Source organism: Vibrio sp. Scap24, assembly GCF_013394185.1.
Classification (GTDB): Bacteria; Pseudomonadota; Gammaproteobacteria; order Enterobacterales; family Vibrionaceae; genus Vibrio; species Vibrio pomeroyi.
In genome coordinates, this window is sequence record NZ_CP041332.1 from 115343 (window position 1) to 230685 (window position 115343).

At 47.1% G+C, this 115343-nt stretch carries 72 protein-coding genes (1 of these 72 cut by a window edge); 46 read left to right on the plus strand and 26 right to left on the minus strand.

Going from position 1 to position 115343, the window contains the following annotated elements; genetic code table 11:
- Positions 1 to 656, minus strand: the 5' portion of a protein-coding gene (locus FLM53_RS00555; RefSeq protein ID WP_080967362.1) for a S1 RNA-binding domain-containing protein. The gene continues 253 nt to the left of window position 1, outside the view; 656 of the gene's 909 nt are visible here — the first part of the coding sequence; it begins with the start codon at positions 654 to 656; its stop codon lies off the left edge, out of view.
- A 28-nt stretch (positions 657 to 684) separates the two neighbouring features.
- On the opposite strand from FLM53_RS00555, the gene FLM53_RS00560 reads away from it, so the two are divergent.
- Entirely contained in the window at positions 685 to 2040 is a 1356-nt protein-coding gene (locus FLM53_RS00560; RefSeq protein ID WP_176681136.1) for a hypothetical protein, read from the plus strand.
- Positions 2041 to 2149: 109 nt separating this feature from the next.
- Here the strand turns inward: FLM53_RS00560 and FLM53_RS00565 are convergent, their stop codons facing one another.
- On the minus strand, positions 2150 to 2635 hold the full coding sequence (locus FLM53_RS00565) for a PaaI family thioesterase (RefSeq protein ID WP_176681135.1): 486 nt from the start codon (positions 2633 to 2635) through the stop codon (positions 2150 to 2152).
- Between the two features lie 159 nt (positions 2636 to 2794).
- A complete protein-coding gene (locus tag FLM53_RS00570; protein WP_176681134.1) occupies positions 2795 to 3682 on the minus strand; it encodes a putative PEP-binding protein in 888 nt (295 codons plus the stop codon).
- Positions 3683 to 3889: 207 nt separating this feature from the next.
- On the opposite strand from FLM53_RS00570, the gene FLM53_RS00575 reads away from it, so the two are divergent.
- Both FLM53_RS00575 and FLM53_RS00580 read left to right on the plus strand, forming a co-directional pair.
- On the plus strand, positions 3890 to 4948 hold the full coding sequence (locus FLM53_RS00575; RefSeq protein ID WP_176681133.1) for a 3-deoxy-7-phosphoheptulonate synthase: 1059 nt from the start codon (positions 3890 to 3892) through the stop codon (positions 4946 to 4948).
- Positions 4949 to 4960: 12 nt separating this feature from the next.
- Positions 4961 to 5443, plus strand: a complete 483-nt coding sequence (locus tag FLM53_RS00580; protein WP_017630035.1) for a YajQ family cyclic di-GMP-binding protein — start codon at positions 4961 to 4963, stop codon at positions 5441 to 5443.
- Positions 5444 to 5610: 167 nt separating this feature from the next.
- On the opposite strand, the gene FLM53_RS00585 is transcribed toward FLM53_RS00580, so the two are convergent.
- The gene (locus FLM53_RS00585; protein WP_176681132.1) at positions 5611 to 6552 is read right to left on the minus strand and encodes a bifunctional precorrin-2 dehydrogenase/sirohydrochlorin ferrochelatase; all 942 of its coding nucleotides are present in this window, start codon (positions 6550 to 6552) and stop codon (positions 5611 to 5613) included.
- A 481-nt stretch (positions 6553 to 7033) separates the two neighbouring features.
- On the opposite strand from FLM53_RS00585, the gene FLM53_RS00590 reads away from it, so the two are divergent.
- The 6 genes from FLM53_RS00590 (at position 7034) to FLM53_RS00615 (ending at position 12770) form a co-directional block, all read left to right on the plus strand.
- Entirely contained in the window at positions 7034 to 8062 is a 1029-nt protein-coding gene (locus tag FLM53_RS00590; protein ID WP_017630037.1) for an amino acid ABC transporter substrate-binding protein, read from the plus strand.
- 146 nt (positions 8063 to 8208) lie between these two features.
- Positions 8209 to 9414, plus strand: a complete 1206-nt coding sequence (locus FLM53_RS00595) for an amino acid ABC transporter permease (protein WP_176681131.1) — start codon at positions 8209 to 8211, stop codon at positions 9412 to 9414.
- A gap of 1 nt (position 9415) precedes the next feature.
- Positions 9416 to 10513: an amino acid ABC transporter permease gene (locus FLM53_RS00600; RefSeq protein WP_176681130.1), complete on the plus strand. Its 1098-nt coding sequence runs from the start codon at positions 9416 to 9418 to the stop codon at positions 10511 to 10513.
- A gap of 22 nt (positions 10514 to 10535) precedes the next feature.
- On the plus strand, positions 10536 to 11300 hold the full coding sequence (locus FLM53_RS00605; protein WP_004742336.1) for an amino acid ABC transporter ATP-binding protein: 765 nt from the start codon (positions 10536 to 10538) through the stop codon (positions 11298 to 11300).
- A gap of 294 nt (positions 11301 to 11594) precedes the next feature.
- The gene (locus tag FLM53_RS00610) at positions 11595 to 12260 is read left to right on the plus strand and encodes a Bax inhibitor-1/YccA family protein (protein ID WP_017057206.1); all 666 of its coding nucleotides are present in this window, start codon (positions 11595 to 11597) and stop codon (positions 12258 to 12260) included.
- 180 nt (positions 12261 to 12440) lie between these two features.
- Positions 12441 to 12770, plus strand: a complete 330-nt coding sequence (locus FLM53_RS00615; protein ID WP_017057205.1) for a TusE/DsrC/DsvC family sulfur relay protein — start codon at positions 12441 to 12443, stop codon at positions 12768 to 12770.
- Between the two features lie 51 nt (positions 12771 to 12821).
- Here the strand turns inward: FLM53_RS00615 and yccX are convergent, their stop codons facing one another.
- Positions 12822 to 13109, minus strand: a complete 288-nt coding sequence (gene yccX, locus FLM53_RS00620; protein WP_176681129.1) for an acylphosphatase — start codon at positions 13107 to 13109, stop codon at positions 12822 to 12824.
- Positions 13110 to 13197: 88 nt separating this feature from the next.
- Between yccX and FLM53_RS00625 the strand changes: the two genes are divergently transcribed.
- Together FLM53_RS00625 and FLM53_RS00630 are read left to right on the plus strand one after the other, a co-directional pair.
- A complete protein-coding gene (locus FLM53_RS00625; RefSeq protein ID WP_176681128.1) occupies positions 13198 to 14601 on the plus strand; it encodes a methyl-accepting chemotaxis protein in 1404 nt (467 codons plus the stop codon).
- A 109-nt stretch (positions 14602 to 14710) separates the two neighbouring features.
- The gene (locus FLM53_RS00630; RefSeq protein WP_176681127.1) at positions 14711 to 15904 is read left to right on the plus strand and encodes a class I SAM-dependent methyltransferase; all 1194 of its coding nucleotides are present in this window, start codon (positions 14711 to 14713) and stop codon (positions 15902 to 15904) included.
- Positions 15905 to 15959: 55 nt separating this feature from the next.
- On the opposite strand, the gene FLM53_RS00635 is transcribed toward FLM53_RS00630, so the two are convergent.
- Complete coding sequence (locus FLM53_RS00635; RefSeq protein ID WP_176681126.1) at positions 15960 to 43355, minus strand: Ig-like domain-containing protein; 27396 nt, start codon at positions 43353 to 43355, stop codon at positions 15960 to 15962.
- A 403-nt stretch (positions 43356 to 43758) separates the two neighbouring features.
- Between FLM53_RS00635 and FLM53_RS00640 the strand changes: the two genes are divergently transcribed.
- The 4 genes from FLM53_RS00640 to FLM53_RS00655 all read left to right on the plus strand — a co-directional run bounded on the left by FLM53_RS00640 (position 43759) and on the right by FLM53_RS00655 (position 48367).
- On the plus strand, positions 43759 to 45066 hold the full coding sequence (locus FLM53_RS00640) for a TolC family outer membrane protein (protein ID WP_176681950.1): 1308 nt from the start codon (positions 43759 to 43761) through the stop codon (positions 45064 to 45066).
- Positions 45066 to 45683: an OmpA family protein gene (locus FLM53_RS00645; protein ID WP_176681125.1), complete on the plus strand. Its 618-nt coding sequence runs from the start codon at positions 45066 to 45068 to the stop codon at positions 45681 to 45683. Before FLM53_RS00640 ends, FLM53_RS00645 begins: the two co-directional genes overlap by 1 nt.
- Before the next feature lie 136 nt (positions 45684 to 45819).
- The gene (locus tag FLM53_RS00650) at positions 45820 to 46170 is read left to right on the plus strand and encodes a DUF2750 domain-containing protein (RefSeq protein ID WP_012603863.1); all 351 of its coding nucleotides are present in this window, start codon (positions 45820 to 45822) and stop codon (positions 46168 to 46170) included.
- Between the two features lie 163 nt (positions 46171 to 46333).
- Positions 46334 to 48367, plus strand: coding sequence for a diguanylate cyclase (locus FLM53_RS00655; protein ID WP_176681124.1), 2034 nt, complete (start codon positions 46334 to 46336; stop codon positions 48365 to 48367).
- Here the strand turns inward: FLM53_RS00655 and queC are convergent.
- Positions 48327 to 49022 carry a 7-cyano-7-deazaguanine synthase QueC gene (gene queC / locus FLM53_RS00660; RefSeq protein ID WP_176681123.1) on the minus strand — a complete coding sequence of 232 codons (696 nt, stop codon included), beginning with the start codon at positions 49020 to 49022 and terminating at the stop codon, positions 48327 to 48329. The genes FLM53_RS00655 and queC overlap by 41 nt on opposite strands.
- A 62-nt stretch (positions 49023 to 49084) precedes the next feature.
- Positions 49085 to 49753, minus strand: a complete 669-nt coding sequence (gene queE / locus FLM53_RS00665; RefSeq protein WP_306293728.1) for a 7-carboxy-7-deazaguanine synthase QueE — start codon at positions 49751 to 49753, stop codon at positions 49085 to 49087.
- 184 nt (positions 49754 to 49937) lie between these two features.
- Between queE and FLM53_RS00670 the strand changes: the two genes are divergently transcribed.
- A complete protein-coding gene (locus tag FLM53_RS00670) occupies positions 49938 to 50747 on the plus strand; it encodes a Cof-type HAD-IIB family hydrolase (RefSeq protein WP_176681121.1) in 810 nt (269 codons plus the stop codon).
- A gap of 76 nt (positions 50748 to 50823) precedes the next feature.
- On the opposite strand, the gene FLM53_RS00675 is transcribed toward FLM53_RS00670, so the two are convergent.
- From FLM53_RS00675 to FLM53_RS00725, 11 genes are all read right to left on the minus strand, one after another.
- Positions 50824 to 52236, minus strand: coding sequence for an NUDIX domain-containing protein (locus tag FLM53_RS00675; RefSeq protein ID WP_176681120.1), 1413 nt, complete (start codon positions 52234 to 52236; stop codon positions 50824 to 50826).
- A gap of 83 nt (positions 52237 to 52319) precedes the next feature.
- On the minus strand, positions 52320 to 52799 hold the full coding sequence (locus FLM53_RS00680; protein WP_176681119.1) for a GNAT family N-acetyltransferase: 480 nt from the start codon (positions 52797 to 52799) through the stop codon (positions 52320 to 52322).
- Between the two features lie 180 nt (positions 52800 to 52979).
- Positions 52980 to 53381 (minus strand): glycine zipper domain-containing protein, encoded by a 402-nt coding sequence (locus tag FLM53_RS00685; RefSeq protein WP_176681118.1) that lies wholly within the window; start codon positions 53379 to 53381, stop codon positions 52980 to 52982.
- Positions 53382 to 53611: 230 nt separating this feature from the next.
- Positions 53612 to 54058, minus strand: coding sequence for a hypothetical protein (locus FLM53_RS00690; protein WP_176681117.1), 447 nt, complete (start codon positions 54056 to 54058; stop codon positions 53612 to 53614).
- 162 nt (positions 54059 to 54220) lie between these two features.
- Positions 54221 to 56125, minus strand: coding sequence for a propionyl-CoA synthetase (locus FLM53_RS00695; RefSeq protein ID WP_176681116.1), 1905 nt, complete (start codon positions 56123 to 56125; stop codon positions 54221 to 54223).
- Positions 56126 to 56241: 116 nt separating this feature from the next.
- Positions 56242 to 57414 carry a 2-methylaconitate cis-trans isomerase PrpF gene (prpF, locus tag FLM53_RS00700; RefSeq protein ID WP_176681115.1) on the minus strand — a complete coding sequence of 391 codons (1173 nt, stop codon included), beginning with the start codon at positions 57412 to 57414 and terminating at the stop codon, positions 56242 to 56244.
- Positions 57415 to 57423: 9 nt separating this feature from the next.
- A complete protein-coding gene (gene acnD / locus FLM53_RS00705; protein ID WP_176681114.1) occupies positions 57424 to 60078 on the minus strand; it encodes a Fe/S-dependent 2-methylisocitrate dehydratase AcnD in 2655 nt (884 codons plus the stop codon).
- A gap of 78 nt (positions 60079 to 60156) precedes the next feature.
- The gene (gene prpC / locus FLM53_RS00710; protein WP_176681113.1) at positions 60157 to 61359 is read right to left on the minus strand and encodes a 2-methylcitrate synthase; all 1203 of its coding nucleotides are present in this window, start codon (positions 61357 to 61359) and stop codon (positions 60157 to 60159) included.
- A 159-nt stretch (positions 61360 to 61518) separates the two neighbouring features.
- Entirely contained in the window at positions 61519 to 62415 is an 897-nt protein-coding gene (gene prpB / locus FLM53_RS00715) for a methylisocitrate lyase (RefSeq protein ID WP_176681112.1), read from the minus strand.
- A gap of 37 nt (positions 62416 to 62452) precedes the next feature.
- Entirely contained in the window at positions 62453 to 63172 is a 720-nt protein-coding gene (locus FLM53_RS00720; protein WP_176681949.1) for a GntR family transcriptional regulator, read from the minus strand.
- A gap of 411 nt (positions 63173 to 63583) precedes the next feature.
- Positions 63584 to 66757: an HD domain-containing phosphohydrolase gene (locus tag FLM53_RS00725; protein WP_176681111.1), complete on the minus strand. Its 3174-nt coding sequence runs from the start codon at positions 66755 to 66757 to the stop codon at positions 63584 to 63586.
- A gap of 434 nt (positions 66758 to 67191) precedes the next feature.
- Between FLM53_RS00725 and FLM53_RS00730 the strand changes: the two genes are divergently transcribed.
- The 21 genes from FLM53_RS00730 to FLM53_RS00830 all read left to right on the plus strand — a co-directional run bounded on the left by FLM53_RS00730 (position 67192) and on the right by FLM53_RS00830 (position 94035).
- A complete protein-coding gene (locus FLM53_RS00730) occupies positions 67192 to 69174 on the plus strand; it encodes a type VI secretion system Vgr family protein (protein WP_176681948.1) in 1983 nt (660 codons plus the stop codon).
- 68 nt (positions 69175 to 69242) lie between these two features.
- A complete protein-coding gene (locus FLM53_RS00735) occupies positions 69243 to 69803 on the plus strand; it encodes a hypothetical protein (RefSeq protein WP_176681110.1) in 561 nt (186 codons plus the stop codon).
- Positions 69804 to 69827: 24 nt separating this feature from the next.
- Positions 69828 to 70127 carry a PAAR domain-containing protein gene (locus tag FLM53_RS00740; protein ID WP_017110734.1) on the plus strand — a complete coding sequence of 100 codons (300 nt, stop codon included), beginning with the start codon at positions 69828 to 69830 and terminating at the stop codon, positions 70125 to 70127.
- Positions 70128 to 70346: 219 nt separating this feature from the next.
- Positions 70347 to 71792, plus strand: coding sequence for an ImpA family type VI secretion system protein (locus FLM53_RS00745; RefSeq protein WP_176681109.1), 1446 nt, complete (start codon positions 70347 to 70349; stop codon positions 71790 to 71792).
- Between the two features lie 32 nt (positions 71793 to 71824).
- Entirely contained in the window at positions 71825 to 72346 is a 522-nt protein-coding gene (locus tag FLM53_RS00750) for a type VI secretion system tube protein Hcp (RefSeq protein WP_086713379.1), read from the plus strand.
- Positions 72347 to 72365: 19 nt separating this feature from the next.
- Positions 72366 to 72869, plus strand: coding sequence for a type VI secretion system contractile sheath small subunit (gene tssB / locus FLM53_RS00755; protein ID WP_009846607.1), 504 nt, complete (start codon positions 72366 to 72368; stop codon positions 72867 to 72869).
- Positions 72869 to 74347 (plus strand): type VI secretion system contractile sheath large subunit, encoded by a 1479-nt coding sequence (gene tssC, locus FLM53_RS00760; RefSeq protein ID WP_017110738.1) that lies wholly within the window; start codon positions 72869 to 72871, stop codon positions 74345 to 74347. Before tssB ends, tssC begins: the two co-directional genes overlap by 1 nt.
- Positions 74348 to 74385: 38 nt before the next feature.
- Positions 74386 to 75780 carry a type VI secretion system contractile sheath domain-containing protein gene (locus FLM53_RS00765; protein WP_176681108.1) on the plus strand — a complete coding sequence of 465 codons (1395 nt, stop codon included), beginning with the start codon at positions 74386 to 74388 and terminating at the stop codon, positions 75778 to 75780.
- The gene (gene tssE, locus FLM53_RS00770; protein WP_176681107.1) at positions 75780 to 76202 is read left to right on the plus strand and encodes a type VI secretion system baseplate subunit TssE; all 423 of its coding nucleotides are present in this window, start codon (positions 75780 to 75782) and stop codon (positions 76200 to 76202) included. The genes FLM53_RS00765 and tssE overlap by 1 nt, the downstream gene beginning before the upstream one ends.
- Positions 76195 to 77946 (plus strand): type VI secretion system baseplate subunit TssF, encoded by a 1752-nt coding sequence (tssF, locus tag FLM53_RS00775; protein ID WP_176681106.1) that lies wholly within the window; start codon positions 76195 to 76197, stop codon positions 77944 to 77946. Before tssE ends, tssF begins: the two co-directional genes overlap by 8 nt.
- A 64-nt stretch (positions 77947 to 78010) precedes the next feature.
- Entirely contained in the window at positions 78011 to 78943 is a 933-nt protein-coding gene (locus FLM53_RS00780; RefSeq protein ID WP_176681105.1) for a type VI secretion system baseplate subunit TssG, read from the plus strand.
- 46 nt (positions 78944 to 78989) lie between these two features.
- A complete protein-coding gene (tssH, locus tag FLM53_RS00785) occupies positions 78990 to 81602 on the plus strand; it encodes a type VI secretion system ATPase TssH (protein ID WP_176681104.1) in 2613 nt (870 codons plus the stop codon).
- A 10-nt stretch (positions 81603 to 81612) separates the two neighbouring features.
- On the plus strand, positions 81613 to 84180 hold the full coding sequence (locus FLM53_RS00790; protein WP_176681103.1) for an MFS transporter: 2568 nt from the start codon (positions 81613 to 81615) through the stop codon (positions 84178 to 84180).
- Complete coding sequence (locus FLM53_RS00795) at positions 84177 to 85175, plus strand: ABC transporter substrate-binding protein (RefSeq protein ID WP_176681102.1); 999 nt, start codon at positions 84177 to 84179, stop codon at positions 85173 to 85175. The genes FLM53_RS00790 and FLM53_RS00795 overlap by 4 nt, the downstream gene beginning before the upstream one ends.
- Positions 85162 to 85890, plus strand: a complete 729-nt coding sequence (locus FLM53_RS00800) for a transporter substrate-binding domain-containing protein (protein WP_176681101.1) — start codon at positions 85162 to 85164, stop codon at positions 85888 to 85890. The genes FLM53_RS00795 and FLM53_RS00800 overlap by 14 nt, the downstream gene beginning before the upstream one ends.
- A gap of 3 nt (positions 85891 to 85893) precedes the next feature.
- Complete coding sequence (locus FLM53_RS00805) at positions 85894 to 86844, plus strand: FHA domain-containing protein (RefSeq protein WP_176681100.1); 951 nt, start codon at positions 85894 to 85896, stop codon at positions 86842 to 86844.
- Positions 86841 to 87329: a type VI secretion system lipoprotein TssJ gene (tssJ, locus tag FLM53_RS00810; protein ID WP_065111257.1), complete on the plus strand. Its 489-nt coding sequence runs from the start codon at positions 86841 to 86843 to the stop codon at positions 87327 to 87329. Before FLM53_RS00805 ends, tssJ begins: the two co-directional genes overlap by 4 nt.
- 41 nt (positions 87330 to 87370) lie before the next feature.
- The gene (gene tssK, locus FLM53_RS00815) at positions 87371 to 88702 is read left to right on the plus strand and encodes a type VI secretion system baseplate subunit TssK (protein ID WP_176681099.1); all 1332 of its coding nucleotides are present in this window, start codon (positions 87371 to 87373) and stop codon (positions 88700 to 88702) included.
- Between the two features lie 5 nt (positions 88703 to 88707).
- Positions 88708 to 89904, plus strand: coding sequence for a type IVB secretion system protein IcmH/DotU (gene icmH / locus FLM53_RS00820; RefSeq protein ID WP_176681098.1), 1197 nt, complete (start codon positions 88708 to 88710; stop codon positions 89902 to 89904).
- Positions 89905 to 89906: 2 nt separating this feature from the next.
- Positions 89907 to 93299, plus strand: coding sequence for a type VI secretion system membrane subunit TssM (gene tssM / locus FLM53_RS00825; protein WP_176681097.1), 3393 nt, complete (start codon positions 89907 to 89909; stop codon positions 93297 to 93299).
- A 106-nt stretch (positions 93300 to 93405) separates the two neighbouring features.
- On the plus strand, positions 93406 to 94035 hold the full coding sequence (locus FLM53_RS00830) for an AarF/UbiB family protein (protein ID WP_256867713.1): 630 nt from the start codon (positions 93406 to 93408) through the stop codon (positions 94033 to 94035).
- 162 nt (positions 94036 to 94197) lie between these two features.
- On the opposite strand, the gene FLM53_RS00835 is transcribed toward FLM53_RS00830, so the two are convergent.
- Positions 94198 to 95427, minus strand: coding sequence for a hypothetical protein (locus FLM53_RS00835; RefSeq protein WP_176681095.1), 1230 nt, complete (start codon positions 95425 to 95427; stop codon positions 94198 to 94200).
- Between the two features lie 321 nt (positions 95428 to 95748).
- On the opposite strand from FLM53_RS00835, the gene FLM53_RS00840 reads away from it, so the two are divergent.
- The 7 genes from FLM53_RS00840 (at position 95749) to FLM53_RS00870 (ending at position 105448) form a co-directional block, all read left to right on the plus strand.
- Positions 95749 to 96792, plus strand: coding sequence for a two-component system response regulator (locus FLM53_RS00840; protein WP_176681094.1), 1044 nt, complete (start codon positions 95749 to 95751; stop codon positions 96790 to 96792).
- A gap of 32 nt (positions 96793 to 96824) precedes the next feature.
- Positions 96825 to 100499, plus strand: a complete 3675-nt coding sequence (locus FLM53_RS00845; protein WP_176681093.1) for a response regulator — start codon at positions 96825 to 96827, stop codon at positions 100497 to 100499.
- A gap of 291 nt (positions 100500 to 100790) precedes the next feature.
- Positions 100791 to 101762: a tripartite tricarboxylate transporter substrate binding protein gene (locus FLM53_RS00850; RefSeq protein ID WP_176681092.1), complete on the plus strand. Its 972-nt coding sequence runs from the start codon at positions 100791 to 100793 to the stop codon at positions 101760 to 101762.
- A gap of 247 nt (positions 101763 to 102009) precedes the next feature.
- Positions 102010 to 102510 (plus strand): tripartite tricarboxylate transporter TctB family protein, encoded by a 501-nt coding sequence (locus tag FLM53_RS00855; RefSeq protein WP_176681947.1) that lies wholly within the window; start codon positions 102010 to 102012, stop codon positions 102508 to 102510.
- Between the two features lie 10 nt (positions 102511 to 102520).
- Entirely contained in the window at positions 102521 to 104041 is a 1521-nt protein-coding gene (locus tag FLM53_RS00860) for a tripartite tricarboxylate transporter permease (protein ID WP_176681091.1), read from the plus strand.
- Positions 104042 to 104242: 201 nt separating this feature from the next.
- A complete protein-coding gene (locus tag FLM53_RS00865) occupies positions 104243 to 105001 on the plus strand; it encodes a sulfite exporter TauE/SafE family protein (RefSeq protein ID WP_176681090.1) in 759 nt (252 codons plus the stop codon).
- A 255-nt stretch (positions 105002 to 105256) separates the two neighbouring features.
- Positions 105257 to 105448, plus strand: coding sequence for a hypothetical protein (locus FLM53_RS00870; protein ID WP_017066914.1), 192 nt, complete (start codon positions 105257 to 105259; stop codon positions 105446 to 105448).
- A gap of 147 nt (positions 105449 to 105595) precedes the next feature.
- Here the strand turns inward: FLM53_RS00870 and FLM53_RS00875 are convergent, their stop codons facing one another.
- Entirely contained in the window at positions 105596 to 106009 is a 414-nt protein-coding gene (locus FLM53_RS00875) for a VF530 family DNA-binding protein (protein ID WP_102431182.1), read from the minus strand.
- Positions 106010 to 106398: 389 nt separating this feature from the next.
- Here FLM53_RS00875 and FLM53_RS00880 point away from each other — a divergent pair, with 389 nt between their 5' ends.
- Positions 106399 to 107559 carry an HD-GYP domain-containing protein gene (locus FLM53_RS00880; protein ID WP_176681089.1) on the plus strand — a complete coding sequence of 387 codons (1161 nt, stop codon included), beginning with the start codon at positions 106399 to 106401 and terminating at the stop codon, positions 107557 to 107559.
- Positions 107560 to 107704: 145 nt separating this feature from the next.
- Here the strand turns inward: FLM53_RS00880 and gnd are convergent, their stop codons facing one another.
- From gnd to FLM53_RS00905, 5 genes are all read right to left on the minus strand, one after another.
- Entirely contained in the window at positions 107705 to 109153 is a 1449-nt protein-coding gene (gene gnd / locus FLM53_RS00885) for a decarboxylating NADP(+)-dependent phosphogluconate dehydrogenase (protein ID WP_017059712.1), read from the minus strand.
- A 29-nt stretch (positions 109154 to 109182) separates the two neighbouring features.
- Positions 109183 to 109917: a 6-phosphogluconolactonase gene (gene pgl, locus FLM53_RS00890; RefSeq protein WP_176681946.1), complete on the minus strand. Its 735-nt coding sequence runs from the start codon at positions 109915 to 109917 to the stop codon at positions 109183 to 109185.
- Positions 109914 to 111416: a glucose-6-phosphate dehydrogenase gene (zwf, locus tag FLM53_RS00895; RefSeq protein WP_008220790.1), complete on the minus strand. Its 1503-nt coding sequence runs from the start codon at positions 111414 to 111416 to the stop codon at positions 109914 to 109916. Before zwf ends, pgl begins: the two co-directional genes overlap by 4 nt.
- Before the next feature lie 442 nt (positions 111417 to 111858).
- Positions 111859 to 112554, minus strand: coding sequence for a response regulator (locus FLM53_RS00900; protein WP_008220789.1), 696 nt, complete (start codon positions 112552 to 112554; stop codon positions 111859 to 111861).
- A 69-nt stretch (positions 112555 to 112623) separates the two neighbouring features.
- Positions 112624 to 114276, minus strand: a complete 1653-nt coding sequence (locus FLM53_RS00905; protein WP_176681088.1) for a sensor histidine kinase — start codon at positions 114274 to 114276, stop codon at positions 112624 to 112626.
- A 633-nt stretch (positions 114277 to 114909) separates the two neighbouring features.
- Between FLM53_RS00905 and FLM53_RS00910 the strand changes: the two genes are divergently transcribed.
- Positions 114910 to 115137 carry a hypothetical protein gene (locus FLM53_RS00910; protein ID WP_008220782.1) on the plus strand — a complete coding sequence of 76 codons (228 nt, stop codon included), beginning with the start codon at positions 114910 to 114912 and terminating at the stop codon, positions 115135 to 115137.
- The last annotated feature ends 206 nt before the right edge of the window (positions 115138 to 115343 follow it).

Genomic DNA, 115343 nt, shown 5'->3' on the forward strand with positions numbered 1-115343 from the left:
ACATTTTTAATGTAGCCTTTCAGTGTTTTACCGATGAACAGCTTACCGATGATGTCAGATGGGAAAATCATACCCCAGTGCTCACCATTCACGATTGCTTTGTAACCCAATTGGCTACGTTCAGCGATGATAAGATCCACTTGCTCGTTTTGCTTATAAGTCGCAGGCGTGTTGTCTAACCACTTGTTGAACTTTGTTGTACCTACAATGCGGCTAGATGCTTTATCAATATATACATATACTAAGATTGACTGACCTTCGTTTAAGCGGCCACGTTGCTCGCTGAAAGGAACCAGTAGGTCTTTGCCTTTCACGCCCCAACTCATGAATGCACCAGTGCTGTTTACACCTTCAACGGTCATCAAACCAAACTGCCCTACTTGAGCAATCGGTTTTTCAGTCGTTGCAGCGATCTGGTTGTCAGAATCAATGTATAAGAAAACATCTAACTTTTGACCAATTTCAACACCTTCAGGAGTAAATCGTTTCGGCAGCAACACGGTTCCATAGTCGCTAGCGTCAAGGAATACACCGAAGTCTGCTTGTTTTACTACTTCTAAGTTGTTTATTTGACCAATATTAATCATCAAGATTGTCTCTACTTTAAATTTGGCGGAGATTATACGTGATCTCTGATATGCTTTCGCTAGTTTCATTCATATTTTTACATTCTAGGAGCCATCGTTGATCACCGTTGATAAACAAGATGCGATAACACTTAAAATTAACCATGCCATGGCTAAAACAAAAAAGCTCGACATGGACGTTTATCTATTCATTCCCGGTGAACTTGGATTGACTCCTGAAGTCCTTTCTGAAAGCGCATTTTTCTACAGCTCGATCACTCAAAAACGTGCTTATTATAGTGATAAAACACTGCTGCCTTTGGTGCACAGCCGTTTAGCTAAACGTGGCCGACTGTCCATTACACAATACCGTGTAAGTTTGAGTTTGTTCGCTTATCAATATGTTATCGCATTGGACAAAGCCGTAAGCAGCTTGAATAAGAACGATAGTGACGACGTAACGGCTGATGAAGTAGATGAAGTCATCGAACTGGCTTTAGATATCTTGAAGAAGCTACGCCGAAGCATCCCTTACGAAGAAAACCTCAAGCGCTACTACGCTAATATCGATAACTACCTATCTTGGTACACCGAGCAAAAGTTCTTATCGCTGGTTTCACACATGCCACGTGGCAGTGAGTATTCAACGATTAAAGAACGGCTCTTAACGCTTTGTGATAAAGAGACCGCGCACCGTAAACTGAACCGCTACAACTCAGCGAGAGTTCGAGAAGACGTTACCCGCCTGAGTAACAAGATGCGCTTGCTACGTCGTTTAATTGAACACCCTATCGTGCTTAAAGAAAAGACAACATCGATGGGTAAGAACGTTAAGCGTGCCGTGAAAGGCATTGCGACCGGTTTGGTGATGGTTGTCGTGACCACTACCGTGATCTTAGCTCGTGACTTTCTTGGTGAGATTACCGCCTCTTTCATCGTGGCGATGTCTTTCATCTATGCGTTGCGTGAGATCTTTAAAGATGACTTGAGAGACATCCTTTGGCGCTGGCTGCGTAAAGGCAAGCCAAAATGGAAGCGTCGTTACTATGACCCAACGACCAATAAGTCAGTTGGCCATAAACTGGAATGGTTAGACTACGCAAACTTTTCAAAGCTTGCAGATCGCATTCAGTCGATCCGTAAGAAGCGTGTAGTACAACGTGAAGAGCAAATCTTGCATTACCGCTCTCATACTGAGATGTCGACATCGACTTTTATGAGTGGTTATGAAGAGACTCGTGAAACGTTATCGATCAGCCTGAGAGCGCTGACACGATTGATGGATAAGGGCTCGAACAAGATCTACCGTTTGAATGAAGGGCAAGTTAGCCGCGAATCAGTAGAAAAGCGTCATCTTCTCAACTTAATCATTAAAGAGAATAACCATGATAACGAACCAACCTACTACCGTTGGAAGATCGTTATGAACCGTTCAAAAATCGTTGATATTGAGCAAATCACTCAAGAGTCATAAAACTATTATATAAGTTCTCTATGACGGTATGTGGCAACCATTCACATACCGTTGTTTCGACTCTTCAACGTTACCCATGACTTCGAAACCAAAATCTATTGTTTAATCGCTATTTTCTAGATGGCACTTTCTTAATTGAAAGCGTTAGCGTGAACTCGGCCATCGGCTCGTTACCATGTAAAGATGGGCATGTCGCGATAATGGTGACAGGTTGATTGACTCGTTCTCCGGTCGACATGGTTTCTGCCAGCATTGTGTTGATCAGCTCACCGTCGTTACAAGTGAAATGCACATCACCTTCAGGGCGCTTCAAAAAGTTACCCGTCACCTCTTTAAAAGCCAACGAGATCTTTTCACCTTGCTGTTGTGACTTACTCATCGCAAGAAAGCCACCGGCGACATCCGCACCCACAGCCAAAACGCCAAAGTACATACTGTTAAGGTGATTCTTGGTACGCCTTTTAAGCGGAATTTTGACTTCAACATGTTGGTTGTCCAACGCGAGCAGTTTTGGTCGACACAACCAGATGAGTGGGACTTTGAAAAAGCCAAACATGCTTAAGTAGAAATTTGCTTTTTGTAGAGGGGTCAACATTCGAATTACCTAGCCAAGTTAGTCATCAGACCAGTTAATCGACTAGCGATAAGAATGTCAAAAAAATGTTACAAAAAAGAGATATCATCGCACAATGATATCTCTTTCATTCTCAAAGCATTAGCGCTTTAAGTCAGCTTATCAGGCAAGCTAATCGATTTAAGCAGTCACGACCGTTTCAACGCCTTCAAGGTCAGCAATGTAACCTTGTAGACGTGGGTAATCGACTAAACCTTGCGTTACTAACAATACTGGCTTCTTCGCATGCAGGGTCGCTTTAACAACCATATCAAGTAAAGTAATTACCGCTTCGTTTTGCGGGTCGAAAGCATGTTGCTGCGCGTCATTTTGTTTGTCTACGCCAAGAGTGAAAGACGCTAGGCTGTCGACATTCACAACGACACCATCAAAGTAATGCAGTAGACGTTCACTCAGTAACACTGCAGACGGCACATCACACGAGAACAACACTTTCAGGCCATTAAGACCGCGTGGTAAACCTTGCTCTGCTAGCAAGTCGATGATCTTCGCAGCGTCGCTTAACGCACGAACGTAAGGCACAACCACTTCAACGTTGATGCCTTGCTCGCGTAATGCCTTAATCACCTGGCACTCTAAAGCGAAGGCCTTGCTGTATTCTGGTGTCGCATAGCGAGCAACGCCACGAACGCCCAGTGCCGGGTTCACTTCCTCAACTTCGCAGTTGCCGCCTAACAGCGAACGGAAGCTGTAGCTATCAGCACTGCTCAACGCGATGCGTACTGAGGTATGATTCGGTAGGACTGCAGCTTGAATCGCTACAACCAAGGTTGATACAAAATGTTCTTCGACACTCTTACCACCAAGGATGGCATCTAAAGAGGTTTTCTCAATATCAGAAAGTGTATCTAAATGGTCTTCAATCGATGGATGGTAGAATACGCGGTCCATAACCAATTCAGACAGAGATACGTACAAGTGGGTAGAATTATTATTATCGTTATAAGAAGGCAGCACATCACCTAAGACAAGTTCTGGGTGCAAAGTGCTTTGATTTTCTTGAGTCATTGCTGCTCCAGCATTTTTATGTTGTGTTCAAACGAAAATACCGATAGCTGCCTGTTAATACAAGTGAAAATCCCTTATTTGACGCTGGCCTGCTGATAAAAATAAGAATATTAGCAATAACTGAGATAACTTTGACTCAAGAGAGTTTATTCCTCTGTTCAATTCCGTTATCTTAACCACTTCGCAATAGAATAAAAAAGCTATCACATGCCATTAAAAACTGATGAGTTGAGAACCCAAGCACTGGGTCCTATGCCAACTCCTGCCGAATTAGGCAATGCACACCCTATTACTGACGACGTTGCTGAGCGTATTGCAAATTCTCGCCGCCAAATCGAAGATATCCTAACTGGTCGTGATAACCGCCTATTAGTTATCGTTGGCCCTTGCTCTGTTCATGACACAGAAGCGGCACTTGATTACGCTGAGCGCTTAAGCCAGATTCAAGAGCAATACAAAGACGAATTGTTCGTGGTAATGAGAACCTACTTCGAGAAACCTCGTACGGTTGTAGGTTGGAAAGGTCTGATTACCGATCCAAACCTTGATGGTTCATACGCACTTGAAACGGGCTTGAACAAAGCGCGTAAGCTTCTGCTAGACATCAACAAGCTTGGCCTAGCAACAGCGACTGAATTCCTTGATATGATCACAGGTCAGTACATTGCAGACCTTATCACTTGGGGCGCAATTGGTGCTCGTACCACAGAATCTCAGATTCACCGTGAAATGGCTTCTGCTCTTTCTTGCCCAGTCGGCTTCAAAAACGCGACTAACGGCAACATCAAGATCGCTATCGATGCGATTCGTGCTGCGCATGCTTCACACTACTTCTACTCTCCAGACAAGAACGGCCGCATGACGGTTTACCGTACTTCTGGTAACCCATACGGTCACGTTATTCTACGTGGTGGTGATAAGGGTCCTAACTTCGACGCTGAATCAGTAGATATCGCATGTAAGCAATTGGCTGAATTCGACCTGCCTCAACGTTTGGTTGTAGACTTTAGCCACGCTAACTGTCAGAAACAACACCGTAAGCAGTTAGAAGTTGCACAAGACATTTGTGACCAAATCAAATCTAACAAGAATCAAATTGCAGGCATCATGGCAGAAAGCTTCATTAAAGAAGGCAACCAGCCAATGACTGACATCAACAACCTAGAATACGGCAAGTCAATTACTGATCCATGCCTAAGCTGGGAAGATACTGCAACTATGCTAGACATGCTTGCAACTGCAATTAAAGATAGAAACTTAGCTTAAGGACATAACACAATGCCATCATTTGACATTATCTCTGAAGTAGAATCAGTAGAACTACGCAACGCTGTAGACAATGCTAACCGTGAACTATCGACTCGTTTCGATTTCCGCGGCGTTGATGCAAGCTTCGACTACAAAGATGAGTCGGTAAAACTGACTGCTCAAGACGATTTCCAACTGAAGCAAATGCGCGATATCCTTCGTAGCAACCTAACAAAGCGTAATGTTGATCCTAACGCAATGGAAGCGAAGGCTGCAGACCAAACAGGTCGCACTTGGCACCAAACGGTTATCTTCAAGCAAGGCATCGAAACCGATGTTGCTAAGAAAATCGTTAAGCTAATCAAAGACAACAAAGTTAAGGTTCAAGCGGCTATCCAAGGCGAAAAAGTTCGAGTTACAGGTAAGAAGCGTGATGACCTACAAGCGGTTATGGCACTGGTTCGTAACGGTGAACTTGGTCAACCTTTCCAGTTTGATAACTTCCGCGACTAATTAATCTGGCTATGCGCAGCGGCTCTTGTTCGCTGCTCACTAATCAGTTTAATGCGGCATTTAGAATAGCAAAAAGCCACTTCTTTATCGGAAGTGGCTTTTTATTTATCTAGGCGTTGTTATTGCGTGTTAGACGCCAGTATGAAGACAGCTAACTGACCTACCTTTTAACTCAACACCTTGGCAGAAGACAGCTTCAGGTCTTTGCCTACCAATAAGTTGAATTCGACACTCGCTGGTGGAATAAACACACAGACACGTAAGCTTTCAGCTCTTGCTTGTTCGAGCTTAGTAGACAGCTCTCCACTATTCGCATAGTTTTCTCTTTCCGCATCACGGCGACACAAGTCTACAAACTCAAACGGGCAATCACTCGGCGCGAGAACCAGTTCCGCTTCCTGCATTAGACGTAAAGCTTTCATTGGTAAGAGCTCTATATCTTGCTCGAACTCAATCCAAGTCACCTGCCCTTCACTATCAATGCCTTGCGTCAGCGCTTGTTGATAGTAAGACTCTAACTGCTCTCGGTCTGTTATCTGCTCAATAAAACTAGATGACAAGAAACGCTCCCAGAACTTACGACGCTCGTCGACGGTTGGGAATGACTCTTTGATTGAATTGCGTTTTGATGCACCGAAGTCTGCAATCAAACCTATATTTTGTGGCAGTACTGTTTCGAGTTTTTCTCTAATATTTCGTACTAAAACAGGTGAAGCACCGCCGCTAGAGATCGCAATTTGAATTCTTCCGCGATTTATCATCGAAGGCGTGATGAAATCGCAGTAAGGTAAATCATCAACTACATTGACTAAAATACCCAGTTTTTTCGCATCATTATACACTTGATGGTTCAGGCTAGGATTGTCTGTTGTAGCCCAAACCTGCAAGTAATCTTTCGATATGATCTGCGACGAATAAAAGTTCTGAACCCAGTGAAGTTTATTCTCATCAACAAGCTGCTTTAGGTAAGGCGCTACCTTGGGAGAAACCAAAGTCACATTCGCTCCAGCTCGTAACAAGCTGTCGACTTTACGGCAAGCAACCTCGCCCCCACCAACCACCAGAATTGGCTTATTCTCTACATCCAAAAACATTGGGAAATAACGCATGTTCTTCCTTGAGACGACTTCAATAACTATTCAGCCATGCTACCAAATTTGGAGCATATTCATAACTATCCAAGTGTAATAAAAATATTTATTGACCAAATTTCAATCTTTTTTAAGGCGAATGTTTCACCAGTGTGAGATTCATTCAGAATATTTATCTAGCCGATTATCAATATAAAAATCTAAATCTTGTTGCACCAACAGTGTGAACCCTTGCACTATTTACATTCAGTTAACATTTGGTCATTCTAAATGTGTTCGGATTTGTGATTTCATTCAAAATTCTTTTTAAATTATACATTTGTGAAACTACGGATCCTTTCCTAACCTTATAAACAGTTGTTTAAATCGCACACAGTTTCATTTGCAAAATGCAACTCGTTTGATTTGGGCAACAAGGTCATAGAAAACGCAACACATATAGAAAAACTCAAACGAGCACGAGTATCAGGTGTCACCTGGTTAACAAGGAAGGATACAAATGACAAATAAACTAACACTTCTTGCTTCAGTAGTAGCTGCATCAACTGCGATGATGGCAACATCGGCATCAGCGGCAGAAAGCACTCTGGACAAAGTCACATCTCAAGGCTTCTTAACTTGTGGTGTAAGTACAGGTCTTCCAGGGTTCTCTAACCCTAACTCAAAAGGTGAATGGGAAGGAATTGATGTTGAGTATTGTCAAGCTCTTGCAGCGGCTGTACTCGGTGACAAGACCAAAGTTAAGTATGTACCTCTAACAGCAAAAGAGCGTTTTACTGCGCTTCAATCTGGTGAAATCGACGTACTATCTCGTAACACAACATGGACATTACATCGTGACACCGCTTTAGGTCTGAACTTCGTAGGCGTTAACTACTACGATGGTCAAGGCTTCATGGTTAAGAAAGATCTAGGTCTTACAAGTGCTCTAGAACTTGATGGCGCTTCTGTATGTGTTCAATCAGGTACAACGACTGAGCTTAACCTAGCCGATTACTTCCGTAACAACGGCATGTCTTACAAGCCAGTGGTATTTGATACGGCAGCACAAACTTCTAAAGGTTTCGACGCAGGTCGTTGTGACGTGCTAACAACAGACCAATCTGGTCTATACGCACTTCGCCTAAACCTAGCTGACCCGAAATCTGCACAAGTACTTCCTGAAATCATCTCTAAAGAGCCACTAGGCCCTGTTGTTCGTCAAGATGATGACAAATGGTTTAACGTTGCTAAGTGGACACTTTCTGCAATGATTAACGCGGAAGAATACGGCATCTCTTCTAAAAATGCAGACGAAATGCTTAAGTCAAAAGATCCAAACATCAAGCGTATCCTTGGTGTAGACGGTCCTAAAGGTAAAGGCCTTGGCATTCGTGACGACTGGGGTTACCAAGTAATTAAGCAAGTTGGTAACTACGGTGAGAGTTTTGAGCGTACCGTTGGTACAGGTTCTCCACTTCAAATCTCTCGTGGCGTAAATGCATTATGGAATGCGGGGGGCTTTATGTACGCTCCACCAATCCGTTAATAGCACCTACGTGATTACTTGTTCGTAACCGTTGCTATCACGCACATCTCGTGTGGTAGCAACAAACTGAAAATGAATATTTGAGTAACACGATTTAGGGCGGTTTTTCCGCCCTAACTGTTAAATGGATTTGAGGTTATTGCAGTATGAAACCTAACAACACTCTTACTCCTTCCCAGGAAAAGCCTGAAGCAAAAAGTGCCAACCTATTATACAACCCGACTTTCCGATCTGTTGTTTTTCAGATCATCGCCATCGGAGCACTCGGCGCTTTCTTCTACACCATCGTAAATAATGCCCTTACCAACCTTGATGCCCGAGGTATCGCCACTGGTTTTGATTTTCTAAGTCAAGAAGCCGGTTTTGGTATCGGATTAACTCTCGTCGAATATGACGAAACCTTCTCTTATGGTCGAACGTTCGTTGTCGGCTTATTAAACACTGCCCTAGTTTCAGTGCTAGGTATTATTTTAGCCACCGTTCTTGGCTTCAGTATGGGTATCGCTCGTTTATCTTCTAACTGGTTAGTTAGCCGATGTGCAGCGGTTTACATTGAAATCTTCCGAAATATCCCTCTACTACTTCAAATTTTCTTTTGGTATTTTGCCGTTCTTCAAGCTCTACCATCAGCTCGACAAAGTCTAAGCCTGGGTGAAGCCATCTTTCTAAATGTTCGTGGCTTATATTTCCCTGCACCTGTTTTAGAACAAGGAAGCAGCTTTGTTATTGCAGCACTGATCATCGGTATTATCGCTACTGTGATCATCAATATTTGGGCTAACAACAAACAGAAACTGACTGGGCAACAGACCCCGATGTTTCGCATCGCAGCTAGCCTAATCGTTGGTTTACCTCTGGTTGTTTATTTTGTGATGGGAATGCCTATTTCGGCTGAATACCCTGCACTGAAAGGATTTAACTTTAAAGGCGGCATCAGCATCATCCCTGAGCTTGCAGCCCTTGTGTTAGCTCTCAGTATCTATACGGCATCTTTCATTGCAGAGATCGTTCGTTCGGGTATTAATGCGGTGAACCATGGTCAAACAGAAGCTGCTATGTCTTTGGGGCTACCACGTTCTCGCACATTGAAACTGGTTATCATCCCACAAGCTTTACGTATCATCATTCCACCGCTTACCAGTCAATACTTAAACTTAACCAAGAACTCTTCGCTAGCAATGGCGATTGGTTACCCTGACCTAGTTTCTGTATTCGCAGGTACAACGCTTAACCAAACCGGTCAAGCGATAGAAATCATTGCGATGACCATGGGCGTATACCTAACACTAAGCTTATTGACCTCCGCGTTAATGAATATCTATAACCGTAAAGTCGCATTGGTGGAGAGATAATATGAGCACACATCAATTTCAACCTGATCTTCCGCCTCCCGCTAACACGGTTGGTATGGTTGGCTGGTTAAGGAAAAATCTCTTTAACGGCCCTATTAACAGTGTAGTGACACTGGTTTTAGGTTACATCGCATTCTCATTACTTTGGGCAACCTTTGACTGGGCATTCTTAAATGCAGACTGGGTCGGCACAACTCGTGATGCATGTACGAGTGACGGCGCGTGCTGGGTATTCATCAGTGTTCGTTGGGACCAATTCATGTACGGTTTCTATCCTGAAGCTGAACTGTGGCGCCCTCGCCTTTTCTACGCAACGTTAGCCTTTTTTGTCGCTTTATTGGCTTATGAAAAAACACCTAAGCGTACGTGGATTTGGTTGTTCTTCGTAAACATCTACCCATTTCTAATCGCTGGTTTGTTATACGGTGGTGTATTTGGACTAGAAGTTGTCGATACCCACAAATGGGGCGGCCTACTGGTTACACTGATCATCGCATTAGTTGGTATTGTGGTTTCGCTTCCTATCGGTGTTGCACTTGCCCTTGGACGTCGTTCGGAGATGCCTATCATTCGCAGTATCTGTACTGTGTACATCGAGATCTGGCGTGGCGTACCTCTTATTACCGTGCTGTTCATGGCTTCGGTAATGTTGCCTCTATTCTTAGCCGCAGGTTCTGAGACCGATAAGCTGATCCGTGCTCTTGTTGGTGTGGTGTTGTTTAGTGCAGCTTATATGGCAGAGGTTATTCGTGGCGGTCTACAAGCGATCCCTAAAGGTCAATACGAAGCAGCAGATGCACTGGGTCTAACCTATTGGAAAAAGATGGGACTGATTATTCTTCCTCAAGCATTGAAAATCACTATTCCATCAATCGTGAACACATTCATTGGCCTATTTAAAGACACCAGTCTGGTACTTATCATCGGTATGTTTGATGTGTTGGGTATTGGCCAAGCAGCGAATACCGACCCTGAGTGGTTAGGCTTCGCTACAGAAAGTTATGTATTTGTCGCGTTAGTGTTCTGGGTGTTCTGTTTTGGCATGTCGAGGTACTCGATATGGCTAGAAAATAGACTTCACACCGGTCACAAACGATAGTTAATAAGATCAAGGACGTATTATGACGCAACAACTAAACCCAGAATCGCAAGAGTTGATGATTGAACTTAAAGACATGAACAAGTGGTACGGTGAGTTCCACGTGCTTAAGAACATCAACCTAGAAGTTAAGAAAGGCGAGAAAATCGTTATCTGTGGCCCTTCTGGCTCAGGAAAGTCAACGATGATCCGTTGTATCAACCGATTAGAAGAGCACCAGAAAGGTCATATCTTCGTTTCGGGTAATGAACTGACAGAAGACCTAAAGAACATTGAAGCGGTGCGCAGAGATGTAGGTATGTGTTTCCAGCACTTCAACCTGTTCCCACATCTTACGGTATTAGAAAACTGTACTCTGGCCCCTATTTGGGTCAAAAAGATGCCGAAGGAAGAAGCTGAAGCGATTGCGATGAAATACTTAGAGCGTGTAAAAATCCCTGAGCAAGCGGATAAATTCCCAGGTCAGCTTTCAGGTGGTCAGCAACAACGTGTAGCTATCGCCCGTTCTTTATGTATGAACCCTCAAGTGATGCTGTTTGATGAGCCAACATCGGCACTCGATCCAGAAATGGTTCGTGAGGTGTTAGATGTAATGGTAGAGCTTGCAGAAGAAGGCATGACCATGTTGTGTGTGACGCACGAAATGGGCTTTGCTAAAGAGGTCGCGGATCGCGTTATCTTCATGGACGCTGGCGAAATCATCGAAGAGAACAACCCTGTCGACTTCTTTGAAAATCCACAGTCGGACAGAACGCAGAACTTCTTAAGCCAAATCTTACACCATTAATGTGTTATGATGCATAAACTACAGAGGCGGCTTAGGTCGCCTCTTTATTTTTCAAAGTTATAGATAGTTTTTAAAGTTTTAAGTAACTGAATAGATCGACCAAAGGTTGACCATCGTATCTTAGCTATACTTAATTACAGCCTAAAGAAATACTTTGTTACACCTTCAGAAACACTTAACCGACTATTTTGATTATTATTTTACGTATACAAGAGGAATGAAAGACTTGATTTTTCGAACTTTCACCCCCATAAATGTACTAATAACTATTGAAGTCACCTTACGAGGAAGATTATGAACAGCCCTATGTTTTCACGCACAGCATCTCAAGAAAGTGCTCTGCAAACCAATAAAGTGTTGCGTAATACCTACGCTCTACTGTCTATGACACTACTTTGGTCTGCTGTTGTAGCAGGCGTATCTATGGCGATGAACCTTCCACGCCCTGGTCTTATCATCATGCTAGTTGGCTTTTACGGCCTACTTTTCTTAACTGAGAAGAACCGTGACAACAGCATGGGTTTAGTCTTCACATTCCTATTTACAGGTTTCTTAGGCTACACCATTGGTCCAATCCTAAATATGTACGTTGGCGCAGGCATGGGTGATGTCATCCTAACTGCACTTGGCGGTACTGCATTGGCATTTATGGGGGCTTCAGCTTACGCTCTTACTACTAAGCGTGACCTGTCATTCCTTAACGGCATGCTATTAGCTGGTTTTGTTGTACTGCTTGTAGGTATGGTTGCAAATATCTTCTTACAAATGCCTCTACTATCATTGGCAATGAGCGGTATGTTCATCCTGTTCTCGACTGGTGTTATCTTGCTTACAACGCAAAACATCATTCGTGGCGGTGAAACTAACTACATCTCAGCAACGATCAGCTTGTACGTATCAATCTACAACATCTTCATCAGCCTACTAAGCATTCTAGGCATCATGGGTAGCGACGACTAATCACTCCCATAACTGAAGAATATCTAGCCCAAGAGCCTAGCTCTTGGGCTTTTTTATATCTATCAGCATCAGAATTCTTTAGATAGCTGCAATATTTCTTGAGAAAGCTATAAATCTGTTGAGAAAAGTAAACTTGGTCATGTACCCTATCTGGATAGTTAACTGGATTCTGGATTAAACATGTTTGAATATAACGGCAAGCAAATCGAAACCGATGCTCAAGGCTACCTATTGGACTACACACAATGGGAAGAAGGTATGATTGAAATTCTTGCTCAAGATGAAGCTATTGAACTTACAGATGCGCACTTAGAAGTCGTACATTTTGTAAGGAGCTTTTACGAAGAGTTCAACACCTCTCCAGCAGTTCGTATGCTAGTTAAAGCGATGGAAAAGGCTCACGGCCCAGAAAAAGGCAACAGTAAATACCTATTCAAGCTATTCAAGAAAGGCCCTGCAAAACAAGCGACCAAACTTGCAGGCCTACCTAAACCAGCGAAATGCTTGTAAAGACTAACCGGCTTTAGATCATTCCTGAATATAAATACTGTAGTAAGTGAGCTACAGTATTTTAAACTCCCCAACACGCACCTTTTGTCGTTCTTTCTCTCCGACTTGATGTTTGACTACACCATCAACTACCGCACTCTTAGGGCCGATTTTTAGCCATTCGTATAGCTTATCGATTTGCCCAGCTTCTCCGACCGCTAATACTTCAACTCGGCCATCATTTAGGTTCTTAGCGTACCCTGAAATACTCAAAGCTTGCGCTTGTCTGCTGGTGTGATAACGAAAACCAACACACTGAACTACGCCTGACACGACAAAAATAAATTGGGAACTTTCCATAACGTTGCCTCATAAATTATATGAATGATATAGTTATGCTTCTATTCATTCACCGCTTATTGGTGGACTTACTTCGAGTATAACGATTATGAAAGAAATCCCATTTCGTTGGATTGATAAATATCTCATTCACCTAAAAATCCAAGAAAAGTTCTATCTACTCTTCTTATTACCTCTTCTCGCTCTGGTTATATTAACGCTCGTTTTAGATAGTGCAGCGGATTCATTACTGGCTCACCTTTATCAAGAAGAAATGCTTCTGATGAAAGGGCTTATTGAGGCGGGTCAACTTACGAAAGAACAAGTTGCTCAACTCGTTAGTAATTCTGATAGCATCTCTTTAGGCTATGGCGCGGGTTCTGTTTCAGTCATGAATGGCGCGTTTAGTTTAGTGGCAAACCACGATCAAAACCTTTGGTCTGCACTATCTACAACTCAAGTTTCTATCATCGCAGTAACACTAACTCTGATCGCATTGGGGGTTTACTACATCATGACCTTCATTGGCGGTGCCATGTTCTCAATGAACAAAGCACTGAACACGCTTGCGAATGGTGACTTAACTTGTCGTATGAACTACTTCTTAGTTCGTGATGAATTCAGTGAAATTGCCATCACTATCGATAAGGTAGCCGAGCGTGAACAAAACATGGTTCTTTCTATACAAGAATCTGTGGCACTTATGCAGCAAATCAGTTCGGACTTGAACCAATCAACACAGCAAAGTTCAGACATTTCAGGTAATCAACAAGAGCACCTAAATAGCCTAGCAAGTGCTACCGAACAGATGGCAGCAACCATTCGTGAAGTGGCCACCCTTGCACACGATTCTAGCTCTCAAACGATGGATGCTCGTGGTGTTGCTCAAAGTGGCCAAGTGAAGGTTTCGAATACTCTGCAATCTATCTCGAGCCTATCTCAAGAGATTCAATCAGCCTCACAGGCGGTAGAAGAGCTTGATGCGAATGCGGCACAGATCGATGAAGTAGTCACAACCATCAATGGTATTTCAGAACAGACTAACCTGCTTGCTCTCAACGCCGCTATTGAAGCAGCTCGTGCTGGTGAACAAGGACGCGGTTTTGCTGTCGTTGCAGATGAGGTTCGTGCTCTTGCAGGAAGAACACAGCAAGCAACGGTTGAAATCCAAAGCATGATTGAATCATTACAACGTAACAGCCAATCGCTAACAAAACTGATGGAAGTGACGGTTAACAACGCAAACGAAGGACAAACATTAATGTCTGAAGTTAACGTTGAAATCGGCTCTCTGGCTGAAAAGAATCAATCGATTTCAGACAGTAGTACTCAGATAGCAACCGCAGCTGAAGAACAAGGTGTTGTTGCTGACAACATCGCACAGAGTGTCGAAGAGATTCGTCATCAATCAGACAGCATCTGTGAAATGATCAGTAAGAGTAATGCCAACGTTGATCAGCTTCGTAAGCAAAGCGACACAATGGAAGGCTTATTAACCGGCCTAAAGGCTTAATCCTTGAAATATCGTTACTAGGGCTGCTTCTGCAGCCCTTTCTTATTTGCTTTTCACCTGTACTTCCCCGACAATACCCCTCCTTCAAATTCAACAAACAGAGTAAATTATGACTCCTTCAATTCATCTAGCTAAAGGCCGAGATAAATCACTACGCCGCAAACACCCTTGGGTATTTTCACGCGGTATCGATAGGGTCGAAGGCGAGCCACAACAAGGTGAAACTGTAGACGTATATGCTCAAAATGGTCAGTGGCTTGCAAAAGCAGCTTACTCTCCAGCTTCTCAAATTCGAGCTCGTGTTTGGACATTTGAAAAAGAAGAAATCAACAAGGCGTTCTTCGTAAAACGAATTCAAGATGCACAGTCTTTACGTGAAGACATCATCGAACGTGACGGCCTAACTGGTTACCGTCTAACCGCTGCAGAATCTGATGGCTTGCCTGGCATCACTATCGATAAGTATCAAGACTTTCTAGTTTGCCAACTGCTAAGTGCAGGCGCTGAATATAACAAAAGCGTATTGGTTGAAGCTCTAATCGAGTGCTTCCCAGACTGCAACATTTATGAACGTTCAGACGTAGCAGTTCGTAAAAAAGAAGGCCTAGAACAAGTTGTCGGTGTACTTCATGGTGAAGAGCCACCTAAGTCAATCGTGATTGAAGAGAATGGTGTAAAAATCAGCGTGAACATTATGGAAGGCCACAAAACGGGCTTCTACATGGATCAACGTGATAGCCGTAAAGAATCGATGAAATACGTTAAAAACAAAGATGTTCTTAACTGTTTCTCATATACAGGTGGTTTTGGCCTTTACGCGCTGAAAGGCGATGCTAAGCGTGTGATTAACGCTGATGTATCTCAACTTGCTCTTGATACAGCGAAGTTGAACGCTGAGCTTAACGAGTTTGATATCTCTAAAAAACGCGCTGTATTCTTAAATGCTGACGTTTTCAAACTGCTTCGTGAATACCGCGACCAAGGCACTAAGTTTGACGTTGTGATCATGGACCCACCGAAGTTTGTTTCAAGCAAGAACAACCTAACTTCAGGCGCAAACGGCTATAAAGACGTTAACATGCTTGCAATGCAAATCCTGAAACCAGGCGGCACCCTACTCACCTACTCTTGCTCTGGCTTAATGGGCACAGATTTGTTCCAAAAGATCATCGCCGATGCAGCATTAGACGCAGGCCGAACTGTTAAATTCGTAGAACGATTCGAACAAGCTGCCGACCACCTAACAGACACAGCCTACCCAGAAGGTTTCTACCTAAAAGGTTTTGCTTGTAAGGTACTGTAGACGATAAAGCTTTAAATCACTAGATAATAAAAAAGGGCCTTTCGGCCCTTTTTTATTAAAGTTGATCCGGTAAGTTAACGAACAACTGACTCACCAAATTGGTCAAATCACTATTAGTAACAGAACCATCTACTGCACTATTAACCGAATCGAACTGGTCGCCTACATTATCAAGAACAATCTTTTGAGTTTGACCTGTGTTATCTGTGTTTTCTGAGATGGTAATGACAAGGTCTTTATCACCACTGCCATTATCTACCTTTTCAATTGTAATATGTTCAAGAAGATCAAACATTGAACTTTCGTTTGGTAACAACTCAGAGATATCAAGATGGTCTTCCCCTAGAGCAAAATCGGTTATCGTATCGACATCATCTTGGAACGGTTGATCAACCCACTTGAATAGATCGTCACCGTCACCACCCGTTAAAATATCATCACCAAGTCCACCGATCAGCGTATCGTCACCGCCTTGGCCAAATAAAAGGTCGTCACCGTCACCACCTGATAAAACGTCATCCTTGTCATTAACATTAGATTGATTGAACTCGTCGACGTTATCCGTTATGTAAGTGTGAATATCGCGAGCAGACACAAGTGATAACTCTTCACCTGTTTGCTGAGCCACATATTTCTGAATCGCTGGTACACCTTGACCGGAAATATTATCAAACTGCATGAGGTCACCAAATATGATGTCATTACCCGCTAGGCCATCAATTCCATCAGAACCTTGTAACAGGTCGATTTCTTTTCCTAAAATAACCTCAGCAAGTTTAGTTACATCAATAGATGTCGCAACTACGCCGTCAGAATCATAATCGTCAAGGACATCTTGATCTAATGAACTACCTAACCCGATAGCTTCAACAGCAGACATTAAAGCTAACAGTTGAAACATATGTTGACCTTGTCTGTTAACTCCACCTCTATCGTAGTAGTCAAAAGAATATGCGTTGATGCTCAGTTCTCCAATTTGTTCACCGGTTAACGGAGAATAAAGCTTAGAATCACCATCAACCAAAACTTTACCCTGATAATTGATCACTCCATTTGTATATCCATCAGGGATTAAATCGTCTAAGGTAATAACAGTATTAGTAGCTTCATCGTAATCTAGCAATATGTCGTCAAAATCGCCTCTCATCAACTTACTTTCTGTATAAGAGGTTGGCTCGCCATCTGAAATAAAGTAAGAAATATTGTTCCCACTACTTTGCGTCGCAAACCAATCAACAGCTGACTCGAAACCTGCCTCATAGTTAGTTCCGCCACTTCCATTGTCTACAATACTATCGAGAGCAGAAACAAACTGAGCTCTAGGGTTTTGACTACTTAAATCCACAGAAACAGACGTATTACTACCATTAGAAAAATCGGTAATTAGGATATTCACATCACCTGAGTGTTGCCCTTGAGAGCTCGCTAAAATAGCATCAAAAACAACTAACAACTCATCCTTCGCAGTATCGACGTCGCTGCCCATGCTGCCAGAAGTATCGAGTATAAAGGCGATGTTGTAATCCTCACCTGCTACGATCTGCAACCCCTGTACGTCGCCAACGATTAAGTCATTGTCTAAAGAGCCGACTATGTTGTCATCACCATGTGAGCCAGTGTTGAGAACATAGCTTCTAAAGCTAACATCAGCCGTTTCTACGGTAACTGCTTGATCGGAGTTCCCTGACTCAGTTGAACTTGCCGTTACAGAAAGCTCAAAGTCAACTTCTCCCTCATGGGAGTACGGAATACGTAATTCAGCGTTAATCTCACCAGATGCAGGGATAGTAACAGAGTAACTACCGTCGTTATTTGGGGAAATCAATTGCCCCCCCACGTACAACCCAACTCCCTGAGGAATCCCTTGTATTGTTACGTCACTACTTAACGTCTCGCTACCATCTATATCGACAAGTTCGGTTGTAATATCTAATGGTATGGCACGATCTTTAAGAACCGTATATTCACCAGTTTCATTATCGATTTGAACAATAGCATCTGAGAATATAAGTCGTTCGATACCGTATAAGTGGTCCCCGTCTTCTGTTGTTGGTGAATTATCGCTAGATGTGTCCCTTTCTAGTGAGTCTTTCACTAGCCAATACGGCACTTGGCTGTGCTCTAAACCACGAAAATCGAGATCGTACTCGGACAACTTACCTTGGTAGATAACAGTGTCGGTTTCCGCTTCGTTATCCTGCGAGCCATTCCCACCATAAAAGGAATCATTACCACTGGTACCGACAAACGTGTCGCTGCCGTGTTGACTTAAGTTAACTGCTTGCTGATCGCCCACAAACTGCTGTGCCGCTGCATTGTCTGGCGCAATCATCAAGTCGTCACCTTGATTACCATTATTGAACGCTGGAGACTGATCAACATGGTCGAAACTAATATCTCCGATAGAGGTTTCGCCATTACTCACAAGGTTGCGAATATCGCTAGGTGACGTTCCGAAATCAGGTACCGCTTGTGTTTGTTGTAATTCTCCGACCGTAATAGTTATACGAGGAGCGTCTGCAACCGCGGTTACTGTAATATCAAGAGTATCGCTTACGCCTGTGTTTGTCGTATAAGTTACAGTTGGAACGTCGCCTGACCAATTGTCAGAAGGAACAAACAAGTAACTACCATCTTGGTCAACCGTTAACTGACCACTAGTCAACGTAATAGTTTGACCAAGCTCATAGAGCGTCCCCCCTATTTCAACCGACTGCAATGATAAAGTGTTGTCTGCGTCAGTATCATTGGATAAAACGTTGCCGGAAACATTGTTATCTTCGTCTACAGTTCTAGTATCAGCTTGAGTATGAGTAGCATTGTATTCGTAAACGACCACATCGATACTAGTCGAAGTTGTTGCTGTACTTGTTGAATCCTTCTCGCTAGCAACTGCTTCCACATCGATAGTGAAATCGACGTGACTTCCTGCAGGAGGTAAGACAGTCAAATTTGTCATATCCCAACTGCTAATATCAAATTCTTCACTCGTGTTAGTAAATGTGTGAGAGTTGACTCCATCACTTAACTCCGCCCCCGCAGGGAACCCACTTACGTTAACAGCCAAGGTCTCTGAACCATCGGTATCATTTAACGCTGCTTGCAGCTCTGTCAATGGAATCCGCGTGTCTTGTGGGCCTTCATTCGTTGTATAAACCTGATAAAACTCAACACCATTTTCATTGATCAGCTCTGATGTACGTATATCAATACTGTCTAATTGAGATACATCACTCACAATACCAAAGTTGGTGTTATTTAAATTAACAGCGCTTCCACCATCAACTGAAACATTAACATCGAAGTTACCAGGACCACTCTGATTATGATGATAAATTTCTATCGGGTAAAAACCGGAAACAGTTGGTGTAAATGCTCCTCCTTGAATGGTCCCGCGACCGTCACCCCAACGAGCGTCGTCTGTAAGCTCACCACCTACTTTGATCGCCAAACTATCATCAGCTCTACCAACAAAGTCATAAGATGTACCAGCTTCAAGATAGATAAGGCCAGTTATAAGGGTCGCTTGACCAGCGCCTTGGCTAGGATCTCTAACATCATTGGTATTACTTGAAGAACTATCATTACTATCCAAATCATCTATGACATTAATCAAGATATCAGGATCAACACCATTACCAACCCCATATTGGGAACCAACAGAGACACCATTCCACATATTCACGTTGAATTGTTGGTCCGGCAATTCAATTCCATCTATGTTAGTAATCAAATTAGGTGCATCAGCAATTGGCGTAACGTTTATAGCAATAGTCGATTCAAGACCTGTATTAATACCATCAGTTGGTTTAAAGCCTATTTGAGCATAATCTTGCTGTTGATCACCTATCCCTGGAGTTGAGTGATTATCGTACCCTGACTCATCTTCATCAGGAGTAAAACGAACTTTATCTGCATCAAACGCACCCTTATCAATGACTTGACCGACTGAAACATCATGCCACTGACCATCGTCACCAAAATACTCAAACTGACCGTTATCTGGTAAATCAGTAATCTCAATACCTAAAGATGAATCAGGTGAATCGACATCTGTGATTCCAAGCGAATCCCACTCAATGAAGGTTGGAGTATCTTCGTTGGTATTGATAATGCCATTTGAGGCAATTGGTACCTCATTCACGTTCGTTTCGTTCAGCGTCACCACGATCGTATCAACCGTGTCATCGCCCGAACCGTCCGTGCCCGTCGCCGTCACTGTGATTTGGTGGCTGTTGCTATCTAACTCGTAGTCGTTGGTGAACGCTGCCGCGCCTGCGGCCGTCAGACTCACATTACCATTCGCATCCACCGTGTAGAACGGGTTCGCTTTCGCTGCATCATCCGCCGCGTACACGTTGTCGTCCGCCGCGATGCTGTAACTGATGTTTGAGCCATCCGCGTCGGTCGCCGTGACCGTGCCCAGCGTCACGCCCGCTGCCGTGCCTTCCGCGTAGTCGAACGTATCACTCTCTTCAGTGAACTCGGTCGCGCTGTCATTCACGTTCGTTTCGTTCAGCGTCACCACGATCGTATCAACCGTGTCATCGCCCGAACCGTCCGTGCCCGTCGCCGTCACTGTGATTTGGTGGCTGTTGCTATCTAACTCGTAGTCGTTGGTGAACGCTGCCGCGCCTGCGGCCGTCAGACTCACATTACCATTCGCATCCACCGTGTAGAACGGGTTCGCTTTCGCTGCATCATCCGCCGCGTACACGTTGTCGTCCGCCGCGATGCTGTAACTGATGTTTGAGCCATCCGCGTCGGTCGCCGTGACCGTGCCCAGCGTCACGCCCGCTGCCGTGCCTTCCGCGTAGTCGAACGTATCACTCTCTTCAGTGAACTCGGTCGCGCTGTCATTCACGTTCGTTTCGTTCAGCGTCACCACGATCGTATCAACCGTGTCATCGCCCGAACCGTCCGTGCCCGTCGCCGTCACTGTGATTTGGTGGCTGTTGCTATCTAACTCGTAGTCGTTGGTGAACGCTGCCGCGCCTGCGGCCGTCAGACTCACATTACCATTCGCATCCACCGTGTAGAACGGGTTCGCTTTCGCTGCATCATCCGCCGCGTACACGTTGTCGTCCGCCGCGATGCTGTAACTGATGTTTGAGCCATCCGCGTCGGTCGCCGTGACCGTGCCCAGCGTCACGCCCGCTGCCGTGCCTTCCGCGTAGTCGAACGTATCACTCTCTTCAGTGAACTCGGTCGCGCTGTCATTCACGTTCGTTTCGTTCAGCGTCACCACGATCGTATCAACCGTGTCATCGCCCGAACCGTCCGTGCCCGTCGCCGTCACTGTGATTTGGTGGCTGTTGCTATCTAACTCGTAGTCGTTGGTGAACGCTGCCGCGCCTGCGGCCGTCAGACTCACATTACCATTCGCATCCACCGTGTAGAACGGGTTCGCTTTCGCTGCATCATCCGCCGCGTACACGTTGTCGTCCGCCGCGATGCTGTAACTGATGTTTGAGCCATCCGCGTCGGTCGCCGTGACCGTGCCCAGCGTCACGCCCGCTGCCGTGCCTTCCGCGTAGTCGAACGTATCACTCTCTTCAGTGAACTCGGTCGCGCTGTCATTCACGTTCGTTTCGTTCAGCGTCACCACGATCGTATCAACCGTGTCATCGCCCGAACCGTCCGTGCCCGTCGCCGTCACTGTGATTTGGTGGCTGTTGCTATCTAACTCGTAGTCGTTGGTGAACGCTGCCGCGCCTGCGGCCGTCAGACTCACATTACCATTCGCATCCACCGTGTAGAACGGGTTCGCTTTCGCTGCATCATCCGCCGCGTACACGTTGTCGTCCGCCGCGATGCTGTAACTGATGTTTGAGCCATCCGCGTCGGTCGCCGTGACCGTGCCCAGCGTCACGCCCGCTGCCGTGCCTTCCGCGTAGTCGAACGTATCACTCTCTTCAGTGAACTCGGTCGCGCTGTCATTCACGTTCGTTTCGTTCAGCGTCACCACGATCGTATCAACCGTGTCATCGCCCGAACCGTCCGTGCCCGTCGCCGTCACTGTGATTTGGTGGCTGTTGCTATCTAACTCGTAGTCGTTGGTGAACGCTGCCGCGCCTGCGGCCGTCAGACTCACATTACCATTCGCATCCACCGTGTAGAACGGGTTCGCTTTCGCTGCATCATCCGCCGCGTACACGTTGTCGTCCGCCGCGATGCTGTAACTGATGTTTGAGCCATCCGCGTCGGTCGCCGTGACCGTGCCCAGCGTCACGCCCGCTGCCGTGCCTTCCGCGTAGTCGAACGTATCACTCTCTTCAGTGAACTCGGTCGCGCTGTCATTCACGTTCGTTTCGTTCAGCGTCACCACGATCGTATCAACCGTGTCATCGCCCGAACCGTCCGTGCCCGTCGCCGTCACTGTGATTTGGTGGCTGTTGCTATCTAACTCGTAGTCGTTGGTGAACGCTGCCGCGCCTGCGGCCGTCAGACTCACATTACCATTCGCATCCACCGTGTAGAACGGGTTCGCTTTCGCTGCATCATCCGCCGCGTACACGTTGTCGTCCGCCGCGATGCTGTAACTGATGTTTGAGCCATCCGCGTCGGTCGCCGTGACCGTGCCCAGCGTCACGCCCGCTGCCGTGCCTTCCGCGTAGTCGAACGTATCACTCTCTTCAGTGAACTCGGTCGCGCTGTCATTCACGTTCGTTTCGTTCAGCGTCACCACGATCGTATCAACCGTGTCATCGCCCGAACCGTCCGTGCCCGTCGCCGTCACTGTGATTTGGTGGCTGTTGCTATCTAACTCGTAGTCGTTGGTGAACGCTGCCGCGCCTGCGGCCGTCAGACTCACATTACCATTCGCATCCACCGTGTAGAACGGGTTCGCTTTCGCTGCATCATCCGCCGCGTACACGTTGTCGTCCGCCGCGATGCTGTAACTGATGTTTGAGCCATCCGCGTCGGTCGCCGTGACCGTGCCCAGCGTCACGCCCGCTGCCGTGCCTTCCGCGTAGTCGAACGTATCACTCTCTTCAGTGAACTCGGTCGCGCTGTCATTCACGTTCGTTTCGTTCAGCGTCACCACGATCGTATCAACCGTGTCATCGCCCGAACCGTCCGTGCCCGTCGCCGTCACTGTGATTTGGTGGCTGTTGCTATCTAACTCGTAGTCGTTGGTGAACGCTGCCGCGCCTGCGGCCGTCAGACTCACATTACCATTCGCATCCACCGTGTAGAACGGGTTCGCTTTCGCTGCATCATCCGCCGCGTACACGTTGTCGTCCGCCGCGATGCTGTAACTGATGTTTGAGCCATCCGCGTCGGTCGCCGTGACCGTGCCCAGCGTCACGCCCGCTGCCGTGCCTTCCGCGTAGTCGAACGTATCACTCTCTTCAGTGAACTCGGTCGCGCTGTCATTCACGTTCGTTTCGTTCAGCGTCACCACGATCGTATCAACCGTGTCATCGCCCGAACCGTCCGTGCCCGTCGCCGTCACTGTGATTTGGTGGCTGTTGCTATCTAACTCGTAGTCGTTGGTGAACGCTGCCGCGCCTGCGGCCGTCAGACTCACATTACCATTCGCATCCACCGTGTAGAACGGGTTCGCTTTCGCTGCATCATCCGCCGCGTACACGTTGTCGTCCGCCGCGATGCTGTAACTGATGTTTGAGCCATCCGCGTCGGTCGCCGTGACCGTGCCCAGCGTCACGCCCGCTGCCGTGCCTTCCGCGTAGTCGAACGTATCACTCTCTTCAGTGAACTCGGTCGCGCTGTCATTCACGTTCGTTTCGTTCAGCGTCACCACGATCGTATCAACCGTGTCATCGCCCGAACCGTCCGTGCCCGTCGCCGTCACTGTGATTTGGTGGCTGTTGCTATCTAACTCGTAGTCGTTGGTGAACGCTGCCGCGCCTGCGGCCGTCAGACTCACATTACCATTCGCATCCACCGTGTAGAACGGGTTCGCTTTCGCTGCATCATCCGCCGCGTACACGTTGTCGTCCGCCGCGATGCTGTAACTGATGTTTGAGCCATCCGCGTCGGTCGCCGTGACCGTGCCCAGCGTCACGCCCGCTGCCGTGCCTTCCGCGTAGTCGAACGTATCACTCTCTTCAGTGAACTCGGTCGCGCTGTCATTCACGTTCGTTTCGTTCAGCGTCACCACGATCGTATCAACCGTGTCATCGCCCGAACCGTCCGTGCCCGTCGCCGTCACTGTGATTTGGTGGCTGTTGCTATCTAACTCGTAGTCGTTGGTGAACGCTGCCGCGCCTGCGGCCGTCAGACTCACATTACCATTCGCATCCACCGTGTAGAACGGGTTCGCTTTCGCTGCATCATCCGCCGCGTACACGTTGTCGTCCGCCGCGATGCTGTAACTGATGTTTGAGCCATCCGCGTCGGTCGCCGTGACCGTGCCCAGCGTCACGCCCGCTGCCGTGCCTTCCGCGTAGTCGAACGTATCACTCTCTTCAGTGAACTCGGTCGCGCTGTCATTCACGTTCGTTTCGTTCAGCGTCACCACGATCGTATCAACCGTGTCATCGCCCGAACCGTCCGTGCCCGTCGCCGTCACTGTGATTTGGTGGCTGTTGCTATCTAACTCGTAGTCGTTGGTGAACGCTGCCGCGCCTGCGGCCGTCAGACTCACATTACCATTCGCATCCACCGTGTAGAACGGGTTCGCTTTCGCTGCATCATCCGCCGCGTACACGTTGTCGTCCGCCGCGATGCTGTAACTGATGTTTGAGCCATCCGCGTCGGTCGCCGTGACCGTGCCCAGCGTCACGCCCGCTGCCGTGCCTTCCGCGTAGTCGAACGTATCACTCTCTTCAGTGAACTCGGTCGCGCTGTCATTCACGTTCGTTTCGTTCAGCGTCACCACGATCGTATCAACCGTGTCATCGCCCGAACCGTCCGTGCCCGTCGCCGTCACTGTGATTTGGTGGCTGTTGCTATCTAACTCGTAGTCGTTGGTGAACGCTGCCGCGCCTGCGGCCGTCAGACTCACATTACCATTCGCATCCACCGTGTAGAACGGGTTCGCTTTCGCTGCATCATCCGCCGCGTACACGTTGTCGTCCGCCGCGATGCTGTAACTGATGTTTGAGCCATCCGCGTCGGTCGCCGTGACCGTGCCCAGCGTCACGCCCGCTGCCGTGCCTTCCGCGTAGTCGAACGTATCACTCTCTTCAGTGAACTCGGTCGCGCTGTCATTCACGTTCGTTTCGTTCAGCGTCACCACGATCGTATCAACCGTGTCATCGCCCGAACCGTCCGTGCCCGTCGCCGTCACTGTGATTTGGTGGCTGTTGCTATCTAACTCGTAGTCGTTGGTGAACGCTGCCGCGCCTGCGGCCGTCAGACTCACATTACCATTCGCATCCACCGTGTAGAACGGGTTCGCTTTCGCTGCATCATCCGCCGCGTACACGTTGTCGTCCGCCGCGATGCTGTAACTGATGTTTGAGCCATCCGCGTCGGTCGCCGTGACCGTGCCCAGCGTCACGCCCGCTGCCGTGCCTTCCGCGTAGTCGAACGTATCACTCTCTTCAGTGAACTCGGTCGCGCTGTCATTCACGTTCGTTTCGTTCAGCGTCACCACGATCGTATCAACCGTGTCATCGCCCGAACCGTCCGTGCCCGTCGCCGTCACTGTGATTTGGTGGCTGTTGCTATCTAACTCGTAGTCGTTGGTGAACGCTGCCGCGCCTGCGGCCGTCAGACTCACATTACCATTCGCATCCACCGTGTAGAACGGGTTCGCTTTCGCTGCATCATCCGCCGCGTACACGTTGTCGTCCGCCGCGATGCTGTAACTGATGTTTGAGCCATCCGCGTCGGTCGCCGTGACCGTGCCCAGCGTCACGCCCGCTGCCGTGCCTTCCGCGTAGTCGAACGTATCACTCTCTTCAGTGAACTCGGTCGCGCTGTCATTCACGTTCGTTTCGTTCAGCGTCACCACGATCGTATCAACCGTGTCATCGCCCGAACCGTCCGTGCCCGTCGCCGTCACTGTGATTTGGTGGCTGTTGCTATCTAACTCGTAGTCGTTGGTGAACGCTGCCGCGCCTGCGGCCGTCAGACTCACATTACCATTCGCATCCACCGTGTAGAACGGGTTCGCTTTCGCTGCATCATCCGCCGCGTACACGTTGTCGTCCGCCGCGATGCTGTAACTGATGTTTGAGCCATCCGCGTCGGTCGCCGTGACCGTGCCCAGCGTCACGCCCGCTGCCGTGCCTTCCGCGTAGTCGAACGTATCACTCTCTTCAGTGAACTCGGTCGCGCTGTCATTCACGTTCGTTTCGTTCAGCGTCACCACGATCGTATCAACCGTGTCATCGCCCGAACCGTCCGTGCCCGTCGCCGTCACTGTGATTTGGTGGCTGTTGCTATCTAACTCGTAGTCGTTGGTGAACGCTGCCGCGCCTGCGGCCGTCAGACTCACATTACCATTCGCATCCACCGTGTAGAACGGGTTCGCTTTCGCTGCATCATCCGCCGCGTACACGTTGTCGTCCGCCGCGATGCTGTAACTGATGTTTGAGCCATCCGCGTCGGTCGCCGTGACCGTGCCCAGCGTCACGCCCGCTGCCGTGCCTTCCGCGTAGTCGAACGTATCACTCTCTTCAGTGAACTCGGTCGCGCTGTCATTCACGTTCGTTTCGTTCAGCGTCACCACGATCGTATCAACCGTGTCATCGCCCGAACCGTCCGTGCCCGTCGCCGTCACTGTGATTTGGTGGCTGTTGCTATCTAACTCGTAGTCGTTGGTGAACGCTGCCGCGCCTGCGGCCGTCAGACTCACATTACCATTCGCATCCACCGTGTAGAACGGGTTCGCTTTCGCTGCATCATCCGCCGCGTACACGTTGTCGTCCGCCGCGATGCTGTAACTGATGTTTGAGCCATCCGCGTCGGTCGCCGTGACCGTGCCCAGCGTCACGCCCGCTGCCGTGCCTTCCGCGTAGTCGAACGTATCACTCTCTTCAGTGAACTCGGTCGCGCTGTCATTCACGTTCGTTTCGTTCAGCGTCACCACGATCGTATCAACCGTGTCATCGCCCGAACCGTCCGTGCCCGTCGCCGTCACTGTGATTTGGTGGCTGTTGCTATCTAACTCGTAGTCGTTGGTGAACGCTGCCGCGCCTGCGGCCGTCAGACTCACATTACCATTCGCATCCACCGTGTAGAACGGGTTCGCTTTCGCTGCATCATCCGCCGCGTACACGTTGTCGTCCGCCGCGATGCTGTAACTGATGTTTGAGCCATCCGCGTCGGTCGCCGTGACCGTGCCCAGCGTCACGCCCGCTGCCGTGCCTTCCGCGTAGTCGAACGTATCACTCTCTTCAGTGAACTCGGTCGCGCTGTCATTCACGTTCGTTTCGTTCAGCGTCACCACGATCGTATCAACCGTGTCATCGCCCGAACCGTCCGTGCCCGTCGCCGTCACTGTGATTTGGTGGCTGTTGCTATCTAACTCGTAGTCGTTGGTGAACGCTGCCGCGCCTGCGGCCGTCAGACTCACATTACCATTCGCATCCACCGTGTAGAACGGGTTCGCTTTCGCTGCATCATCCGCCGCGTACACGTTGTCGTCCGCCGCGATGCTGTAACTGATGTTTGAGCCATCCGCGTCGGTCGCCGTGACCGTGCCCAGCGTCACGCCCGCTGCCGTGCCTTCCGCGTAGTCGAACGTATCACTCTCTTCAGTGAACTCGGTCGCGCTGTCATTCACGTTCGTTTCGTTCAGCGTCACCACGATCGTATCAACCGTGTCATCGCCCGAACCGTCCGTGCCCGTCGCCGTCACTGTGATTTGGTGGCTGTTGCTATCTAACTCGTAGTCGTTGGTGAACGCTGCCGCGCCTGCGGCCGTCAGACTCACATTACCATTCGCATCCACCGTGTAGAACGGGTTCGCTTTCGCTGCATCATCCGCCGCGTACACGTTGTCGTCCGCCGCGATGCTGTAACTGATGTTTGAGCCATCCGCGTCGGTCGCCGTGACCGTGCCCAGCGTCACGCCCGCTGCCGTGCCTTCCGCGTAGTCGAACGTATCACTCTCTTCAGTGAACTCGGTCGCGCTGTCATTCACGTTCGTTTCGTTCAGCGTCACCACGATCGTATCAACCGTGTCATCGCCCGAACCGTCCGTGCCCGTCGCCGTCACTGTGATTTGGTGGCTGTTGCTATCTAACTCGTAGTCGTTGGTGAACGCTGCCGCGCCTGCGGCCGTCAGACTCACATTACCATTCGCATCCACCGTGTAGAACGGGTTCGCTTTCGCTGCATCATCCGCCGCGTACACGTTGTCGTCCGCCGCGATGCTGTAACTGATGTTTGAGCCATCCGCGTCGGTCGCCGTGACCGTGCCCAGCGTCACGCCCGCTGCCGTGCCTTCCGCGTAGTCGAACGTATCACTCTCTTCAGTGAACTCGGTCGCGCTGTCATTCACGTTCGTTTCGTTCAGCGTCACCACGATCGTATCAACCGTGTCATCGCCCGAACCGTCCGTGCCCGTCGCCGTCACTGTGATTTGGTGGCTGTTGCTATCTAACTCGTAGTCGTTGGTGAACGCTGCCGCGCCTGCGGCCGTCAGACTCACATTACCATTCGCATCCACCGTGTAGAACGGGTTCGCTTTCGCTGCATCATCCGCCGCGTACACGTTGTCGTCCGCCGCGATGCTGTAACTGATGTTTGAGCCATCCGCGTCGGTCGCCGTGACCGTGCCCAGCGTCACGCCCGCTGCCGTGCCTTCCGCGTAGTCGAACGTATCACTCTCTTCAGTGAACTCGGTCGCGCTGTCATTCACGTTCGTTTCGTTCAGCGTCACCACGATCGTATCAACCGTGTCATCGCCCGAACCGTCCGTGCCCGTCGCCGTCACTGTGATTTGGTGGCTGTTGCTATCTAACTCGTAGTCGTTGGTGAACGCTGCCGCGCCTGCGGCCGTCAGACTCACATTACCATTCGCATCCACCGTGTAGAACGGGTTCGCTTTCGCTGCATCATCCGCCGCGTACACGTTGTCGTCCGCCGCGATGCTGTAACTGATGTTTGAGCCATCCGCGTCGGTCGCCGTGACCGTGCCCAGCGTCACGCCCGCTGCCGTGCCTTCCGCGTAGTCGAACGTATCACTCTCTTCAGTGAACTCGGTCGCGCTGTCATTCACGTTCGTTTCGTTCAGCGTCACCACGATCGTATCAACCGTGTCATCGCCCGAACCGTCCGTGCCCGTCGCCGTCACTGTGATTTGGTGGCTGTTGCTATCTAACTCGTAGTCGTTGGTGAACGCTGCCGCGCCTGCGGCCGTCAGACTCACATTACCATTCGCATCCACCGTGTAGAACGGGTTCGCTTTCGCTGCATCATCCGCCGCGTACACGTTGTCGTCCGCCGCGATGCTGTAACTGATGTTTGAGCCATCCGCGTCGGTCGCCGTGACCGTGCCCAGCGTCACGCCCGCTGCCGTGCCTTCCGCGTAGTCGAACGTATCACTCTCTTCAGTGAACTCGGTCGCGCTGTCATTCACGTTCGTTTCGTTCAGCGTCACCACGATCGTATCAACCGTGTCATCGCCCGAACCGTCCGTGCCCGTCGCCGTCACTGTGATTTGGTGGCTGTTGCTATCTAACTCGTAGTCGTTGGTGAACGCTGCCGCGCCTGCGGCCGTCAGACTCACATTACCATTCGCATCCACCGTGTAGAACGGGTTCGCTTTCGCTGCATCATCCGCCGCGTACACGTTGTCGTCCGCCGCGATGCTGTAACTGATGTTTGAGCCATCCGCGTCGGTCGCCGTGACCGTGCCCAGCGTCACGCCCGCTGCCGTGCCTTCCGCGTAGTCGAACGTATCACTCTCTTCAGTGAACTCGGTCGCGCTGTCATTCACGTTCGTTTCGTTCAGCGTCACCACGATCGTATCAACCGTGTCATCGCCCGAACCGTCCGTGCCCGTCGCCGTCACTGTGATTTGGTGGCTGTTGCTATCTAACTCGTAGTCGTTGGTGAACGCTGCCGCGCCTGCGGCCGTCAGACTCACATTACCATTCGCATCCACCGTGTAGAACGGGTTCGCTTTCGCTGCATCATCCGCCGCGTACACGTTGTCGTCCGCCGCGATGCTGTAACTGATGTTTGAGCCATCCGCGTCGGTCGCCGTGACCGTGCCCAGCGTCACGCCCGCTGCCGTGCCTTCCGCGTAGTCGAACGTATCACTCTCTTCAGTGAACTCGGTCGCGCTGTCATTCACGTTCGTTTCGTTCAGCGTCACCACGATCGTATCAACCGTGTCATCGCCCGAACCGTCCGTGCCCGTCGCCGTCACTGTGATTTGGTGGCTGTTGCTATCTAACTCGTAGTCGTTGGTGAACGCTGCCGCGCCTGCGGCCGTCAGACTCACATTACCATTCGCATCCACCGTGTAGAACGGGTTCGCTTTCGCTGCATCATCCGCCGCGTACACGTTGTCGTCCGCCGCGATGCTGTAACTGATGTTTGAGCCATCCGCGTCGGTCGCCGTGACCGTGCCCAGCGTCACGCCCGCTGCCGTGCCTTCCGCGTAGTCGAACGTATCACTCTCTTCAGTGAACTCGGTCGCGCTGTCATTCACGTTCGTTTCGTTCAGCGTCACCACGATCGTATCAACCGTGTCATCGCCCGAACCGTCCGTGCCCGTCGCCGTCACTGTGATTTGGTGGCTGTTGCTATCTAACTCGTAGTCGTTGGTGAACGCTGCCGCGCCTGCGGCCGTCAGACTCACATTACCATTCGCATCCACCGTGTAGAACGGGTTCGCTTTCGCTGCATCATCCGCCGCGTACACGTTGTCGTCCGCCGCGATGCTGTAACTGATGTTTGAGCCATCCGCGTCGGTCGCCGTGACCGTGCCCAGCGTCACGCCCGCTGCCGTGCCTTCCGCGTAGTCGAACGTATCACTCTCTTCAGTGAACTCGGTCGCGCTGTCATTCACGTTCGTTTCGTTCAGCGTCACCACGATCGTATCAACCGTGTCATCGCCCGAACCGTCCGTGCCCGTCGCCGTCACTGTGATTTGGTGGCTGTTGCTATCTAACTCGTAGTCGTTGGTGAACGCTGCCGCGCCTGCGGCCGTCAGACTCACATTACCATTCGCATCCACCGTGTAGAACGGGTTCGCTTTCGCTGCATCATCCGCCGCGTACACGTTGTCGTCCGCCGCGATGCTGTAACTGATGTTTGAGCCATCCGCGTCGGTCGCCGTGACCGTGCCCAGCGTCACGCCCGCTGCCGTGCCTTCCGCGTAGTCGAACGTATCACTCTCTTCAGTGAACTCGGTCGCGCTGTCATTCACGTTCGTTTCGTTCAGCGTCACCACGATCGTATCAACCGTGTCATCGCCCGAACCGTCCGTGCCCGTCGCCGTCACTGTGATTTGGTGGCTGTTGCTATCTAACTCGTAGTCGTTGGTGAACGCTGCCGCGCCTGCGGCCGTCAGACTCACATTACCATTCGCATCCACCGTGTAGAACGGGTTCGCTTTCGCTGCATCATCCGCCGCGTACACGTTGTCGTCCGCCGCGATGCTGTAACTGATGTTTGAGCCATCCGCGTCGGTCGCCGTGACCGTGCCCAGCGTCACGCCCGCTGCCGTGCCTTCCGCGTAGTCGAACGTATCACTCTCTTCAGTGAACTCGGTCGCGCTGTCATTCACGTTCGTTTCGTTCAGCGTCACCACGATCGTATCAACCGTGTCATCGCCCGAACCGTCCGTGCCCGTCGCCGTCACTGTGATTTGGTGGCTGTTGCTATCTAACTCGTAGTCGTTGGTGAACGCTGCCGCGCCTGCGGCCGTCAGACTCACATTACCATTCGCATCCACCGTGTAGAACGGGTTCGCTTTCGCTGCATCATCCGCCGCGTACACGTTGTCGTCCGCCGCGATGCTGTAACTGATGTTTGAGCCATCCGCGTCGGTCGCCGTGACCGTGCCCAGCGTCACGCCCGCTGCCGTGCCTTCCGCGTAGTCGAACGTATCACTCTCTTCAGTGAACTCGGTCGCGCTGTCATTCACGTTCGTTTCGTTCAGCGTCACCACGATCGTATCAACCGTGTCATCGCCCGAACCGTCCGTGCCCGTCGCCGTCACTGTGATTTGGTGGCTGTTGCTATCTAACTCGTAGTCGTTGGTGAACGCTGCCGCGCCTGCGGCCGTCAGACTCACATTACCATTCGCATCCACCGTGTAGAACGGGTTCGCTTTCGCTGCATCATCCGCCGCGTACACGTTGTCGTCCGCCGCGATGCTGTAACTGATGTTTGAGCCATCCGCGTCGGTCGCCGTGACCGTGCCCAGCGTCACGCCCGCTGCCGTGCCTTCCGCGTAGTCGAACGTATCACTCTCTTCAGTGAACTCGGTCGCGCTGTCATTCACGTTCGTTTCGTTCAGCGTCACCACGATCGTATCAACCGTGTCATCGCCCGAACCGTCCGTGCCCGTCGCCGTCACTGTGATTTGGTGGCTGTTGCTATCTAACTCGTAGTCGTTGGTGAACGCTGCCGCGCCTGCGGCCGTCAGACTCACATTACCATTCGCATCCACCGTGTAGAACGGGTTCGCTTTCGCTGCATCATCCGCCGCGTACACGTTGTCGTCCGCCGCGATGCTGTAACTGATGTTTGAGCCATCCGCGTCGGTCGCCGTGACCGTGCCCAGCGTCACGCCCGCTGCCGTGCCTTCCGCGTAGTCGAACGTATCACTCTCTTCAGTGAACTCGGTCGCGCTGTCATTCACGTTCGTTTCGTTCAGCGTCACCACGATCGTATCAACCGTGTCATCGCCCGAACCGTCCGTGCCCGTCGCCGTCACTGTGATTTGGTGGCTGTTGCTATCTAACTCGTAGTCGTTGGTGAACGCTGCCGCGCCTGCGGCCGTCAGACTCACATTACCATTCGCATCCACCGTGTAGAACGGGTTCGCTTTCGCTGCATCATCCGCCGCGTACACGTTGTCGTCCGCCGCGATGCTGTAACTGATGTTTGAGCCATCCGCGTCGGTCGCCGTGACCGTGCCCAGCGTCACGCCCGCTGCCGTGCCTTCCGCGTAGTCGAACGTATCACTCTCTTCAGTGAACTCGGTCGCGCTGTCATTCACGTTCGTTTCGTTCAGCGTCACCACGATCGTATCAACCGTGTCATCGCCCGAACCGTCCGTGCCCGTCGCCGTCACTGTGATTTGGTGGCTGTTGCTATCTAACTCGTAGTCGTTGGTGAACGCTGCCGCGCCTGCGGCCGTCAGACTCACATTACCATTCGCATCCACCGTGTAGAACGGGTTCGCTTTCGCTGCATCATCCGCCGCGTACACGTTGTCGTCCGCCGCGATGCTGTAACTGATGTTTGAGCCATCCGCGTCGGTCGCCGTGACCGTGCCCAGCGTCACGCCCGCTGCCGTGCCTTCCGCGTAGTCGAACGTATCACTCTCTTCAGTGAACTCGGTCGCGCTGTCATTCACGTTCGTTTCGTTCAGCGTCACCACGATCGTATCAACCGTGTCATCGCCCGAACCGTCCGTGCCCGTCGCCGTCACTGTGATTTGGTGGCTGTTGCTATCTAACTCGTAGTCGTTGGTGAACGCTGCCGCGCCTGCGGCCGTCAGACTCACATTACCATTCGCATCCACCGTGTAGAACGGGTTCGCTTTCGCTGCATCATCCGCCGCGTACACGTTGTCGTCCGCCGCGATGCTGTAACTGATGTTTGAGCCATCCGCGTCGGTCGCCGTGACCGTGCCCAGCGTCACGCCCGCTGCCGTGCCTTCCGCGTAGTCGAACGTATCACTCTCTTCAGTGAACTCGGTCGCGCTGTCATTCACGTTCGTTTCGTTCAGCGTCACCACGATCGTATCAACCGTGTCATCGCCCGAACCGTCCGTGCCCGTCGCCGTCACTGTGATTTGGTGGCTGTTGCTATCTAACTCGTAGTCGTTGGTGAACGCTGCCGCGCCTGCGGCCGTCAGACTCACATTACCATTCGCATCCACCGTGTAGAACGGGTTCGCTTTCGCTGCATCATCCGCCGCGTACACGTTGTCGTCCGCCGCGATGCTGTAACTGATGTTTGAGCCATCCGCGTCGGTCGCCGTGACCGTGCCCAGCGTCACGCCCGCTGCCGTGCCTTCCGCGTAGTCGAACGTATCACTCTCTTCAGTGAACTCGGTCGCGCTGTCATTCACGTTCGTTTCGTTCAGCGTCACCACGATCGTATCAACCGTGTCATCGCCCGAACCGTCCGTGCCCGTCGCCGTCACTGTGATTTGGTGGCTGTTGCTATCTAACTCGTAGTCGTTGGTGAACGCTGCCGCGCCTGCGGCCGTCAGACTCACATTACCATTCGCATCCACCGTGTAGAACGGGTTCGCTTTCGCTGCATCATCCGCCGCGTACACGTTGTCGTCCGCCGCGATGCTGTAACTGATGTTTGAGCCATCCGCGTCGGTCGCCGTGACCGTGCCCAGCGTCACGCCCGCTGCCGTGCCTTCCGCGTAGTCGAACGTATCACTCTCTTCAGTGAACTCGGTCGCGCTGTCATTCACGTTCGTTTCGTTCAGCGTCACCACGATCGTATCAACCGTGTCATCGCCCGAACCGTCCGTGCCCGTCGCCGTCACTGTGATTTGGTGGCTGTTGCTATCTAACTCGTAGTCGTTGGTGAACGCTGCCGCGCCTGCGGCCGTCAGACTCACATTACCATTCGCATCCACCGTGTAGAACGGGTTCGCTTTCGCTGCATCATCCGCCGCGTACACGTTGTCGTCCGCCGCGATGCTGTAACTGATGTTTGAGCCATCCGCGTCGGTCGCCGTGACCGTGCCCAGCGTCACGCCCGCTGCCGTGCCTTCCGCGTAGTCGAACGTATCACTCTCTTCAGTGAACTCGGTCGCGCTGTCATTCACGTTCGTTTCGTTCAGCGTCACCACGATCGTATCAACCGTGTCATCGCCCGAACCGTCCGTGCCCGTCGCCGTCACTGTGATTTGGTGGCTGTTGCTATCTAACTCGTAGTCGTTGGTGAACGCTGCCGCGCCTGCGGCCGTCAGACTCACATTACCATTCGCATCCACCGTGTAGAACGGGTTCGCTTTCGCTGCATCATCCGCCGCGTACACGTTGTCGTCCGCCGCGATGCTGTAACTGATGTTTGAGCCATCCGCGTCGGTCGCCGTGACCGTGCCCAGCGTCACGCCCGCTGCCGTGCCTTCCGCGTAGTCGAACGTATCACTCTCTTCAGTGAACTCGGTCGCGCTGTCATTCACGTTCGTTTCGTTCAGCGTCACCACGATCGTATCAACCGTGTCATCGCCCGAACCGTCCGTGCCCGTCGCCGTCACTGTGATTTGGTGGCTGTTGCTATCTAACTCGTAGTCGTTGGTGAACGCTGCCGCGCCTGCGGCCGTCAGACTCACATTACCATTCGCATCCACCGTGTAGAACGGGTTCGCTTTCGCTGCATCATCCGCCGCGTACACGTTGTCGTCCGCCGCGATGCTGTAACTGATGTTTGAGCCATCCGCGTCGGTCGCCGTGACCGTGCCCAGCGTCACGCCCGCTGCCGTGCCTTCCGCGTAGTCGAACGTATCACTCTCTTCAGTGAACTCGGTCGCGCTGTCATTCACGTTCGTTTCGTTCAGCGTCACCACGATCGTATCAACCGTGTCATCGCCCGAACCGTCCGTGCCCGTCGCCGTCACTGTGATTTGGTGGCTGTTGCTATCTAACTCGTAGTCGTTGGTGAACGCTGCCGCGCCTGCGGCCGTCAGACTCACATTACCATTCGCATCCACCGTGTAGAACGGGTTCGCTTTCGCTGCATCATCCGCCGCGTACACGTTGTCGTCCGCCGCGATGCTGTAACTGATGTTTGAGCCATCCGCGTCGGTCGCCGTGACCGTGCCCAGCGTCACGCCCGCTGCCGTGCCTTCCGCGTAGTCGAACGTATCACTCTCTTCAGTGAACTCGGTCGCGCTGTCATTCACGTTCGTTTCGTTCAGCGTCACCACGATCGTATCAACCGTGTCATCGCCCGAACCGTCCGTGCCCGTCGCCGTCACTGTGATTTGGTGGCTGTTGCTATCTAACTCGTAGTCGTTGGTGAACGCTGCCGCGCCTGCGGCCGTCAGACTCACATTACCATTCGCATCCACCGTGTAGAACGGGTTCGCTTTCGCTGCATCATCCGCCGCGTACACGTTGTCGTCCGCCGCGATGCTGTAACTGATGTTTGAGCCATCCGCGTCGGTCGCCGTGACCGTGCCCAGCGTCACGCCCGCTGCCGTGCCTTCCGCGTAGTCGAACGTATCACTCTCTTCAGTGAACTCGGTCGCGCTGTCATTCACGTTCGTTTCGTTCAGCGTCACCACGATCGTATCAACCGTGTCATCGCCCGAACCGTCCGTGCCCGTCGCCGTCACTGTGATTTGGTGGCTGTTGCTATCTAACTCGTAGTCGTTGGTGAACGCTGCCGCGCCTGCGGCCGTCAGACTCACATTACCATTCGCATCCACCGTGTAGAACGGGTTCGCTTTCGCTGCATCATCCGCCGCGTACACGTTGTCGTCCGCCGCGATGCTGTAACTGATGTTTGAGCCATCCGCGTCGGTCGCCGTGACCGTGCCCAGCGTCACGCCCGCTGCCGTGCCTTCCGCGTAGTCGAACGTATCACTCTCTTCAGTGAACTCGGTCGCGCTGTCATTCACGTTCGTTTCGTTCAGCGTCACCACGATCGTATCAACCGTGTCATCGCCCGAACCGTCCGTGCCCGTCGCCGTCACTGTGATTTGGTGGCTGTTGCTATCTAACTCGTAGTCGTTGGTGAACGCTGCCGCGCCTGCGGCCGTCAGACTCACATTACCATTCGCATCCACCGTGTAGAACGGGTTCGCTTTCGCTGCATCATCCGCCGCGTACACGTTGTCGTCCGCCGCGATGCTGTAACTGATGTTTGAGCCATCCGCGTCGGTCGCCGTGACCGTGCCCAGCGTCACGCCCGCTGCCGTGCCTTCCGCGTAGTCGAACGTATCACTCTCTTCAGTGAACTCGGTCGCGCTGTCATTCACGTTCGTTTCGTTCAGCGTCACCACGATCGTATCAACCGTGTCATCGCCCGAACCGTCCGTGCCCGTCGCCGTCACTGTGATTTGGTGGCTGTTGCTATCTAACTCGTAGTCGTTGGTGAACGCTGCCGCGCCTGCGGCCGTCAGACTCACATTACCATTCGCATCCACCGTGTAGAACGGGTTCGCTTTCGCTGCATCATCCGCCGCGTACACGTTGTCGTCCGCCGCGATGCTGTAACTGATGTTTGAGCCATCCGCGTCGGTCGCCGTGACCGTGCCCAGCGTCACGCCCGCTGCCGTGCCTTCCGCGTAGTCGAACGTATCACTCTCTTCAGTGAACTCGGTCGCGCTGTCATTCACGTTCGTTTCGTTCAGCGTCACCACGATCGTATCAACCGTGTCATCGCCCGAACCGTCCGTGCCCGTCGCCGTCACTGTGATTTGGTGGCTGTTGCTATCTAACTCGTAGTCGTTGGTGAACGCTGCCGCGCCTGCGGCCGTCAGACTCACATTACCATTCGCATCCACCGTGTAGAACGGGTTCGCTTTCGCTGCATCATCCGCCGCGTACACGTTGTCGTCCGCCGCGATGCTGTAACTGATGTTTGAGCCATCCGCGTCGGTCGCCGTGACCGTGCCCAGCGTCACGCCCGCTGCCGTGCCTTCCGCGTAGTCGAACGTATCACTCTCTTCAGTGAACTCGGTCGCGCTGTCATTCACGTTCGTTTCGTTCAGCGTCACCACGATCGTATCAACCGTGTCATCGCCCGAACCGTCCGTGCCCGTCGCCGTCACTGTGATTTGGTGGCTGTTGCTATCTAACTCGTAGTCGTTGGTGAACGCTGCCGCGCCTGCGGCCGTCAGACTCACATTACCATTCGCATCCACCGTGTAGAACGGGTTCGCTTTCGCTGCATCATCCGCCGCGTACACGTTGTCGTCCGCCGCGATGCTGTAACTGATGTTTGAGCCATCCGCGTCGGTCGCCGTGACCGTGCCCAGCGTCACGCCCGCTGCCGTGCCTTCCGCGTAGTCGAACGTATCACTCTCTTCAGTGAACTCGGTCGCGCTGTCATTCACGTTCGTTTCGTTCAGCGTCACCACGATCGTATCAACCGTGTCATCGCCCGAACCGTCCGTGCCCGTCGCCGTCACTGTGATTTGGTGGCTGTTGCTATCTAACTCGTAGTCGTTGGTGAACGCTGCCGCGCCTGCGGCCGTCAGACTCACATTACCATTCGCATCCACCGTGTAGAACGGGTTCGCTTTCGCTGCATCATCCGCCGCGTACACGTTGTCGTCCGCCGCGATGCTGTAACTGATGTTTGAGCCATCCGCGTCGGTCGCCGTGACCGTGCCCAGCGTCACGCCCGCTGCCGTGCCTTCCGCGTAGTCGAACGTATCACTCTCTTCAGTGAACTCGGTCGCGCTGTCATTCACGTTCGTTTCGTTCAGCGTCACCACGATCGTATCAACCGTGTCATCGCCCGAACCGTCCGTGCCCGTCGCCGTCACTGTGATTTGGTGGCTGTTGCTATCTAACTCGTAGTCGTTGGTGAACGCTGCCGCGCCTGCGGCCGTCAGACTCACATTACCATTCGCATCCACCGTGTAGAACGGGTTCGCTTTCGCTGCATCATCCGCCGCGTACACGTTGTCGTCCGCCGCGATGCTGTAACTGATGTTTGAGCCATCCGCGTCGGTCGCCGTGACCGTGCCCAGCGTCACGCCCGCTGCCGTGCCTTCCGCGTAGTCGAACGTATCACTCTCTTCAGTGAACTCGGTCGCGCTGTCATTCACGTTCGTTTCGTTCAGCGTCACCACGATCGTATCAACCGTGTCATCGCCCGAACCGTCCGTGCCCGTCGCCGTCACTGTGATTTGGTGGCTGTTGCTATCTAACTCGTAGTCGTTGGTGAACGCTGCCGCGCCTGCGGCCGTCAGACTCACATTACCATTCGCATCCACCGTGTAGAACGGGTTCGCTTTCGCTGCATCATCCGCCGCGTACACGTTGTCGTCCGCCGCGATGCTGTAACTGATGTTTGAGCCATCCGCGTCGGTCGCCGTGACCGTGCCCAGCGTCACGCCCGCTGCCGTGCCTTCCGCGTAGTCGAACGTATCACTCTCTTCAGTGAACTCGGTCGCGCTGTCATTCACGTTCGTTTCGTTCAGCGTCACCACGATCGTATCAACCGTGTCATCGCCCGAACCGTCCGTGCCCGTCGCCGTCACTGTGATTTGGTGGCTGTTGCTATCTAACTCGTAGTCGTTGGTGAACGCTGCCGCGCCTGCGGCCGTCAGACTCACATTACCATTCGCATCCACCGTGTAGAACGGGTTCGCTTTCGCTGCATCATCCGCCGCGTACACGTTGTCGTCCGCCGCGATGCTGTAACTGATGTTTGAGCCATCCGCGTCGGTCGCCGTGACCGTGCCCAGCGTCACGCCCGCTGCCGTGCCTTCCGCGTAGTCGAACGTATCACTCTCTTCAGTGAACTCGGTCGCGCTGTCATTCACGTTCGTTTCGTTCAGCGTCACCACGATCGTATCAACCGTGTCATCGCCCGAACCGTCCGTGCCCGTCGCCGTCACTGTGATTTGGTGGCTGTTGCTATCTAACTCGTAGTCGTTGGTGAACGCTGCCGCGCCTGCGGCCGTCAGACTCACATTACCATTCGCATCCACCGTGTAGAACGGGTTCGCTTTCGCTGCATCATCCGCCGCGTACACGTTGTCGTCCGCCGCGATGCTGTAACTGATGTTTGAGCCATCCGCGTCGGTCGCCGTGACCGTGCCCAGCGTCACGCCCGCTGCCGTGCCTTCCGCGTAGTCGAACGTATCACTCTCTTCAGTGAACTCGGTCGCGCTGTCATTCACGTTCGTTTCGTTCAGCGTCACCACGATCGTATCAACCGTGTCATCGCCCGAACCGTCCGTGCCCGTCGCCGTCACTGTGATTTGGTGGCTGTTGCTATCTAACTCGTAGTCGTTGGTGAACGCTGCCGCGCCTGCGGCCGTCAGACTCACATTACCATTCGCATCCACCGTGTAGAACGGGTTCGCTTTCGCTGCATCATCCGCCGCGTACACGTTGTCGTCCGCCGCGATGCTGTAACTGATGTTTGAGCCATCCGCGTCGGTCGCCGTGACCGTGCCCAGCGTCACGCCCGCTGCCGTGCCTTCCGCGTAGTCGAACGTATCACTCTCTTCAGTGAACTCGGTCGCGCTGTCATTCACGTTCGTTTCGTTCAGCGTCACCACGATCGTATCAACCGTGTCATCGCCCGAACCGTCCGTGCCCGTCGCCGTCACTGTGATTTGGTGGCTGTTGCTATCTAACTCGTAGTCGTTGGTGAACGCTGCCGCGCCTGCGGCCGTCAGACTCACATTACCATTCGCATCCACCGTGTAGAACGGGTTCGCTTTCGCTGCATCATCCGCCGCGTACACGTTGTCGTCCGCCGCGATGCTGTAACTGATGTTTGAGCCATCCGCGTCGGTCGCCGTGACCGTGCCCAGCGTCACGCCCGCTGCCGTGCCTTCCGCGTAGTCGAACGTATCACTCTCTTCAGTGAACTCGGTCGCGCTGTCATTCACGTTCGTTTCGTTCAGCGTCACCACGATCGTATCAACCGTGTCATCGCCCGAACCGTCCGTGCCCGTCGCCGTCACTGTGATTTGGTGGCTGTTGCTATCTAACTCGTAGTCGTTGGTGAACGCTGCCGCGCCTGCGGCCGTCAGACTCACATTACCATTCGCATCCACCGTGTAGAACGGGTTCGCTTTCGCTGCATCATCCGCCGCGTACACGTTGTCGTCCGCCGCGATGCTGTAACTGATGTTTGAGCCATCCGCGTCGGTCGCCGTGACCGTGCCCAGCGTCACGCCCGCTGCCGTGCCTTCCGCGTAGTCGAACGTATCACTCTCTTCAGTGAACTCGGTCGCGCTGTCATTCACGTTCGTTTCGTTCAGCGTCACCACGATCGTATCAACCGTGTCATCGCCCGAACCGTCCGTGCCCGTCGCCGTCACTGTGATTTGGTGGCTGTTGCTATCTAACTCGTAGTCGTTGGTGAACGCTGCCGCGCCTGCGGCCGTCAGACTCACATTACCATTCGCATCCACCGTGTAGAACGGGTTCGCTTTCGCTGCATCATCCGCCGCGTACACGTTGTCGTCCGCCGCGATGCTGTAACTGATGTTTGAGCCATCCGCGTCGGTCGCCGTGACCGTGCCCAGCGTCACGCCCGCTGCCGTGCCTTCCGCGTAGTCGAACGTATCACTCTCTTCAGTGAACTCGGTCGCGCTGTCATTCACGTTCGTTTCGTTCAGCGTCACCACGATCGTATCAACCGTGTCATCGCCCGAACCGTCCGTGCCCGTCGCCGTCACTGTGATTTGGTGGCTGTTGCTATCTAACTCGTAGTCGTTGGTGAACGCTGCCGCGCCTGCGGCCGTCAGACTCACATTACCATTCGCATCCACCGTGTAGAACGGGTTCGCTTTCGCTGCATCATCCGCCGCGTACACGTTGTCGTCCGCCGCGATGCTGTAACTGATGTTTGAGCCATCCGCGTCGGTCGCCGTGACCGTGCCCAGCGTCACGCCCGCTGCCGTGCCTTCCGCGTAGTCGAACGTATCACTCTCTTCAGTGAACTCGGTCGCGCTGTCATTCACGTTCGTTTCGTTCAGCGTCACCACGATCGTATCAACCGTGTCATCGCCCGAACCGTCCGTGCCCGTCGCCGTCACTGTGATTTGGTGGCTGTTGCTATCTAACTCGTAGTCGTTGGTGAACGCTGCCGCGCCTGCGGCCGTCAGACTCACATTACCATTCGCATCCACCGTGTAGAACGGGTTCGCTTTCGCTGCATCATCCGCCGCGTACACGTTGTCGTCCGCCGCGATGCTGTAACTGATGTTTGAGCCATCCGCGTCGGTCGCCGTGACCGTGCCCAGCGTCACGCCCGCTGCCGTGCCTTCCGCGTAGTCGAACGTATCACTCTCTTCAGTGAACTCGGTCGCGCTGTCATTCACGTTCGTTTCGTTCAGCGTCACAGTAGCTTCTGATAAATTACCTAAGTCATCTAATAATACTATTTGGTAATCGCCACTGTTAGTGCCTTTCTCAAAGTCGTTCACCTCCGCCGCCACGCCCGCTGCCGTGATGCTGATATTGCCAGCCGTATCCACACTGTAGAAGCCGTCTTCACTGGTGGTGCTTAAGGTGCCGTCACTGTGTTTGAACTCGTATTTGGTCACGCCATCCAGATCGCTGCCTGCCAAGGTGCCAACCACCGCGTCCGCCACTTGGTTTTCCGCGTAGCTTACTTCCTGGTCTGCGAATAAAGCATCATCATTTACAGGCGTAACCCCAACATCAACAGTAATAATATCCGTACCGCCTTCACCATCACTAATAACGACTGTAAAGCTGTCAGACCCGTTGTAGTTTTCGTCTGGCGTGTAAGTCCAATTACCATTTTCATCAACGACTACAGAGCCGTTTGACGGATCTGTGCTTTTAGTGAATGTTAACGAGTCACCGTCGGCATCAGTTGCGTTTAGCGTTCCGCTTACAGGGGTATCTTCGTTGGTGGTTACTGAAACGTCATTACCAACAGGGGCATCATTGACAGGAGCAACACCAATATTAACTGTGATTGTATCGGTGCCACCTTGGCCGTCGGATACAACAACCGTGAAGCTGTCATCGCCGTTGTAATTTTCATTTGGTGTGTAAGTCCAGTCGCCATTGTCATCGACGACGACAGTTCCGTTTGATGGATCTGTCGCTTTGGTAAAAGATAAAGAGTCACCATCTTCGTCTGAGGCTGAAAGGGTTCCGTTTACTGGCGTGTCTTCATTTGTTGTAAAAGAGACAGTGTCACCGACTGGAGAATTATTGTTATCAACAAAAGTAGGTTCATTATTAGGTTGTTCAAACGTGCGGAAGGCGTCGAGGAGACTGAGGCTTTGAGTACGAGACATACCTAGCGCTTCAAAACCTGTGGTTACGAATTCGGTACCTGGAATAGTTTCTTCACCATCACGCTCGATAGTTCCACTAGTACCTAAGCTAGAACCATTCTGACCAGCAGCAGTCGCGAACTCTTCACCGAGTTCTGTTGGGTCTTCACCTTCTTCTAATGAAGCAAAAATATTTGCTATATCTTGGTCAAGCTCAACCTCCCCACCTTCTTCTGGTGAAAAGCGTTTCACTGATACCTGAGGGTTATCGGATTCATTTGAGGATTCAAGAACAACATCCCCAGCTTGGAGTGGTTGCCCTTCATCTAGGATTTTAATCGTACCATCTACCGAGATAACAATGCGCTGGCCAAGTGCTAAAGCTCCGCCCAAATTCAATGTCGTCATGTCCATATAAACCCCTAAAACCCATCTCTTGTCATTAACGTCAAAATAGTGACATCATTTTTATAATATTAGTTAGAATATAACATCTAAAGTCACATAATTCATAGTTATAGATACATAATTTAACAACCTCTAGTTTAGCTTAATGACTGTCATCACACTAAGTAACAAATTAGGTGCTTAAAACATCGATATAAGTTATTGTGCATGCAGAAAATAATACGAACATTAATGAATGATTTAAGTGCTCAAAAACAACATAAAACGCACGACGATCGGTTAACAATTTTACAACCATTTACGGACGCTTTTCTAGCGAACGTTATTTTTTTGGCGGTCCATCTGAATTTCGTATCTCGCACATCAAAAAGCGTAGGTTTAGGTGCTGTCCAATTTGGAGAAATGGAAATTGAACTACATTCAAACGACAACATTAGGGTTAGCTATAGCGCTAAGTTTGCCAACAGCAGCACAAACCCTAGAGCAAGCCGTTGCGTTTACTTTAGAAAGCAATCCTGAAATCAAAAGTGCTTATAACGAATATATCAGCAAGCGTTATCTTAACGACGCTTCTGGTGGTGCTTATCGACCAAGTATAGACTTAGATGGTGGGATTGGTTATGAACATACTGATCTTGCAACCAACCAAGACACTACCGATCTGACTAGGAAAGAAGCAACAATCACGCTCACTCAACTCATTTGGGATGGTGCTAATACGTCAAATGATATAGATCGTACCGCAGCCGATGCAGAATCTGTGCGCTATCAATTACTGTCTAATGCGCAAGATATCGCATTAGAAGTGACTAAAGTTTACCTCGATGCAGTCAAAGCATACGAAGTGCTTTCGCTTTCTGAGAACAACCTAGCGACACACAAAGAGATATACAGCGATATTCGTAAACGCGTTGAATCAGGTATTGGCTCAACAGCAGATATGTCTCAAGTAGAGGCTCGTATTGCAAAAGCACACGGCAACCTACTCGCGGCTCAAAATAACCTGTTTGATACCCACACTCAATTCAAAAGACTTGTTGGTCAATCTCCGCTAGGGCTAACCTTCCCTCGCGCTGATGCGGGAGCTATTCCATACACAGTCGATGGAGCCCTTGCCAAAGCCTTTAACCAACACCCTGTGATTAAAATTGCACAAGCAGATGTGGATTCTGCGAAATTTCAATACAAACAGTCGAAAAGCACCAACTACCCGACTGTCTCTTTTGAAGCTGCTCAAACCTGGCGCGATGACGCTGGCGGCACAGAAGGAAGTAGCGACGAGTTTTCTGCCATGGTTCGTTTAAGATACAACCTTTACAATGGCGGGTCTGATCAAGACCGCGCGGAAAGTGCCGCATATCAACTTAACAAAGCCAAAGACCTTCGCGAGAGTACATACCGCAATGTAGAAGAGAGCTTGCGTCTTTCATGGAGCGCATTAGATTTGACCGTTCAGCAGAAAGAGTTCCTCTCTGACCACGTAGACTCAGCATCAGATACGGTTATCTCGTATGAAAAACAATACCGAATTGGTAAGCGAACCCTTCTCGATTTACTTAACACTGAGAATGAGTTGTTTGAAGCTCGTAAAGGCTATTTGGATGCTAAGTATGACGAGCAATACGCAAAATATCGCGTAATGAACGCAACGGGCAACCTATTGATAGGTTTGCGAGTTGAAATCCCTGAAGAATGGAATGAGAAGGTGGAATATTAATGAAGCTTACAAACACAGTATTATCGCTTTGCTTCATGGTTGTATCTACCACTGCTTTAGCTGAAAACAATGAGGACGAATTTGAATATCGCGCTCTTCCGCCCGTCACTCAAATTTACGATCTTCAAGATGATGACAACGATGGTGTAATCAATGCACGTGATTTATGCCCCGATACACAAATTGGCGCCGAAATAGATAACGACGGTTGTGGTTCATATTTCGAATCATCGGAGGAGAAAGAACTCCACATACTCTTCGCCAATAACTCTACGGAAATTAACCCGGCTTTCCTTACCCAGATACGCCAGATGGCAGCATTTTTGAAGCGTTACGAAAGCACAACCATCGAGTTACAAGGTTATGCCAGCAAGGTGGGTAATGCCGCACACAACTTGAAGCTATCTAAACAACGAGCATCGAATGTAAGGCGAGCACTGATCAGCAACGGCATTCAACCTTCGAGAGTCAACATCGTTGGTCATGGTGATGTTGAGTTCAGTAGTGATGACACAGAAATCAACCATGCACTTCACCGAAAAGTGGTCGCCTCTGTGGCTGGATTCAAAGGTAACATCAAAGAAGAGTGGCATATCTTCACTAAAATTAAAAAGTAGCTTCAGTACTACTTTTACCATACTGAAACGTTCTCTTAAGTTAACGTTTCAGTATGGTGATAATTCCTTGAATAGCATATACCTAAGCCGTCTATAATGTTAATCTTGCCTCGTTATCAACATAGAGAATTAATCCATGAGCAAACTAACAGCTGATACTCAAGCAAATCTAGAACTTTTCGTTTCTGAAACACAAGAAACTAAACTGGTATGGGGCCTTCGCAATGAAGAAGGTTGGCTAGCATGTGACTCAAGTGAATTCGAAAACAGCGAAGTGATGCCTTTCTGGTCTTCAAAAGAAGACGCTCAAACTCACAACGTTGAAGAGTGGGCTGACTTTGAAGTATTAGAAATTCCACTAGATATCTTTGTAGAAGATTGGTTACTGACTCTTGCTGAAGATGGCGTTCTTGTTGGTATTAACTGGAATGCAACACTAGAAGGCAAAGAGCTTGAGCCTTCTGATCTAGCGAAATTATACATCTAATTTCAAATATCGGTCGTGCGAATACGTACGGCCGATATACCTCTGATAATACTCGTTAAATTAGAGATCCACCTCGCACAACCTCCTATATACGTCGCCCAAAAATTGAAGCAACATCAAATTAATCATAGAATATCGTTCTTTATCTGACTGATACTTTCTTGTGATTCACTCTGCTTTCGTTACCTTTCTTCTTCTCATTAGTTTTAATTCTTATAGCCAAGTATCGACTTCAGATCGTGACCACAAGTCATCCATTTATTCTTCCAATTTAGACGCTAACACCACTCCCAACGCTGATTGGAATGCGCTTTACCTCTCGACTTTGAACCACTCTCCTGAGCGTGCGTTAAACATGCTGCAAACACGTTATACGAGCTCAACGGTTTACGGAGATAAACTTTACCTATCGTCTCTTTTGTATCAATACATGACTCATCGCGACCAACCATTCTATGGTATAGCTTCAAATGACAGCGAATATCAAGCAATTGAAGAAGCGTTTATTTCTGCTCTGATGAAAGACGGCAAAGGTCAATATGAAGAGGCACAACAAGGCTTTTTGACCCTGTTAGCGAAGATGCAATCGCGCAGCGATTTAACGGGAAGAGCGCTACTGAAATACCAACTATGCCGATCCCTAAATGAACAAGCAAAATATCATCAAGCGAACTATTACTGCTCCGCTCTTCAATCCGATCTGCATAACATCGCTGACCCAGTATTACCAAAATTTGGGACTTATCGAGTCATCGCCAACAATCACCATTTCCGAAGTGACTATCAAGCAGCGCTAAGCACCTACCTCGCATTGATTAATGTATTCCCACAAGGGCATGATATTTCAGGAATATACAATGATGTGGGTAATTTGCTCAAAGAGCTAAAGCAATACAATAAATCAGCGCAGTACCTAGAGGAAGCGCTCGAGCTCAGAGCCGACGCTTCAGATTTGATGCAAGCTCAAGTACATCATAGCTTAGCTGACCTGTATCTAAATCAAGGTCAAAGTAATCTAGCGATTACCCATTTTAAGCAAGCTAAAGTGTTACTGAGTGCATCATCTCATAGCTACGGCATCGCTCTAACCAACCTTGGTTTGGGTAAGGCTTACACACAAACCAATGACTATGATCTAGCAAGAAACTATTTAGTCGACTCTCTTTCTGCTTCCAGCGAGCTCAACAACGACGTCATTCGAATCAACGCTTATTTGGCAATCAGCGATATGTTCGAAGAGCAAAAACTAATGGAAGAAGCGCTCAATTATGCACAACAAGCGTTAGAGTTAGCTGAACAAGTTACTAGACATAAATACATCGCAGGGGCTCTTCTTCAGCTTTCTGATCTTCATCAATCACTGGGCGATTACCAGCAAGCGTTTTACTTCTACCAACGCTACTCGTCCATACAGATGGAAGCACGAGACATTGATAACCGATTAGCCTTTGAAGCACTGGATCTGACGCACGCAAAGTATGAGCAAGAGTTAGAAAGCTCCTTTCTGACACATCAGACGAAACTCGACCGCCTTCAAATTGAAAAGATGGAGCATCAAAGGTGGATGTACAACATCATTGTGATTCTGTTGTTATGTGCTGCGAGCTTTACGATATGGGTAAACAGAACCGTTCGAGCAAAGGCAGCCATTGACGCTATGACAAAAGCGTACGGTCGCACCGAAATAATACGGAGAATTAAGCGAGTAAAACGCTGTCCAGGAAAGGAAAATCAACACGTGCTTGTTTTGCTCGACCTAGATAAGTTTAAAAAGATAAATGACCAACATGGCCACCCTACTGGCGACAAAGCACTGGTTCATGTTAGTCAGCAAATAAGAAAACACTTAATGAATGGTGAATTGTTTGGCCGTTTAGGCGGCGAAGAGTTTGTCATCATGCTGACCGACACAAAACCTTCTGAAGTACGGGAGCGCGTTGAGGAGTTGCACTACGCTATATCAAGCACTGTCTTCTTATCAGAAAGCAAAATGCCACTTAATGTAACCGCGAGCTTTGCTTACCTAGCAACCTCAAACGCATTAAGTGACTTTGATGACTTGTACTCAGTTCTTGACCAAGCACTTTATCAAGCGAAGAGTAATGGCCGGAACTGCATCATCGATGCCTATAACGACCCAATAGACTTACCTGATGTTATTTATTCTCAGCCTGTTTGCGAACCAACTCAGCCATGATGCTTTCACGGTCACCTAGGTAGTCATTAAGGCCTACTTTACGCAATTCACACGCAGGACAATCGCCACAACCATCACCGATAATGCCGTTATAGCAAGTCAGGGTTTTGTTGCGAACAAGCTCAAGTGCTGAGTACTGGTCGGCCAACGCCCATGTTTCAGCCTTGTTCAACCACATCAGTGGTGTTTTGATATCAAGCTGCTTGTCCATACCTTGTACTAGCGCAGAGTTCATCGCTTTTACGAAGTCATTGCGGCAATCTGGGTAGCCCGAGAAGTCTGTTTCACACACACCGGTAATCACAGTTTCAGCGCCAATTTGGTACGCGTAAATGCCAGCCAGCGTTAAGAAAAGAATATTACGACCAGGAACGAATGAGTTCGGTAAACCATTCTCTTGAAGCTCGTGTGATACAGGAATATCGTCACGCGTTAGAGAGCTAATCGCTAGCTCATTCAACAGCGTCACATCCATCACTTTGTGTGCTTTCACACCCAGTTCTTTTGACAATGACTCAGCCACTTCAATCTCTAGTCGGTGGCGCTGACCATAATCAAATGTAATCGCCTGAATCTCGTCATACTCTTTTAATGCTTGAACAAGACATGTTGTTGAGTCTTGACCACCACTGAATACTACCACTGCTTTTTTCATTTTCATTCCTACCTAAAACTGATGAGCTATCTACAATCTAACCAACTATGCGATCTAACCTACTATGCGATGCTCAAATACTTGTGAGTTTGGATTGATAAGCGCCAATTGCGCTCAATGCAGGTATCAATACAAAGCTGTGTCGCGCGGTCTTTTTGGCTAATCGGTTGCAATGCGATCACAGTGTCGCTCGAAACATCCGCTCGCTCTAGTAAACCATCTAGCTGTTCGATGTCTTTTCCGGTTCCTACTGGATGTTTAATCTCGTTAGCGCGTCGTAAGGCACTGTCTAAGATTTCCAGTTTCGCTTTCATTGCTACTTTTGGTGACACCGTAACCCACGTATTGCTTGTTGCTTTAACTTCTGATGTACCGCTAGTCTCAATCTGACAACGACAACCGTGTTGCTCAAACGCTTCAGTAAGAGGGACAAGATCATAAATGCACGGCTCACCACCAGTAATTACAATGTGCTTAGCCGTGTAACCTTGCTTGATGTATTCATTGACGATTCCTTGGGCATCAATGGCTGACCAAGTGGGTGAATCCTCTGTCTTAACCATGATATCGCCAAGGCTAGTTTCATCTTCTGGCAATGCTTCCCAAGTCTGTTTGGTATCACACCAAGAACAGCCAACTGGGCAAATTTGCAGACGAACAAAAACAGCAGGAACGCCAGTAAACACGCCCTCGCCTTGGATGGTTTCAAACATTTCATTAATCTTGTACAACTTTCCCTCAGCTCAATCATTTGATGAAATTAATCAACCGCAGACCTTAAAGCACTTACCTCTTTTGGTCAAACAAATGAGTACTGATAAATCAGTTGATCAAAGCCCTAGCCTGAAGTTTCAAGTTCCCTTATCCTTTCGCCCATTAGATTTCGTTAGCTTTTAATTTTTAGTAAGGAACAACATGTACAAACTGATTGCTCTTGATATGGATGGCACACTGCTTAACAGTGAAAAAGTGATTTCTCAAGAGAACAAAGATGCGATTGCTAAAGCTCGTGCTGCAGGTGTGAAAGTGGTTCTGGCTTCTGGTCGCCCTTTAGAAGGCATGCAGAGTAAGCTAGATGAGCTATCAATCAACGGCGAAGATGACTTTGTGCTCTTCTACAACGGCTCTATGGTTCAGAATGTGTCGACAAAAGAGATCATTCACAGCGAGATCAGCAATGGTAAAGCCGCGAAAGAAATCGCAGCACTTGCTACACAGCTAGGTGGTTACGTTCATGCATTCAGCAAGGTTCATGGTTTAATTACGCCAGAGAACAACGAATACACTGGCATTGAAGCACGCATTAATGGTTTAGACATTACCGAGTTCGACTTTTCTCAACTAGAAGACGATCACGAAATCATCAAAACCATGATTGTTGCTGAGCCAAGCAAGTTGACCGAAATCATCAGCAAGTTGCCACAAGAACTTAAGACTCAGTTTACCATCGTGCAAAGTGCACCCTTCTTCTTAGAGTTCTTAAACCCAAATTCGAACAAAGGTGTGGGTATTGAAGCGATTGCTAAACACTTAGGTATTAAAGCCGAAGAAGTGATCTGTATGGGAGATGCTGAAAACGACCACCATATGCTCGAATACGCGGGCCTTGGTATTGCAATGGATAATGCAATGGAAGAAACCAAGAAGCTAGCTGACTACATTACAGCAAGCAATGACGACCACGGTGTTGCTGTTGCGATTGAAAAGTTTATCTTCAACTCGTAAGCATTCGAATCGTATCGTTAAATAAAAGAAGGCTGTGCAGTGCACAGCCTTCTTTTATTTAACACGAGTGGATTAACTATTTCCTAGCCCAAGGTAGGCGGAATGCGACAACACCAAATAGAATCAAGATTGGGAAACGTAACGTTTCGACAATAAATGAAGCAATGCCACTAAAAGAGACAAAACTCCCTGCCCAACTGATCAACAGGTTACCGGCAAGTAACATCGCAATAACCCCAACTACGACCTTGAATGAGAACTGACCGACCAAAGGTTTTGAATCCGTTAACGTCACTAAACAAGCAATCGTCATCAAAATAGCCACCCAGAATGAGAAAGTTGGCAGTGGCCAGATAACGGTTAGAACGATTGAAAGTAGGCACAGCCCCCACCAAACGCCTTTAGAACTGAGTAGTACACTAATATCAACCTCAGGCTTGGTGTCTAACCTCACGATATGCCACGTTGTTAACGCACCTAATATGCCTCCCATCAAGACATCGCTAAAGAAAGCACTGCCTGAGTAAGACTTAAACAACATTATCCAAAGCAGGCCTACGAGCACAATCAACAACGATTTTTGCTCAAACAGGCGTTTAAGCTTCCAAAGCACCAGCAAAGTTAAACTAACCCATAGAGCCGCTAGTTGGCTTGGAAAACTATAGCCACTGCTCATCACCAATTTGAGTGTTGGAAGATAAGCATGCGGACGTGGGAAGCCAAAGCCTTGGTGCGCAATTAAAGTAAGCAGCGTTACTGATATCAACGTGAAACCAAACTTCAACGCAAAGTTACGGCCAAAATACCAAGCAATTAACGGCAATATGATGATGAAAACCCAAGGCTTAGCGAGCAAGTCAGTCAAAAGTACCGTATTAGAAAACACACTCGGTAAATTATCGAACGTGTTTTGAAGTGAAACAATCCAGCTCAATTCGACTTGGTGAACTTTCGGCGCAGCGCCCACCAGCTCAGTCACATAAGTCACTGGCTGATCAGTCGCAGAAAGAAACAGTTCGTTAATCTCAGACCACTGTTCTGGGTAACGGTATTGGTTTGCTTCCAACTCAGTAGGAGGAAGTAACATCGCTCTGCTGACCTCGACTCCATAGTGAGGAGCAAACCAGATAGGAAGTTCAAAACCACCTAGCTCATTTCGAGCTTGATAACTGATCACTTCAGAATCAGAGACACAATCAAACACAACTGCGCTGTCGGTGTAACCCAACACATCACCAACGGTGACGGACAAACCGGCTTCTTCCCAAGTTTCACGTTGCGCTGCGATAGCTGGCGGCTCCCCAGAAACAACCGTGCCACCCGGCAGAGATAATTGACCTGTGATCAGTTCATCAACCAACACAATTTGGTTATCTGCACGCACTACACATAAGGCGCCCGCAATATGGTCAGGCAAGGTGTTGCTCGCCCAAGCGGAAGTAGTACTCAGAAGAGACAGAATAAGAACTAATAAATATCGAGTAACCAACGAATTTACCTAAAAATAATAGAAAGAAAAAAGACTGCTAATGCATCGAGCCTATTGTAATTAAATCCACATAAAATCGCTGTCTATGTTTTATTCAAAGCCTTCCTCATCCATTGAATGTGAGGTGTGAACCCCATTTTTTGATAGAAGTCCTTGGCAGGTGAATTAAAGTCCCAAACCTCAACAAAAACCTGAGTCACTCCGTAGTCTTCAAAAGTAGACTCGACACGATTAAACAGCATCTGGGCGACTTCTGCTTGTCGGTATTCAGGCAAAACAAAAAGTTCATCGACACTGCCCATTTGAACCGGTTTGCTCACGGTAGAAATAAGCTCACAAAAATGCCCCGAAATGAAACCCACAATCAGCTCACCTCTTAATGCTACATACACCAAACATTCAGGGTCATCTAAGTACCTTGCAATGCTCTTTTCCTGTTCTATCTCTTCTGCTGTTTTAAAGTGCTCGGGACAGGCAATGTGATGATGGTGGTGAAGATCGAACATTAACTCGTTAAGTTGCTCGAGATCGGTATGCTTTGCAGCCCTTAAAGTGACGTTCATGACAAGTACGCTTCTTAAACCCAATTAATATCTAAACAGAGTCTAGTTTACTTGCAGTGAGTATCTATACAAGCTATTGAATTAATTCGTTGTTTGAACTGGGTGTTTTAAATACAAAAATGGCCACATAAAGTGACCATTTTTGATTTAATTAATTAAGCGTGAATCAGAAAGCTGACTTTATGCACCGTTGTCGTCTTTCTCTTCTTTGAGGTCAGCAAGCTGCTGCTCCAGTTCAATAAGCTTAATTTCTGCTTCGACTTCTGCAACTCGCTTTTCAGCGTCAGTACGATTGTCTTGTGCTAGGCCGTCTGCCGTCACTTGAGTTCGTTGAGCATTTCGCGCGTCGTCAGTATCTTTCATAGAACCCGCAACACCGCCAGTCACTCCACCTAACGCAGCGCCTTTAACGGCTAGGCTCGCGTCTCCAGTCAACGCGCCAGCTGTCGCTCCTAGTAAAGCACCACCAACAGCGCCACGGTTACGTGCTGCGTTTTCATTTTCGTTATCCATTGCTGGTGATGCACAACCAGAAAGAGTCACAATCATTGTCGCTAAAAGAAAAGGTTTAGTGAATTTCATAGGAGTCTCGCTTAGTTCTTCGTTTGGAATGAAGCCATCTTAAATAGAAGCGCTATCGAGATAAATAAAGCCAAGTTTAGACGATACATAGTGTTCAGCTATGTATCATTCAACCAACGCATAGTTGAAGCGTGACATATGCCTTTGATACGAATTGCTCCATCAAAAACAAAAAAGCGACCATTAAGGTCGCCTCGATAATTCTTCTTTATAACATTAAGATTTAGCTTTTAACCTTGCGACCAAAAGTTTTGCATAGCCGCTACACTCGCAGGCGGGCGTACACCACAATCTCGATAATGATGTTTATCACCTATCCCGAGTATCTTGCCATTTTCCTCATCAATCATGGCTGCAACTTGAACACCATCACCGACATGACGAGTCAGCACAACGGTTTCACCTGCTCTTTGTGATTTCACTGCGCCTAAAATTTGATATTCAAAGCGTCCTTTTCTTGAATTCACAATCATCTTGGAGTTAATGGGATCTGCCTCGTAACCAACACCAATATCAAACACGGCTTGATACAAATCGACACCCGTCTTAGAGACACACTTAAATATCTTTGGATGGCTTAAAGGCTCCAGCAACGCTCTACTCGCTTCATCCTTTGAAATACCGGCGCTCGCAGCACCACTAACAAGTAAAGTAATCAACAAAAAGTAAGCTCGCATAAAAAGACCTCATTATTTGTATTTCATAATGAGGTCATAGTAAATGCGATGCACTGGGAGATGAATAAAGCAGAGTTTAGATGAAGCATCACGTCTAGTTATACTTCACCAAACCAAGGGCTAATTAAAAAGCCAACTCACTCTCAGATTCAGCCTAGACCTTTATTTACCGAGCTTTTCGGCAATTTCCGTTAGGCTTGTTGGGTCATCAATGGTTGAAGGCACCACGTATTGTTCACCTTCTGCTATTTGTCGGATAGTTCTTCGTAAGATCTTGCCAGAACGCGTTTTTGGTAGCCTTTCGACGACTAAGGCTTGTTTGAAACATGCGACAGCGCCAATCTCATTTCGAACCTTACCAACAAGCTCAGCTTGAAGGTCTTCGCCATCCACTTTCACGCCATCTTTCAGAACCACTAACCCGAGAGGAAGCTGACCTTTTAGATCATCGTTAATACCGACCACGGCACATTCAGCGATCGCAGGATGACCACCAACGATTTCTTCCATTTCACCAGTAGACAAACGATGCCCCGCGACATTTATCACATCATCAATTCGTCCCATGATAAACAAGTAGCCGTCTTCATCGAGATAACCACCATCGCCCGAGACGTAATAACCTGGGAATTGACTCAAATAACCCGATTCAAACCTATCATGGTTGCGCCATACCGTCGGTAAACATCCGGGCGGAAGCGGTCGTTTAAGTGCGACAAAACCTTGTTGATTAGCGTGTGCAGGCTCACCCAATTCATTGAGGATCTCCACTTGATAACCCGGCACAGGTTTAGTTGAAGAACCCGCCTTCACCGGTAAAGACTCAAGCCCCGTTGGATTTGCTGAGATAGCCCAACCCGTCTCGGTCTGCCACCAATGGTCAATTACTGGTTTGCTCGTATGCGACTCAACCCAATCCAATGTTGGCGGGTCTAAACGCTCACCAGCCATGAAGATCGACTTGAGGGATGATATATCATATTTGGTCAGTAACTCACCTTCTGGGTCTTCCTTCTTTATCGCTCTGAATGCCGTTGGCGCCGAGAATAGAACATCGACTTTATATTCTTCACACACCCGCCAGAATGCACCGGGGTCAGGCGTTCGCACTGGCTTACCTTCAAACAGAATCGTCGTGCAGCCATGAATCAGTGGTGCATAGACTATGTAGGAATGCCCAACGACCCAGCCCACATCGGAAGCCGCCCAAAATACACCGTCTTGTGGCATATCGTAGATGGTACTCATCGAGTATTTCATCGCGACCGCATGACCACCATTATCACGGACAACGCCTTTGGGTTTGCCTGTCGTACCAGAGGTATACAAAATATATAACGGATCTGTTGCCAAAACAGGTACACACTCATGAGGCTCAGCGCCAGCAACAGCTTGTTGCCAATGCAAATCACGCTCGTTGTTTAACTCTGCAAGGCATTGCTCTCTCTGGAAGACGACAACTTTCTCTGGCTTCCAGCGGCTATCCATGATCGCACGGTCAACCATTGGTTTATACGGCAGAACCTTGTTGATTTCGATGCCACATGAGGCGGTGATCAATACTTTAGGTTCAGCATCTTCAATTCGAACCGCAAGCTCATGCGGAGCAAATCCACCGAACACCACAGAGTGCACTGCTCCTAACCGAGCACAGGCTAACATTGCCATAGCTGCTTCAGGAATCATGGGCATGTAGATGACTACACGATCGCCTTTGGTGACGCCCTGTTCTGCCAACATACCAGCGGTCTTCTCCACTTGCTCGCGAAGCTCATTGTAGGTGTAAGACGACTTGATACCCGTGACTGGCGAATCGTAAATCAGTGCGACCTTATCACCGCGGCCATTTTCACAATGATAATCCAACGCCAACCAGCAAGTGTTCATTACCCCATCAGGAAACCAGCGTTCAATACCGTTATCGTCCGTTTGTAATATCGTTTTTGGAGACTCAAACCAATCAATGGCTTGTGATTGTGTTTCCCAGAACGAATTTGGGTCTTCCCTCGCCCATTGATACTCGGTGATGTAATCCGTTTTTCTAGTCATTCGATTTGTAGCAGACATAGTGCCTCCTCCATGATTTATCCATTTTCCAAGCGGCTAGCCTTTAGCAGTAGCGCTTGGTTGCACTCTTTTCTCAGCGTTGTTTTCGGAACCTTTAACCGTTCACGACAATCGCTTTACTTGGGAAAAGGCACACGAACGGCACCTTCCATGATCACTCGGGCACTACGACTCATGATCGCCCTCTCGATTTTCCATCCACTTTCTGTCTCTAGCGCTTTAGCTCCGACCTTTAGCGTTCCTGATGGGTGCCCAAAGGTCACAAAGTCACGAGAGCCTCCCCCCGCCGCTAAATTCACTAGCGTGCCCGGAACACTCGCTGCTGAAGCAATCGCAACCGCAGCTGTGCCCATCATGGCGTGATGCAGTTGTCCCATAGACAAAGCACGGACCAACAAGTCAGTATCATCCGTAGCAACTGACTTGCCACTTGAAGCTTGATACGCTTGAGGCTTGGCAACAAAGGCGACCTTTGGGGTGTGCTGGCGTGATTCCGCTTGTTCTAGCGAATCAATAAGCCCCATCGCAACTGCGCCATGCGCTCGGATAGACTCAAACAATGCCAAGGCGTTTGGATCGCTATTAATATCTGATTGAAGCTCTGTGCCTAGATAGCCGACCGATTCAGCATCAACAAAAATAGTCGGTATTCCAGCATTGATGTAAGTCGCTTTGATGCAACCTAGCTCCAGAACATCTAAAAAATCGACCACATTTCCCGTTGGAAACATCGACCCACTCACGTCTGCAGGGTCCAGAAAATCAACTTGGATTTCAGCTGCAGGGAAAGTGACGCCATCGAGTTCGAAATCGCCCAACTCTTGGACTTCACCATCCACGATAGGCACATGAACAATAATGGTTTTCTCTATGTTCACTTGCCATACTCGCACTTCGACCACTCCGTTTTCCGGAATACGACTTGAATCGACCAAACCACTGTGAATAGCGAACGGACCAATTGCCGCAGACAAGTTGCCGCAGTTACCGCTCCAATCGACAAATGGCTTATCAATAGCTACCTGTCCAAAGAGATAATCAACATCGTGATCAACTTTACCACTCTTCGACACGATGACGGTTTTACTGGTACTGGATGTTGCGCCGCCCATACCATCGGTTTGCTTACCATAAGGATCTGGGCTGCCAATCACACGCAGAAGAAACTCGTCTCTCGCAGGCCCCGCAACTTGCACCGCTTCTGGTAAGTCATTCAAGCAGAAGAACACACCTTTGCTGGTGCCTCCACGCATATAAGTTGCCGGGACTTTTATCTGTTTAACGTTCATCGCTGGCTCCTAATGCGCGAGAAAATCTTTGGCAAAGCGTTGTAATACGCCACCAGCGCTATACACACTCACTTCGTCTGCCGTGTCTAGCCGGCAGGTCACTAGGACATCAAGCTTTTGACCATCTTTACGAGTGATGACCAACGCCAGATCTGAACCTGCTTGGATGTCGCCATACACATCGTAAAGTTCAGTACCATCGAGTTGTAAGGTGTTGCGATCCGTCCCTGCTTTAAATTGCAAAGGCAAGACGCCCATACCCACTAAATTAGTTCTGTGGATTCGCTCAAAGCCTTCAGCAACAATCACTTCAACACCCGCTAAGCGAACCCCTTTAGCCGCCCAGTCACGTGATGAACCTTGCCCATAGTCTGCACCTGCAACAACAATCAAAGGCTGTTTACGGTTCATGTAGGTTTCTATAGCTTCCCACATTCGGGTAACTTGTCCCTCAGGCTCAACTCGTGCCAATGAACCTTGGACCACGGCCCCAGACTCTTTGACCATTTCATTGAACAGTTTCGGATTAGCAAAGGTCGCTCTTTGTGCCGTTAAATGATCACCTCTATGAGTCGCGTACGAGTTAAAGTCCTCCTCTGGTACTTCCATTTTGGCAAGATATTCACCTGCCGCACTTGAGGCTAGAATCGCATTTGATGGCGATAAGTGATCGGTGGTGATGTTGTCACCTAAGATTGCTAGAGGCCTCATACCAGAAAGGCTTCGTTCACCTGCGAGTGCACCTTCCCAATAAGGAGGCCTACGAATATAGGTACTCTTAGGTCGCCAATCGTAAAGCGGCTCGCTGCTTAGCTGCTCATCATCTGGCTGGAACATTTTCACGTAAATTTGTTGGAACTGTTGTGGTTTAACATGCTCGCCAACAACCGCATCGATCTCTGCATCACTTGGCCACAAATCACTTAAATAAATCGGTTTACCGTTGTTGTCCTTGCCTAGGCTGTCTTTCTCGATATCAAAACGAATCGTGCCAGCCAAGGCATAAGCAACTACTAATGGCGGTGACGCTAGAAAGGCTTGCTTGGCATAGGGATGGATTCGACCATCAAAGTTTCGATTACCTGATAAAACCGCAGTGGAATAGAGGTCGCGGTCAATGATCTCTTGTTGAATTTGAGGATCCAATGCCCCGCTCATACCGTTACAAGTCGTGCATGCATAGCCGACAATGCCGAAACCCAACTGTTCAAGTTCTGGAAGCAAACCCGCAGACTCTAGATAGAGCTTGGCAACCTTAGACCCCGGAGCAAATGACGTTTTCACCCATGGCTTACGAACCAAACCAAGTTGATTGGCTTTTTTCGCCACTAGTCCGGCTGCAACTACGTTTCTTGGGTTACTGGTATTGGTGCAAGAGGTAATCGCGGCGATAATTACCGCGCCATCTGGCATTTGCTCTTCACTATATTGTTCCGCGTGTTGCGCTTTCCAAGAAGATTGGCTGATGCCTTGCTCGGCAAGTTCGCTGGTTGGTAAGCGGCGATGAGGGTTCGAAGGTCCTGCGAGATTTCGCTCAACTTTCGACAAATCAAACTCGAGTACACGCTCATATTGAGCCGAATCGAGATCATCCGCCCATAGTCCTGTTTGCTTAGCGTAAAGTTCGACTAACTCAACCTGCTCCGGATCACGACCTGTCAATTTAAGGTATTGAATGGTCTGCTCATCAATGTAGAACATGCCTGCCGTGGCACCGTATTCAGGCGTCATGTTTGAGATAGTCGCACGGTCACCAATAGTCAGTGCACGAGCCCCTTCGCCAAAGAACTCCAAATAGCTTGAAACCACCCTTTCACTGCGAAGAAACTCAGTAATCGCAAGCACGATATCCGTTGCGGTTATCCCTTCCTGTCGTTGACCCGTTAGTTTAACGCCCACTATATCTGGCAAGCGCATCATCGACGGGCGACCTAGCATTACCGTCTCCGCCTCCAAGCCACCGACACCAATAGCAATAACACCCAGCGCATCAACGTGAGGAGTGTGACTGTCGGTACCAACACAGGTATCTGGGAACGCGATGCCTTGTTTAGATTGAATAACTGGAGACATTTTCTCCAAGTTAATCTGGTGCATAATTCCGTTACCCGCAGGAATCACACTAACGTTTTTAAACGCCGTTTTACACCATTCAATAAAGTGAAAACGGTCTTCGTTTCGACGCTCTTCAATTGCGCGGTTTTTATCAAACGCTTCGCTATCAAACCCGGCATGTTCCACAGCTAAAGAGTGATCAACAATCAGTTGAGTTTCGACTACTGGGTTTACTTTGGCAGGGTCGCCACCTTGGTCAGCAATCGCGTCTCGTAAGCCCGCTAAATCAACTAAAGCAGTTTGACCTAGAATGTCATGACACACGACACGTGCTGGATACCAAGGAAAATCTAAGTCGCTCTTACGCTCAATGATCTGTTTCAAACTATTTTCAAGAGCCGCTGGGTCACAGCGTCTTACCAATTGTTCCGCCAATACTCTCGACGTATAGGGCAAGGTTTTATAGCTGCCCGGAGATATCGCATCTACCGCTTCACGGGCATCGAAATACTCCAAGCCAGTTCCCGGTAAAGCCTTTCTGTATTGGCTATTCTCAATGCCTATATTTTTATCAAGGTTCGGGGTTTTCTCAATTTTCACATCAGACATACATCCACCATTATCTAAAATTCTATTCATTGGCTCTCAAGGACAACTCGATATATGAGTCGCCTTGAGACAGAAGGATTAACGTAAATGAATAGGTAGCCAGTCTTGATACTCTGGTCCGGTGTAGTCTGCACTTGGACGAATGATGCGATTGTTTTCTCTTTGCTCGAACACATGCGCTGTCCAGCCTGTAAGACGGCTCATCACAAAGATAGGCGTGAACAGTTTGGTTGGGATGTCCATGAAGTGATAGGCAGAGGCATGGAAGAAATCCGCATTACAGAACAAGCCTTTCTCACGCTTCATGACCGCTTCAACACGTTCAGATACCGCGTAAAGCTGCTCATCGCCAACTTCTTGTGATAGCTCTTTTGACCAACGTTTAATCAGCGCGTTGCGTGGGTCGCTCTCACGATAAATGGCGTGACCGAAGCCCATGATTTTGTCTTTATTAGCAAGCATCTTCATGATGTTCGCTTCAGCTTCATCGGCGGTTTTCCAGTCTTGGATCATTTCCATTGCCGCTTCATTCGCGCCGCCATGTAGAGGGCCTCTTAGTGTGCCAATTGCTGCTGTCACACACGAATGAATATCCGACAGCGTTGATGCACAAACACGAGCCGCAAAGGTAGAGGCATTAAACTCATGCTCTGCGTAAAGCGTTAGCGAACAGTGCATCACCTTCTTATGCAGTTCACTTGGCGCTTTATCCGTTAGCATCTTCAAGAAGTAACCACCCAGACATGCTTCGCTTTCATCTTGTGTATCAATTCGCACACCATCGTGACTGAAGCGATACCAATAGCAGATAATGGCAGGGAAAAGCGCAAGCATACGTTCTGTTGCTGATAGTTGCTCAGAGAAGTCTGATTCTTGCTCTAAGTTGCCCAACATTGAGCAGCCTGTTCTCATCACATCCATAGGGTGAGCGTCAGCAGGGATAAGCTCTAAAGCGGCTTTCAACGGTTGAGGCAAGCCACGTAAACCAACCAGCAAGGTTTTGTAATCGTCTAGCTCTTTTTCACTGGGTAAATGGCCTCTTAGTAGCAGGTGCGCCACTTCTTCGAACTGAGCATGATTCGCAAGGTCGGTAATATCATAGCCACGGTAAGTTAAACCTGTTCCTGATTTTCCTACCGTACACAGCGCCGTGGTTCCAGCACTCTGGCCACGCAAACCAGCACCGCCAATCGCTGGTGCGCTAGTCGGTTTGACACTTTCTTGTTGGCTTACTGTTGAAGCATTATCGACAGTTGCTTTATCACTCAAAGATACAGACATGATGAACTCCTTCTCTGGGTTAGTCGCCCTGCACTCTTTGGTGCTGACTGTTTGTATTCGATGACCACGAATATCTAACTCGATTTCACGGCCCCGATGTGGCTGACTAACCATTCACGTTATTGGATTAAGTTGATGTTTTAATATTTGAAACTGGTTCTATTCTTCACTCGAAAACAACTGATCCAGCTTGTTCTCGTAGTCGTGGTAATTCAGGTGTTCATAGAGCTCTTTACGAGTTTGCATTGAATCCAACAGTGCTTCCTGATTACCTTCAACTAGCAAGTGCTTATAAACGTTCTCTGCCGCTTTGTTCATTGCGCGGAATGCACTAAGTGGATAAAGCACCATGTCGACATGAGATTGCGCCAGCTCTTTGCAGTTGTAGAGTGGTGTTTGTCCAAACTCGGTGATGTTAGCCAAGATAGGCACATGCTTACCTGTTGCTGATTTCAACGCCGCCGAGAACTTCACGTATTGGTCGAGTTGATTCATCGCCTCTGGGAAAATCATGTCCGCACCCGCTTCAACACACGCAATCGCGCGTTCAATCGCACTATCTATGCCTTCTACGGCCAGAGCATCGGTACGAGCCATAATCACAAAGCTCTCATCGATTCTTGCATCGGTTGCCGCTTTTACTCGATCGACCATTTCCTGTTGACTAACAATCGCTTTGTTTGGTCGATGACCACAGCGTTTCTGTGCAACTTGATCTTCCATATGAATTGCAGCAGCGCCCGCTTTTTCCATCGCTCGAATGGTTCGTGCAATATTGAAAGCACCACCAAATCCCGTATCGATATCCACCAACAAAGGTAAATCACACGCGTTGGTAATACGCTCCACATCCACCAACACATCGTTCAATGTGGTGATACCTAAATCAGGTAAACCATAAGACGCATTGGCGATACCTCCACCAGACAAGTAGATAGCTTGGTGACCCAAGTTCTTTGCCATCATCGCGCAGTACGGATTCACCGTACCGACGATCTGCAGTGGATCGTTGTCTTGCACAGCTTGTCGGAACTTTGCTCCCGCTGATAACTTCATAATGACGCTCCCTGTTAATTGTTTATTTATAAACCTATTAATCCATATCTTTGGATTGAATTTGTTGTTCGATAAGCAGTCGACTACCGGAGATATGTCGTCGCATCAGCATCTCTGCTAGCTCTTCATCACGGTTTCGGATTGCTTGTAAGATATATTTATGTTCATCAAGCGCCTCTTTTGGTCGAGACTGGGCTCTAGGCGATTGGTAGCGATACATGCGTAATAAGTGATAAAGCTCATCACACAGTAGAGAAATGAGCTTGCTATTGCGGCTGGCTTTAATGATTCGATAATGGAAATCAAAATCGCCGTGTTGGTGGAAATAGGAAGAACCCTCTACTTCGTCGATATGCTGAGAGTGTGTCGACAATAGTGCTTCTAGCCCGATAAGCTCTTCTTGTGTGATGTGTCTTGCTGCGAGTCGCGCAGCCATACCTTCTAATGCTTCTCGCACCGCGTAAAGCTCAAGTAGCTTGTCAGCAGAAAAGGTAATCACTCGCGCTCCGACATGAGGAATGCGCTCAATAAGCCCTAGCCCTTCAACCCGCATTATCGCTTCACGCAAAGGACCACGACTGACCTCAAAGCGCTTAGCCAACTCAGGCTCCGAGATCTTACTGCCCGGAGGTAATTCACCATTAACAATCGCCTCAACGAGGTATTCCGTTAAGTTTTCTGACTTGGTGTTTTCTTTATCGCTCACACGAGTTTTCGTATTTGTACTTAAGGTGAGATCTTTTATCGCAGTATTCATATTCACGCTGCTCACTTCTGATTGCTGAACGTTAATTGTCAACAATTCCATAACATGAATACAAAATACACGATTAAATTGTCGACAATCAAGTCAATTGTCGACAATTTAGACTAAGGTAGTATTTTCCTTAGCCAGTTTGAATATGGCAAAATCAAGCATAAAATCAAAGTAAGTCATTGTTATTTAACCACTTCAATAAACCAACACCCCACTAAACCTTTACTTACCTTAAAGCTGGTCAAAATAATGTGTCGACAACTAACCAAGTTAAGTCACCAAACACCGCTTTACCTATATCTGTCAGTGAGTTCAACGATAAACGGACACAAAAAAGGCGCACTCATGTGCGCCTTTGATTCATCCGATTTGAAAACGGGACCGTGCTCGCTTTAACGAAACATCCGTTGGTTAAGCAATCTGGCGAGTGACTTCGAGGTATTTATTGATATCTACAAAGTCGATTTGTTCTGGTTTCAAATACTCTTCTGCATAACGAACATGCGTCCCGCTGGTTAAGAACAGCCTGAACAGCTCGATATCGATATGTTCGTCCAACGCCATCTTGTGCATGATGTCGATAGCCACACTGATTGGCTTCGCTTTCTTGTACGGTCTATCGGCAGCGGTTAACGCCTCAAAAATATCGGATATCACCAGAATACGCTCTGGAATAGAAAGTTCTTCAGCAGTCAGCTTCCTTGGATAACCGGTACCTTTGAGCGTTTCATGGTGGGTCGAGGCATAACGAGGTACACGACTTAACTCTTTAGGGAATGGTAAGTTCTCCAGCATCTTAATGGTGCCAAGCATATGCTCATTTATCTTGAATCGATCTTCTTCGGTCAAGGTGCCGCGAGCGATACTCAAGTTATAAACCTCACCTAAGTTATATAAGTGCTCAGGAACGTCCATTTTGATCTTGTGTTTTGGGTCAAACTCTAACGGTCGGTCTCTTTTCACTATGTGCTCTGGCTTATCACTCAAAAGTGGTTCTGTCGCAGGTAAGGTAGAACTTGGCGTCCTATTCAACGCTTCAATTGGTGATAGGCCAAGTTGATCATCAAAATTTCGCGTCCAGGTCGTTTCAGCGATAGAACGAATACGTGCGACTTTTTCACCGCTCATGAACTCACCACCAACGTTTGAATTAGCGATGAACGCAAAGTCATCTTGTAGCTGCTGCTTGGTCGCTGCTAGTTCATCGACGATTTGTTGCGCTGGTAATGTGCCTTCCAGTTGTTTTCTCAAAGCGGCGATCTCTGCATCACGCCAAAGCACCTCAAATCGTGTTCTGACTTCGTGAATTCGGTTGTAGTTGGCTTCTAGCTTCGAACCTTTATCAACGATGTGCTCAGGCGTGGTGATCTTGCCACAATCATGAAGCCAAGCTGCAATTCTAAATTCACGACGCTCATCGTCGTTCTCAAATTTAAAGTCTTTGAAATGGTCAGATTGTGATTTTTCCGCCGCCTCTGCCAGCATCAAGCCAAGTTCCGGAACACGATTACAGTGCCCTGCTGTATAGGCAGACTTATCATCGATCGCTTGAGCAATAAGCTTAATAAACGACTCAACAAACGCCTCTTGAGTTTGCTCATGTTGCTTAATCTCAGCAGACATATCTTTAACGGCGACAGACAACTCCCATACTTCTTTAATACGAGTATCAAGCACATTCACACTGTCGTAATCACGTTGTTTTATCTTATTTGTTTCAGCTTTGAGTTGACGTATCGGCCGAACAATCGGCGCACCAAAGATCCAAGCCACGGGCAATGTGAGGCTCATAAGCAGCACAGTCACGCCAATCGAAGTCGCCACACGCTTGTTTACCGCGCTGTAAATTTCCGCCTCAGGTATCGCCACAGCAAAGTATTCTGAATAATGCTCACCCGTCTCAATCTTTTTCAGATAAAGGTGTTTAGTCTCTCCATTGAGCACCATCTCGACCATTTCGCCTTCAGTCGTCGCTGTCGCGGTTTTCTCGTAGAGTTCAGTGTAAGGAATGGTGGTTCCAGTATTTAATGCCTGATGATTAAACCACTTTTGCGCTAGCGCTTCTTTCTGTGCAACAGTCAGTGCGCCAATCGCCTGGTTGATGATCGGCAAAAGCTGCTGATGCTTATTCTGCAACACAATATGGAACTGATTTGGATAGTTTGCTTTTAGGTCAGATAACGCGTCATTCACCTTCAAGTTGGCATGGAAGAACTTATCCAGAGAAAAAGCGAGCACTGACTTGGCATCCAGTACCGCAAAGTATTCACCATTGTCTACGGCATCAAGTGCAGCCTCAATATTAGGAACTTCAACAAGATCAATGCTTGGAAAATCCTGTATTAACTGAGGTGTAATAGACCATCCAGATAGAATCGCGACCTTTTTACCACTCAGCTCGCCATAGCTTGATACGGTTTGAACATCACTGCGAGTCACCACCGAAAACGGTAAATCGTAAATCGCATCGGTATATAATCCTTTTACACCATTACTCTCATAGTTCTGGATGGAATGAAGACCATCGATGCTTCCTTCATGAAACTTGTCTGTCAGTTCTTTCCAAGAAAATCCGTTTACAAATTCAAACTGTATTCCACTTGTCTCCCCGACCATCTTTAGAAGATCAATCGCGTAGCCATTAGGTTGTCCCGAAACAGAGAAATCCATTGGCCCCCAATCCGTTTGATTCGAAAACAACAAAGGCGGCGTAGCTTCGATTATGGCTTGCTGCTTAGGCGACCAATTGATTTGATCGGATTGTGGAAATTCATGTGTCGTATCGACGTCGCGGTTTGAAGCAATAATGTTTCCTGATTTGGAATACAAGAAAGACTCGACCTGGCTTTCTTCATCCAAGTCCAATGCACTGGCAGATAACTTGCTCGCTAACGAAGAGAGGACGATATCAATGCCTATCACGTGTTGTGTGTCGCTTATAGCCTTTGATTCAAAGGCTAAAGAATAGGTTTGCCCGGTAATTTGGAGATGTTGAAAAAGATAAGGCTGCGTCTTTTCAACAGTCTCTGTATTCGCTGTTACGTACCAAGGCCTTGTCGTGGGAAAGTAATTACTCGGTTCTGTTTTTGAATCTCGAAGATTAAATTCAAGGTCATAGTATTTGGTCGTTCGGATACGGCCCGCTTCTCTATCACTTATCTCTATTACAACCCACCGGTCTGTACTATCAGCACCGATTTTATCGCGAACGAAAGGAGAAGATTCTAGATTGATAATTTGGAAGAAGCGTTCGTTAGATGAGCCAATGTAGATACTGTAAAACAGAGGGTTGTCTTTTATTGCTTCAGAAAGGATCCCACGCGACTCTTCACGAGAGATTTGATGGCTGATAGAACGATGCACAGAGGAGAGCAATCGTGCAGTGTTTATCGCATCAGAATCGATGTTACCGATATAGTCACTGAGATCTTGAGATACCATCGTCAGTTTCGACAAGGTGTGCTCAGTCGCCATTTTTTTGCTGAAATAGTATTGAAGTGAAACCGCAACGATCGCCGTCAGTACCGTCGCAAGCAAAAACATCCCTCCAACGGTCACCCGTAATGAGATTTTTGTGTTTTTCATTATTCTGTCCTTGAATAACCACTAGCGAAGAAATGTAACATGCTAGCAATATTTCTATTATTACTACGGCATACTGTCTCTAGCAACACATTATTCTATATATTATTTAAGTTATCCCTATATCTCCCTTCTACGTCGCAATAACCTTATATAGATGCAGCGTAGTCTCGTGGGCTCGGAGATGTGTATAAGAGACAGGCAATAACCTTATATTTTAATGATATTTAACAATATAAATTGACCGCTAATTTCCTTAATTAAATTAATGGTATTTGTTTTCATAAAATGGAAACACCTCACGCCTTTGTTATGAGGCTTATTATATTATTTACTTTATGCTATAAATTTAGATATAAAATTTTAACATCAAGTCAGTTCATTAGTATCGACATAATCGTATGTCTGAACATCTTCGAGCATTATCAGGCGAGCCTATGACGGATAATTTCTCCCCTTCTGCCAGCACGATTGTGGCAAAAGATTCTAAAAGCAACGAGCATGCAGTCAGCGATTTTGCTATTTCTGAGTACTTATCGAAGCCTTTTAAAATCGAACTCACTCTTATCTCTAAGAACTTTGTTATTGACGACCAACTAGGTCAAAAACTCTCTATTACCCGCTTTGTTAACGACACCGACAATTTGACCGCGACACGAGTATTCAACGGTATAGTCACACAAGTTCAATTACTGGGTATGGACAGCAATCTGCAATACTCTAGTTACCGCGTCACTCTAAGACCCTGGTTTTGGTTATTGAAACACACACACTCGTTTCGTGTTTATCAAAGCCAGTCGACCAAAGACATTGTTTCAGACGTACTAACTCAAGCTGGTTTCAGTGGTTCATATAAAGCAGGAACCATGCCTTCATCGAAACGCGAATATTGCGTTCAATACAATGAAAGCGACTTTGACTTTGTAACACGCTTGCTTGCTGAAGAAGGCGTGCATTACTTTTTCCAACACAGCGATTCAGACCATCTGATGATGCTTCAAGATGCACAGAGCCCTTTCCAAAAATCAGATGCCAGCAAATTCGACATGATTGAAGTCCCCTCCGGCAGTAATCCATTGATCGATAAATGGATGCCCCAAGGTCAGTTTCATGGCGCCAGTATCGAGCTAACCAGTTATGACTACTCACAGACCAAATTAGTGAGCAGTAAAGAGAAGAAATCCAGCCATACGATTGCTAACAATACCAAGTTAACCAAACAGTTTTACCCGAACCTTGGTATCACAGGTGGGATGGAAGATCTTGCCAGCAATCTAGTTAAGCGACGTATCGAGCAACTCGAACAAAACTATCAAACCGTCGACGCAGAAGCACAGCACGACTCATTCGAATTGGGCACGTGGTTTTCATTAGCCTCCCATTTAGACAAAGCTCAACTGGGCGACTACCTCGTCACTGAACTTCATATTCGATACAGCGCTGAGAACCATTGTGACACTCGCCTAACCCTTCTTGATACCTCCATCCCTAATTATCCAACACCGCGAGACAAAGCCAGAATACACGGTCTACAAAGCGCAATTGTCGCAGGCAGTACTGCAAGTGAAATCAATCAAGATGACCAAGGTCGAGTTCGTATTCAGTTCCATTGGGATACCGAAGCATCCGGAGACAAGACGAGTTGCTATGTGCGAGTCGCTCAGATGATGGCAGGCAGTGGCTATGGTGCTCAATTCATTCCGAGAGTGGGACAAGAAGTACTGGTTAGCTTTATTGATGGCGACCCAGACCAACCGATTATCACAGGCAGTGTCTATAACAGTAAAAACGCGCCCCCTTACAAAGAAGCCAACTCAACTAAAACAGGGATCAGCACTAAGCTAAGTGGATTAGCGAATGAGCTCTATTTCGACGATAAGAAAGACAATGAGCTTATGTATATGCACGCGACGAAAGACTTCACTAAAGAAGTAGAAAACAACCTGACTGAAACGATCAAAGGTGAACTGCTTCAGAAGACGACTAAGCAAGTAACGGTTTCCACAGAAGATAACTACACACTTACCTCAGACAAAGCGATCAGTGAGAAAGGCAAATCCATCTCGTTAGAAGCCGACGACAAAATAGAGCTAACGGTAGGTTCCAGTAAGATCACCATGTCTTCATCTTCCATCAGTATTGAAGCCAGCAACATTGATATTAAAGCGAGTAGCGCTCTCAATCTCGAAGGGATGAACGTGACAAGCAAAGCAACATCGGCCAACAAAATCTCAGGTGTCACAACAGCTCTCGAAGCAACAAGTTCCAACAGTATCAAAGGGCTCAGCGTCGCTATCAAAGCAGATACTACTCTCTCAGCGGAAGGCTCATTGAGTGCCGAGTTTAAATCTGGACTAAAAGGTACGTTTGATGGCGGTGTGATGGGCGAACTCAAAGGCGCGATCGTGAAGGTGAATTAATACGTTCAAGTAAATTCACTCATCAAGCTCATGAGCCACCACGAACAAAATTTAGGTAGAACGAAAAGATGTATAAAAAGATTCCATATCAAACGGGCAGGCAACTGCTCGACAGGTTTTCAAGCTCAGACGAAGCCCAAGCTCTGATAGATGAAGAACTCAACGTCGCTGATTCTATAGAAGCTTTGCTGAAAGACGAACTCTATTTCGACTTGGTTCAGTTTCTTGCTCACGGGTTACCTGTTCGCGAAGCCATTTGGTGGGGCGCACATACGCTCGATGCAAGAAATGATGTGTGGTCTACAATGCAAAAGCAGTGTATTTCAACGGCCAAGGCTTGGGTGAAGTCTCCTTCAGAGGAACAGAGACGAAAGAGCGAACTCTTTTCCAACAAGCTCAAACTGAATTGCGGCCCGTCTTGGTTAGCTCAAGCCGTATTCTGGAATGGTTCTGGCAGCATTGTAGCGCCAGATTTACCCAACGTTCTGCCCGATCCTTTCTTATACTCTAAGGCGGTAGCAGGCGCGATTAACCACTCCGCGGCACTGCCTTACTGGGATAAAACCAACGAGTATTATAAGAAATCCATTGGAATTGCACTTGAGCTTGCCAAAGGCAGCAAAGCATAAAGATATAGATGACAGGAGTGACTAATGACGTTAGCTGCACGATTAACTGACATGCACGTTTGCCCAATGCAGACACCTGCAGTCCCACCGATCCCCCACGTTGGCGGCCCGATTAGTGGTCCCGGCGTTCCAACGGTACTTATTGGTAATATGCCAGCAGCAACCCTTGGTGACATGTGCGTATGTGTCGGACCTCCAGACAGCATCATTAAGGGCAGTGCTACCGTACTCATAATGAGTAAACCCGCCGCGCGTATGGGGGATACAACGAGTCATGGCGGCACGATTGTTCTTGGTATGCCAACCGTGATGATTGGGGGTTAAATACCTTACATTTCATAGGGTTTCAAAAAACCGTGACATCGGTCCACTTTCTTAGATGAAGTTCAAAGTTTTAAGTAAATATCTATTTTGCATGAGACTTTTCAAGAAAAAGCTCTAGAATTAATAAATGTTAACAAGTGTTTACGAAACATAAGGAATATGTATCAAAAGTGACACTTTGTGCGATCAGGATAACAAATAGATTTTTACAGGATGTATATGACAGAAATCGACCACTTACTTGTTCCTATCTCAGATGATGCGCCGTCGGGCACTTATTTGAAGTTAGATCGAAGTGCCTATCGCAGTTTGAGAAATGTTTATAACAGTGCTCAATCTTCATTTAGACAGTTAGTTGAAACGCCTGACGCTTCGTCTGATCCCGCAATTGTAGATGCCAATACAGACAATTGGGCTGAGCTAAGAAAAGTTTCAGAAGAAACCCTGACTTCCCAATCTAAAGACTTAGAGATATTGGGTTGGTACATCACTAGCCAACTCTTTACTTCGCAACCATTTCATAACCTTGCCAGTGCTGTCCCAGCGTTAAACCTTTTCATCGACCAATTTTGGGACACGTTGAACCCAATGCCACCAGAAGCAAAACTCAAAGCTTCTGACGATGCAGGTAAAGCAAAGGAAATTACTGAGTTTAGAACTAAACCCCTACTTCAATTGGTTGGTGAGTCTGTTGACTCAAGCTCTGTCTACATTCCTTTTCAAATGATTGATTTTTGTGCGGGTGTCACTTTTGGTGACTACCTCACTGCAGAGCGCAAAGGCAATATCGCAGAATTAAAAGAATCAGCTTTAGGTGCATTTGACCAGAGCGTTTCAGAAACACTTTTTCAATTGGCTAGCATTTACAGCGAATTGGAGTTCGTAGAAAAAAACTTAGCGGCAAAATGCCAAACCGTTGGTGCAACCGTAATCAGTTTTAATTTCATCAAAACTAATGTACGTGATCTTATCAAGGCGATACATTTCTTAGTGGGTGAAAAGTTCACTCCTTGGCCTTTAGATGATGAGTTCCATGTTATTCAGCACACTGCAGACGCCTCAGTACAAAGCGATTCAACACCTGCGGCATCAGAGCAAGCGAATATTGCTTCCAGTAACGCTAATCCTGCGACGCCAACCAACCAAGATCTAGGGCAAGAACCCCTAGCAAACCCAGCGCAATCTCATGCGCCAAGTATTCAGCCGACTTCGAGTCAAGTTCAAACGGTTGTACAGAATGTATCGAGCATTAACGGCATTGTGAATCGCGACCATGCATTTCAAGAGATTCGAAAAATCGCCGAATACTTTAAAGAAACAGAACCTCACAGCCCTATCGCCTTCTTACTTGAGCGTTCAATTCGTTGGGGTTACATGAGCTTCCCAGAGCTGCTGCAAGAAATGATTGGCAATGAACAGAATGTGATTGCTCAAATTAATCAAATGACGGGAATGGACAACCTAGACAAGATGGACTTGTCTGGAAAGTCGGTTCCTGTAATGACTTCCGCTCCGGAGATAACGCCGGTAGCGAAACCGACTATTGAAGAGCCCGCGACAGCAACGTCAGTTCCCGATAGTTCAAATAGCACGACAGATACAAACCAAACATCTGAATCTACTTCCGACTCATCATCGAGCAGCCTGCAAGATTTTGAGTGGTAAAGCACATTAATGCGTCAAGCAAGGAGAAAGTAATGGCTTCTATTTTTATGAGAATTGATGGTACGACACCAAAAGGTGCGGCAACTGTAGAAAAAATCGGAGGCAAAGATGGTTTCTTTGCTCTTGATAGTATTTCTTGGAGCGCTGTTCGTGGTGTTGGTATCGATGTAGGTAATGCAAACAATGCGGACCAAGGCATGGTTGCTCTTGGTGAAGTCAACATGACTCGTGGCTGTGATGGTGCAACACCGCATCTAACCACATTCTTATATGCGCCGGGCCCTGAAGGTCGCACTGTTGAAATCGTTATGACAAAACCAAACCGTGAAGGTTCTGGTGCTGATCCATACCTGATTCTAACGCTAAAAATGGCTCGTATGTCTAGCTACAACATGTCTGGTACGGATGGTTCACTGCCAAGCGAATCTTTCAGCCTAACTTACACAGAAATTTCGAAGGCTTACTACATTGAAGCAGACGGCGGTAAGATCGAGAAAGGCCCTGAGGTTGGCTTCGATGCTACTACAGCTAAAGTTACTTCAACTGCTAAGTAATTAAACAAGGAGAGTTACCGTGGCACTAAATTCCCAACATAAACGCGTAAGTAAGAACCGCGTAAGTATTACCTATGACGTTGAGACTAATGGCGCTGTAGAAACCAAAGAGCTCCCTTTTGTTGTTGGGGTTATTGGTGACTACTCAGGCCATAAGCAAGACAAAGAAGAAGTGGAAGATCGTACCTTCTATAACGTTGATAAAGACAACTTCGACACTGTAATGAAGCGCGTTGGCCCTGAACTATCCCTAAAAGTAGATAACGTACTTGCAGGCGATGACAGTCAATTTGAAGCAAGCCTTAAGTTTGACTCAATGAAAGACTTCGAACCTGAAGCGATCATCGAGCAAGTTGAACCACTCAAGAAGCTAGTCGAAACCCGTAATCAACTGAAGGTACTTCTTTCTAAAGCCGATCGTTCTCGCGACCTAGAGAAGCTACTTAAAGAAGTTCTACAAAGTGCAGATACGATTAATGCTCTTTCTGATGAGCTTGGTATTAAAGAAGAAGGAGCTGAGTAATGAGTACTGAAACTGAGAATCAAGCGCAACCGGAGGCGGCGGAAGGCTCACTGAGCTTCCTAGACCGTGCGATTGAAGCAACCACTCAAACTCCCGCAGACACCACGAAAGAGCTGTTTTCTGTACTTACAGAGCAAGCACTTTCTGGCACGGTGACGTGGGATAAGAACGTTACAAAAACCATTGAAAACGCAATCTCTGAGATTGATAAGAAACTGTCTCAACAGCTATCTGAAGTCATGCAACAGAAAGACCTACAAAAGCTGGAAGGCTCTTGGCGTGGTCTGCAAAAACTGGTTAAAGAGAGCGAGCTTGGCCGAGATCTGAAGATCAAAATGGTCGATTACACGCAAGAAGAACTGCTAGACCAATTTGAAGATGCGCCTGCGATTGACCGTAGCCCGCTGTTCAATGCCGTTTACCAAGGCGAATTCGGTACTGCTGGTGGTGAACCCTACGGTACATTCATTGGTGACTACGAGTTTAGCGCTAAAGATGAAGATGTTGCCCTACTTCGCTACATGGGTGAAGTTGCTGCAGCGTGTCACGCACCATTCATTGCCGCTGCAAACGCTGAGATGTTTGAGTTTAACGACTTCCAAACCTTCTCTGAAGGCAAACCGGTAGCCGCTGGTTTTGACTCTCCTGCATACGCAGCATGGAACTCTTTCCGTGAGAGTGATGACGCACGTTACGTAACACTAACTCTGCCTCGTACTCTGGCTCGTCTACCTTATGGTGACAAAGGCCTAAGCACGGATGTCTTTGCTTATGAAGAGCTAGGCACTGATATGGATGGCAACCCTAAGCCGACAAGCAATGATCAGTTAGTTTGGTCAAATGCAGCGTATGATCTGGGTCTTAAAATGACTCAAGCTTATACCGCTTCTGGCTGGTGTACTTCTATCCGTGGTCTTGATAACGGTGGTAAGGTCGAGAATCTTCCAAACCTAACGTACAAGTCTGAAGCTGGCGATCTACTTCAGCAATGTCCAACAGAAGTTAACCTAACAGATGAGCGTGAAAAAGAGCTTTCTGACCTTGGCTTCCTTCCTTTGGTTCACTACAAAAGCTCTAACTACGCTGTATTCATCGGCGGTCAAACTACACAGAAACCTAAAACCTTCACTGACCCAGATGCAACGGCGAACGCTGCAATCTCTGCCCGCCTGCCTTACATCATGGCGAGTAGCCGTATCGCCCACTACTTGAAAGTAATGGGTCGAGACAAATTAGGCTCGAACCTTGAAGCTCCGGACATCAAACGCGAGCTACAACTTTGGATCGACCAATACACCAACGCTGGTGCAATTGGTAATGAGCAACGTGCAAAAACCCCACTTTGTGAATCTCGCATCGAGGTGGTTGAGCAACCTGGTAAGCCAGGCGCATACTCAGCTGTCGCTCATTTAAGACCTTGGTTACAACTTGAAGAACTGACGACTTCAGTTCGAATGGTTGCGAAGATTCCAGGCTAATAGGGATTTGGCCGGAGCAATCCGGCCAAAAATTTTGTATGAAGTTAAATACAGAATGGCAAAACAAATTCAATCAATTAGATGACACAGATAATACCTTTATGAAAGAGGCTTTATCTCTGTTATCTGAGTTAGACAAACACTCCTTAAGCTCTAAATCCTCACTAATTTCATTGATATCAACACTTATATCAACAATCGATACTGAACTCAGTTTGCAGCTTGATGAAATCTTGCATGAACCTGAATTTCAAAAGCTAGAGCGCAACTGGTTAAGCCTTCAACAACTCGTATCCCTACCCGTCAGCTATCAAAGAGCTCATGTAAAGTTACTCGATATGAATTGGGCGGAGATATCCAGTGACGTCAACCAAGCTTATTCGACCAAATCCAGTGACTTGTATAACAAGATTGGTAATAACGAACTCAATACCTTAGGTGGTCACCCGTTTGGTTGCATCACCTTTAGCCACCCTATCTCGATGGACATTGATTTTGACGCCGATTACGACGATCTATTTACCGTAGAACTGTTAGGGAAATTAGGCGAAGTAACACTCTGCCCTATGCTCTTTTCCCCAGTTTCGACCTTCTTTGGTGAAAGTGGCGCTGATTGGCTATCAGACATTGAACGTATCAATAAAATACTTTCCGGCCCCGATTTTAAAGCGTGGCAGGATTTACGCAGCAAACCGAGCTCTCGCTTTATCGGCATGGCACTTCCTCAAGTGCGCCTTCGTGATGCATACAAAAACCGACGAGCGGGCTTTATTTATAACGAACAAGGTAAAGGAGCTTGGGGTTTAGCCAACATGGTACTGGCCACCACTATCATGCGCGAGTTTCACCGCGTTAACTGGTTTGGTTTTTTGAAATCCCGTTGGAACGATAAGCTTCAAGGCGCCGTCATCAACCTCCCTGCGAATCACTATTTCGATAGTCATCTGCAAAAGCCAGTAACGGACATTAGCTTGTTCGGACAACTGTCGAATTTCTACGCGCAGAGCGGCTTTATCCCATTAGCGAAAAGCCCTTTAACCGACAAGTTCTACTTTAATGGCAATAACTCGATTTGGCAGTGTGGGCAAAGCGACAATGACAAGGTACTTACTCAGATTCAAACCACACTTATGTCTTGCCGAATTGCTCACTACTTAAAAGTTCAGGTCAGAGAGATGATCGGCAGCTTCAATAATGCCACTGAATGTGAGTTGTTTTTGACACACTGGATTGAAAAATTCTCAAGCAACGTGTCATTTGCCAATGAAGAAACCTTATCTAAATACCCATTAAGCTTCGCTAAAGTGAGTGTCACAGAGTCTAGCGCTCAAGCTGGCAGCTTTGCTTGCACTCTACGCATCGTTCCTCAATACCAGTTTGATTACTTCAGTGGCGAAGTAGTTCTAACTACCGATCTAAACGAGGTGGCGTAATGAGCTTTTGGACAACCTTTATCAGCGATTCAAAGCCTTATCAGGATGCTGAGATTGAAGACATCAAGTTCCATCTCACTAAGCTGTTAGAAGCCGAGGCGTCACTGACAGATATCGATAACAGATTGATCGAAGTAAATCGTTCTAACTTGAAATTTGGTATCGAAGATATTCAGTTATTGAGTGCAACCTTAGAAAAAACACAGCTTACTTTACGCATAGAAAACTGGATCAAAAGCTTTGAACCTCGATTACATGATATTTCTGTTGAACTCGGGGAGCGTAAAGAAGGCGACAACTCGCTTTCGTTCAACATCATTGCCAAGGTAAAAACCAGCCATGGCGAACAAGACCTGATCTTCGATTCAAAAATCGCATTGAGCGACTTAACGACCTCTTTAGAAGAAGATAACTATGACTGAACCTATTATGCGTTACTTCGAGCAAGAACTGGCTTTTGTGCGCCGTTCATTGGGGCAGTTTGGTCAAGAATATCCAACGCACGCTGAAAAACTCAATATTCATCAGGGTAAGATTGAAGACCCAAGTATGGCTCGTCTATTAGATGGCGTAGCACTTTTGAATGCGAAAGTAGAAAAGAAACTCTCTGAGCAACTACCTGAGGTGATTGAAGGCATTTTAAGCGTCCTCTACCCTTCTTACATTCAAACCGTTCCAAGCGTTGCCTATTTGGAGTTGCTTGCGGAAGATGGTCCGATTGAATCGAGCACGTTACCAAAAGGTTCACTGTTTTCGAGCACTAACACCAAAAACGAATGCCTATTTAGAACCGTTGATGAACTCAAAATAGCCCCGTTTAATTTAGGTAACATCAAGGCTTTAAGCGCTCCGTTTAGCTTTAACAGACCGAAATCGGCTAATCAAAGCTCTGCCGTTGTTCAAATCTCTTTGAGTACAGGCGATCCTGAAGTTCATTTCAGCCATTTGGAGTTGAACGATCTCGACTTCTTCGTCAAAGGCTTTGAGAACAATGCAGATTCGTTAGTCGAACTCCTTCTCAACAATACCTTATCGATTTCAATTTCAGACAGTGAGTGCGCTCGACACGTCACTGTCGATAGCCACCAGCTTAAGAATCGAATCAGTGACCTAGAGTTCAAATTTCTGCCAGAACACGGAAATCAATTTACGGGCTACCAACTGATCAACGAGTTCTTCTTTTTCAAAGAGAAACGACAGTTCTTCAGACTTAAGAACTTTGCCGAATACGCGAGCCAATTTGACGAGTCTGAAATCGTAATCAATTTGTTCATGTCCTCATTACCGTCTGAGTTTATCCGCCTGTTCAACAAAGATGTTTTCAAACTGAACGTGATGCCCGCAATTAACTTGTTCGAACAAACAGGCGAACCGATCCCTTACGATCACCGAACCCTTTCAGTTCCGGTCAATGCAGACGCACACAGCGACAACAATATCGAAATCATTGAAATTCAGAATGTTTATGAGATTACGCCCAATGGCGAGATACCTTTAGTCCCGCTTTTTAAAGAGAAATATTCTCACAATCAACAATACGACTACTGGCAAAGTAAACATAATCACTTCGGTGAAATGAGCATCGCAATCTCGTTATCGGAAACGCCCAATACTGAATTTAGTAAACTGCTCGGCACCAACTTACTGTGCACGAATGGTAAGCAGGCGTGTGGCGTAAGCGGTACGTTAGAATGCCTAGAAAGCATCGACTTACCTGGTGAGTTTTCACCTATTTACCCACCTTCAGCGCCCATCACCAAGGAAGTTGACCAAAACATCCATTGGGAATTTATTAGTTTGTTGAACACCAACTTTTCGTCTTTGGTGCAATCGAGCAACCCAGTCGCGGACCTCAAACACATGTTGAGTTTGTGCAGCCGAGAACAGGTATCAAGTGCTGAAATTCAGATGATTCACTCGATCACATTTAACTCCCAAGTATCGGCTATTCGTGTGTTGGGAAAAAACGTGTTCTCTCCCGGTACTGAGATTGAATTGACGCTTGATGCCACATCACCCTACTTGGCATTTGCCGATGTGTTGAACCGCTTCTTCCAACAATTTTGTAGTTTTGACCGATACATCCAGCTAAAGATCCGTATTTACGGACGAGATGGTATCGTCAAAAAGTACCCGAAAATTCACGGTAGTCAATTGTGTCTATAACGCAACGAATATCGGCAACACCGTCAGCTATAGATAGCCAAAGCGATGGTCATAGGGAGATGATATGAAGCACTTCATCGAGGATTTAGCGACTCAGCCTGAAAAATACGACTTTTCACAGGCGATGCGGTTGTTGGAGCAACTTCAGTCCCAAAGTACTACGCCGTTACAGATTCAATTGAAGTCTGAAGCAATGCCAACGGGCAACCCTCAGGAGATTCAATATTTTTCGTTGAAGGGAAATAAAGCCAAGCTCAGACTAGCGAAACAAGCGCTTTCTGGCGTTAAAGGCGTGATACCGAATTATATTTACGAAGAGCTATTAGCGGCGATACACAACGAAGATCATTCTCTGCAAGATTTTCTGGACGTGTTCAACCAAAGACATTTCGAAATTACCTATCGAACCAATGCACGACGTTGGTTGCTGGTTGAAAGCGAACAAAACCCAAAGAAAACAGCATTATTGAATCACTTTGCAGCGCTAGGGAAAGAACATAAAGAGTATCTGCAATACTCGCTTCTTCTGAGCCAACAAAGTCGTAGCCTAACCATATTGAAAAAGATCTTAAATGACTTTTTCCCCTACTCGATTGAGGTGGAATGTAAAGCTTTCGAACGACGCCTTCTACCTTCAGATTCATTGACTCGAATCGGTACTAATCGCGATTTCAACAGTCGTCTAGGCCAAGGTTTTTTAGTTGGAAAAACCTGCCTCGCCCATTTCAACAATTTGAGTATTTTTGTTACCCCAAAAAACAGAAATGAGTTTCTCGAGATTCAGCAAGATGACCAGTTTGCTAAAGCGGTGTTGTCTTTGACGCAGCATTATTTAAAAGACAGCACGCCCGTTGCCATTTACCTGAACGTTAAGCGTTCATATTTAACCAGACCCCGTTTATCAAGCAACGTTTCTATGGCTGCTCGTTTGGGTGAGATTGACTACCTAGCCCCTGAGCGTAACCCCAATGAAACTGTAAAGATTTTACTTTTGTAGTTCGTAATACGGAATGTATAGATTATAGAGATACAAGGAATTGACTATGACACAAGTAACTCTCACTAACTTAGTAGGAAAGCTATCTCCCGAGCTTAAGCAAGCACTGGAAGCGTCTGCGGGCGCGGCGATGAACCAAGGTGTTGGAGCGATAGAAACAGAACACTGGATTCTGCAACTCATCTCCCAGAAAGATCCTAAGATCATGGCATTGTGCGAGTCTCAAAAGCTCTCATTAGACGCGCTAGTAAATGAACTGACAAAGAAAATATCCATATTGCCGAAGGGCAATGAAGGTCAGCCAACATTGAGCCACAGCTTAACTGAGTTAATTAAAGATGCTTGGATGATCGCGTCCGTAAACTACGGCCATGGTGAGATAGTCAGCTTGCACCTTATTCAAGCTTTGATGCAACAGAATGTGCTCGGTGTAAGTACCCTACAACTTGAAGCATTAAGCAGCGTGTCACTAGAGTCACTGCAAGGCTTGATCAAGAAAACCCCAATCGCACGTAATACAGCCGCGCCTTCTGCTAACGGTTCAGTTGATACCACTCCTGCGGGTAACGATGCCTTAAGCAAATACACCGTTAACCTGACTCAGCAAGCGATTGACGGCAACATCGACCCGATTTCAGGCCGTAATGCTGAAGTCAGAAAAGCGATTGATATCTTATGCCGTAAGCGCCAAAACAACCCAATCATGGTAGGTGAGCCCGGTGTAGGTAAAACAGCGGTCGTTGAAGGATTAGCACTAAGGATTGCAGCAGATGAAGTACCAAGCGCACTGCAAGGCGTACAAATCCACTCTCTCGATCTTGGGTTACTGCAAGCGGGTGCAAGCGTCAAAGGTGAGTTTGAGAACCGCCTGAAAGATGTCATCAACGAAGTGAAAAGCTCTGAAGTGCCAATCATTGTGTTCATCGATGAAGCCCATACACTTATTGGTGCTGGTGGTGCTGCCGGACAAAACGATGCAGCCAACCTTCTAAAACCAGCGCTAGCACGTGGTGAATTCAAAACCATTGCAGCAACAACGTGGGCAGAATATAAGAAGTATTTTGAAAAAGACCCAGCACTAACACGCCGCTTCCAAGTTGTTACCATTGAAGAACCTAACGCCGAAGATGCAATGCAGATGCTACGTGGCGTAGCCGCTTCACTGCAAGCTCACCATGGTGCATTTATCGCTGAATCCGCAATTGAAGCTGCGGTTAATCTATCTATTCGTTACCTGCCAAGTCGCCAGCTACCAGACAAAGCGATCAGCCTGCTTGATACCGCCAGTGCTCGAATCGCACTGACTCAAGGTGCTAAGCCTGAGGTACTGGAAACGCTAGAGCAAACTATTCGTTACCAAGAAAATGAAAAGTCAGCGCTAGAAAAAGAAGATGCCCTATTCTCAAACAGCGCAGAAGTCATCAAAGAACTGGCACAATCTATCGAAGAAAACCAACAAGCATTAGCTGCGTATTACACCCGTTGGGAAAAAGAGATTGAATTAGTCGATCAAATCAAAACAGTTCAACAAGAGATCACTGAAGAACAAGAGCAAGATGCGGTCGACGCCACCAAACAGAAGCAACTTGATGCTTTGCGAACCGAACTAGCAGACTTACAAGGTGAAGAGCCTTTGGTTTATGCCATGGTTGACGACAACACCATCGCTCAAGTGATTGCCAACTGGACGGGCATTCCTGTCGGCAACATGATGAGTGATGAGATTGCTAAGCTACTTACCTTAGAAGACGAGCTCAATACCCGAGTCATTGGTCAAGATGTTGCTAAGAACGAGCTCGCAAAAGCGATTCGTATCTCTAGAGCAGGTTTAACCGATAATCGTAAACCTATTGGTGTGTTCTTAATGTGTGGACCAAGCGGTGTGGGTAAAACCGAAACCGCCATGGCACTTGCGGAGCAACTGTACGGAGGTAGCAACGACCTTACCGTGATCAACATGACCGAGTTTAAAGAAGAACATAAGATCTCTATGTTACTCGGCTCACCTGCGGGTTATGTCGGCTTTGGTGAAGGTGGTGTGTTAACAGAAGCTATCCGACGTAACCCTTACTCAGTGCTTCTATTGGATGAGATGGAGAAAGCACACCCTGGCGTGCATGACTTGTTCTATCAAATTTTTGATAAAGGCCATATCAAAGACAGTGAAGGTCGAACCGTCGACTTCAAAAATACCATCATCATTATGACGTCGAATGCCGCCGATCAAGCTATCTGTGACGTGTGTGCTAAGTCTACAGACCGTATCGACAACGACGAGCTACTTGAATCCATTCGTCCAGACCTGCAGCAATACTTTAAACCTGCTTTCTTAGGTCGAACCACCATTGTTCCTTACTACCCGCTTAATGATGAAGAACTCGCGAAGATTACTGAGATCTCTCTAAACCGAATCAAGAAGAAGCTTGCGGAGCAATATCAGGCTTCATTCACTTGGGACGCGGATTTCATTCAGTTTGTTGTCGACCGTAATACCGATCCTACGACCGGTGGCCGTGCTGTTGAGCAAATCATTAATCGTTCATTGATGCCGAGATTGGCTGAAGAATGTATTGGTCGACTCAGCCGCAGCGAACCGATTACTCAAGTGACTGTTAGCGCGACGAACAACAGTGCCGACTTCGATTTATCTATTAAGTAGGTCTTAATCAATGAACAGCAAAGCCAGCCAAACCTTGACCAAACCTTCATTACTTAACCTGTCTCTTCGGGTTAAGTTGATGCTGGCCATCATGGCGGTTTTGCTGTTTTCCATCACCTTAAATGCAACACTAAACTATTTCAATTTCGAAAAAAGGCTGACTGAAACCTCCGATTCCATCTATGAGATTGTGTTGGAAGAAACACATAACGACATCAACCAAGCCATCAGTTTAGGCTTACCACTCTCTGCAATTTCAAACATCCAAAGCATGTTGGACCGCCGTTTAAAAATTGTCGATGGCATTACCGCTTTGGTGGTCGTCTCAACGTCAGGTGAACGACTGTTTGGTACCGGAGAGGGAAATCAAGAAAGTGACCGTCAGCTGTCTCTAGACATCACCAATTCCTTTGGATTAGTAGAAGGCCAAGTTAAGCTCTACTACTCCACGACCCTGTTAGAGCAACAAAAAACCTTCTTGCTCAAGCTTCAGTTTCTCTACTCGGCGATTTGGATACTGCTCTCTTGCTTATTCGCATTTGTCGCTTTGAAATACCTATTAGAAGGTATTGTTGGCCGAGTAAAAGGCGCAACCGCGATATTTGAATCCGCCGCTGATTCGGATGAGTTGCTTCCAACCATTACCCAAGCTCACAAAGCACTGCAATCTCCAAACTCACTGTCTAAGTTTGAAAAGCTAAAAACAAAACACTTTCCGGTGTTTATCATCTCACTTGCTATCCTTCTAACGATCGTCGCCAACCTAGGGGTTTCGTATCAATCTCTAGACAAATTTTCCCAACTCTACGAAGTAAAACTCGAGCAGAAATCAAACCTAATTGGTGACTCATTAAATCAAATGATCAAAGGGTTACTTGATAAGGGAGTTCCTGACGACAAACTGCATGGCTTAGAAGAGGAGTTTGCTTTCTTCGTTGATCATCATAGCGAAATTCTCTCGATTAACTTCGAAGGACAGTCTGGCACTTCTTATCGTTACCCAGCAGAGCAAGTTGAACATCCTTCAATTCGAGAATCGACATTTTCACTCAACAACAGCCATACGATTCAACTGAACGTCACTACCGACAACAACCTGATCATCAACCTGCTCAAAGAGAGCGTTATGGATATGATTACCGTGTTGGTTGCCTCTTGCCTTGTAGTGGCTGAAATCATTCTGTTTATGTGTAACTTCATGATTATTTCGCCATGGAACCAAGTAAAGAAAGTGTTCATGTTAGTGAATAGAGACATCGTGAATCATTTGGCGAAGATCTCGACCCGCGATGAAATTGGCAAACTGCTTAGCCTCACCAATCAAGCCATCACTAAGCTCAACCCAAGTCAGCCGTCGCAAGATATCGACAAACAAGACTTTCGATTCATTCGACTACCGCTTTTTTTATTGGTGTTCTCTGAAGCATCTTCATTGGCCTTTTTCCCTAGGTTCGTCTCTTCGCTGGAAAACACCACCGGCTGGATTCCTGAAAACCTTGTCACTAGTTTACCCATATCCCTGTTCATGCTCTGTTGGGCTATCTCGCTGCCGTTTGCAGGTTACTGGTCAGACAAAGTAGGCAGAAGACACTCGCTAATGACAGGTGGGCTCATCACCTGTATTGGCTTAGTCGCGACGGCTTTCATTCAGTCCCTTGAACTGTTACTCGTCGCTCGCGCTTTTACTGCCGTTGGCTACGGCATCGTTTTCATTTCAGCACAAGGTTATGTGTCCGATACCACAAACGACACTAACCGCACCAAGGGCATGGCAACGTTCTTGTCAGCCTTCTTCTCTGGTTCGTTATGTGGTGCTGCGATTGGTGGGATTCTTGCGGAGAAGTTGGGCTATTCAGAAACGTTTATGCTTGCGGGATTATTGGCAACGCTCAGTGTGTTACTCGTGTATGTGTTTTTTGAAAAATCGAACACCAGTAATTCAAGCAAGCCCGTTAAGTTAAAAGACTTTAAGCTGCTGTTGAGCAATAAGTATTTCGCCTTAATCACGATATTCAGTGCGATACCAGCGAAGATCGTCCTCACAGGGTTCCTTTACTACATCTGCCCTGTTTACCTGCAATTCCTTGGCGAAAGCAGCTCTGTTTCTGGGCGTGTGATTATGGCTTACGGTCTCGCTATCATATTAATTTCGCCATTGAGTGCCATTCTGGTCGATAAACTCAAAAACAAAATGGCCTTTATCTTTATTGGTGGACTACTTTCATCCCTCGCCTTACTTAATTTCTATTTCTTCCAAGGCACATTGGGGTTACTGCTGATCGTGATAATTATTGGTATTGCTCACGGCATCTGTGTTTCTCCACAAATACCTTTGGTTATCGACCTGCTTTCCGGTCAAGGAATCGAGAAAGGAAAAATCATCGGTATTTTCAGACTGACTGAACGTATCGGTAATATCGCAGGACCAATGCTAGCCGGGGTGTGTTTGAGTATCTTCGGTTACGACCAAACCATTCTTATATTCGGCGCATCACTACTCGCAAGTTCCTTTAGCTTAATTGTCTTTTTCTCAATATTTCTAAAGTCGGATAAACAAAAGCTAGGGGTACAATCATGAAATTTATAGTGTTCGTTCTTAGCTTTATTTTAATGGCCCCACTCTCGTTCGCTAAAAGTGACGAAAAACACGTCATTCTTTTATTATGGAGAGGGGTAACCGATGCAGAACAAGGCTTCATGGATTATTTATCCCAACACGTCGATGTAAGATTTACGATTCTTGATGCAAATAGAGATAAAGCACAGCTCAAACAACATATTAGGGATTTAGAATATAAAGATGCTGATCTCATTTATTCATTCGGCACCACTATAACCTTGAATTTATTAGGGAATTACACTGACCCTAGCGAATTTAGACTGAATAACTCCACGCCTGTTGTGTTCAGTATTGTTACCGACCCTGTGGGTTCAAAGTTGATCGCTGATTTATCATCAAAAGAGAGAAACTTTACTGGTGTATCGCATATCGTACCCCATGAAATACAGTTTAAAGCGATAGAAAAGCTCAATAACATTTCAAGCCTTGGGGTTATATATAACGCTGACGAAAATAATTCGATTATCACCGCAAATAAAATGATGGAGTTATCGGAAATTTATAACAAGCGTGTTATGTTGTACCCATTAAACATTGATAAAAGTAAGTCAAACAGCGACTTAATTAACCTCACGATAAACAATATGAAACGTGATGGTGTCGATATGGCTTATTTACCACCTGATTCATACATCATCACCCAAGGAGGGGAAGTCGTATCAGGGCTACATTCGAAAGGTATCCCCACATTCTCGGCCACCGAAAGCCCAATAAGAAACCATAAGGCCTTATTTGGTATTGTCAGTCGTTACTACAATGTTGGTCAATTTGCTGGATACAAAGCGAAGAACATATTGAAAGGAACTCAAAAAGCTTCAGACATTCCGATAGAGTCACTTAGCCAATATTCCTATATTGTTAATATCGAGGCCGCACATAAGCTCGACTATTACCCGCCAGTGTCAATATTGAAGATTTCTGAAGTGATAGGACACTCTAATGATGTTAACTAGAGCCTCTACCATCAGATTATCGTTAGTCACCCTACTCATCTCGACGTTTTGGTCGGTGAGTGCCTTCGCTCAAGTCAAAATTGGGCCATCTCGCCTAATGCTGACTACGCAAGATTGGCCGCCGTACCAAACCTATGAAAATGCCTCAATGCAAGGAATCGCCTTAGACAAGGTTAAATGCGCCTTAGGTATGATGGGACAACCTTATCAGCTAACTATGACTACTTGGTCTGATGCGCAATTGCGTGTTCATAGTGGCAGTCAACACGGTTTCTTCGTGGCAACCAAAACCTCAGAACGAGATGAATACGCAACGCTCTCTGCGCCTATCGCGAAGCAAACGTTGAATTGGTATTTTGGCCCAGGAGTGGAACCGAAGGTTGATGAATTGTCAAAGTTAAACCTTAACTTTTCTGCCAAATTTGGCTCAAACAAATGGTTTTGGCTAAAACGTAATGGATTTAACGTCGTTAAGCAGCCACGAGATGCTAAAGTATTACTAAGACTTTTAAAACAAAGGGAAATTGATGTTGTTTTAGAGGATGAGTTGGTCTTTAAAAGAGAATTGGATAAAGCCTCTTTACCACTCGATTACTTCAATTCGACGAATTTAGATACCAAGGATATGGGGGTCTATTTTTCGAATCGATTTCTTAAAACCTACTCAGGTTTCCTAGATAGTTTTAACTCAGCCATATCCAAGTGCAAGGAGTAGCCATTGTCCATCAGTGTCCACATGATTTCTGTACCTGCTGAAGAGGTTGTTTCCTCCAGAGTGTCGTATCTGCCAGAAAGTGGCGGAAGCTTAGGTCGTTCCCCATCATGTGATATTGCGCTACCCGATCAAACGAAATGGATCTCTCGAACTCACTGCCAACTCTACCCCACTGACCGTGGTTACGTGATTAAAGACATCAGTAACAACGGCGTTTCGTTGAACGACAAATCACTGGCAAAAGAGAAAGAGTACGTCATTACCGATGGTGACATCATCAAACTGGGCGGTTACACACTGTTAGTGAGCCTATTAAGTGACCCAAAAGTGAGCGCGGCCAATAACACCACACAGGATGAAACTTTTATAGAACCTTTCAACTTAAAACTGGACGACAGCGACACAGACTTTTTAGATGACACACCAGAAGTCGCAACCGTTAAGAAAGCCTCAAATTTCTCTTCGAAGAATGTATTGAGTGACGACCCCTTCTCGTCTGACCCTTTTGAAGATTTAGACGAAGACAAAGTGATACCCAACATTGAAGTAGACGAAATTGCTCATGGCGATAGCAACGCCCTCTCTTCTGCTGAACTAGAGTACTTACCAGTTAATGTTGATAACAATACGCGTATAGAAGAGTCGATCGACAAGCTCATTACCTTAACCGAGAAAAACCAACAGTACTTACAGAATCCACAGCTACAACAAAAAGCACTATTCGACGCGTTAGAACAGACGGTTGATCAGTTCCTCAATGAATTTGCACCAAAGCAACTTGAGAACCAGTTTAGTGAGTACGTAAGTAGCGGCATTTTTACCAACAAAGATAAGAAGTATTGGAAGATCTACAGAAAGCACTTCCAACACCGCCAAGACAACGGAGATTTCAGACGTCAGTTCAAAGCGCTGTTTATGGAGAACATGCAAAAGCAAAGTGAGGAGAGAGAATGAAACGTCTCATACTCTTATCGCTTTGTTTACTGATCGCAGCATGCTCTTCATCGGATCCAGCTCCCGTTGTCACTCAATACTCGTTGACCGTTAAAGCGGATGCGACAGTCAACCAATACAATGACGACCAAGCCAATCCTGTAGTGGTTAGGCTTTACCAATTAACGGATCAACAACTGTTTAAGCAACTTCCGTTTATTGATTTATACAACAATGACTTGCAGTTACTGGCAGCAAACCTAGTTTCAAAACAGGTATTACCCATTGTACTGCCGAGCTCAGAACAAAAGCTGACGTTAGATATCAATAAGAACACTCAATACATTGCAGCACTGGTCGAATTCGCAGATTACCAGAACAGCACAACCAAAACCGTTTTGATGATGCCTTCCGACCCAGAGCAAACATTAGAGTTAACAATTACAGGGAAGAAAGCAGAGTTGGCCGTGATACAGCCTGACTCGAGCTGGTGGCAAATCTTTTAATAAAAAAGCCAATATATAAAAATAATAGAAAAGGATTTTACGTGGACGCTTTCAAAAAAGTAGTGTGGCAAGAAGGAATGTTTATTGCGCCTCAGCACTTTCAGCAGCAAGATCGCTATGTGCAAAACTACATTCGTCAGAACATCGAAACACTGGCTGGTTTTGCCCCTTTCTTTGGCATCACTGAATTAGTGCTGAACCACGATCTATTGAAGATCGGTAAGCTGTCTATCCCAAGTTGTTCTGGTGTGTTCCCTGATGGAACCCAGTTTAATCTCAAGCAAGAAATCGTCGTCGACATTTCGCAAGGTACCATTGAAACTATTGTTTATCTTGCTCTGCCAATCTCTTTACAAGGCAACAATGACTACAGTGAAGACGGTCAAGAACAGAGCCGCTACATCACCCGTTCCATCAACGTATTCGATACCTCAACCTCTGAAAACGCCAGTGTTGAAGTTGATGTCGCCCAGCTTAATATCGGTCTCAAATTCGCTGGAGAAGACACGTCTGGTTTTACCCTAATTCCCGTCGCTAAGATTTTAGAAATTAGTGATTCTGATGAAGTGATGCTCGATAGAGCCTTCATACCAGCATGCTTACATTACGGTGCCTCAACGCTACTTAGCGAACGAGTCAAAGAAATTCATGCGTTGGTCAGTAACCGAGCTCAAAACCTTCTGAAACGCATCGAGGCTGGCCAAGGGCAAAAAAGTCCCCAGTCGATGATGCAAGACTTTTTGTGGCTTCAAACGCTCAACACTTGGCTGCCGTGGTTTGAATTAACCATCAGCAACACTAAATACCCGACGCACGAACTGTATTCAAAGTTGAAGCAGTTTGAAGCGCAAGTCATGGCGTTAACACCGGCGATTCCTGATGAGTGCCAACCGTTAAAATATGACAAGCTTTACGACAACTTTAACCCGCTGTTTTCAAGCCTAAGAAACTTACTGACACTCGTTCAACAAGACTCGGTTATTGAGTTCAAGTGGGATATTTCGCTGTTTGAAAAACGCCGCCTACTTCGCACGCTAATCAAAGATCCAAGCAGCGTTTATAACCGTCGTTTCGTTCTGAGTGTTAAGTCTGACATCAGCAGCACAGAGCTTAATGAGCTGTTCCCTATTTCCGCTAAGCTCAGCAGTAACAACAAGATTGTGGAACTCGTTCGCAGCTCGCTGTCTGGTATCTCGTTAACGCCACTGCCTATCGCGCCAAGTGAGCTGAAGCCGATGCAAGGCGTCGCGTATTTTGAGGTCGATACCAAAGACAGAAACTGGCTAGATATGCTTGATACTCGTGACGCGATTGCGCTGCACGTCGATGCTCGTATACCTGCTCTCGAAGTCGTTCTGTACGCGTTGAGATAATGGCTATGGATTATTTAGACGAAGAAACACTGGTCATCGATAAAGCGTCAAAAGGCTCTACGAATACAGAGTCTGACCAGGCTTTTTCTAAATTGGTGGCGGTACATTCCACCAGCACCCAAGAAGAGTTTCTGCGTCACTTTGATAAGGCAGAAAATCAACTGATCAACATCAGTAGTGATTTGCTGACTAAGACACTCAAGATATCGACACTGTCTGAACCGGAAGATTTAACCGTTTTCCGAGAGCAGTTTATTCAAGGCATTAACGACATAAAGGCTCAAGCGACCGAGCTTACCTACCCTATTGCCGTTATCGACAAGCTCTGCTTTTTGTATGCCGTGGTTATTGATGAGTTCATCATCTACACCGAATGGGGAGAGAAACGAGGCTGGGAAAACAAAACCCTGCTGAGTGAACTGTTTGGTATGCGTAACGGTGGCGAACTGTTCTTCTCTGTCGCAGAAAAAGCCGCAAGACAACCACACAAGCTGATCGATCTTCTGGAGATCATCTACCTTTTCATCAATATTGGGTTCAAAGGCCAATATCGTGAAGGCGGCGCTGAACAGCTAAAAGCGTTCGTTCATCAGTTAGAACAAACCATTAGCCAATATCGTACTGCCAGTGGCGTTCACTGCCGCACTAAAGTAAAGCTACCTGAAGTAAGGAAACCAACCAGACGCAAGCGTTACTTCATCACCAGTTTATTTTTCTTTTGTCTAATAGCAACCAGCATTGGCTTAACGGAATTTTGGTACACCAAGACCCATGAGCAACGAGCTCGAGATTTCACCTTCTTACCGAACTTTAGCCAGCGTTACGTTTTGTCTGGTGAAATCAAAGACATCGTCTTCATCAGCCAAGATAACGACTTGGAGAGCCCACCTCGTCACGCGAGTAAAGCAGACGCGGTAGAAGCATCACAAGCCACCAACTTCATACCAAGCACAGCCAATTGGTTGGTACAGCTCGCGACATTCTCAAGTAAGAAAAATGCTCAGGCGTTCATTAATAACCTATCTCCGTCCGCTTATGAGCCAATTATCTCGCCTTACAAAAAATACTACCGAGTGATATTGAGAGCAAACACCTCAGAAGAAGCGAGAACGACCAAAGCATGGTACGTAGAAAACGATCAAATAAACGCCATTATTGTTCGCACTTCTGCGCATGACTTAAACAAGGAAGAGTCTAACTGATTATGCCGGATGCCAAATCAAACAAGTCAGGCAATGTAAAAAAAACAGTAGGCATTTCTGCCCTAGCCTCTGTCGCCTTTTTTACCGTCGCCTCTAGCGTCATTCTATTAACACCACTCAATGCTTATTTGGTGTGGGCGCTGACGACTGTCGCCATTATATCCACGCTTATCGGCTTTATTTGCTACTGGGTGCTCATTAAGCGCAGCGCAAAATCACAAGAAGAGTCACTAGACAAAGAACTGATTCAGAAAAGACAAAAGCAACTAGCAAACCATTTCAAGCGTATGATCAGCGGGCAAAAGCGCAAAACTCGCTTAACCAGTCGTTACGACCAGCCTATCTATTTGCTGTTAAGTCAAAACCCGAACAAAGACAAAAGCATCATCACTCAGATGGGTTATGAGGCTTATAAACTTGATGATTTCGGCAATGACATCGAATTCCCTATCCTGTTTTGGGTCAGTGAGCATTCAATTTTGGTATCAATCAGTATGGGTGAAGACCAACATCCTGAGTACCTGAAAACACTGTGCCAGTCCCTAACCGCGTGGCGACCAAGACAAGCGGCCAATGGCTTATTACTTACCACTGACGTTTCCTCACTATTGGAAAACAATGAACAGATTACGCAGCAAGCTGACGAACTCAAATCAACGATAAAGACATTTAATCAAGCATTTGGGGTCAGCCTTCCGATATATAACGTTATCTCCAATATGGGCAGCATCAGCGATTTTTGTCAGTTCTTCTCCGCTTTTGATGAGTCGAAACGCGATGAAGTATTCGGTGCTACCGCTCCTTATTCGATACACGGTGGCATCGATGCCAACTGGTTTAATGATGAATATGATCACTTAATCAGTGAACTGATAGCGAACATGAGTAATGCACTTGCGGGTCAATTGAATCAAGATTACCGAAACTCTATTGCTAGCGCCCCTTTCCAGTTTGGCTTGTTGAAACAGAACCTTTGGTTATTCCTAAATCGCTTGTATCGTGGAGAGCAACTTAGTGATGCATTGCAATTCAGAGGCTTTTACTTCACTCATGATGGTCAAAGCTCAGCACAATCAGACTTACTAGCGAGTGCTGTCTCTTACTCTGTCGGTCACGAGTATTATCAGCAGAATGAGCAAATCCCGGTTAATCAGACTTTGTTTGCCCAATACCTGATGACTCACGTGATTCTATCGGAGCACGAACTGGTCGGCGTAAACAGGCGCAAAGAGAACACCCTGCTCGTCAATCAAGTGCTGTTTACACTCTCTTGGATTGGCTTACTTGCCGCGGTATTGCTGGTGATTAAGTTCGACTTTGACTTCCAGAACCAACGCGAGACCAGAGCCGATGTGATGTTAGAACGTTATAAGGAAGCCATCTCGGCATCGCCTTACGACATCGAAAACATGGCGGACAATATTCCAAATCTGTTCTCACTGCAGCGAATCTACAACCTTTATAATCAACCTGAACCTTGGTATAGCTTGCCGTTTATGCCAAACCCAAGTATCAAGGAAGAAGTCGAAGAAGCATACTTCACAGAGCTACAACAAGTCCTGATTCCTTCTATGGAGAACACACTCGAGAAAGACTTGTTCGTCTATGTGAACTTAGAAGATCAATCACAGACTCTCTCTTTACTTAATAACTATCGTTTACTGTTTAGCAAAGACAGAACCAACGTCCAAGAGCTTAAGAACTACTACGTTCGTACTCTGCAAGATCAAGGTGAAGCTGATAGCGTCAACATCGCTCAATTAGACGTGCTGCTTAATGACATCTTTGCGCGTAACCTGACGCCGATAAAATCGAATCATGATTTAGAAAGTCTTGCCAAGAAAGTCATCACCCAAACGGGCATTGAAACCCTACTGTACGAACATATCCAAAGTTCGACAGCCTATGCCAAACGCGTCGATATTCGCGGTGAATTAGGTGACAACTTCGGCTCAGTACTTCAGTTTTCGCCAAGTTACGCTGGCTACTTGGTTCCGTATATCTACACACCAACCGGTTTTAACGAACTCGATTTATCAGTGAACTCTCCTACTCTTAAGTCCGCTTTGCAGTCCTATGAAGGCGTAGCTGGCGCTTATCCTAGTGCATTAGAACTTCACCGCATCAGTCGAGAATTAAAGCAGACTTACCAAAACGACTACATCAACTATTGGCGCGATTTAGTTCGTAATGTCGAAGTCAAAGAAGTAGCCGATCCAACGCAACTGAAAAATGCCCTAACGAGCCTGTCAGAAGCGAGCAATAACCCGATCGTCAGCTTGTATTCGACCATCGCCAAATACACCTATGTGGAGCTCGAAATCCCTGCGAAGGATGACAAAGAGCAAGATCCTGCAAGCATGCCGATTCAAGATGCTGACAAGAAAGAATCTGCTCGCCAAATATCTCTTAGCTTCCAAGCGTACAAGAAGCAGGTTTCGGCCAATGACCAAGGTAAAAAGCCAATAGATAACCTTCTTACGGCGTTTATCAATGCTAAAAAGTGGGGAGACAAGTTTTACGAAACTAAGGAGCCACAAAAGGTAGCCTTTGATACGCTGTCCGTTACATTGCAAGCTGGTAACCCTATTGCTTCACTATCCAGCCTAACCAACAGTCATTTAGAGGTCGCTGAAGAGCTGATTAATAACGTGGTATACCAGAGCAATGAAACGGTAATGTCGCTGGCTCACGACTATCTGAATACAGCTTGGTCGAATGAAATTTATCAGCCTTATCAACAGCGTTTAGCTTCATTCTATCCATTCAACCGAAAATCTAAATCGGATGTCAGTGTGGCAGATGTCAAAGCCTTCTTCGTGACCAACGGGATTGTCGACAAGTTCTCTCAAACTCGCCTGAACGGATTCGTAAAAGACAGCGACGAAGCGCCTTACTTGCCGGGGCTACTTCCAGGTACGGGCTTGTCGATCACACCTGACGTTTGGACGATGATGGATAAAGCTGCTGATATAAAGAGCGCCCTATTCTTAGCCGATCCATCCAATATCCTGATTAACTTCCAGTTGAAAGCCGTCGATATGACGCCCAACATCACAGAGTTTTCGATCATTTCAGATAAGCCGATCTTTACCTATCGTCATGGTCCAACGCTATGGAGCCAACAATCGTGGCAAGGTGACGCGAAGTTTATCGAGAAGCTAGGCGTTCAACTCAATGCGCAGGACTCTACAATTGGGCAGAACACTGTGAAAGGCACATGGAGTTGGTTCCGCTTGTTCGAACCAAACGTGAACTTTACCTCGGCACAAGACACTCAGGTTGAGTTTGTTTATGGTGACAGTAAGGTGAAACTGACCATTAAAACTCAAGGTCAATCGAATCCGTTTGTTCCTGGCTTCTTCTCTGGATTCTCTCTGCCAAGTGGGATCTAATAACGCTCCTTCAAATAGCTTGCCTTCCCTATCGAGGCGAGCTCAATTCTCCGAAGACCTTGCCTCTTCTAATCAGAGGAATTTAAACGATGGACAGCTTCAGAAAGTGCTCCAGCATCATGGTTATACTGACCTAACTCGTTTAAGTTCAAGAGTGTTCAGTGCCCAGCACTCTAGCTGGGGACTAGTGACCATCAAGTACGCTCAACAGCTAAAGCATCGTCACTTTCTAAAACAAGAGGCGGAATTTCTTTATTCCAATACTAAATTCAAGACCGACTACAATCGAAAAGATATCTGGCCGAACTATTGTGATTACTTTTCTAGCCATCAGAGCGATTGCTTAGTACTTTCTTACATTGATGGTCAGACACTATTGGACATTCAAACCAACTCAAAGACCACACAGCCTTTGCTTTATCGCTGGCTGACCGCGCTAGAAAAGGTCATAAATCAAGTACACACGTTAGGTTTCGTTCATGGTGATATCAAACCTTCCAACATTATTTGTAGCCCACAAGGGCAAGCTCGACTTATCGACTATGGCTCTGTCACTAAAATAGGAACTGAACGCTCTGTACTTCGCTTTGACAGCTACACTCCTCGATACTCTAGGCACCAGTCAGTCACAAACACTCTGGATGATTGGTTCGCGCTCGCCGTCATATTAGAAGAGCTGTTAGATGCTGGTGTACTGCCAAGTCGGTATCAGGTTCTATTAAAGCAGCATAGATAAACCGGCCATATCTACAGTTCTACAGACAACAAAAAGCGGATGATCAATCATCCGCTTTTTGCATTCGCTTAAACACATTAAGCCTTACTTTTAACCTTAGTGGCTAAGTTTCAAGTGCACTAGGAGTTTTTAGGGCGCTAGGAGTTATTCAGACACAAAGAGTTATTCGGGCACTAAAAGCGATTCCAATCCACCAGCAACCGTCGCTGCGAGTGCCTTAGGCGCTAGGCTTTCTTTTACGCTCTCTTTGATCGTTGTGCCATTGAAGAAATTCTTGACCTGCTGCTTTCTTACTGCCTTGGTGAACGCTTTTTCATCCGTTCCCGGTATAAAGTTAGGCTCACCACGCGCTGCGTTCAACACCTGCTTCACTCCGGGCTTATTACTCTCTAGCGCGATTTCACTATTTGCAATAAACGCCTTAGCTTCTTCTTGTAGCGTGGCGTAAGCACTCAATGTCGACTTCTGGAAAGATAACTTAATAACAGAAGGATCTGTGTTCACCTTAAAGCCAAACTTGCGCTTAATTCTTCGAGTTAATCGCGTCTTCATGTTCGGAGGTGGTGGCGTAATGTCTGTGATAGATAAAAAGTTATATGGCGAACTGTAACAAGGCATACAAACCATGTAGGACGCAATCACAGGGATCTCTTCCATCTTCATTTTGAACCAGTCACGAAAGAAGTTCGCACCAATAACGTCTCGCTTTTGATTAAGCATCACACACTCTTGCTTAAACTTGCGAAACTTACGTTCCATTACCCACTTGTCGTATAAACCGCGGAAAAAATTGAAGATAGAAAGTACGGCTTTAACAATACTGGTCACCGTTGCGCCGATACCTGAGCTCGCCAGGTTAATCGCAATCACACCACCATGAGCCAATGCGATCATAGAATCTTGGATAGCAACCGCACGAATCTCACCACGGATTTTATCAATCACATCAGCACCAACACGCGTTGTGCTCATAGAGCTCAAATGACGGGTTTTGTGGTTGTTTACGGCCTTGCCCAACGCTGTGTAGATACGAGTTGCAGCTTCTTTTATGTCATCGATAGCAGGTGCTAAATCTGCAAAGATTCGCTTAACTAAGCTTGGAATCATACTCAGTATCTGCGCCTTAATGTCATCCATCGCGATGCTGGTTATGCTCTTAGCGTAATCGAGGAATTTCTCTTTAATCTGCTCGGTTATGTTTTCAATCATACCCGCGAGACTTGTTCCACTTCCTGTGACGCCCTCAGTAATGGTACCTGTTAAGCTGTCTACTTCTGTTGCAGCGGCAACTGCAATCTTAACTTTATCTACTTTAGTGACACCCACCAAATCAGCATTCGCAAACAGCGATAGCATGTCTTTCTGAATGAGGGTCAGCCCTGTATTCGGCATCGTACGTTCTCCCTGTAACAAGTCCACGATAGATTTGAAAAGTTACTTGAACGACTAAGTACCCCTGAATCATTCGGTCTTAGCGAACTAAAACCTGAACTATTCAACCTTGATCGCACTACTACACAATCCATGTAGTTATTCTTTGTTAAATAAAGGTTAACATATAAAATATCTATTCATAGAAAGGTTCACCATTATTTCCTTTTAGATTCCAAAACCAACAATTAACCCTCCAGAAATCATGCATTTCCACCAAATTCCACTACGCTTTATTAGCATAGAACATAGCAATCTGATTAAATTTTTTAGGGACGAAAAATGAATCAAATTACGACAGAAAAACCGATTATTTTGGTCGTTGATGACATCCCGGATAACATCCATACCCTCTCAGGGATCCTGAACGACGACTTTAAAATCAAAGCGGCGACATCCGGTGAAAAGGCATTGAAAATCGCCGCCTCATCGCCAAAGCCCCATCTCATTCTTCTCGACATCATGATGCCAGAAATGGATGGCTATGAAGTTTGCGGCAGGCTTAAAAGTGACCCAGTCACATCTGACATCCCCGTTATCTTCGTTACCGCTAAAACCGATGTGGTCGACGAACAAAAAGGCTTCGAACTCGGAGCCGTGGATTACATCACCAAACCCGTCAGCCCACCTATTGTGAAAGCTCGTGTAGTGACACACATTTCGCTGTACGACCAAAACCTAGCGCTCTCTCGTAAGGTTAGGCAGAGAACGGAAGCATTAGCGATGAGCCGCCTTGAGATTATCCGCAAGCTTGGCCGCGCTGCTGAATATAAGGACAACGAAACCGGTATGCACGTTGTAAGAATGAGTTACTACTCCAAGATTCTTGCCCAGCAGTTAGACGTCAGTGAAGAGTGGGTGGAATTATTATTCCAAGCAGCACCAATGCACGATATTGGTAAAATCGGCATTCCTGACCGCATATTGGGTAAACCCGGTAAGCTTGATGAGGATGAGTGGGCAATCATGCAAACACACGTCACCATTGGCGGCGATATTATTGGAGACAACGACTCTAAATTGCTGAAACTCGCCCAAGAGATCGCCCTTTACCACCATGAAAAGTGGGATGGCAGTGGCTACCCTCATAAGCTGTCAGGCGAAGATATCCCTCTAAGTGCACGTATTGTTGCCATAGCTGACGTGTTCGATGCCCTAACCAGTGAGCGTCCATACAAAGAAGCTTGGCCGATTGAAAGAGCGATTGGACTGATACAAGAACAAGCTGGCCAACACTTCGACCCTAACCTAGTCCCTATCTTCATTAGTAAGCTCGACGAGATGCTCACCATCAAAGACTCTTTTACTGATGAACAAGAACACTAAGTACGCTGGTACTATATACACACAGGTACTTTATGAATACTGTTTCTAGATTCGCCTCTGATTCTAAAAAGATCCTAATTTCTTTTATCGTCGCCACCATAGTGCTGTTTTCGGTGGCTGTTGCTGCATGGTTTAACCTAAACAATCGCTTTGTTGGTATCGAGGACTACGCCGTAAGTACTCAGCTGCTTACCTCTCTTGATAAGCTTCGCGTCCACGAACTATCTTTTAGTAACGAGCGAAAGCCTCAATCGGCGCAGCTCTTTAACAAAGAAGCCGAGCTGACGAAACAGCTAGTTGAAACCTTTGCAGCGCATAACGACGATCAGCATGCACAACTGTCACTCAATAAATATCTGGACCAATTCAGTCAATACACTGAATTAATTGAATTAAGTGACACTGCTCGCGACCGCATGAATCGAAAGTCGCTGGCAGCGACCGATCTTCTCACTGAGATGCAAAGCTCCCACAAAGACACGATTGATACCGTTAGCCAAGACGTGAAGCAGCTTAGAGTATTAAGTGAGGGTCAAGCTAACCGAGTGATGAAAATCGGCGGACTGACAACACTCAGTGCCACTGTACAAAACTTAGAAAAAGAGTTTCTTCTAACCGGATCGCCAAAAATATACACGTTAACTAAGATTGAGATTCAGAAGATCGCTTCGTTAATCTCGCAACTTTCAAATGAAGTCAAAGATCCTAAAGGCGCTGAATTACTGCAAACCGTCCAACAAGCTCAAAACCGTTACTACACCAACTTGGTTCAACTGCAAGGCTTGTCGAGCTCGGCAGTACAACTCAAAACATCCATCACCAAACAAGTGTCTCGCAGTGGCATAGAACTATCGCGCGCTTCAACGGCTCTTAATGAGCAGCAACAAGGGTTGTTAACTGACCTCAACGAACAGATTGGGCATGCTCAAGCTCGCCTTTCATCTCAGCTGTCAATTGGTGAAAACCTGTTGGTGATTCAAACTCTATTAAGCCAATCCGAGCAGCTGAATCGTGATTTTTCTTTAGCTAAATCGGACGACCAATCCATTATATCCGAGCAAGTTTTTACATTAATTGGTGAGATGCAATCGGTGTCGCTTGAAGCGCGCGAATTGTTAACGCGATACGCCCCAGAAATGAAAATTACCGCATTTGATCAACACGTAACATTCTACGAAGAAGAATTTACCAACCTAGCTAGAGCTCAGCTACTCAGCCATCAAGTGCTGAAGGAAATGAGCGCTAATTTCACTCAACTGCACGATTTAGTCGTCGAAGCTTACATGGCAGAAAGTGACAGCGTAAAAGACTCTTCAAGTGTGTCTTCCCACCTGGCAATTGGTGGCTTGATCTTCTTCTTTATCATTATGTTGATGGGCTTACTCGCCAATAAAGCTCACTCAGCCCTTGAGCACTTTGCCACAAACTTAGCCGTAGCACGTGACGAAGCCGATGCGGCCAACCATGCTAAATCTGATTTCTTAGCGAACATGAGCCATGAGATTCGCACGCCAATGAATGCCATCATTGGTATGAGCTACTTGGCACTGAAGACCAACTTAACTAAGGCACAGCGTAACTACATCCACAAAGTAAAACTCTCTTCAGACACCCTACTCGGCCTTATCAACGACATTCTCGATTTCTCCAAAATCGAAGCGGGTAAATTAGACATAGAGAACGTTGATTTCCACCTTGAGAACGTACTCGACAACATTACCAACCTAGTTGGGTTACGTGCTTCTGAGCGTGGGCTAGAGCTCCTTATCCAAGTAGACCGTGATGTGCCAACCAATCTGATTGGTGACCCATTAAGGCTTGGTCAGGTCCTGATTAACCTGAGTAACAACGCAGTTAAGTTCACAGAGAAAGGCGAAGTGAAGATTTCAATCTCTGTCGAAGAAAGAAATGGCGATGACATCAAGCTCAACTTTGCTGTTTCAGACAGTGGCATTGGTATGACACAAGAACAAGCCGCTAAATTGTTCAACAAATTCACGCAAGCCGACAGCTCTACCACTCGAAAATATGGTGGTACGGGTTTGGGGCTGGCGATTAGTAAAGAGCTCAGCCAGTTGATGGGGGGAGACATCCACGTTTCAACGGAACTAGGCAAAGGCTCAACCTTCTCATTTACGATCGCGACTCGCGTTAGTCACTCAATAACCCAAAACCGAGTGGTGGTTCCTGCTTCGATTAATCATTTGAAAGTGCTGGTTGTTGATGACAACTCCAGTGCGCGTTTAATCGTTGGCGATATTCTAGAGTCTCTCAAACTGACTCCGACGTTAAGTGCCTCTGTCGATGAAGCTTTAGTTGAACTCCACACCGCAGATGCTAACAACAAGCCCTTTGATCTGATTATCTCCGATTGGAAAATGCCTAAACGCGATGGTGTTGACCTGCTAGAAGCACTCAATCACGGATTATCATTGAGTAAAGAGCCGAAAATAATGATGCTCACCGCTTACGGTCGTGAAGAGCTTGCCGAGGCCATTACCCAAAGAGGATTCGACGTTCCAAGTATTTTGGACAAGCCGATTACTTCATCTCACCTTTATGACTCTATCGTATCCCTCTATGGGCTCGACTCAGACCGCGTATCTCGCAGCGAACTGGAACAACAGTACCAACTTGCCAATGTTCAACAACTGGCTGGCGCTAACATCTTGTTGGTTGAAGACAACGAGATAAACCAAGAGCTAGCCACTGAGCTGCTAGAGGGCCAGCAGATTAAAGTCACCATTGCAGAGAACGGGCAACAAGCCATCGATCTTTATCAACAAGCCAACGCTGACGAGACCCCTTTCGATGGCATTTTGATGGACTGTCAAATGCCGATCATGGATGGATACGAGGCGACAGAGCATATTCGTAACGAGATAAAAGACACTCAAACTCCTATCATCGCAATGACCGCAAACGTGATGGAACGAGATAAAGAGAAAGCACTCAACTGTGGGATGAGTGACATCATCGCAAAACCGATTGATGTCGGCTCTATGTTCGCTACCTTAGCCAACTGGGTTTCACCATCTAACCCCGTGCAATTCAATGTTTTGTTGCAAGAGTCGAGTGTAACTCCACAAGATGACAACCGTTCAGAGAGTGAACCAGAGGCATTGCCTGCCATTAATGGTCTCGATACCAACATGGGATTGATGCGGGCGAGTAACAATCACAAGCTCTACATGAAGTTATTGAAGCGATTTGTTGAAGCATATTCTGACGAAGATACCTTAACTGCTGAGCTATCAAGTACTGCTCAGCAGCGTTACTTGCACACCCTTAAAGGTGTGGCTGGTAACCTAGGTGCGAGCGATTTACATAGCTTGTGTGATAAGCTGGAGTCCGAACTTACCGATGACGAACTAAAACAGAACGTTATTAAAACTACGATTGAGATCAGTCAGGGGATCTCCAACGCAGTATTCCAAACAGCAACCACAACCGACAACTCCAATGAACAAGATGCAGGTGCTGACTCAGCAACGAATCAGCCAGATACTGAGTTGTACCATCAGTTGTTAGAAGCCGTTGCCAATGATGACACTGAAGCACTCAACATCATTCTTAACATTGAGGACGGTACGGTGGTTGGATTAACACCTTCTGAGTTCAAGAGGTTGGAAAATTCGCTAGAAGAGTTTGACTTCGATACAGCGACTGAACTGCTCAAAGGCTCAACACTAGCCAACTCATCATGAGCCCAAAATACTAAATATGTCTTAAGCTACAAACCGTTAAAGAGAGCCCAAGTGGCTCTCTTTTTTATCTGTATCTAATAGCAACGCCACCTTCACCTTGCCGTGAACTTTATGAACTTTATTCACCCAATGTTCTTTATTCTCAATATCGCCGCATTGCAGACAATTCGTTAACACACCGTTAACTTTAGCTTCATCTACTAAGCGATACCCTACTCGTGTGTTTAGTAGCTGGATATAAACATAAGTTTCTCTCCATTGAAGAGATCCCCTACATAAGGAACGTGAACCATGTTCAAGGCACTGAAACCTACTCTTGCGGCTTCTATCATCGCAGCAACCTTTTCTTTCAACACTTTTGCTGCTGACGTAGAGAAAATCCACTTCCTAATCCCTGGTGGCGCGGGCGGCGGTTGGGATATGACAGCTCGTGGTACTGGTGATGTACTGGTGAAATCAGACATCGTAGAAAATGTCTCTTTCCAAAACCTATCTGGTGGCGGCGGCGGTAAAGCCATTGCACACCTAATTGAAACGGCTCAACGCCAAGAAGACACGCTGATGGTGAACTCAACACCTATCGTTGTGCGCTCTCTGACGGGTATTTTCCCACAGTCTTTCCGTGACCTAACACCTGTTGCTGCAACCATTGCCGATTACGGCGCAATCGTTGCGTCTGCTGATTCTAAATACAACACATGGGAAGACGTAGTAAAAGAATTCGAAACCAACCCTCGCAAAGTAAAAATTGCTGGCGGTTCAGCTCGTGGCAGCATGGACCACCTTGTAGTTGCTGCGGCGTTCAAGGGCGAAGGTTTTGATGCGAAAAAGGTTCGCTACATTGCTTACGATGCGGGCGGTAAAGCAATGGCTGCACTGCTTTCTGGCGAAACCCAACTGCTTTCAACTGGCCTTGGTGAAGTACTAGAGATGTCTAAGTCTGGACAGGTGAAAGTACTGGCTGTAACGGCACCAAAACGTCTTGATGCAGCACCAGACATTCCAACACTAACCGAATACGGCAACGAAACTGTATTCGCTAACTGGCGTGGCTTCTTCGCGGCTCCAAACACTAGCCAAGCGAAGATCGATGAGTGGAATGAAGCCCTAGGCAAAATGTACAAAACCGATGAGTGGCAAGTGGTTCGTGACCGTAACGGTTGGATCGATAACTACAAAGCGGACAAAGATTTCTACGCCTTCCTAGAAGATCAAGAAAAACAGATGGGCGACCTAATGCGTGAGCTTGGTTTCTTGAAATAACCAACAACGATAGAGGGACTTTGTGCCCTCTTACTCTTTCCTTGTTTCGCCGTACATGAGTTAACTTCAAACTCCTTTGTTTATTCGTAGACGTATTACTCGCGCTTGCTGATTCGTTGTAAATGCAAGTGGCTTGCTAAGTTCAAGCATCGTAATTCGCTTACCTTCGGTTAGTGATCCCAGACATTTCATTGACTCGCTCATGTACGGTTTTTTACTTTTCTACACCACCCAAATGGAGTTGGATATGTCGGACTTACCAACCAAATTTTTCAGTAAGGAATCTTTGCTTTCAGGCGATCGCCTCGGAGCTTTGATCTTTATGCTGGCGTGCTTGTGCTACGGCTACCAAACCACCCTGATTCCGCTGTTTCCCGGTGATGAATATGAACCCTTTACCGCGAGAACACTGCCTACCCTGCTGACTTTCATCGGTATCGGGCTGTCGCTGATCCTGCTTGTGACTGGTCAGCCAGACAAAAAGCTCAAGTGTGAAACCGCACCTTTAAACTGGAAGCTACTGATTGGTTTCTTAGTACTGATGGCATTTTATGGCGTTGGATTGACATATCTTGGCTTCGTTCTAGCAACAAGCTTCTTCCTATTAGCGGGCTTCTACCTATTGGGTGAGCGCCGTAAATCTATCTTGTTTGGCGCGTCGTTTCCTTTCGTTATCGCGTTCTTTCTTCTTTTAACTCAAGGCTTAGATATCTACCTAGAGCCTGGTTTAATCTTCACTCTTTGGTAGGGATAACATTATGTTAGACGGAATTTTACAAGGACTTTCTACCGCTGTGATGCCAATGAACATCATGATGGTAATCGTAGGCTGTTTCGTAGGTACCTTCATCGGGATGCTGCCGGGACTAGGTCCAATCTCAGCCATTGCTCTGATGATCCCTATCACTTATGGCCTAGATCCATCGTCTGGTCTTATTTTGATGGCAGGTGTTTACTACGGTGCGGTGTTTGGTGGTTCAACATCATCAATCCTAATCAACGCTCCGGGCTGTTCTTCTACTGTGGTAACAGCGTTCGACGGCTACCCAATGGCCCAAAAAGGCCAAGCAGGTAAAGCACTGGCCCTTGCTGCTTACTCTTCTTTTACTGGCGGCACACTTTCAGCAATCATGCTTTTAATCGCTGCGCCTGCTCTAGCAAGCGTGTCATTGAGCTTCCAGTCTTCGGACTACTTCGCACTAATGCTATTAGGTTTATCAGCTGTAGCAGCGTTTGCAGGCCCAGGACAGGTTATCAAGGCATGGATGATGACTATCTTAGGCTTGATGCTTTCAACGGTAGGTATCGACAAAGGCGTTGGTGTTGAACGTTTCACATTTGGCCTCACGGATCTAATGGATGGCTTCAGCTTCCTATTGCTGGCGATGGCGACGTTCGCGCTTGGTGAAACCTTAATGGGTATTCTTAAGCCTGAGCAAGACAACAGCGCTGAAGAAAGCAAAAAGATGTCTGATATTGGCAGCATGAAAGTAACTAAAGAAGAGATCAAAGAAGTCGCACCGGTATCAATTCGCTCTTCAATCCTTGGCTTCTTTACTGGCGTACTTCCGGGTGCTGGCGCAACCATCGCTGCTTTCTTAAGTTACGGCATGGAGCGTAGCCTTGCACCGAAAGACAAACAGAAAGAGTTTGGTAAAGGCAGTATTCGTGGTCTTGTTGCTCCAGAGTCGGCAAACAACGCCGCATCAAGTGGTTCATTCGTTCCGCTACTGACGCTGGGTATTCCGGGCTCTGGTACAACGGCTATCATGCTAGGTGCATTGATCGCTTACGGCATCCAACCGGGGCCTCGCCTGTTCGTTGAACACCCAGATGTATTCTGGTCGGTGATTATCTCTATGTACTTTGGCAACATCGTACTGGTTATCTTGAATCTGCCTTTGATCCCTTATATCTCTAAGCTACTGGCAGTACCAAGAACAGTGCTACTACCAATGATCATCTTCTTCTCAATCACTGGCGTTTACTTGGTGTCTTTCAACACGATGGACGTATTTGTGATGCTACTAGTCGCGATGGCAGCAATAGCATTAAGGCTTGCCAACTTCCCACTCGCCCCGTTATTGCTTGGCTTTATCTTAGGTGGCTTGATGGAAGAAAACTTAAGACGAGCACTGATGATCAGCGATGGAGAGCTTAGCTTCTTGTGGGAACGCCCTATCACTATGACGTTCACTATCTTGGCGGTATTGGTTCTTTCTAGCCCGATTCTGGTTAAGCTATTCAAGAGCTTTAAAGCGAAACCTGTCGAAGTGTAATCAACACCTCGAACACATTGAACACAATTCGAAATCTAAAAGGAGCCTCAGGCTCCTTTTTTCGTGCCTGCCGTTAAGAGCAAACACAACTCTAAGATGGTAGCACACTCACAAACTCGCACTTTCAAGCCCTGCAGCTCTGATATTCATATCAAAATCAAGTAAGGTAACCAGTCATTTAACGCATTGGATTCTAAAACTATGGATTGGTTGATTCTATTCTTATCAGGCGTGGTTGGTGGCGTGCTTAACTCTATTGCAGGAGGAGGCAGCTTCATCACCTTCCCCGCTCTATTGTTTGCTGGCGTGCCGCCTATTGCAGCCAACGCGACCAATACCTTTGCATCCTGCGCAGGCTACATCAGTGGCGCTTATGCACTACGTCATGAGATCCAATCGGGCACCAAACAACTTAAACTGACCATTGCTTTATGTGTGGTTGGCGGTGGTATTGGGGCTTTCTTATTGCTGCACACACCAGAGGCTTTGTTTACTCAATCTGTGCCTTGGTTGTTACTGTTTGCCGCCCTTCTTTTCACCTTTGGTGGAACGTTGAATAAATGGCTGAAACAAGCAACAGCAAAACATAAACACGCCACCAGCGCTGGCGCCTTCTTTTCCGCTTTATTGCTTTTGATCGTGTGTATCTATGGCGGCTACTTTAATGCAGGGTTGGGAATCGTCACATTGAGCTACTTGGCTCTGGCGGGTTACACCAATATCAACGTAATGAATGGTATAAAGCTGCTCGTGTCAGCTTGTGCATCACTTGCGGCGATCGTGTTATTTATCATAAATGGCTCGATTGATTGGCCATCAGGCATGGCTGTTTTGATGGGGACCTTAGTTGGTGGGTATTACTCGGCAAAAATCTCTCGCCGAATCCCACAACAGTATGTTCGTAACACAGTGATCATCGCGAGTTTCTTAATCACCGCTTACTTTTTCTATACTAACTAGGCTTTATACTAAGTCGGTTTGACACTAATTAAACCCGAGACTGAATCTAATTCTAACTGGAAAACACAGCGGGAAAGCTGACTCTCACATTACCTATGTCGCTATTTTATTGCTTATAAAATAACCGTATCGATATATGTGAGACGAGTCCTTTAATTAGTAAATTTGATAACAATTTAGACTGTTTTTTAGCCTTTCTTTTACGGAAAGTGGGATAATTCTCCTGTCGAAAGTGAGACTTCATTAGGAGGCGTTATGAACATTAAACTCGGTCATGTCATGTCATCAAGTCGACTCATTTGCTTTGTCGCTTTTCTCGCTGCCACATTCGCGTGGATTCTAAAAATGCCCGCTCTGTTTTCTGTGTCAGCGCTCTTCTTGCTTATCAGTGCTATCGTTTATGTCACCGATCTTTGGAAGAATCAAAGAAAGAACCGCGAAGCTTAAGACTCAAGTACAACAAGCTTTACACGCTTGAACTAAGTACACACGTTAAAAAAGGAGCACTTAGGCTCCTTTTGTATTTTTTGCTTATCGCTTTTGGCTGATTAGACGGCGTTATTAATGACGCGTCTTTATTAGCGACGCCTGTTCTTAACGACGAAAGTTACGACCGTTACCGCCACGGCGAGCTTTAAATGCCGATGCCGCTTTAGCTTGAGAAGCCTGGATAGACTCAACCGTTAATTCCATTGGCTCACGAGGTTCTAACCCGTGACGGAATGTACGTGAACGCGGAGGCATCTGGTATTCGATGTCTGATGCTTTAGGCATACGCTTAAAACGGTAAAGGTAGAAGTTTTCAACCTTCTCACGAGCCCATTCCGTCTTCTTCAGATATTTAACAGCGCTTGCTACAGTCGGCTTAGTGTTAAAGCAGTTCATGCGCATTGCCGCATCCAAAATTTCCCAACCATAGTGATCCACTAACTCAGTGATCATGGTCTCAAGCTTTAAGCCGTGTAGAGGGTTATTTTGTTGCAGTTCGATTCTTTCTTCTTCAGTCATAACATTACCTTTTTCAAGGCAGCTCACGGCCTTGAATATACTCTAGAACACCGTCATCACTGACCGCTTCTAGCTCAATCACTTAGGCATTACATCCATTGCCCTTATTTATGCCTTTATGATGGCATAAAGCATGCACGTTATCCTATTTATCTTTTCATTTAATTTCAAAATGGTCACTTAACGCCTGAATTACCATCAACCTCTTTCCCTTTTTTCAGATCCAAGAACCGATAAAAGTACCAGTTAACAAAAATGAGGGTAATACAATGAAATAACCATTTATATCGTAATGATATTGTATTTTATCAGAACGCAATGCTATTTTTTAATCGATACTAAAAATAACAAATAACTCGAATAAACAATGATATAACTATAAATAAAGGTTGGCTTGTAACATGTTTGACTACTCCCAGCTCAACAGAGTAGCCGCTCAAGATAAGGACATTATCGCCATTGTTGATGACCTTTTTCGGCTAGCTCGTGAACATTACCCCATATTATCTCGGCTTTCCGTTGTACTATGCAGCGAAAACAGAGCATCGAATTACTTTGTTTCAGACACGCTGTGCCAAGAAGCAGAACATCGCTACGTAGAACAAGAACTTAAACCAGAATCAGCTTTATCGCGAATGGCTGAATCTCTCGATACTCGAATCATCCACGATCTCACCTCGATCAAACCGACCAAACAAATTTCACACTTACTCCAACTCGGGCACCAAAGCAGCTATACAACGCCCATTCACTATCAAGAAAGTAATCTTGGATTTGTGTTTATCAATGCATCGTCAACGGGCTTTTTTGCTAAGGAATATATCCAGTGTGATATTGCCTATATCTCTCAGCTCATCTCGAGTTTGTTTGTTCAGTTGTTTGAAAGGCAACGTCACTTTCAGTCGTCATTAGCGATCGCCTTAAACATGGGACACGCTCGCGACCCTGAAACCAAAGAGCATCTGATTCGCATGGGGAAATACAGTGAACAGATCGCTAGAACGATGTCCCAGAGTAATAATGAAATCACACACCAGTTCATTCATCGTATTCGTTTATACGCCCCCTTCCACGACATAGGAAAATATCGAATCCCTGATAACGTGTTGTTCAGCACGTGCCGTTTTTCAGCAGAAGAAAGAGCCATCATGAACAATCACACTTTGTATGGTGAAGAGATGATTAACGATGTCGTGTCCCTCTCCCACCACTGCTCTATGTGTTCTGATGAAATTCAGTTCATTAAGAATATTGTGCGTCATCACCACGAACGGTTTGATGGTTCCGGATTACCCGATGGGTTAAGTCATACTGCGATTCCACTTGAAGCACGAATTGTAACGCTCGCGGATGTATTTGATGCGCTCATGAGTAAAAGAGCCTACAAGCACGCATGGTCACTCGATGAAGTCATGGAATACATTGAAGCGCACAACGGTTCAATGTTCGACCCTGAATGTGTTGAGGCGCTTAAACAGAACCTAGACGGCTTTATGGCAATTCGGGAGCAATACAACGACGATGTAAAACCCCAAGCCATGATGGCTTGAACTGTGACGCCTTGAACTGTAACGCTTTGGTTGTGTAGACCAAAGAAAACGCGAGCCAACAAAAAAGGATGCCAATTGGCATCCTTTTATTTTCTAGTTTTCAGCTGAAAGAACAAACACGTTCTTAACTGATTCTAACTAACGATTATACGTCGTAAGTTGTAGAAGCAGTGTCGCCGCCTGTACCAGTCCAGTTTGTGTGGAAGAATTCACCACGTGGACGGTCAGTACGCTCGTAAGTGTGAGCACCGAAGTAGTCACGTTGAGCTTGAAGCAGGTTCGCTGGTAGACGTGCTGTTGTGTAACCGTCTAGGAAAGATAGCGCAGAAATCGTACATGGCATTGGGATACCAGACTCTAGAGATTTCGCTGCTACTTTGCGCCATGCTACTAGGCTGCCTTGTAGGATGTTTTTGAAGTACTCGTCAGAACCTAGGAACGCGATGTCTGGATTTGCTTCGTACGCATCACGGATGTTGCCTAGGAATGCAGAACGGATGATACAACCACCACGCCACATAAGAGCTACGTTACCGTAGTTTAGGTCCCAGCCATTTTCGTTCGACGCTTCACGCATTAGCATGAAACCTTGAGCGTAAGAAATGATCTTAGAAGCCAGTAGAGCTTGACGTAGTGCATCAACCCACTCTTGCTTGTCGCCTTCAACTGGAGTGATTGTTTTCTCAAACAAAGCTTCAGCTTCAACACGTTGGTCTTTAAGAGCAGACAGGCAACGAGAGAATACAGACTCAGAGATTAGAGTTAGTGGGATACCTAGGTCTAGAGCGTTGATACCAGTCCACTTACCCGTACCTTTTTGGCCTGCAGTGTCTAGGATCTTCTCAACTAGCGCTTCACCGTCTTCATCTTTGTAGCCAAGGATGTCAGCAGTGATTTCAACTAGGTAGCTGTCTAGCTCAGTCTTGTTCCAGTCAGCAAATACTGCTTGCATCTCGTCCGCAGACATACCTAGACCATCTTTCATGAACTGGTATGCTTCAGTGATAAGCTGCATGTCACCGTATTCGATGCCGTTGTGTACCATCTTAACGAAGTGACCAGCACCGTCGTTACCAACCCAGTCACAACAAGGCTCACCAGCGTCAGTTTTTGCAGAGATACCTTGGAAGATTGGCTTAACCGCTTCCCAAGCTTCAGCCGCGCCGCCTGGCATAATTGAAGGACCGAAACGAGCACCTTCTTCACCACCAGATACACCAGTACCGATGAAGTGGATGCCTTTCTCACGACAATGCGCTACACGACGGTTAGTGTCTGGGTAGTTAGTGTTACCACCATCAATGATGATGTCGCCTTCATCTAGAAGTGGGATTAGGTTTTCGATGAACGTGTCTACAACGTCACCAGCACGAACCATAAGCATCACTTTACGTGGCGCTTCTAGCTTCTCAACTAGCTCTTCTAGAGAGTATGCACCAACAATGTTAGTACCTTTAGCTGGGCCTTCTAGGAACTCGTCTACTTTCGCAGCAGTACGGTTGTGAGCCACAACTTTGAAGCCGTGGTCGTTCATGTTTAGGATAAGGTTCTGACCCATTACTGCTAGGCCAATTACACCGATATCACCTTTCATTATTTATATCTCCTTGCGGCTATTCGCACTTATGCGATAGCACTTGCTGCATTTGAATCTAGGAACCACTCTGTTTCGCCAGTTTTAGACTGGATTTTCGCTGCAGGGTAAGGCAACTCTGAAGCAGGAGTAGTATGAATTTCTTTAACGATCTCAACTTTACCTGCACCCAGTACTAGGTAGCTGATTCGTTTTGCTGCTTCTAAAACTTTTGCAGTTTTAGAAACACGGGTTTGACCCGACTCAGGGTGAGAAGCCAGTACAGACAGGTTCTCATCTTGGTAGTTGGTTGCACCCGGGAATAGTGAAGCTGTGTGACCGTCTGCGCCAACACCTAGCAGAATCCAATCGAAAACTGGCGTGCCGTTTTCTGTTGGGATTACGTCTGCCATCTCTTTTGCGAAACGCTCTGCTTCTGCTTTCGGTTCATCTTCACCACGAATGCGGTGGATGTTTTCAGCAGGAAGGTTCACTTGAGTAAACTCTTTTAGTTTCGAAAATAAGAGCGCGTTAGCTTCACCGAAGTTGCTTTCAGCGTCGTCTGGTGCCACGCAACGTTCGTCGCCCCACCAAAAGTGAAGGTTATTCCATTGGATGCCTTCTGCGTATGGTGCTTGAGCTAAAAGCTTGAAAAGCATTTTTGGCGTGCTGCCACCCGACAATGAAATGTGAACAGGTTTACCCTGCTCGCTGTACGCTTTCATTTCGTTTGCTAGAGTTTCAACAACCAATTCTGGCGTTGCAAAGATCTTGTGATTGATCATAGTTCGCAGTAATCCGTGTCTGTTAAGTTTTTGCATGGGAAACGCCATGCGCGGCCATCACGTTGCAGAAGTTCATCCGCTTCCTGTGGGCCCCAAGTACCACAAGCATAGCCAAACAGCGCTTGAGGATCTTGCTTGAAGTCTAAGATTGGTTGAACGTACTTCCAACATGCTTCTACTGCATCGGTACGTGCAAACAGAGTTGCATCACCGTTAAGTGCATCAAGAAGAAGACGCTCGTAAGCCGTTAGCATTTGAGTTTCAGGCAAGTCAGAGTAAGAGAAGTTCATTTTCACTTCTTTTGCTTTGAAGCCTGCGCCCGGCTCTTTCAAGCCAAAGCTCATCTGAATACCTTCGTCCGGTTGGATACGGATAATCAGTTTGTTCTCTGGTGCATCTTGACCAAATACTGGGTGTGGCGTGTTCTTAAAGTGAATCACGATTTCCGTTACGCGCGTTGGTAAGCGTTTACCTGTACGAACGTAGAAAGGAACACCATTCCAGCGCCAGTTATTGATGTGCGCTTTAAGACCAATGTACGTTTCAGTACGAGAATCGTCTGCTACACCCGGCTCTTCACGGTAACCAAGCAAGTGCTGGCCGCGAACGTCTGAAGCTGTGTATTGACCAAGAACGAGATCTTTACGTAGGTCATCTTCCTCAAGAGGTTTCAGACACTGAAGTACTTTAACCACTTCGTCACGAATAGAATCAGCATTGATTTGAGCAGGTGGCTCCATACCAACCATCGCTAGCACTTGCAGCAGGTGGTTTTGGAACATGTCACGAACTGCACCAGAACCGTCGTAGTATCCGCCACGTTCTTCAACGCCAAGGAACTCAGCACCTGTGATTTCAACGTATTCAATAAAGTTACGGTTCCACAGTGGTTCAAACATCGCGTTTGAGAAACGAAGCACTAGAAGGTTTTGTACCGTTTCTTTACCAAGGTAGTGGTCGATACGGTAGATCTGGTGTTCTTGGAAGTGATGATGGATCTCTTCATCTAACGCTTGAGCAGAAGCTAGGTCGTAACCAAATGGCTTCTCGATGATCAGACGACGCCAGCCGTTCGTTTCATCGTTCAGGCCATGCGCAGCAAGGTTTGCTGGGATCACACCGTATAAGCTTGGCGGCGTTGCCAAGTAGAACAGTGTGTTATGGTTTTCGAATTGGTAGTCTTGCTCAAGCTTGTCTAGACGTTGTGCTAAACGAGCGTAATCTTCGACATCTGAAGTGTTGATCGCTTGGTAATGCAAATGTTCAATAAATGCATTCAGCGTCTCAGGCTCAGTTTGTTCCATTTCCTGAAGAGACTTCTTCAGCTTCTCACGGTAAGACTCATCGCTGTACTCAGTACGGCTCACTCCAAGAATCGCAAAGGATTCTGGTAGTTGATTGCTAGCATACAGGTGGTACAAAGCAGGAATTAACTTGCGGTAAGTTAGATCTCCCGACGCACCAAAAATAACGATGCTGCTGTTTTCAGGTATTACCATCATCTTTCCTATAAAAACAAGGTTTTTAGTATTCGCCAACGGTATCAGCGACATACGAAAATAGATAATAGGTCTTAGCTATTACATCAATAGCGAGTGCCTATTACACTTGAGAATGCGTTTGGTAAACGAGGGTGAATGCTATCACCTCTATTCGGGACAGTATTGTCTATGAGTATTTGATTTACATCAACCACTGTGAAAGCAATCGATTAAATATTGACTCATTTCGAACAAATTCTAATCGATAGCTGAGTTCGCAAAGGTAGAAATAGCAGCAAATTGGCATTCTCAAACATTGTAGTCAAGAAAGAATGGCATCTGGTCTGTGGAGTGACTTGTGGATATTAAAAAGGAAACTAAAACCAGCTTATTCAACTGGTTTTACACTTTATTTGGAATGTAAAGGCATCTTCGGATGAAGAGAGCTTCTTGCGCACCTTTATCTTTTCGCTTTGTTATAACAACGTTCAGGACGACCAACGGTGCCGTAGTTTAAATCGGCAGCCAATTCACCGGTTGTGATCAAGAATTCTAGGTAGCGTCTGGCTGTGGTTCGGCTTGCACCAATGCGTTCACCTGCTTCATCAGCCGTAATATTCGTCGCGTCGGCTTGTTGAAAGACCGCACGAATCTTATCGAGTGTTACACCGTCGATCCCTTTAGGTAACGTCGATACTTTCGCTGAGTCTGCTTTCGCATTGGCTTGCAACATCTTGTCGACCAAGCCTTGGTTCAAGTCAGACACGCTTTCAAACTCTTGCTGTTGCGATTGGTACTTTTTCAGCGCCGCTTCCAAGCGAGGAAACATCACGGGTTTGAGTAGATAGTCGACCACTCCGCCACGCATTGCTTGCTGCAAAGTGTCGACGTCGCGTGCTGCGGTAATCAAGATAACATCACAGCCTTGATTGCTTCCACGAACGTGGTTGAGAATGTCGAGCCCACAACCATCCGGCAGATAAACATCCAAAAGCACCAAATCAGGCTTCAAGATATCGAGCTGCATTAAGGCTTCAGACTGTGTGGTCGCGATACCAACCACATCAAAGCCTCCCATCTGTTCTAAATAACGATGGTGAAGCTCTGCAATCGCAATATCATCTTCAATGACCATGACTCTCGTGATTGCGTTCATTTATGTTCTTCCTTTAACCATTGTATTCCTGTCACGATGAGCGTCACTCAATCGTTTCGTGCTTAATTATTATTGTTCTTCTTTTGGTAGATACACCGTCATGCGTGAACCAAAGTCAGGGTTATCAACCATTTCTAATTGCCCTTGATAACGGTCGGCTAACTGCTTAATCAAATATAAACCGACACCACGGTTCTGTTTCGCTTTACTCGATACGCCTTTTTCAGTGAGGTCATTGGTTGCCAAGTGTTTTGGTAAACCACAGCCTTTATCTTCTACTTCAACGATGATTTCATTACCAAAATCACTGATAGACACATCAATCACGCGGCGCGCCGGGGCAATTTGCCCTTCTTGTTTAATCGCCATCATGGTGGCATCAAACGCGTTATCAATCAGGTTACCGAGAATAGTGACAACGTCATCCGCATTTAAACGGCTTGGCAGCGCCTCAAGCCTCGAACCCTCTTCGACTTTGAGCTCTAAACCAATCTCACGTGCGCGTTCTGTTTTGCCTAGTAACATGCCCGCGATCAGTGGGTCTTTGACCGTCTCTCTCAAGAACTCGATCAGGCTTTGATAGTGAGCCGTTTCTTGTCCGATCAACTGCTGAACAGATTCCAATTCACCCATTTGAATCAAACCGCTAATGGTATTCAACTTGTTCTGGTGTTCATGGGTTTGTGAACGCAGCAGATCCGCATACTCTTTAGTTTGAGATAGCTGATCCGTTAAGTCGTTAATCTCATCTCGTAAACGGAAACTGGACACCGCACCAACCACTTCACCAGCCACAATAATCGGACTACGGTTAGCAATGATTCGTTTGTTATTCAGGTAAAGCTCAACATCATGGTCGGTATCACCCGTTGATAGCAGCTGCTCTAAATCACTGCCAGCTAATACATCAGAAAGGCGTTGCTGGTTGAGCGCTTTATCTCTATCAATAGATAAAATATCGCAGGCACTCTTGTTTATCGAACGCAAAATACCGTTCTTATCGATACTTAAAATACCCTCTTTCACGGTACTCATGGTCACATCGAGCTCAACGTATAAACGGCCTATCTCTTCTGGCTCAAAGCCCAAAATAGCACGCTGAAAGCGACGAGACACATAGCTTGAAATCAATGCGTTAACCGCAACCACCAGCAAGGCCATCACGATCAAAAAGGCTAAATAAGGTTCAATTCTGTCTTGCAGCGAATCTAAGAGATAACCAACCGATACCACGCCGATGACAGCATCATTCGAGTCTTTGACGGCCGATTTACCACGTACTGAAAACCCGAGTGAACCTTTTGCCGTCGACACGTAAGACTCGCCCAACACCAATGCTTTCTGGTTATCACCACCACGCATGGGTTTTCCCAACCTGTCGTCGTATGGGTGAATTAAGCGAATGCCTTTCTCATCACCGACAACAATAAACGCCGCACCAATTAACTGCGTGAGGTTTCGAAACTTTACTTGGGTCTCTTCAGATAAAACGTGAGGAATGCCATCAGCATCCAAGGTTCCATTATCTTGAATAATGCGGGTGACTAGCGGTGATTCGGAGAGAAATTCAGCCACGCCGAGCGCTTTCAAACCCATCTCTTGCTCTTGAGATTGTTTGATATAAGAAAAACCTGCCGCTGAGAGTATCAACAGCTCAACGAGGCCAGTGACCGTCATGATAATCAGCAACCTTTTACGGAAACTGATGCTACTCCATTTCATATAAAACCGTCCCTAGTGCTTAACGATTAATGTTAACACCAAGTTAATCTTATGACCTTTGCGCTGATACGAATTTGTGACTGTTACTCAACTAAATAATTGACCAGATTATTAATTGATATTCCTTTACGTTATACGGCCCAAACAATCGCTCGCTTTTAGAACGGATTAGCTTAAAAAGACAAATAAACGAATAAATATTGAGCTAGATCACTAAGCTTTTAGGTGTTTTTTAGGTTGTTTAAAATAAATACAATTATAATGGTTGCATATGAAGGAGTTTATTGTTGCCAAGCTATACGTTGCAATTTTAAGACAGCGTTTTAAACCGGAATTTCGGTTAACACAAAAGCAACAACTCTTCACTCACTGGACGTATCGATAAGTAAAAGTTGCGCGCTCGCCGTTACGAATGATGAACAAACGGATTAAGTATTCTCCCCTATTCATCCATCGCTATTTCACACTCGGATAGTTAGACAACAGGCTAGTTAGACAACGAAGAGGTGACTGATAAAAGCAGCATCCAATAATAAAGCATTGATGAGCAGGAAGTATCGATCAGTGGCAACGTCCAATAGAAACAGGATAAAAAACATAACGTATAAACATTGTTGAAAAGGAAACCAGGCAATGAAACGCGATAATTTTGGAATCTGCCTAACAAAGGCTATGTTGTTCAAAAACTTACAATCTACTTTCACTCATGTCAGAGCATATGAGAAGAACGAGACATCCCCGCTCGATCTAAAAGTATTGTTAGCTTTCCCGCAAATGTCAGGTAGAGATTTATTACAAACGATGCAAGGTTCAAGACAATTGGTGTGGCGCGCCGATCACCATTGTCCAAGCTTTAAATAGCGCCAATCAATTTGTAGTAACCTCTTCTATACTGAACTTAAAGAGCACGATTCGTCGTGCTCTTTTTGTTTCTTCGTGCCAGCCATTAAACCCTTAATAGCATTCACATTATATTAACGAGCGGCTATGCTAATTGTTCATATGAGGTAATCTGTTCAAGACAAATGATTATCCCCCTGTTAACATTAGAGCTAATACTCTAATTT

What these genes read in the sequence shown, in the direction of transcription:
- FLM53_RS00845 (WP_176681093.1), top strand. Translation starts at nt 96,825, where the DNA reads ATGAATACTGTTTCTAGATTCGCCTCTGATTCTAAAAAGATCCTAATT.
- FLM53_RS00855 (WP_176681947.1), top strand. Translation starts at nt 102,010, where the DNA reads ATGTCGGACTTACCAACCAAATTTTTCAGTAAGGAATCTTTGCTTTCA.
- FLM53_RS00900 (WP_008220789.1), bottom strand. Translation starts at nt 112,554, where the DNA reads ATGAACGCAATCACGAGAGTCATGGTCATTGAAGATGATATTGCGATT.
- tssE (WP_176681107.1), top strand. Translation starts at nt 75,780, where the DNA reads ATGAGCTTTTGGACAACCTTTATCAGCGATTCAAAGCCTTATCAGGAT.
- FLM53_RS00630 (WP_176681127.1), top strand. Translation starts at nt 14,711, where the DNA reads ATGACTCCTTCAATTCATCTAGCTAAAGGCCGAGATAAATCACTACGC.
- FLM53_RS00695 (WP_176681116.1), bottom strand. Translation starts at nt 56,125, where the DNA reads ATGTCTGCTACAAATCGAATGACTAGAAAAACGGATTACATCACCGAG.
- FLM53_RS00850 (WP_176681092.1), top strand. Translation starts at nt 100,791, where the DNA reads ATGTTCAAGGCACTGAAACCTACTCTTGCGGCTTCTATCATCGCAGCA.
- FLM53_RS00680 (WP_176681119.1), bottom strand. Translation starts at nt 52,799, where the DNA reads ATGAACGTCACTTTAAGGGCTGCAAAGCATACCGATCTCGAGCAACTT.
- FLM53_RS00905 (WP_176681088.1), bottom strand. Translation starts at nt 114,276, where the DNA reads ATGAAATGGAGTAGCATCAGTTTCCGTAAAAGGTTGCTGATTATCATG.
- FLM53_RS00795 (WP_176681102.1), top strand. Translation starts at nt 84,177, where the DNA reads ATGAAATTTATAGTGTTCGTTCTTAGCTTTATTTTAATGGCCCCACTC.
- tssM (WP_176681097.1), top strand. Translation starts at nt 89,907, where the DNA reads ATGCCGGATGCCAAATCAAACAAGTCAGGCAATGTAAAAAAAACAGTA.
- FLM53_RS00600 (WP_176681130.1), top strand. Translation starts at nt 9,416, where the DNA reads ATGAGCACACATCAATTTCAACCTGATCTTCCGCCTCCCGCTAACACG.
- FLM53_RS00670 (WP_176681121.1), top strand. Translation starts at nt 49,938, where the DNA reads ATGTACAAACTGATTGCTCTTGATATGGATGGCACACTGCTTAACAGT.
- acnD (WP_176681114.1), bottom strand. Translation starts at nt 60,078, where the DNA reads ATGTCTGATGTGAAAATTGAGAAAACCCCGAACCTTGATAAAAATATA.
- FLM53_RS00570 (WP_176681134.1), bottom strand. Translation starts at nt 3,682, where the DNA reads ATGACTCAAGAAAATCAAAGCACTTTGCACCCAGAACTTGTCTTAGGT.
- FLM53_RS00720 (WP_176681949.1), bottom strand. Translation starts at nt 63,172, where the DNA reads ATGAATACTGCGATAAAAGATCTCACCTTAAGTACAAATACGAAAACT.
- FLM53_RS00575 (WP_176681133.1), top strand. Translation starts at nt 3,890, where the DNA reads ATGCCATTAAAAACTGATGAGTTGAGAACCCAAGCACTGGGTCCTATG.
- FLM53_RS00625 (WP_176681128.1), top strand. Translation starts at nt 13,198, where the DNA reads ATGAAAGAAATCCCATTTCGTTGGATTGATAAATATCTCATTCACCTA.
- FLM53_RS00725 (WP_176681111.1), bottom strand. Translation starts at nt 66,757, where the DNA reads ATGAAAAACACAAAAATCTCATTACGGGTGACCGTTGGAGGGATGTTT.
- FLM53_RS00635 (WP_176681126.1), bottom strand. Translation starts at nt 43,355, where the DNA reads ATGGACATGACGACATTGAATTTGGGCGGAGCTTTAGCACTTGGCCAG.
- FLM53_RS00685 (WP_176681118.1), bottom strand. Translation starts at nt 53,381, where the DNA reads ATGAAATTCACTAAACCTTTTCTTTTAGCGACAATGATTGTGACTCTT.
- FLM53_RS00765 (WP_176681108.1), top strand. Translation starts at nt 74,386, where the DNA reads ATGAAGTTAAATACAGAATGGCAAAACAAATTCAATCAATTAGATGAC.
- zwf (WP_008220790.1), bottom strand. Translation starts at nt 111,416, where the DNA reads ATGGTAATACCTGAAAACAGCAGCATCGTTATTTTTGGTGCGTCGGGA.
- FLM53_RS00740 (WP_017110734.1), top strand. Translation starts at nt 69,828, where the DNA reads ATGACGTTAGCTGCACGATTAACTGACATGCACGTTTGCCCAATGCAG.
- FLM53_RS00840 (WP_176681094.1), top strand. Translation starts at nt 95,749, where the DNA reads ATGAATCAAATTACGACAGAAAAACCGATTATTTTGGTCGTTGATGAC.
- FLM53_RS00860 (WP_176681091.1), top strand. Translation starts at nt 102,521, where the DNA reads ATGTTAGACGGAATTTTACAAGGACTTTCTACCGCTGTGATGCCAATG.
- FLM53_RS00565 (WP_176681135.1), bottom strand. Translation starts at nt 2,635, where the DNA reads ATGTTGACCCCTCTACAAAAAGCAAATTTCTACTTAAGCATGTTTGGC.
- FLM53_RS00595 (WP_176681131.1), top strand. Translation starts at nt 8,209, where the DNA reads ATGAAACCTAACAACACTCTTACTCCTTCCCAGGAAAAGCCTGAAGCA.
- FLM53_RS00580 (WP_017630035.1), top strand. Translation starts at nt 4,961, where the DNA reads ATGCCATCATTTGACATTATCTCTGAAGTAGAATCAGTAGAACTACGC.
- FLM53_RS00730 (WP_176681948.1), top strand. Translation starts at nt 67,192, where the DNA reads ATGACGGATAATTTCTCCCCTTCTGCCAGCACGATTGTGGCAAAAGAT.
- FLM53_RS00800 (WP_176681101.1), top strand. Translation starts at nt 85,162, where the DNA reads ATGATGTTAACTAGAGCCTCTACCATCAGATTATCGTTAGTCACCCTA.
- FLM53_RS00745 (WP_176681109.1), top strand. Translation starts at nt 70,347, where the DNA reads ATGACAGAAATCGACCACTTACTTGTTCCTATCTCAGATGATGCGCCG.
- FLM53_RS00870 (WP_017066914.1), top strand. Translation starts at nt 105,257, where the DNA reads ATGAACATTAAACTCGGTCATGTCATGTCATCAAGTCGACTCATTTGC.
- tssJ (WP_065111257.1), top strand. Translation starts at nt 86,841, where the DNA reads ATGAAACGTCTCATACTCTTATCGCTTTGTTTACTGATCGCAGCATGC.
- FLM53_RS00875 (WP_102431182.1), bottom strand. Translation starts at nt 106,009, where the DNA reads ATGACTGAAGAAGAAAGAATCGAACTGCAACAAAATAACCCTCTACAC.
- FLM53_RS00690 (WP_176681117.1), bottom strand. Translation starts at nt 54,058, where the DNA reads ATGCGAGCTTACTTTTTGTTGATTACTTTACTTGTTAGTGGTGCTGCG.
- FLM53_RS00605 (WP_004742336.1), top strand. Translation starts at nt 10,536, where the DNA reads ATGACGCAACAACTAAACCCAGAATCGCAAGAGTTGATGATTGAACTT.
- yccX (WP_176681129.1), bottom strand. Translation starts at nt 13,109, where the DNA reads ATGGAAAGTTCCCAATTTATTTTTGTCGTGTCAGGCGTAGTTCAGTGT.
- prpC (WP_176681113.1), bottom strand. Translation starts at nt 61,359, where the DNA reads ATGTCTGTATCTTTGAGTGATAAAGCAACTGTCGATAATGCTTCAACA.
- FLM53_RS00865 (WP_176681090.1), top strand. Translation starts at nt 104,243, where the DNA reads ATGGATTGGTTGATTCTATTCTTATCAGGCGTGGTTGGTGGCGTGCTT.
- tssC (WP_017110738.1), top strand. Translation starts at nt 72,869, where the DNA reads ATGAGTACTGAAACTGAGAATCAAGCGCAACCGGAGGCGGCGGAAGGC.
- queC (WP_176681123.1), bottom strand. Translation starts at nt 49,022, where the DNA reads ATGAAAAAAGCAGTGGTAGTATTCAGTGGTGGTCAAGACTCAACAACA.
- pgl (WP_176681946.1), bottom strand. Translation starts at nt 109,917, where the DNA reads ATGATCAATCACAAGATCTTTGCAACGCCAGAATTGGTTGTTGAAACT.
- tssF (WP_176681106.1), top strand. Translation starts at nt 76,195, where the DNA reads ATGACTGAACCTATTATGCGTTACTTCGAGCAAGAACTGGCTTTTGTG.
- FLM53_RS00835 (WP_176681095.1), bottom strand. Translation starts at nt 95,427, where the DNA reads ATGCCGAATACAGGGCTGACCCTCATTCAGAAAGACATGCTATCGCTG.
- FLM53_RS00780 (WP_176681105.1), top strand. Translation starts at nt 78,011, where the DNA reads ATGAAGCACTTCATCGAGGATTTAGCGACTCAGCCTGAAAAATACGAC.
- FLM53_RS00610 (WP_017057206.1), top strand. Translation starts at nt 11,595, where the DNA reads ATGAACAGCCCTATGTTTTCACGCACAGCATCTCAAGAAAGTGCTCTG.
- tssH (WP_176681104.1), top strand. Translation starts at nt 78,990, where the DNA reads ATGACACAAGTAACTCTCACTAACTTAGTAGGAAAGCTATCTCCCGAG.
- prpB (WP_176681112.1), bottom strand. Translation starts at nt 62,415, where the DNA reads ATGAAGTTATCAGCGGGAGCAAAGTTCCGACAAGCTGTGCAAGACAAC.
- FLM53_RS00790 (WP_176681103.1), top strand. Translation starts at nt 81,613, where the DNA reads ATGAACAGCAAAGCCAGCCAAACCTTGACCAAACCTTCATTACTTAAC.
- FLM53_RS00585 (WP_176681132.1), bottom strand. Translation starts at nt 6,552, where the DNA reads ATGCGTTATTTCCCAATGTTTTTGGATGTAGAGAATAAGCCAATTCTG.
- FLM53_RS00910 (WP_008220782.1), top strand. Translation starts at nt 114,910, where the DNA reads ATGAAACGCGATAATTTTGGAATCTGCCTAACAAAGGCTATGTTGTTC.
- FLM53_RS00645 (WP_176681125.1), top strand. Translation starts at nt 45,066, where the DNA reads ATGAAGCTTACAAACACAGTATTATCGCTTTGCTTCATGGTTGTATCT.
- FLM53_RS00735 (WP_176681110.1), top strand. Translation starts at nt 69,243, where the DNA reads ATGTATAAAAAGATTCCATATCAAACGGGCAGGCAACTGCTCGACAGG.
- FLM53_RS00650 (WP_012603863.1), top strand. Translation starts at nt 45,820, where the DNA reads ATGAGCAAACTAACAGCTGATACTCAAGCAAATCTAGAACTTTTCGTT.
- gnd (WP_017059712.1), bottom strand. Translation starts at nt 109,153, where the DNA reads ATGAAAGGTGATATCGGTGTAATTGGCCTAGCAGTAATGGGTCAGAAC.
- prpF (WP_176681115.1), bottom strand. Translation starts at nt 57,414, where the DNA reads ATGAACGTTAAACAGATAAAAGTCCCGGCAACTTATATGCGTGGAGGC.
- FLM53_RS00590 (WP_017630037.1), top strand. Translation starts at nt 7,034, where the DNA reads ATGACAAATAAACTAACACTTCTTGCTTCAGTAGTAGCTGCATCAACT.
- FLM53_RS00615 (WP_017057205.1), top strand. Translation starts at nt 12,441, where the DNA reads ATGTTTGAATATAACGGCAAGCAAATCGAAACCGATGCTCAAGGCTAC.
- icmH (WP_176681098.1), top strand. Translation starts at nt 88,708, where the DNA reads ATGGATTATTTAGACGAAGAAACACTGGTCATCGATAAAGCGTCAAAA.
- FLM53_RS00750 (WP_086713379.1), top strand. Translation starts at nt 71,825, where the DNA reads ATGGCTTCTATTTTTATGAGAATTGATGGTACGACACCAAAAGGTGCG.